The sequence below is a fragment of the Leptospira fluminis genome, assembly GCF_004771275.1.
Classification (GTDB): Bacteria; Spirochaetota; Leptospiria; order Leptospirales; family Leptospiraceae; genus Leptospira_B; species Leptospira_B fluminis.
In genome coordinates, this window is sequence record NZ_RQEV01000011.1 from 115344 (window position 1) to 229193 (window position 113850).

General features: G+C 47.2%; 112 protein-coding genes, 1 tRNA gene and 1 riboswitch (2 of these 114 running past the window's edge). Of the genes, 51 read left to right on the forward strand and 62 right to left on the reverse strand.

Annotation, left to right across the window (positions count from 1 at the left end):
* The 6 genes from EHO61_RS10635 to EHO61_RS10660 all read right to left on the reverse strand — a co-directional run.
* Positions 1 to 100, reverse strand: the 5' portion of a protein-coding gene (locus EHO61_RS10635; RefSeq protein WP_135813578.1) for a histone deacetylase. Its footprint begins 722 nt before the window's first position; the window shows 100 of its 822 coding nt (coding positions 1-100); it begins with the start codon at positions 98 to 100; its stop codon lies off the left edge, out of view.
* Between the two features lie 60 nt (positions 101 to 160).
* Positions 161 to 1051 carry an alpha/beta fold hydrolase gene (locus EHO61_RS10640; RefSeq protein ID WP_135813579.1) on the reverse strand — a complete coding sequence of 297 codons (891 nt, stop codon included), beginning with the start codon at positions 1049 to 1051 and terminating at the stop codon, positions 161 to 163.
* A gap of 85 nt (positions 1052 to 1136) precedes the next feature.
* A complete protein-coding gene (locus tag EHO61_RS10645) occupies positions 1137 to 2102 on the reverse strand; it encodes an aldo/keto reductase (RefSeq protein WP_135813580.1) in 966 nt (321 codons plus the stop codon).
* 78 nt (positions 2103 to 2180) lie between these two features.
* Positions 2181 to 3269 (reverse strand): CapA family protein, encoded by a 1089-nt coding sequence (locus EHO61_RS10650; RefSeq protein ID WP_246032095.1) that lies wholly within the window; start codon positions 3267 to 3269, stop codon positions 2181 to 2183.
* A 65-nt stretch (positions 3270 to 3334) separates the two neighbouring features.
* Positions 3335 to 4423, reverse strand: coding sequence for an LIC_10091 family lipoprotein (locus tag EHO61_RS10655; RefSeq protein ID WP_135813802.1), 1089 nt, complete (start codon positions 4421 to 4423; stop codon positions 3335 to 3337).
* A 111-nt stretch (positions 4424 to 4534) separates the two neighbouring features.
* Positions 4535 to 5719 (reverse strand): acyl-CoA dehydrogenase family protein, encoded by a 1185-nt coding sequence (locus EHO61_RS10660; protein ID WP_135813582.1) that lies wholly within the window; start codon positions 5717 to 5719, stop codon positions 4535 to 4537.
* Between the two features lie 227 nt (positions 5720 to 5946).
* Here EHO61_RS10660 and EHO61_RS10665 point away from each other — a divergent pair, with 227 nt between their 5' ends.
* The 10 genes from EHO61_RS10665 to EHO61_RS10710 all read left to right on the forward strand — a co-directional run bounded on the left by EHO61_RS10665 (position 5947) and on the right by EHO61_RS10710 (position 15562).
* Complete coding sequence (locus EHO61_RS10665; protein WP_135813583.1) at positions 5947 to 6243, forward strand: LIC10362 family protein; 297 nt, start codon at positions 5947 to 5949, stop codon at positions 6241 to 6243.
* A gap of 97 nt (positions 6244 to 6340) precedes the next feature.
* Positions 6341 to 7102, forward strand: a complete 762-nt coding sequence (locus EHO61_RS10670) for an electron transfer flavoprotein subunit beta/FixA family protein (RefSeq protein ID WP_135813584.1) — start codon at positions 6341 to 6343, stop codon at positions 7100 to 7102.
* Positions 7103 to 7113: 11 nt separating this feature from the next.
* A complete protein-coding gene (locus tag EHO61_RS10675) occupies positions 7114 to 8073 on the forward strand; it encodes an electron transfer flavoprotein subunit alpha/FixB family protein (RefSeq protein ID WP_135813585.1) in 960 nt (319 codons plus the stop codon).
* A 32-nt stretch (positions 8074 to 8105) separates the two neighbouring features.
* Positions 8106 to 8696, forward strand: a complete 591-nt coding sequence (locus EHO61_RS10680; protein ID WP_135813586.1) for a LolA family protein — start codon at positions 8106 to 8108, stop codon at positions 8694 to 8696.
* Positions 8697 to 8699: 3 nt separating this feature from the next.
* Positions 8700 to 10544, forward strand: a complete 1845-nt coding sequence (locus tag EHO61_RS10685; RefSeq protein ID WP_135813587.1) for a hypothetical protein — start codon at positions 8700 to 8702, stop codon at positions 10542 to 10544.
* A complete protein-coding gene (gene trpS / locus EHO61_RS10690; protein ID WP_135813588.1) occupies positions 10541 to 11509 on the forward strand; it encodes a tryptophan--tRNA ligase in 969 nt (322 codons plus the stop codon). The genes EHO61_RS10685 and trpS overlap by 4 nt, the downstream gene beginning before the upstream one ends.
* A gap of 163 nt (positions 11510 to 11672) precedes the next feature.
* Entirely contained in the window at positions 11673 to 13574 is a 1902-nt protein-coding gene (locus tag EHO61_RS10695; RefSeq protein ID WP_135813589.1) for a ComEC/Rec2 family competence protein, read from the forward strand.
* Positions 13546 to 14418, forward strand: coding sequence for a 16S rRNA (adenine(1518)-N(6)/adenine(1519)-N(6))-dimethyltransferase RsmA (gene rsmA / locus EHO61_RS10700; RefSeq protein ID WP_135813590.1), 873 nt, complete (start codon positions 13546 to 13548; stop codon positions 14416 to 14418). The genes EHO61_RS10695 and rsmA overlap by 29 nt, the downstream gene beginning before the upstream one ends.
* A complete protein-coding gene (locus EHO61_RS10705) occupies positions 14415 to 14930 on the forward strand; it encodes a MarR family winged helix-turn-helix transcriptional regulator (RefSeq protein WP_246032097.1) in 516 nt (171 codons plus the stop codon). The genes rsmA and EHO61_RS10705 overlap by 4 nt, the downstream gene beginning before the upstream one ends.
* 86 nt (positions 14931 to 15016) lie before the next feature.
* Entirely contained in the window at positions 15017 to 15562 is a 546-nt protein-coding gene (locus EHO61_RS10710; protein WP_135813591.1) for a redoxin domain-containing protein, read from the forward strand.
* Here EHO61_RS10710 and EHO61_RS10715 read toward each other — a convergent pair.
* The 3 genes from EHO61_RS10715 to EHO61_RS10725 all read right to left on the reverse strand — a co-directional run bounded on the left by EHO61_RS10715 (position 15559) and on the right by EHO61_RS10725 (position 18927).
* Positions 15559 to 17082 carry an HDOD domain-containing protein gene (locus tag EHO61_RS10715; RefSeq protein ID WP_135813592.1) on the reverse strand — a complete coding sequence of 508 codons (1524 nt, stop codon included), beginning with the start codon at positions 17080 to 17082 and terminating at the stop codon, positions 15559 to 15561. The genes EHO61_RS10710 and EHO61_RS10715 overlap by 4 nt on opposite strands.
* Before the next feature lie 88 nt (positions 17083 to 17170).
* Positions 17171 to 17992 carry an ABC transporter permease gene (locus EHO61_RS10720; RefSeq protein WP_135813593.1) on the reverse strand — a complete coding sequence of 274 codons (822 nt, stop codon included), beginning with the start codon at positions 17990 to 17992 and terminating at the stop codon, positions 17171 to 17173.
* Positions 17989 to 18927, reverse strand: a complete 939-nt coding sequence (locus EHO61_RS10725) for an ABC transporter ATP-binding protein (protein ID WP_167884855.1) — start codon at positions 18925 to 18927, stop codon at positions 17989 to 17991. Before EHO61_RS10725 ends, EHO61_RS10720 begins: the two co-directional genes overlap by 4 nt.
* 99 nt (positions 18928 to 19026) lie before the next feature.
* Here EHO61_RS10725 and sixA point away from each other — a divergent pair, with 99 nt between their 5' ends.
* Positions 19027 to 19509: a phosphohistidine phosphatase SixA gene (gene sixA / locus EHO61_RS10730; protein WP_135813595.1), complete on the forward strand. Its 483-nt coding sequence runs from the start codon at positions 19027 to 19029 to the stop codon at positions 19507 to 19509.
* A gap of 71 nt (positions 19510 to 19580) precedes the next feature.
* Positions 19581 to 19652: transfer RNA gene (locus EHO61_RS10735), tRNA-Pro, on the forward strand.
* 27 nt (positions 19653 to 19679) lie between these two features.
* Here the strand turns inward: EHO61_RS10735 and EHO61_RS10740 are convergent.
* Complete coding sequence (locus tag EHO61_RS10740; protein WP_246032098.1) at positions 19680 to 20495, reverse strand: penicillin-binding transpeptidase domain-containing protein; 816 nt, start codon at positions 20493 to 20495, stop codon at positions 19680 to 19682.
* Between the two features lie 50 nt (positions 20496 to 20545).
* On the reverse strand, positions 20546 to 20803 hold the full coding sequence (locus EHO61_RS10745) for an LIMLP_16025 family protein (RefSeq protein WP_135766819.1): 258 nt from the start codon (positions 20801 to 20803) through the stop codon (positions 20546 to 20548).
* A gap of 117 nt (positions 20804 to 20920) precedes the next feature.
* On the opposite strand from EHO61_RS10745, the gene EHO61_RS10750 reads away from it, so the two are divergent.
* Together EHO61_RS10750 and EHO61_RS10755 are read left to right on the forward strand one after the other, a co-directional pair.
* Positions 20921 to 21961 (forward strand): SMP-30/gluconolactonase/LRE family protein, encoded by a 1041-nt coding sequence (locus tag EHO61_RS10750; RefSeq protein ID WP_135813596.1) that lies wholly within the window; start codon positions 20921 to 20923, stop codon positions 21959 to 21961.
* Between the two features lie 63 nt (positions 21962 to 22024).
* The gene (locus tag EHO61_RS10755) at positions 22025 to 22516 is read left to right on the forward strand and encodes an acyl-CoA thioesterase (RefSeq protein ID WP_135813597.1); all 492 of its coding nucleotides are present in this window, start codon (positions 22025 to 22027) and stop codon (positions 22514 to 22516) included.
* A 4-nt stretch (positions 22517 to 22520) separates the two neighbouring features.
* Here EHO61_RS10755 and EHO61_RS10760 read toward each other — a convergent pair whose 3' ends face one another.
* The 4 genes from EHO61_RS10760 to EHO61_RS10775 form a co-directional block, all read right to left on the reverse strand.
* Complete coding sequence (locus EHO61_RS10760; RefSeq protein ID WP_135813598.1) at positions 22521 to 23159, reverse strand: SGNH/GDSL hydrolase family protein; 639 nt, start codon at positions 23157 to 23159, stop codon at positions 22521 to 22523.
* 2 nt (positions 23160 to 23161) lie between these two features.
* Positions 23162 to 24670 (reverse strand): glycosyltransferase family 39 protein, encoded by a 1509-nt coding sequence (locus tag EHO61_RS10765; protein WP_135813599.1) that lies wholly within the window; start codon positions 24668 to 24670, stop codon positions 23162 to 23164.
* A 20-nt stretch (positions 24671 to 24690) separates the two neighbouring features.
* Positions 24691 to 25026, reverse strand: coding sequence for an STAS domain-containing protein (locus EHO61_RS10770; protein ID WP_135766824.1), 336 nt, complete (start codon positions 25024 to 25026; stop codon positions 24691 to 24693).
* Between the two features lie 133 nt (positions 25027 to 25159).
* Positions 25160 to 25774: a tyrosine-type recombinase/integrase gene (locus EHO61_RS10775; protein WP_246032099.1), complete on the reverse strand. Its 615-nt coding sequence runs from the start codon at positions 25772 to 25774 to the stop codon at positions 25160 to 25162.
* A 308-nt stretch (positions 25775 to 26082) separates the two neighbouring features.
* Here EHO61_RS10775 and EHO61_RS10780 point away from each other — a divergent pair, with 308 nt between their 5' ends.
* Positions 26083 to 27153 (forward strand): alpha/beta hydrolase family protein, encoded by a 1071-nt coding sequence (locus tag EHO61_RS10780; protein ID WP_135813600.1) that lies wholly within the window; start codon positions 26083 to 26085, stop codon positions 27151 to 27153.
* A gap of 14 nt (positions 27154 to 27167) precedes the next feature.
* Here EHO61_RS10780 and EHO61_RS10785 read toward each other — a convergent pair whose 3' ends face one another.
* The gene (locus EHO61_RS10785) at positions 27168 to 27599 is read right to left on the reverse strand and encodes an SET domain-containing protein-lysine N-methyltransferase (RefSeq protein WP_135813601.1); all 432 of its coding nucleotides are present in this window, start codon (positions 27597 to 27599) and stop codon (positions 27168 to 27170) included.
* Positions 27600 to 27768: 169 nt separating this feature from the next.
* Between EHO61_RS10785 and EHO61_RS10790 the strand changes: the two genes are divergently transcribed.
* From EHO61_RS10790 to EHO61_RS10805, 4 genes are read left to right on the forward strand one after another with little or no spacing between them, the layout of a single operon-like run.
* Positions 27769 to 28251: an RNA pyrophosphohydrolase gene (locus tag EHO61_RS10790; RefSeq protein ID WP_135813602.1), complete on the forward strand. Its 483-nt coding sequence runs from the start codon at positions 27769 to 27771 to the stop codon at positions 28249 to 28251.
* The gene (locus EHO61_RS10795; RefSeq protein ID WP_135813806.1) at positions 28251 to 28679 is read left to right on the forward strand and encodes a globin domain-containing protein; all 429 of its coding nucleotides are present in this window, start codon (positions 28251 to 28253) and stop codon (positions 28677 to 28679) included. The genes EHO61_RS10790 and EHO61_RS10795 overlap by 1 nt, the downstream gene beginning before the upstream one ends.
* Positions 28680 to 28735: 56 nt before the next feature.
* Positions 28736 to 29023, forward strand: a complete 288-nt coding sequence (locus EHO61_RS10800) for an acylphosphatase (protein WP_135813603.1) — start codon at positions 28736 to 28738, stop codon at positions 29021 to 29023.
* Between the two features lie 29 nt (positions 29024 to 29052).
* Positions 29053 to 30162, forward strand: coding sequence for a hypothetical protein (locus EHO61_RS10805; RefSeq protein ID WP_135813604.1), 1110 nt, complete (start codon positions 29053 to 29055; stop codon positions 30160 to 30162).
* Between the two features lie 13 nt (positions 30163 to 30175).
* Here EHO61_RS10805 and EHO61_RS10810 read toward each other — a convergent pair whose 3' ends face one another.
* The 3 genes from EHO61_RS10810 to EHO61_RS10820 all read right to left on the reverse strand — a co-directional run bounded on the left by EHO61_RS10810 (position 30176) and on the right by EHO61_RS10820 (position 35090).
* Positions 30176 to 31696, reverse strand: coding sequence for an exonuclease (locus EHO61_RS10810; protein WP_135813807.1), 1521 nt, complete (start codon positions 31694 to 31696; stop codon positions 30176 to 30178).
* 232 nt (positions 31697 to 31928) lie between these two features.
* Positions 31929 to 34205, reverse strand: a complete 2277-nt coding sequence (locus EHO61_RS10815) for a caspase family protein (protein WP_135813605.1) — start codon at positions 34203 to 34205, stop codon at positions 31929 to 31931.
* A gap of 24 nt (positions 34206 to 34229) precedes the next feature.
* Positions 34230 to 35090 carry a prohibitin family protein gene (locus EHO61_RS10820; RefSeq protein ID WP_135813606.1) on the reverse strand — a complete coding sequence of 287 codons (861 nt, stop codon included), beginning with the start codon at positions 35088 to 35090 and terminating at the stop codon, positions 34230 to 34232.
* Between the two features lie 293 nt (positions 35091 to 35383).
* Here EHO61_RS10820 and EHO61_RS10825 point away from each other — a divergent pair, with 293 nt between their 5' ends.
* Positions 35384 to 36373, forward strand: coding sequence for an aldo/keto reductase (locus EHO61_RS10825; RefSeq protein ID WP_135813808.1), 990 nt, complete (start codon positions 35384 to 35386; stop codon positions 36371 to 36373).
* Here the strand turns inward: EHO61_RS10825 and EHO61_RS10830 are convergent.
* The 3 genes from EHO61_RS10830 to EHO61_RS10840 form a co-directional block, all read right to left on the reverse strand.
* Positions 36370 to 37110, reverse strand: a complete 741-nt coding sequence (locus EHO61_RS10830) for a DUF4136 domain-containing protein (protein WP_135813607.1) — start codon at positions 37108 to 37110, stop codon at positions 36370 to 36372. The two genes, EHO61_RS10825 and EHO61_RS10830, sit on opposite strands and share 4 nt — an antisense overlap.
* 108 nt (positions 37111 to 37218) lie before the next feature.
* Complete coding sequence (locus tag EHO61_RS10835; RefSeq protein WP_135813809.1) at positions 37219 to 38019, reverse strand: hypothetical protein; 801 nt, start codon at positions 38017 to 38019, stop codon at positions 37219 to 37221.
* A complete protein-coding gene (locus EHO61_RS10840) occupies positions 38019 to 39356 on the reverse strand; it encodes an amidohydrolase family protein (protein WP_135813608.1) in 1338 nt (445 codons plus the stop codon). The genes EHO61_RS10835 and EHO61_RS10840 overlap by 1 nt, the downstream gene beginning before the upstream one ends.
* Positions 39357 to 39454: 98 nt before the next feature.
* Between EHO61_RS10840 and EHO61_RS10845 the strand changes: the two genes are divergently transcribed.
* Together EHO61_RS10845 and gmd are read left to right on the forward strand one after the other, a co-directional pair.
* Positions 39455 to 40819 carry an MATE family efflux transporter gene (locus EHO61_RS10845; RefSeq protein ID WP_135813810.1) on the forward strand — a complete coding sequence of 455 codons (1365 nt, stop codon included), beginning with the start codon at positions 39455 to 39457 and terminating at the stop codon, positions 40817 to 40819.
* A 43-nt stretch (positions 40820 to 40862) separates the two neighbouring features.
* Positions 40863 to 41885, forward strand: a complete 1023-nt coding sequence (gene gmd, locus EHO61_RS10850) for a GDP-mannose 4,6-dehydratase (RefSeq protein ID WP_135813609.1) — start codon at positions 40863 to 40865, stop codon at positions 41883 to 41885.
* A gap of 22 nt (positions 41886 to 41907) precedes the next feature.
* Here the strand turns inward: gmd and EHO61_RS10855 are convergent, their stop codons facing one another.
* From EHO61_RS10855 to EHO61_RS10870, 4 genes are all read right to left on the reverse strand, one after another.
* Complete coding sequence (locus tag EHO61_RS10855; RefSeq protein WP_135813610.1) at positions 41908 to 42534, reverse strand: DNA-3-methyladenine glycosylase family protein; 627 nt, start codon at positions 42532 to 42534, stop codon at positions 41908 to 41910.
* A gap of 1 nt (position 42535) precedes the next feature.
* Positions 42536 to 43756 (reverse strand): Crp/Fnr family transcriptional regulator, encoded by a 1221-nt coding sequence (locus EHO61_RS10860; protein WP_135813611.1) that lies wholly within the window; start codon positions 43754 to 43756, stop codon positions 42536 to 42538.
* Positions 43757 to 43854: 98 nt separating this feature from the next.
* A complete protein-coding gene (locus tag EHO61_RS10865; protein WP_135813612.1) occupies positions 43855 to 44394 on the reverse strand; it encodes a tetratricopeptide repeat protein in 540 nt (179 codons plus the stop codon).
* Between the two features lie 64 nt (positions 44395 to 44458).
* On the reverse strand, positions 44459 to 44743 hold the full coding sequence (locus tag EHO61_RS10870; RefSeq protein WP_010415576.1) for an LIC10235 family protein: 285 nt from the start codon (positions 44741 to 44743) through the stop codon (positions 44459 to 44461).
* 612 nt (positions 44744 to 45355) lie between these two features.
* On the opposite strand from EHO61_RS10870, the gene EHO61_RS10875 reads away from it, so the two are divergent.
* A complete protein-coding gene (locus tag EHO61_RS10875) occupies positions 45356 to 45973 on the forward strand; it encodes a hypothetical protein (RefSeq protein WP_135813613.1) in 618 nt (205 codons plus the stop codon).
* Here EHO61_RS10875 and EHO61_RS10880 read toward each other — a convergent pair.
* The 6 genes from EHO61_RS10880 to EHO61_RS10905 form a co-directional block, all read right to left on the reverse strand.
* Positions 45966 to 46730: a glycerophosphodiester phosphodiesterase gene (locus EHO61_RS10880; protein WP_135813614.1), complete on the reverse strand. Its 765-nt coding sequence runs from the start codon at positions 46728 to 46730 to the stop codon at positions 45966 to 45968. The two genes, EHO61_RS10875 and EHO61_RS10880, sit on opposite strands and share 8 nt — an antisense overlap.
* Complete coding sequence (locus EHO61_RS10885; protein ID WP_135813615.1) at positions 46731 to 47558, reverse strand: hypothetical protein; 828 nt, start codon at positions 47556 to 47558, stop codon at positions 46731 to 46733.
* 88 nt (positions 47559 to 47646) lie between these two features.
* Positions 47647 to 48030 carry a phasin-related domain-containing protein gene (locus tag EHO61_RS10890; protein ID WP_135766844.1) on the reverse strand — a complete coding sequence of 128 codons (384 nt, stop codon included), beginning with the start codon at positions 48028 to 48030 and terminating at the stop codon, positions 47647 to 47649.
* Between the two features lie 141 nt (positions 48031 to 48171).
* Positions 48172 to 48915, reverse strand: a complete 744-nt coding sequence (locus EHO61_RS10895) for a PPK2 family polyphosphate kinase (protein WP_135813616.1) — start codon at positions 48913 to 48915, stop codon at positions 48172 to 48174.
* A gap of 53 nt (positions 48916 to 48968) precedes the next feature.
* A complete protein-coding gene (locus tag EHO61_RS10900; protein ID WP_135813617.1) occupies positions 48969 to 49988 on the reverse strand; it encodes a DUF2804 domain-containing protein in 1020 nt (339 codons plus the stop codon).
* An 81-nt stretch (positions 49989 to 50069) separates the two neighbouring features.
* Positions 50070 to 51497 carry an aminotransferase-like domain-containing protein gene (locus EHO61_RS10905; protein WP_135813618.1) on the reverse strand — a complete coding sequence of 476 codons (1428 nt, stop codon included), beginning with the start codon at positions 51495 to 51497 and terminating at the stop codon, positions 50070 to 50072.
* A gap of 60 nt (positions 51498 to 51557) precedes the next feature.
* Here EHO61_RS10905 and EHO61_RS10910 point away from each other — a divergent pair, with 60 nt between their 5' ends.
* A complete protein-coding gene (locus EHO61_RS10910; protein WP_135813619.1) occupies positions 51558 to 52799 on the forward strand; it encodes an aminotransferase-like domain-containing protein in 1242 nt (413 codons plus the stop codon).
* 63 nt (positions 52800 to 52862) lie between these two features.
* On the opposite strand, the gene EHO61_RS10915 is transcribed toward EHO61_RS10910, so the two are convergent.
* Positions 52863 to 53240 (reverse strand): phasin-related domain-containing protein, encoded by a 378-nt coding sequence (locus tag EHO61_RS10915; protein ID WP_135813620.1) that lies wholly within the window; start codon positions 53238 to 53240, stop codon positions 52863 to 52865.
* Positions 53241 to 53509: 269 nt separating this feature from the next.
* On the opposite strand from EHO61_RS10915, the gene EHO61_RS10920 reads away from it, so the two are divergent.
* On the forward strand, positions 53510 to 53701 hold the full coding sequence (locus EHO61_RS10920; RefSeq protein ID WP_135813621.1) for a YgaP family membrane protein: 192 nt from the start codon (positions 53510 to 53512) through the stop codon (positions 53699 to 53701).
* Here EHO61_RS10920 and EHO61_RS10925 read toward each other — a convergent pair.
* The 3 genes from EHO61_RS10925 to lepB all read right to left on the reverse strand — a co-directional run bounded on the left by EHO61_RS10925 (position 53673) and on the right by lepB (position 58090).
* Complete coding sequence (locus EHO61_RS10925) at positions 53673 to 55556, reverse strand: motility associated factor glycosyltransferase family protein (protein WP_135813622.1); 1884 nt, start codon at positions 55554 to 55556, stop codon at positions 53673 to 53675. The genes EHO61_RS10920 and EHO61_RS10925 overlap by 29 nt on opposite strands.
* Positions 55553 to 57358, reverse strand: coding sequence for a penicillin-binding protein (locus EHO61_RS10930; RefSeq protein ID WP_167884857.1), 1806 nt, complete (start codon positions 57356 to 57358; stop codon positions 55553 to 55555). Before EHO61_RS10930 ends, EHO61_RS10925 begins: the two co-directional genes overlap by 4 nt.
* 138 nt (positions 57359 to 57496) lie before the next feature.
* Positions 57497 to 58090, reverse strand: a complete 594-nt coding sequence (lepB, locus tag EHO61_RS10935; RefSeq protein ID WP_135813624.1) for a signal peptidase I — start codon at positions 58088 to 58090, stop codon at positions 57497 to 57499.
* Positions 58091 to 58222: 132 nt separating this feature from the next.
* Between lepB and EHO61_RS10940 the strand changes: the two genes are divergently transcribed.
* The 6 genes from EHO61_RS10940 (at position 58223) to EHO61_RS10965 (ending at position 63415) form a co-directional block, all read left to right on the forward strand.
* On the forward strand, positions 58223 to 58762 hold the full coding sequence (locus EHO61_RS10940) for an LIMLP_15305 family protein (RefSeq protein WP_135813625.1): 540 nt from the start codon (positions 58223 to 58225) through the stop codon (positions 58760 to 58762).
* Positions 58763 to 58825: 63 nt separating this feature from the next.
* Positions 58826 to 59824 (forward strand): SPFH domain-containing protein, encoded by a 999-nt coding sequence (locus EHO61_RS10945; protein ID WP_135813626.1) that lies wholly within the window; start codon positions 58826 to 58828, stop codon positions 59822 to 59824.
* Positions 59825 to 59827: 3 nt separating this feature from the next.
* On the forward strand, positions 59828 to 61180 hold the full coding sequence (thrC, locus tag EHO61_RS10950; protein ID WP_135813627.1) for a threonine synthase: 1353 nt from the start codon (positions 59828 to 59830) through the stop codon (positions 61178 to 61180).
* A gap of 99 nt (positions 61181 to 61279) precedes the next feature.
* A complete protein-coding gene (locus EHO61_RS10955) occupies positions 61280 to 62017 on the forward strand; it encodes a hypothetical protein (protein ID WP_135813628.1) in 738 nt (245 codons plus the stop codon).
* Between the two features lie 34 nt (positions 62018 to 62051).
* Positions 62052 to 63146 carry an LIC10486 family protein gene (locus tag EHO61_RS10960; protein ID WP_135813629.1) on the forward strand — a complete coding sequence of 365 codons (1095 nt, stop codon included), beginning with the start codon at positions 62052 to 62054 and terminating at the stop codon, positions 63144 to 63146.
* A gap of 89 nt (positions 63147 to 63235) precedes the next feature.
* Positions 63236 to 63415: a YegP family protein gene (locus EHO61_RS10965; RefSeq protein WP_135813630.1), complete on the forward strand. Its 180-nt coding sequence runs from the start codon at positions 63236 to 63238 to the stop codon at positions 63413 to 63415.
* Positions 63416 to 63717: 302 nt separating this feature from the next.
* Here EHO61_RS10965 and EHO61_RS10970 read toward each other — a convergent pair whose 3' ends face one another.
* On the reverse strand, positions 63718 to 66369 hold the full coding sequence (locus tag EHO61_RS10970; protein WP_135813631.1) for a leucine--tRNA ligase: 2652 nt from the start codon (positions 66367 to 66369) through the stop codon (positions 63718 to 63720).
* A gap of 67 nt (positions 66370 to 66436) precedes the next feature.
* Between EHO61_RS10970 and EHO61_RS17235 the strand changes: the two genes are divergently transcribed.
* Entirely contained in the window at positions 66437 to 66658 is a 222-nt protein-coding gene (locus EHO61_RS17235; protein ID WP_167884851.1) for a hypothetical protein, read from the forward strand.
* Here EHO61_RS17235 and EHO61_RS10975 read toward each other — a convergent pair.
* Positions 66610 to 66798 (reverse strand): hypothetical protein, encoded by a 189-nt coding sequence (locus tag EHO61_RS10975; protein ID WP_135813632.1) that lies wholly within the window; start codon positions 66796 to 66798, stop codon positions 66610 to 66612. The two genes, EHO61_RS17235 and EHO61_RS10975, sit on opposite strands and share 49 nt — an antisense overlap.
* Positions 66799 to 67102: 304 nt before the next feature.
* Here EHO61_RS10975 and EHO61_RS10980 point away from each other — a divergent pair, with 304 nt between their 5' ends.
* Entirely contained in the window at positions 67103 to 67828 is a 726-nt protein-coding gene (locus tag EHO61_RS10980) for an ABC transporter ATP-binding protein (protein WP_135813633.1), read from the forward strand.
* Positions 67825 to 70365, forward strand: a complete 2541-nt coding sequence (locus tag EHO61_RS10985; protein ID WP_135813634.1) for an ABC transporter permease — start codon at positions 67825 to 67827, stop codon at positions 70363 to 70365. Before EHO61_RS10980 ends, EHO61_RS10985 begins: the two co-directional genes overlap by 4 nt.
* A gap of 86 nt (positions 70366 to 70451) precedes the next feature.
* On the opposite strand, the gene EHO61_RS10990 is transcribed toward EHO61_RS10985, so the two are convergent.
* The 8 genes from EHO61_RS10990 to hrcA all read right to left on the reverse strand — a co-directional run bounded on the left by EHO61_RS10990 (position 70452) and on the right by hrcA (position 77822).
* Complete coding sequence (locus EHO61_RS10990) at positions 70452 to 70793, reverse strand: hypothetical protein (protein WP_246032100.1); 342 nt, start codon at positions 70791 to 70793, stop codon at positions 70452 to 70454.
* A 55-nt stretch (positions 70794 to 70848) separates the two neighbouring features.
* The gene (locus EHO61_RS10995; protein ID WP_135813635.1) at positions 70849 to 71376 is read right to left on the reverse strand and encodes a DUF2721 domain-containing protein; all 528 of its coding nucleotides are present in this window, start codon (positions 71374 to 71376) and stop codon (positions 70849 to 70851) included.
* An 86-nt stretch (positions 71377 to 71462) separates the two neighbouring features.
* Positions 71463 to 72017, reverse strand: a complete 555-nt coding sequence (locus EHO61_RS11000; RefSeq protein ID WP_135813636.1) for a YqgE/AlgH family protein — start codon at positions 72015 to 72017, stop codon at positions 71463 to 71465.
* A gap of 9 nt (positions 72018 to 72026) precedes the next feature.
* Complete coding sequence (locus tag EHO61_RS11005) at positions 72027 to 72986, reverse strand: Gfo/Idh/MocA family protein (RefSeq protein WP_135813637.1); 960 nt, start codon at positions 72984 to 72986, stop codon at positions 72027 to 72029.
* A gap of 24 nt (positions 72987 to 73010) precedes the next feature.
* The gene (gene dnaJ, locus EHO61_RS11010) at positions 73011 to 74126 is read right to left on the reverse strand and encodes a molecular chaperone DnaJ (protein WP_135813638.1); all 1116 of its coding nucleotides are present in this window, start codon (positions 74124 to 74126) and stop codon (positions 73011 to 73013) included.
* Between the two features lie 7 nt (positions 74127 to 74133).
* A complete protein-coding gene (gene dnaK / locus EHO61_RS11015; RefSeq protein ID WP_135813639.1) occupies positions 74134 to 76068 on the reverse strand; it encodes a molecular chaperone DnaK in 1935 nt (644 codons plus the stop codon).
* Between the two features lie 36 nt (positions 76069 to 76104).
* Entirely contained in the window at positions 76105 to 76758 is a 654-nt protein-coding gene (gene grpE, locus EHO61_RS11020; protein WP_135813811.1) for a nucleotide exchange factor GrpE, read from the reverse strand.
* A 35-nt stretch (positions 76759 to 76793) separates the two neighbouring features.
* Complete coding sequence (gene hrcA / locus EHO61_RS11025; protein WP_135767936.1) at positions 76794 to 77822, reverse strand: heat-inducible transcriptional repressor HrcA; 1029 nt, start codon at positions 77820 to 77822, stop codon at positions 76794 to 76796.
* A gap of 276 nt (positions 77823 to 78098) precedes the next feature.
* Here hrcA and ppnP point away from each other — a divergent pair, with 276 nt between their 5' ends.
* The 3 genes from ppnP (at position 78099) to EHO61_RS11040 (ending at position 81605) form a co-directional block, all read left to right on the forward strand.
* On the forward strand, positions 78099 to 78416 hold the full coding sequence (gene ppnP / locus EHO61_RS11030) for a pyrimidine/purine nucleoside phosphorylase (protein WP_135813640.1): 318 nt from the start codon (positions 78099 to 78101) through the stop codon (positions 78414 to 78416).
* Between the two features lie 77 nt (positions 78417 to 78493).
* A riboswitch (cyclic di-AMP (ydaO/yuaA leader) is annotated at positions 78494 to 78616 on the forward strand.
* 124 nt (positions 78617 to 78740) lie between these two features.
* Positions 78741 to 80894 (forward strand): cation:proton antiporter domain-containing protein, encoded by a 2154-nt coding sequence (locus EHO61_RS11035; protein WP_135813641.1) that lies wholly within the window; start codon positions 78741 to 78743, stop codon positions 80892 to 80894.
* A 9-nt stretch (positions 80895 to 80903) separates the two neighbouring features.
* Positions 80904 to 81605 carry a universal stress protein gene (locus EHO61_RS11040; RefSeq protein ID WP_135813642.1) on the forward strand — a complete coding sequence of 234 codons (702 nt, stop codon included), beginning with the start codon at positions 80904 to 80906 and terminating at the stop codon, positions 81603 to 81605.
* A gap of 5 nt (positions 81606 to 81610) precedes the next feature.
* Here the strand turns inward: EHO61_RS11040 and chrA are convergent, their stop codons facing one another.
* Positions 81611 to 82813: a chromate efflux transporter gene (chrA, locus tag EHO61_RS11045; RefSeq protein WP_135813643.1), complete on the reverse strand. Its 1203-nt coding sequence runs from the start codon at positions 82811 to 82813 to the stop codon at positions 81611 to 81613.
* Positions 82814 to 83050: 237 nt separating this feature from the next.
* On the opposite strand from chrA, the gene EHO61_RS11050 reads away from it, so the two are divergent.
* Together EHO61_RS11050 and EHO61_RS11055 are read left to right on the forward strand one after the other, a co-directional pair.
* Complete coding sequence (locus EHO61_RS11050; RefSeq protein ID WP_135813644.1) at positions 83051 to 84682, forward strand: hypothetical protein; 1632 nt, start codon at positions 83051 to 83053, stop codon at positions 84680 to 84682.
* Positions 84683 to 84685: 3 nt separating this feature from the next.
* On the forward strand, positions 84686 to 85135 hold the full coding sequence (locus EHO61_RS11055) for an AgmX/PglI C-terminal domain-containing protein (RefSeq protein ID WP_135813645.1): 450 nt from the start codon (positions 84686 to 84688) through the stop codon (positions 85133 to 85135).
* Between the two features lie 71 nt (positions 85136 to 85206).
* On the opposite strand, the gene EHO61_RS11060 is transcribed toward EHO61_RS11055, so the two are convergent.
* Together EHO61_RS11060 and EHO61_RS11065 are read right to left on the reverse strand one after the other, a co-directional pair.
* Positions 85207 to 86241, reverse strand: a complete 1035-nt coding sequence (locus EHO61_RS11060; protein ID WP_135813646.1) for a DUF1554 domain-containing protein — start codon at positions 86239 to 86241, stop codon at positions 85207 to 85209.
* Positions 86242 to 86554: 313 nt separating this feature from the next.
* Entirely contained in the window at positions 86555 to 88591 is a 2037-nt protein-coding gene (locus EHO61_RS11065) for a hypothetical protein (RefSeq protein ID WP_135813647.1), read from the reverse strand.
* Between the two features lie 246 nt (positions 88592 to 88837).
* Between EHO61_RS11065 and gpmI the strand changes: the two genes are divergently transcribed.
* The 3 genes from gpmI (at position 88838) to EHO61_RS11080 (ending at position 91863) form a co-directional block, all read left to right on the forward strand.
* Positions 88838 to 90481 (forward strand): 2,3-bisphosphoglycerate-independent phosphoglycerate mutase, encoded by a 1644-nt coding sequence (gpmI, locus tag EHO61_RS11070; RefSeq protein ID WP_135813648.1) that lies wholly within the window; start codon positions 88838 to 88840, stop codon positions 90479 to 90481.
* Between the two features lie 12 nt (positions 90482 to 90493).
* Positions 90494 to 90844 (forward strand): DUF3147 family protein, encoded by a 351-nt coding sequence (locus EHO61_RS11075; RefSeq protein WP_135813649.1) that lies wholly within the window; start codon positions 90494 to 90496, stop codon positions 90842 to 90844.
* A gap of 116 nt (positions 90845 to 90960) precedes the next feature.
* Entirely contained in the window at positions 90961 to 91863 is a 903-nt protein-coding gene (locus EHO61_RS11080) for a haloalkane dehalogenase (RefSeq protein ID WP_135813650.1), read from the forward strand.
* A gap of 54 nt (positions 91864 to 91917) precedes the next feature.
* Here the strand turns inward: EHO61_RS11080 and EHO61_RS11085 are convergent, their stop codons facing one another.
* The 5 genes from EHO61_RS11085 to murB form a co-directional block, all read right to left on the reverse strand.
* Entirely contained in the window at positions 91918 to 92589 is a 672-nt protein-coding gene (locus EHO61_RS11085) for a TetR/AcrR family transcriptional regulator (protein ID WP_135813651.1), read from the reverse strand.
* A 414-nt stretch (positions 92590 to 93003) separates the two neighbouring features.
* Complete coding sequence (locus EHO61_RS11090; RefSeq protein WP_135813652.1) at positions 93004 to 93807, reverse strand: SDR family NAD(P)-dependent oxidoreductase; 804 nt, start codon at positions 93805 to 93807, stop codon at positions 93004 to 93006.
* A gap of 162 nt (positions 93808 to 93969) precedes the next feature.
* Positions 93970 to 94722 (reverse strand): GNAT family N-acetyltransferase, encoded by a 753-nt coding sequence (locus EHO61_RS11095; protein WP_135813653.1) that lies wholly within the window; start codon positions 94720 to 94722, stop codon positions 93970 to 93972.
* A gap of 25 nt (positions 94723 to 94747) precedes the next feature.
* A complete protein-coding gene (locus tag EHO61_RS11100; RefSeq protein ID WP_135813654.1) occupies positions 94748 to 95326 on the reverse strand; it encodes a TetR/AcrR family transcriptional regulator in 579 nt (192 codons plus the stop codon).
* A gap of 20 nt (positions 95327 to 95346) precedes the next feature.
* Positions 95347 to 96297 (reverse strand): UDP-N-acetylmuramate dehydrogenase, encoded by a 951-nt coding sequence (gene murB, locus EHO61_RS11105; protein WP_135813655.1) that lies wholly within the window; start codon positions 96295 to 96297, stop codon positions 95347 to 95349.
* 126 nt (positions 96298 to 96423) lie between these two features.
* Between murB and EHO61_RS17405 the strand changes: the two genes are divergently transcribed.
* Positions 96424 to 96549 carry a hypothetical protein gene (locus EHO61_RS17405; RefSeq protein ID WP_281276660.1) on the forward strand — a complete coding sequence of 42 codons (126 nt, stop codon included), beginning with the start codon at positions 96424 to 96426 and terminating at the stop codon, positions 96547 to 96549.
* Here the strand turns inward: EHO61_RS17405 and EHO61_RS11110 are convergent.
* The 5 genes from EHO61_RS11110 to EHO61_RS11130 form a co-directional block, all read right to left on the reverse strand.
* Positions 96546 to 97208: a phosphopantothenoylcysteine decarboxylase domain-containing protein gene (locus EHO61_RS11110; protein ID WP_135813656.1), complete on the reverse strand. Its 663-nt coding sequence runs from the start codon at positions 97206 to 97208 to the stop codon at positions 96546 to 96548. The two genes, EHO61_RS17405 and EHO61_RS11110, sit on opposite strands and share 4 nt — an antisense overlap.
* Before the next feature lie 18 nt (positions 97209 to 97226).
* Complete coding sequence (locus EHO61_RS11115) at positions 97227 to 97763, reverse strand: phosphopantothenoylcysteine decarboxylase (protein WP_425460347.1); 537 nt, start codon at positions 97761 to 97763, stop codon at positions 97227 to 97229.
* Positions 97764 to 97799: 36 nt separating this feature from the next.
* The gene (locus EHO61_RS11120) at positions 97800 to 99140 is read right to left on the reverse strand and encodes a hemolysin family protein (RefSeq protein ID WP_135813658.1); all 1341 of its coding nucleotides are present in this window, start codon (positions 99138 to 99140) and stop codon (positions 97800 to 97802) included.
* Between the two features lie 217 nt (positions 99141 to 99357).
* Complete coding sequence (locus EHO61_RS11125; RefSeq protein WP_246032101.1) at positions 99358 to 101895, reverse strand: tetratricopeptide repeat protein; 2538 nt, start codon at positions 101893 to 101895, stop codon at positions 99358 to 99360.
* A gap of 131 nt (positions 101896 to 102026) precedes the next feature.
* Positions 102027 to 103028: an NAD(P)H-dependent glycerol-3-phosphate dehydrogenase gene (locus tag EHO61_RS11130; protein WP_135813660.1), complete on the reverse strand. Its 1002-nt coding sequence runs from the start codon at positions 103026 to 103028 to the stop codon at positions 102027 to 102029.
* A gap of 170 nt (positions 103029 to 103198) precedes the next feature.
* Between EHO61_RS11130 and EHO61_RS11135 the strand changes: the two genes are divergently transcribed.
* The 5 genes from EHO61_RS11135 (at position 103199) to recG (ending at position 108254) form a co-directional block, all read left to right on the forward strand.
* Entirely contained in the window at positions 103199 to 103891 is a 693-nt protein-coding gene (locus tag EHO61_RS11135; RefSeq protein ID WP_135766889.1) for a hypothetical protein, read from the forward strand.
* Positions 103892 to 104074: 183 nt separating this feature from the next.
* Positions 104075 to 105073, forward strand: coding sequence for a metallophosphoesterase family protein (locus tag EHO61_RS11140; RefSeq protein ID WP_135813661.1), 999 nt, complete (start codon positions 104075 to 104077; stop codon positions 105071 to 105073).
* Between the two features lie 4 nt (positions 105074 to 105077).
* The gene (locus tag EHO61_RS11145; RefSeq protein WP_135813662.1) at positions 105078 to 105755 is read left to right on the forward strand and encodes a hypothetical protein; all 678 of its coding nucleotides are present in this window, start codon (positions 105078 to 105080) and stop codon (positions 105753 to 105755) included.
* Positions 105752 to 106153: a hypothetical protein gene (locus EHO61_RS11150; RefSeq protein ID WP_135813663.1), complete on the forward strand. Its 402-nt coding sequence runs from the start codon at positions 105752 to 105754 to the stop codon at positions 106151 to 106153. Before EHO61_RS11145 ends, EHO61_RS11150 begins: the two co-directional genes overlap by 4 nt.
* Positions 106134 to 108254, forward strand: a complete 2121-nt coding sequence (gene recG, locus EHO61_RS11155; protein WP_135813664.1) for an ATP-dependent DNA helicase RecG — start codon at positions 106134 to 106136, stop codon at positions 108252 to 108254. Before EHO61_RS11150 ends, recG begins: the two co-directional genes overlap by 20 nt.
* A gap of 46 nt (positions 108255 to 108300) precedes the next feature.
* Here the strand turns inward: recG and EHO61_RS11160 are convergent, their stop codons facing one another.
* The gene (locus tag EHO61_RS11160) at positions 108301 to 108645 is read right to left on the reverse strand and encodes a TIGR04452 family lipoprotein (RefSeq protein ID WP_135813665.1); all 345 of its coding nucleotides are present in this window, start codon (positions 108643 to 108645) and stop codon (positions 108301 to 108303) included.
* Between the two features lie 149 nt (positions 108646 to 108794).
* Between EHO61_RS11160 and EHO61_RS11165 the strand changes: the two genes are divergently transcribed.
* From EHO61_RS11165 to EHO61_RS11175, 3 genes are all read left to right on the forward strand, one after another.
* Positions 108795 to 109586, forward strand: coding sequence for a M15 family metallopeptidase (locus tag EHO61_RS11165; protein WP_135813666.1), 792 nt, complete (start codon positions 108795 to 108797; stop codon positions 109584 to 109586).
* 215 nt (positions 109587 to 109801) lie between these two features.
* Positions 109802 to 111181 carry a proline dehydrogenase family protein gene (locus tag EHO61_RS11170; RefSeq protein ID WP_135813667.1) on the forward strand — a complete coding sequence of 460 codons (1380 nt, stop codon included), beginning with the start codon at positions 109802 to 109804 and terminating at the stop codon, positions 111179 to 111181.
* Positions 111178 to 112761, forward strand: coding sequence for an aldehyde dehydrogenase family protein (locus EHO61_RS11175; protein WP_135813668.1), 1584 nt, complete (start codon positions 111178 to 111180; stop codon positions 112759 to 112761). The genes EHO61_RS11170 and EHO61_RS11175 overlap by 4 nt, the downstream gene beginning before the upstream one ends.
* Here the strand turns inward: EHO61_RS11175 and galE are convergent.
* Together galE and lpxA are read right to left on the reverse strand one after the other, a co-directional pair.
* Positions 112756 to 113727 (reverse strand): UDP-glucose 4-epimerase GalE, encoded by a 972-nt coding sequence (gene galE, locus EHO61_RS11180; protein ID WP_135813669.1) that lies wholly within the window; start codon positions 113725 to 113727, stop codon positions 112756 to 112758. The genes EHO61_RS11175 and galE overlap by 6 nt on opposite strands.
* Positions 113724 to 113850, reverse strand: the 3' end of a protein-coding gene (gene lpxA, locus EHO61_RS11185; protein WP_135813670.1) for an acyl-ACP--UDP-N-acetylglucosamine O-acyltransferase. The gene runs 653 nt beyond the window's last position; 127 of the gene's 780 nt are visible here — the last part of the coding sequence; its start codon lies beyond the right edge, outside the window — the gene reads right to left on this strand; the stop codon is at positions 113724 to 113726. The genes galE and lpxA overlap by 4 nt, the downstream gene beginning before the upstream one ends.

The window sequence follows — 113850 nt, forward strand, 5'->3', positions numbered from 1 at the left end:
AAACTCCCGAACTCGCCGCCTGGGAATCCACCGCCGCACAAAGGAAATCGTCGTATAGAAAGTCGAAAAAGCGCGGATTATTATAGGCGATTTTCGGCATCGGACGTTTCTTTCACTTTCGTTTCATTCTTACAGGATTTTCCTTTTTTTCAAGGAAATATTAAGAACGAAACTTAGCGTACGCGCTCAAAACCTCATTGGGGGATTCCGTCTGAGGATAATGTCCAATGTGTGGAAATTCATAGACCGTTGCGTCCGGTCTGAACTGCCTCAATCGTTGCACGACATGCGCACCGCTGACCGGATCCGCCAACCCGTCGGCGAACGCGAACGGAACGGGACAATCTAGAATCGCACCCACCCATCTTTCCCGAAACAATTTTCGTTCCCGTATGTAACGGATCAATTTATGATAGATCGCCTTTCCTCCTCCGTTACTTGCGCACTCCCAAAAGCCTTCCAGTTCCTCCTTGCTAGGTTTCGTTCCTTCCCCGAATACCTCCGAGAGATTCCGCTCGAAGGAGGTCTTGTTCAATAATTTCGAAAAGAAAAAACCGAAAGGGCTGTTGAGTAATTTCTGCACGGCCCTGGGCCTATGGGTTTCCGGAAAAATCCCTCCGTTCAATAAAAAGACGGATTGAAGATCGGGACCTCCGATCCTTTGCCCCGAAATCTTTTCCCGGAAACGAGCAAGCAACTCTTGTGCTACCGTATCCCCGAGATCATGTGCAAGTACATGGGTTTTTTGGATCTTCAATTCCTGTAGCAGATCTTCCGCTTGGTCGGCATATTGAAAGACGGAGTAGTGCCCGCTCTTAGGTTTGTCCGAAAAACCGAAACCCAAATAATCCAAAGCGACGACCCGATAGCGGGAGGTCAAATCCGTCCATAGATCCTTCCAATCCCAGGAAGAAGTGGGAAATCCGTGGAGAAGCAAAAGATTTTCCCCTTCTCCACCCGTTCTGTAAAAGATTTTCCTTCGCTTCCATTCAAAAAAAGAGCCGGCGGCTTTCCAGGCAAGCGCATGTGTTTTCCATAAGTTCTCGGTCATTGCGTTTCTCCAGGCGGAATAATTCTAGAGGATCCGTCGGAAAATGAAAAGAGGAAAATTTAGAAAGAAGAAATGAGCACTGGAATCAAGATTCCAAAGAGTCCAACAAATTGGACAAAAATCTCTTCCGTTCTTTCTGGTCGGGAAAATTTCCCAAACCCGCTTTCAGATTATCCTGCAAATGGGAGATCTTTGCCGTAGCCGGAATCACACAAGTCACTGCGGGATGAGAGAGGATGTACTTTAAAAACGCTTGGGCAAAGGATTCGCAACCCCACTCCTTGAAATATTCCGGGAGAATTTTTCCTTTCGTCTTACGGAACAAGCCTCCTTCTTCGAACGGTCGATTGATCAGAATCCCGATCCGGTTCTCTTGTGCAAAAGGCAGGATCCGATTCTCCGCGGCCCGGGTCACGACGGAATACGGGATTTGTAGGAAATCGACTTTCTCCCGCGATGCGATTCTTTCCATTTCCGAAAAGGAGGAAGGCGTAAAGTGAGTTAAGCCGACGTATCTTACTTTTCCTTCTTCTCTTAACGAACGAAGGATTTTGAGATGCGTCTCCGTATCCAGAAGATTATGTATTTGGAATAGATCGACCCTGTCCGTACGCATCTTCTTAAAAGAGGCCTGAATTTGGGATTTACCTGCGGCTTCTCCTCGAACCCAGACCTTCGTGGCAAAGAAGATCTTTTTTCGTTCCGCCGTCGATAGCGTTTCGGAAAGAAGACCCACCGTTTCTTCCGCTCTTCCGTACATGGGGGACGAATCCACGAGTCGCCCCCCTCCGGAAAGAAATTCCCGAAAGACTTCGTTTAACGGAGCCAAGGAATTCGGATCTCCCGAAACGTCGAATGTCTGCCAGGTCCCTAAGCCGATAGCGGGAATCGTTTCCCCCGTGTTCGGAATTTTTCGTTGTAGCATGAGGGGAGCCCCTCCGTCCTGTTTCGATTCCGCGTTCAAGGAATATAGAAGGTCGTGTTTTCCGCAAAGACAAGCTGCAACCGTCGCCGCACTCAGCTCCAAAAATTTTTTTCTGGAAAACCGCATTCTTCACCCACCCTGTAACGCCGGGAAAAGAAGACTTAAAAAGGGGGGAAAAACAAGTGTAAAAAGAAAAAAACCGTCCTATCTTCTTCCCGCAGGCCCTAGGATTTCAGAAGTATCCTTATAAAACTGCAACATTCTCCGAAATGCTTGATCGGGAAGTTTCCTGGATTGGTCGTTTTTCAGATATTTTCGCACTGGTAAAAGTCGGAATTTGGGACCTTTAGCGCCGGTGCGATCTATATAAACCCAAATCGGTTCGTAATACACATCATAGATCGATAATTTTCCTGCGTCCTTCGAAAGCGAAAAATTCAGGATCATTCCCCCGTCCACATACCTGCGATCCTGTCCCGAAACGAAATTCCCCAACGAATAAACGAAGAAGCGTTCCTTTTCCTGACCGAATCGATCCTTGACTTTTTTCTTTCCGAACCTTTGCAGACTATGAGGGTGTCCGCCGAGCACGATATCCGCACCGGCTTCCATCGTAAAATCCACGATTTCCTTTTGGAAGGGATCCGGTTCGCGAAGATACTCCGTTCCGAAATGGTACATGACCACGATTCCGTCCGGCTCCTCTTTTTTTGCCAGGGCGATATCTTCGGCAATCCTGGCCGTATCGATCAGATTCACAACGGTTCCCGCCGGAACCTCTAGACCGTTCGTTCCGTAGGTATAATTCAGGAACGCAAGTTCGATACCGCCCACTCTCAGTTTTAAAATCCGATTTTTGTCGAACTCTTCTTTGCTTCGATACGTTCCCAGATGCTTTAATCCTAGATCGTCCAGAACGGAGATCGTTCTTACGATCCCTTCCTTGCCCTTATCGCAGGAATGATTGTTCGCAGTGGAGACCAGATCGAAACCGGTATCCTTAATCGCTTTCGCAAGGGAATCCGGAGCACCGAATTGAGGATAACCGCTATATTGCTTGCGATCCCCGGGTAAAGTGGTTTCAAAATTCGCGACCGCAAGATCCGCTTCCGAAATTTGTTGCCGAACCTCTTCGAACACTTCCGAAAAATCCCAGCAATCGCAGGATTTTTCGTACGCGGAATCGATCTGAGTCTGATGAGACATGATGTCTCCCACCGCAACGATCCTGATTCCATCCGGAGAGGAATCGGAGCGTACCTGTCCGCCAGCAGCCGAACATAAAAGAAACATCCCGAAAAGGATGGTAAGAAAAAGGATTCTTCGCGTTATCCGAAACAGTCCAAGCATTTTCGGGATTATTTTTGCGCCGTGTTCTTCGGTTCTTCGTCCGGAAGAGCTTCCACAACGGAAAAGCCTTTTACGATCTCTTTTCGTTTGGATAAGATTCCGATTGTGGACAAGGCCCCGGGTTGTTTTAGCCAGATTTTGAAATTCTCCATCGTCTGGATGTTGTAATGGAAGGGATAATCTTTCGGAAACATTTCCCCGTCCGGAAAACCGAATCTCTTGGCTCCTTTCGTCAAAGTACGAACGACCAAGCTTTTATCATCCGTAGGTAAGGATAAGAAATTCCTCCTCATATCTTCCGGATACCGGAAATACTCCTCCGCATTGGAGGTATACAGAATTCGAATCGGTATATGTACGGAAACCGCCTTTTCTCCTACGGAACGAAAGGTTTTGTTCCCAAGCAGATTTCCGTCGATCGCGAGAATCCTGCCCTCTATAACCATATTTCTGAGAAAGTCATAATCTGCGGGATCGTTGTGAAAGGATTTGAACGGATATACGGAGGAAATCTTCTTTAAATCTCCCAGACGCTGCGGGACTCCCCCTTTTCTCAAAGAGATTTCATACGCGCTCAGAATCACCTTGTATTCCGGGTCGGACGCGAACTTCTTTTCGAGGAGAACTAATGTTTCCTTTTTATTTTTCACGTCCCAAAGTTTTTCGAATTCGCGATAGTTCGGAGCTAATTCCAAAAAATACAAATGGATTCGATTGATCGCTACCGTAACCGGATCGAAATCAGCGAGATAAGCGTAATCGCTCTTTGCCCATGCCACTAAAGTCAGATTCTGGTCTGTTCCGACTCCGATGTAGCCGCCACCCAATCCTTCTATGCGGGAACGGAACAGATCCAATCTTCTTTCGTTCGAGGCGGGATAATGATCGGCGTGCAGATGTCTGTCCGCAGGAGGAGTATCCGTGTCAGAAAGGGTCAACCGATCCCGATCAAGTTTGGAGTGGGAAAATCCCCCTTCGGAAACGGGGATGGAGCTGCAATTTGTATGAAGAGAAAGGATTGCCCAAATCAGGGCAAGGCAAAGTCCGATGGAAATTTTCCTCTCCGAACGATTTGCGGCTAATAGTCTGATGATCATCATTTTCCTCGATCGATTCCTACCGGACAAAATGATCCGGCTACGAAACAGAACTTATTAGGGTGCCCTTACGCGGGAAGAACTTTTACGAAAACCTCTATCCTCGTTCTCTTAGCCGGAAGTAATATAGATAGCTCTCAGGTCTGCCGCGATATTCTTTTGCATGGCTTCATTCGTTCCGCCTCCGATGGAAAGAAGGATAGCATCTCTATGGAGACGCTCTACCGGGTATTCCCTGCAATATCCGTATCCGCCCAGCACTTGGATTGCGTTTCTGGAAACCCTTTCCGCCATTTGGGTTGCCACTAATTTTGCCGAGGCGGCTCCCAACGAATTCCTGTTTTCCGGATGGATTTTAGAGGCAACGTCGTAAACGAGCGCTCTAGCCGCTTGGTAGTCAGCATAGGATTCGGCGAGCAAACGTTGGATCTGACCGAATTCCACCAACTTTTTACCGAAAGCCTCCCGGTGTCGGATCGTATAATCGCACATGACATCCACACAGCGCTTTGCGATTCCCAGGGATTGTGCCGCTAGAGTAACCCGCTCTATCTCCAGGTTTCTCATCATGTGGACCAAGGCCCCGTCCTCCGAACCGATCAGATTTTCCGCGGGAACCTCGGTATTATCGAAGACGAGCTGGGTAGTGGGAGAAGATCTCATCCCCATCTTTTCTTCTTTTTTTCCTACGCCGAAACCGGGAAAGGAGCTCTCTACGAGAAAGGCGGTCGTCTTTCTCGCTTCCCTGCTCGTCTTAGCGTATACCAAAAAGATCTGGCCTACGTTTCCGTTCGTAATGTATTGCTTGGTTCCGTTGAGAAGATACTTATCTCCCCGACGAACCGCTACGGTATTCATTCCGAGTACGTCCGTGCCCGCTCCCGGCTCCGTCATGCCCATGCCTCCGATCCATTCCCCGGAAATGACCTTGTGTAGGTATTTTTTCTTTTGAACGTCGTTCGAGCTGTAATAGAAATTATTCACGAACAGAACTTCGTGAGCCAGATAAGATAAAGTAAATCCAGGATCGTATGCGGAAAATTCCTCATGAATGATCACGCTCGCGACGGGATCTAGACCCATGCCCCCGTCCTCTTCTGGAACCGTCACTCCGAAAATTCCCAATTCTGTTCCGAGCCTCCGAAAGAGGGCGGAATTGAATATTTCACCGTCGTCATGTTCCTTTGCTTGCTCGTCCAGACTTTGCTTTGCAAACGCCGCCACATTCTCCCGGAGGGCGAGATGATTTTCCGTGGGGTTAAACAGATCGAGCCGCTTCTCTAAAAGATTTTTCATGATCCTACCTCTCTATTCTTTCCGGTCCAACTCGAATGGATCGTTTTACTATTTTCTCAGAATCCCGACCCGACGGTATCGCCGGTTTTTAAAAGGGACTGGACAATATGTCCCGGTATCCTATTGTAAGAGCGGTTTATAAAACCGCATTTTCTTTTTTCCGGCTCGGAAAACAAAACGCTAGTAACGTTTCCCGAATGCGAATACCGGACAAGGACGAAATCCGAATGAAATATTCTGTCGTATTAACCGCAATTTGCGCCCTATCTTTCCTTTTAGGATCCAGAAACGGAGGCCTAAAGAAAAAATCCCTGACCGGATTGAGAGAAGCTTTGTCCGAATCTCTCTCTTCTCCTTTTGCCCTAAAATCGATTTTTTGGTTTCTCTTTTTTATCTGTACGCTGCTGCTTCCCTATTTTTGGGGATTAACGTTTCTGATTAAAACGGATCTGAACGCACTAGTGATTATATTGGGTTTGATCTGGGATTATTATTGGAGCAGAACACTCATTCTGTTTCGATGAGGTAGATTTCCCGAAAGAAGCTAAAAAAGTAGTTTGCATCCGAGCTTTTCGGAAATTTCGTGTTTATAGCCCTATTTTTATTGGAGAACCTAGGTTCATGAAGATCATCGTTTTAGTGAAGCAGGTGCCTGACACCGAAACGAATATCAAAGTCGGGGACAAGTCCATCAACGAAGCCGGAATTAAATGGATTATCTCTCCCTACGATGAATTCGCAATCGAGGAAGGCCTTAGATTACGCGAGAAACACGGCGGGGAAGTTATCGCAGTTTCCCTCGGTCCGGATCGCGTGCAAGAATCCCTTCGCCAAGCCTACGCAATGGGAGCGGACCGTGCCGTTCAAATCAAAGTGGACAATTATGTTCCTTTTGATACCGTCCTGGCTGCAGAGTTGATCGCAAACTTCGCAAAATCCGAAAATGCCGACATAATCATCGGAGGCCGTCAGTCCATCGATTCCGACAGTTCTCAGGTCGTCGTACAAGTAGCAGAAGCGCTGGGAATTCCTCACGTCGCTTTCGCAGTAAGCTTAGAGATCAGCGGAACCAACGTTAAATCCACGAAAGAAGTGGAAGGCGGAACCCAAGTCGTAGAAACCTCCTTGCCGGTCGCCATCACCGCCCAAAAAGGATTGAACGAACCTCGTTATCCGAACCTGAAAGGCTTAATGGCTGCAAAGAAAAAGCCGATAGAAAGCAAGTCTCCAGCAGACCTGGGCAATCCGGCAAGCAAGATCGAGATAGTAGGATTAGAACCCCCGCCCCCACGCATTCCTGGTCGCAAACTGGAAGCTGCGGACGCAAAGGGATACGCCGAACAGCTCGTCAAAGCGCTTCGTGAAGAAGCTAAGGTTATCTAAGGAGAATACCCGTGAGCAACGTATTAATCGTAGGCGAACTCAAAGACGGAGAACTCAAAAAAATCTCCAAAGAAATCACATCCGCAGGTCGTAAGATCGCCGACGCGCTCGGTGGCAAAGTGACCGCTGTGCTCTTAGGATCCGGCGTGGATAAATTTGCCGGAGATTTGGCTGCAGTCGGAGCCGATTCCATCGTTACCATAAATGCAGGCGACTTCAACGCGGAAACCTGGGCAAACCTCATTGCAGCAGTAATCAAAGAGAAAAACCCTTCCGTAGTTCTTCTCCCGCACACTTCTCAAGGTAAGGATTATTCCCCTAGAGTCGCGGTAAAAGTAGGCGCTGGGATTATCGCTGATGTCGTCGGACTCTCCGTTGACGGAGGCAAAGTCGTGGCGAAAAAGCCGATCTATTCCGGTAAAGCGTACGGAAACTTTAAGGTGACCAGCCCGATAGCCATGTTCACTGTCCGCCCTAACTCTCAGGAAGTCGCCCAAAAGGCCGGAGCCGGAGCAGTGGAATCCGCTTCCCCCGCTTCTGGAGATGCGAAAGTGAAAATCGTATCTTCCGATCTGAGTGGCGGAAACAAAGTCCAATTGACCGAAGCCTCCATCATCGTGTCCGGCGGACGCGGAATCAAAGGCCCGGAAAACTGGCCGATCCTACAAGGACTGGCTGATGTACTAGGAGCAGCGTTGGGAGCTTCCCGCGCAGCCGTGGATGCAGGTTGGATTGCTCACAGCCACCAAGTGGGACAAACCGGAAAAACCGTTTCTCCGAATTGTTACATCGCTTGTGGGATTTCCGGAGCAATCCAGCACTTGGCAGGAATGGGCTCCTCCAAATATATCGTCGCCATCAATAAAGACGGGGATGCTCCTATCTTTAAAGTGGCCACGTATGGAGTGGTCGGAGACCTGTTCGAAGTCGTTCCCGCTCTTACGGACGAGTTCAAAAAAGTACTTGGATAAATTCGTCTAATGAAGCCATAGTAAGAACGATTATGGCTTCATCCAAGGGGTATCTATCCTGTATCGGTGCCGCAGTCTTTTTGGTCTGCGGCACTTCTATTTTACCGGATCCGGGTAAGGATCGTTTAAACGCCTTAATCGGAAAAATGAGCGAAATTTCTAGTTTTCGGGCCAGTATTACCGTTAATAACGAACTTTCGGGAACACTTTCGTACAAGAAACCCAACCAATTACACGTCAAATTCTCAGATGGAAGGGTGATCGCCGCAAACGGTCGCTTTTTATGGTTTTACTCTCCTTCCAGAGGAATCGTAGGAAAACAGGATTTAAAAGGAATGAGCGGCGGAATCGCGGGATTACTTTCCGGTTACGAAGAGGTAACTCCTGTCGGCGGTTCTTTGCGTTTAAAATCCCCGACGAAAACCTACGAAGAAATCGTGGTCACCTTAGGCTCTGATAATACTCCAAGGTCCTTACGGATGAAACACCGAGGTTCGGGGGAATACACTTCGATCTCGTTTTCAGGTGTGCAAACGAACGTAGGACTTGCGGCTTCCTTATTCAATTTCGGAGCTCCTGCAAACGCGCAAATCGTGGAGAACCCGCTCAACGAGAGGGAATAGGCCTTGTCTGCCACTTCTAGAACGGACGCACATAAGATATTCGCGGATCTTTACCGTAAAGCTCGTTCCCCGGAGCAACAACAGAAGATCGACGAAGTCATTCAAAAATCGAACGACATATTCATACGTATCGACCTAATGAAGAAGGTCGACGAAGAATTCGAACAAAAAAAGAGGGAAGAGAATAGGAGAGCCGAAGAGGACGAAAAAGCCGCTAAACAAAATGCGGGACAGGCAACCTCCGGATCTCAGTCCAAGACGGCACCGAAACCGGTTCGTAGAGCCGATAGCGCCAATGTCGGCATAGGCTTTTTTGCGAACCTCTTTGGAGGAAATGCCGCGATCACCAAATTCGCCAAAGAAACCGGCACAGTGGAAGTCGGCTTTTTAGGCAGAAATTCCAGGATCGCCCCGTCCGTAGAACGTCTTTTTAAAGCGCTCAAAGAGGATCAGATCATCTCCACGTTACAGGCGCTTCGTTTGGCGGAAAGCCAAGGATGGAGACATTGGCGCCCTCTCGTATACAATATAGTATTAAATTTTAATAAATTCTTTAACAACTTCATCTCTCTGGACTCCCTATTCATCGATGAAATCTCTCCGGAGATATTTCTGAATCGATCCTTGAAGATGCAGATGTACTACGCGAGACATCTTTCGAGAGATGACGCGAAGGAAATCATTCTCGCGAACGTCCCTGAATTGGTAAAAAAGGACGAGAAACTTTCGATCAAACTCCCCGCCATTCTTTCCGGCCTAAACTACGGTTTGAATTTGGAAACGGGTAGACCGAAACTGACCGACGCGATACGCGCTTTTTACGTCGTCTCGAACCGTAAAGTAATCAGTTGGGAGGAAATCGTCGACTCTCTGAACGTACCTCCGATCAACGAGACCAAATTCCAAGGTTCCCCGGATATCACGAAGGAAGTCGACACGACTTTGATCAAATTATCCGACGATATCCTGACGAGAGGAAATAAAAAAGAGGAACTCCAGAACCTAAGACAAAGATATTTTAAAATCGACGAAAACGGTAAAATCTCTTTCGACTTTCTGAACGGCGTCGTCGACGATTATTTCGCCCACCACATGCCGGAAAACATGAACTCCTCGGCATTCAAATCCTCCTTTAAGGGAATGCCTCACAAACTTATCTATATACTTTTAAGGGATTTTCAATCCTGCTACTCTCCCATCTTGGAAGGTACCGTAAAGATCGGAACCAAAAACCACAACCGCGACGTGATCATCATGCAGACCGGCCTTTTCAAGGGAGAAATAGAGGAGATCAATAACCTTCTCCGACAACTCGATGCATTCAATAAGAAGTACCCTAGTTTCCAATATACGTTCGCTACTTTTAACCAAAATACTTCGGGCAGTTCGGTAGAGGATCAGATTACTGTGAATCTTCTCCGTTTGCTGGGCGAAGCCTCCGCTTTTATGGGTAAATTCGCCGAAAAGATCAATACGATCGTGGAAAACCATTTGCTAGCGAAGGATTACGAGGCCAAAAGCCAATTGAACGATCGGGTATTGGCGTCGAAGGAAAAAGTGATCGATGAGATCAAAGTGCTCCACAGGTTCATTCCTTATTACGATTCCACGGTTGTTTCCGGAAATCGTTTGAATAATAAATCCCTGGAATACGTTTTCGTGGATATGGCTCAATTGCTGTTCAATTATGCGGTGATCTATAAGGACAAATTCACGGTGAATAAACTTACGGTTCACCGCAAAATAGACGCGGAACTGAAAGCTCTCAGAGCCGAATACGAACGCCTTTCCGGCAAACCTTTTGACGGCGGCGAATCCTTACAAACCGAATCCTCGGAGGCGCAATGAGGATATTAACCGGAGTTCAGCCTTCCGGCAAATTACACTTAGGAAATTACTTTTCCGTAATACGAAAACTCGTAAAATACCAGAACGATTCGGATCTATATTGCTTTGTAGCGGACTTACACGCCCTCACTACGTTTTCCTCCGCCAAAAACCAAAAGGACAATACTTACGACGCCGTCTGCGACTTTTTGGCGTTAGGAATAGATCCCGATAAGTGTTCCTTTTGGATCCAGTCCTCCGTCCCCGAAGTGACCGAACTCGCTTGGTACCTATCCATGTCGATCACGGTTCCGCAATTGCAACTCGCGCACTCCTTTAAGGATAAAGTAGCCAAGGGGATTACTCCGAGCGCGGGACTCTTCTTTTATCCGGTTTTGATGGCCGCGGACATATTAGCTTTCGAAACGGATCGCGTCCCGGTGGGAAAAGACCAAAAACAGCACTTGGAATACACGCGAGACATAGCGGAACGATTCAACGCGCAATACGGAGAGACCTTTAAATTACCCGAGCCGGAAATCGACGAAGAAACCGCGATCGTACCCGGTACCGACGGCGCCAAAATGTCTAAATCCTACGGCAATACGATCAATTTCTTCGACGAGGAAAAAAAACTCAAAAAATCCGTGATGGGGATCGTTACCGATTCGGCCGGCGTGGACGAAGCCAAGGATCATAAGAATAACGTAATTTACCAGATTCACTCCCTGTTCTTGGATGAATCCGAAAAGACAGAGCTACGGAATCGATTCGAAGTGCCGGGCACCGGATACGGCGATCTCAAAAAAGCGCTCTTGGAGCGTATTCTGGATTACTTCTCCCCTTTTCGCGCAGAAAGGGAAAGAATCGCTGCGGATCCCGCGTATGTAAACTCGGTGATGCGTAAGGGAACGGACAAAGCAAGAAACGTCGCTTCCGAAGTTCTGAAATCGGTCCGGAGCAAGGTCGGGATTCTAAGAGGATAGAAGGCGGGCGGATTCTTTCGCTTCGCTAATCTTTAAATTTCCCACTCAAAAATGGATATCGCTGAATCGCGTGGTCTTAAGCGAAGATACTGCCGACTCGGGATTATGATCTTTTTTTTAAAATTCACCGCCGAATCGCGGATTTTTCCGAACCGCAATCCGAGTGAGTCGGTTCTTAGAGGAAAATTACCGGGATTTCATTCCCGCTTCCCGCTTTTCTTACGCCGTCTTAGGTCTTTTGTCCGGCCTATTCTTAGAATCTTTTTTGCCGGATCTTCTGCTTCCTTGGACCGCAATCGGCGCACTGGCCATTCCTTTCCTCCGATCCCATAAGAGATCTACGGCCAAAACTCTATCTTTTTGCCTGGGCATCCTATTCTTTTTCCTTCTACTGTCTTTCGGACCTTCGAAACGATCCGCTCCCTTATTAGAAGAATCTAAAATTTGGAAGGAAGCATCCTCTAGATTCGTGGAATCCCGACTCGATCGGGGCGGGATCCGGGGATTGGCAAAGGAAATCTCTTTAGGATTGGTTCTCGGAGATTCCGGAGCGTTAAATAAGGAATTCAAACAAAACGCAAAAGAAGGAGGAATCCTTCATCTGTTTGCCGCGTCCGGACTCCATCTCGGAATCTTATTGGCCTCCATTTACGCCTTCCTAAAAAGAATTCCGTCCTTGGGCTTTAAGTTTCCTCGTATCTTTCCCGTCTGTGTAGGTTGGATGTACTTGGCCGCACTGGGTTTTCCCATGTCTTTAGCGAGAGCCTGGGTATTCTCCTCCGTTCTTCTCCTCCAAAGCCTGGCTTATCGCAAACAAAGATCCGTGGATTTACTCCTCGGTTCGATCGGAATCTTGTATTTTTGGGATCCCTCTCGATCGTTCGGAGTATCTTTTCTTTTATCTTTCGGAGCGGTAGGATCCATTCTTCTTTTAAAACCGAGTCTGGATCTGTGCCTCCCGGAAATGCAAGCCGAGGATAACAGGCCGGGAAAAATCGTACTCTTCTTACGCGAAAATCTGACCGTTTCTCTTGCCGCAGGTTTCGGGACCTTTCCCGTTTTGGTCCACTATTTCGGAGCCTATAGTTTCGGTTCCTTAGGTCTGAATTTATTGGTCGTTCCTCTTTGCGGAATCCTCCTGCCCCTACTCTATTCCGTTCTATTCCTGGAATTTCTCCATGTTCCGTTTCTAAAAGAAACCGTTTGGGTTTTAGTGAACTATATGTTGGAAATTTTAGGGAAGTTGACCGTTACATGGGCGGACTTGGAATGGAGCATCCAAAGATTTTATCTAGCCGATTCCAAAGAAAAGGCGATCTTACTCTGGGTCTTATTTCTTTTATTCCTGATCGGATTGCGCTGCTTCAGGAAAAGAAAACTGGAATCGAACGGGATGGATAGGAAAACGTTCGGAAAAAATCCGCCGGCACCTAGTAAGATACCCTTTCTTTTTCGAATTCCCATTTGGATATTTTCCCTGCCGATATGCATATCGTTTCATTTTCTTTTGGCAGGGATTCCGGAATGGAAGCAATTCCCTTCCGTATTCTTCGGAGATAGATTCACATTCGTACTAAGGAACGGGAAGGAATTAGTCCTAGGAGGAAAATGTAAATATAGTAAGAAGATGTTGAAGGAGGCGTTCGGAAAATACCGAGTATTGGTCTGCGGAACCTCTCCGTTGGAAAAGGCCTATGCGGAAGACGAGTCCTGCGCCTTTTGGATTTCTCTTTGCGTACGGAAAAAGAGACCTCTCCGATTCGAGTATGGAATCACTGGAACGCGGAAAGCCTTACCTCCGGAAGGCTGGGATGTCGTGGCAAAGAGAAAGGAATTCTATGTGGATTCGACTTCCTTAAGAATGATCCGTTTCGAAGCGGGTAAAGATTCCTTGGCCGACCTATTGCAAAAAACGAAACAAGGATCCGGAATTATTTTGCTCGCACCACGATATAGGAGTCGGGACGATCCGGAGGACTGGAATCGGTTTCGAAAACGGCTTGGAATCGCCGACGGCTGGAAGTTTATTGGAGGCAATGAACTACCCGGAATACCCGTTTTATAAAACTTCGGCGCTCCGGAATTTTCTGAACGAAAAATCCTCGGCCCCCTTAAAAAAATGGGGCCAGAATTTTCTCATCGATCCCAAGGCGGTCCAAACCCTTCTCGACTCCGCGGACCGGAAAGCGCTCGAACGCGCCGACATTTTGCTGGAAATCGGCCCCGGCTTGGGCGCGTTAACGCACCTGTTGGCGCGCACTGGAAAAAAATTGAGATTGTACGAAATCGATCCGGTCTATTCCGACTGGCTGAAAAAATTCCTACCGCAAGCGGAAGTGGTCCTAGGAGACGCCAGAGAAACTCTCCTAAAGGACGAGGGTACGGATTGTTTTCTTTTCGGAAACCTACCCTATTATATCACTTCGGAATTAATCCTTGCATCCTTGGAAAAATTGGACCGTCTGCAAGGCGCCGTTTTCTTAGTGCAGAAAGAATTCGCACAGCGCCTGACGAACGAAATTTCCTCGTTGGGAATCTATGCGGGAGCGTACGGAAAATTCGTCCTAAAAAAAACCGTCAAATCAGGAAGCTTTTACCCCAGGCCGAACGTGGACTCGAGCATTCTTTCCTATACGAGTAATCCCAGATTCGCGGACAAAAATAAATATCCTATTTTAGAATTTTTATGCCGCGTGGTTTTTTGGGGAAAAAGAAAGAAAATCGGCTCTTCGATTAAAGAAGCCCCTCTCAACTCGTTTTATCCTAAAAATCTTTCCTACCCGGAAGAAACGCTCCGCCAAAAGCTCAAAGATTCGATCTCGAATACGGGTCTATCGTTGGAAAAAAGACCTGAGGAAATGCCCGCCGAAGATTTTTATCGGATCGTGGAGAATTTTAAAATAGAATGAAACGGAAGACCGAAGGAAATCGGAATATGGCTCGAGAATCCAAAAAAGAAGAAAGTCTGATAGATACGGCTTTCGCTTATTATTTTAATAGGACCGACAGACTCTTGAGACTTCATTTTACCAAACTCATGTCGGAGCGAAACATAGATTTAACCGTGGAGCAATGGTTCCTATTGAATCGTCTATCGAACAAAAAGCCGATATCCCAGACGGACTTGGTTGATAAGACGTTCAAGGACAGACCGAACGTAACGAGACTACTGGACGGTCTAGAAAAGAAGGGCCTTCTCATTCGCACGGACGATCCGGACGATCGGAGAAAATTTGCGATAGTCATCACTAAAGCCGGAACAACTCTCTTGGACAAAATAACCCCGTTTATGCTCGAAGGGAGAAAAATCGTCTACGATGGCCTGAATTCCAAGGATCTGACGTCTCTGAAGCGTATTTCCAAAACGATCGAATCCAACATCCTTCAAAATTGGGACCTTTTTAACTCATCGGCGAAATGATTCTATGGTAAATAAAAACGCATCGTTTCAAATATTTTTATTGCCTAAGCAATTATTATGCATATAATCAAATACGAGGTATATACATGATTCGAACGGGAGAACTTGCAAAAGATTTCCGATTTGGGGATTTGAAGGGAAATTCCTTCATGCTATCGGATCTTAAAGGGAAGAAAATTATGCTTTCCTTTTTCAGAAACGGAGCCTGTGCCCTCTGTAATTTGAGGATTCACGAATTGATTCGGAGTTTTTCCGAGCTAAAGGATTTGATCCAAATTTTGGCGATATTCGAATCGGGAAAAGAAGATATGCTCCCTTTTGTAGGAAAGCAATCCCCTCCTTTTCCATTGATACCGGATCCGGAAGCGAAGATTTTCGATCTTTACGAACTGGAATCATCCCCCGAAAAGATAAAGAATTCCATGAATTCGGAAGCGGTGCATGAAAAGATCCGAGAAGCTGAACAAGCCGGTTTCCCTTTACGGCGACAAGAAGGTTCAAATTTCGATAGACTACCCGCCGAATTTCTAATCGACGAGAATTTGGTAATCAGAAGGGTGCTTTATAGTGAACTAGTAGGGGACCATTTTTCGATCGAAGAAATCCGAAAATGGATCAGTGAGAAATCCTAACGGGCCTGTCTTTGAAAGGCCTTGTATTCTCCGATCACCTTTTCTCCGAACTCCTTCCATTCTTCGTCTTTTTTGAATCCGAAGTGTTGCAAGACTTCCCAATGAATCGCCGCGGGGTCCGCCTTTCCCTCGTTGCAATCGATGATCCAGTCGGAAAGGTATACCGCGAACACCACGTCTCTGGATTCCTTCTTAGCCATCAAAGGTCTATGATGATATTCCGCCGCCACTCGAATGGTATCCGAAAAATTCCATTTTTCGCATATCATCGCTCCGAGCGACGTATGAGTCACCCCCAAGGCCGCCTCTTCCAGGCCTAAGCTGGAAGCCATCAGATTCTTGCCGGTCAATTCGGTTAATTTCGCGACGATTTCGGGTTCGAGAGAAAGAAATATAACCAGACCGATGTCGTGCAGCAAAGCGGCACATACAAGATTCGTGAGAAACGTCTTTTTCCAGCCCATTCTCTCCCCTAGCCTTTTGCATATATATGCGGACAGACTCGATCTTTCCCAAATCTGCTCGAACTCTTTGTATCGTTCCTCCAGAATTTTTTTCGTTCCGAGACTTAAGAGAATATTGTTCAGTTCCGAAAGTCCGATCCGTTTGATCGCCTCTTCCAGAGTCTCCACCTTTCTCCCCAGCGCAAAGGAAGCCGAATTCGCTAGCTTAAGGATATTCGTGGAAAGGGAAACGTCCCTCGAAACCGATTCGGTGATCTGACCGATGGAGGAATCGGGCTTGTTGATCAGACTCATGATCTGATTCAGGTTCTCCGGAAAAGTGGGAAGCTTATCGATCTCGGCGATGATCTCGACGGTGCGTTGGTAGGAAACGTTTCTATGTTTGAAATCCAAAGGGATCTTAATATAGGCCGAAGTGATCTCGCCTTCGGCCTTGAGTTTATAACAATCCCCTTCGATACCTTCGTTTTTCAACATCAATAAGGACATGGCCAGCCCCAAACCCGCGCCTTCCGAATCGTCCGCATGGTCGGCAAAAACCTCGCCCAAATCGTTATATTCTCGGCTCTTGCCAATCCGATTTTCCACCCTTTTCAACTCTTCGGGAATGATGGAAACGTTATTCGAAACTCTCATCAAAAAGCTGGTCCGATTGAACGCCATCGTGATCAAGCAATGGAATTTGAGTTTTTCAAGTAGCTCGGCGTACCGGTCCTTATCGCGGATCATTTCCTTTTTGAAATTTTCCATCCCTTTGGCATAGTCCAGCGGATCGGAAATATTGAGATTATTGTCGGAAAAGAAAATCCGTTTGGAATTCGCCTTAATGGCGTTCATTACGCTTTCACGCAGGATCGAAAATACGGATTCCTTCAGGGAGATCGCGTCCAAATAAACCAAATACCGGTCCAGTAGGACGTTTAACAATTTGTCCACATTTCGGTTGAGAGTCGTGATACGGACGTAAAGAGGGTTGAGCCTTTCAATCCGCTCGTTGACGTTACGGACGCTTAGATAGTATCCTTCTTTTTCGAAGTGGTACCAGTGTATGTTCATTTTCGCTCGGAAAGACCATCCCTATATCCTAATATTCGGAACGTTTTGTCAACTCCAGATTACTTTAACGCTGAAACCGACGATTTTCTCAGATTTCCTTCCTCCGGGAAGTCCCGATCAGAGCTAGTTTCAGAACGAGAATCCAGGCTCCGACCTGTAAAAAAGAATACGGCCCGTAAGATTGCGGATCCTCTACGTTTCCTTCCAAAAGACGACCGGAATGAAAATACACCGTTCCGAGCTGGGGAAGAATCCAGTAGGAGATCTTAACGAACAGCTTTTGCGCCTCCGCCAATTCGCGCGAACCGTCCACGATACCGTTGTATACGATAAAATCAAGGATCGCCGTTCCGAGAAGCAATCCGAAAGAAAATAGGACCGATATCGTCTGATTTGCCGTCAGAGTCAGCAGAAGTGCGAAGACCACCAAAAATCCGTATGCAAGAAACATCACACCCTGGTACGTCAAAAATTCCCAGGGAATATCAGGAGCGAATGCGGAATGAACGGCAAAAGCGCCGAGAAGAAAGAGTATGACCAAAAGTAATAAAGTAATGCCTTTTCCGGCCAAATACGTCAGAAGATCCAGAGGTCTGCTCAACCAAAGGGTATGGATCTGAGAATCCAAATCCTGCCTCAACAAGTCGGAGGTCATCATCACCAAAAAGACGGTGATCCAAAGGGAAGAAAGAGTAAAATACGCTCCGTTCGAAACCCCTTTGAGAATCTTGTCCTCGACGGACGAGGTGCAAAACCATTCCCCCAATAGGAAAAATCCTAATAAAGAAAACAGAAAGAACAACGCTTTCCTACGGACTACTTGCAGAAAGGTCAATCTTACTAAAATCGGAAGTTGTCGGAACAGGGAAGAAACGAAAAAAGAAAAAGATTGCGTCGGTTGCCGATTCATTTCTGTCCTTCCGCTTCGCTTTTCGTTTCCGAACCTTCGGAGGTCAAACGTAAAAACACTTCCTCGAGAGATTCCGATTTTCTTTCGAATAAAAAGAGCTCGGCTCCCCTCTCGACCAATTCCGCCGGCAAACGTTTCAGGTCCACGTCCGGCTTCGGACGGATCTCCCAATCCTTACCTTCGTTTGTGAACTCCAAAGAGAGATTCCGCAAATAGGAATCCAAACTCTCGTTTCCTTCGAACCTGAGGCGGATCCTATCCTTGCCTTGGCGAAGTTCGTCCAATCTGCCCTGCGCCTTTATTTGACCTTTATGTAATATTCCCACTTCGGTGCAGATCTGCTCCACCTCGGGTAATCTGTGGGAATTGATCAGAACGGTGACCCCTCGTTTTACGTTTTCTTCCTGAATTCTATCCCTGAATTCCTTATACCCCGCGGGATCCAAACCGGTCCCGGGCTCATCCAAGAGCAGAAGCTCTGGCTCTGCTCCTAGCGCATGAGCCAGTCCCAGTCTCTGCAACATCCCTTTGGAATAAGTGGAAACTTTGCGATCCGCCGCGTCCGATAAACCCATTTGTTTCAGAAGGTCCTTAGACTTTGCCTGCGCCTCCTTCGATCTCAAAAAAGCGAGACGAAGACTCGCTTCTAAAAATTCCCTTCCGCTTAAATAAGGAGAAACAGCCATCCTCTCAGGAAGATAACCTAAACGCGTTCGCACAGCGGGAGAAGGAACCGCACCCAAAACTTTGCAACTTCCGCTGCTAGGTCTAGAAAATCCTAGTAGAATTCGAACTAAAGTCGTCTTGCCCGCACCGTTGGGACCGAGTAAACCGAAAATGCCTCCTTTAGAAACTCTCAAATGAATGTTTCGGAGAGCTTGCACTCCCGGATAATTTTTACGAAGACTATCGATTTCAATTGCAAATAGGGACATCGGAAAATCCTTAGACCAAGTGCCGAGAACGATACGTTTCCTAGGGTACCCCGGCAATCTTTTTCCGGAGAACTCGGGTTCGAATCCGGTATTTATTCGATGAAGATTATTATAGCAAGACACGGAGAGGCCGAACCGGATTCTCCGGACGGGAGAGATTCCTCCCGAGTCCTGACGCCAAAAGGAAAAGCGGACGTCGAAAAGATGGCCCGTTTTTTTCTGACCGGTTTTAAGATCAAAAAAATCTATCACAGTCCTTTCGTACGAACTTCTCAAACGGCTCAGATTTACGGGAATATCTTAAAACCGGAACAGGAAACCGAATCCCTGGAATTCCTACTTCCCGGAGAGGAATACTCTCAGGCCTGCTCGCTTTTAAAGGATTACACGAATTCCGACGCGATCTTGATCGTCGGGCATAATCCGGACATCAGCGTTTTTTCGGAGAAGCTATTGGGAATTTCCGGAGTCGGGAAGTCCTTTCTTTTTACCCCCGGATCCGCTCTAGCGGTCAATGTACCGAGGGAGAAATTCCTAGGCGGCCAAATCATCTGGTTCGTTTCTCCGGACTTCCTTTGTTGATCCCCTCATAGACTTAAAATTGGGTTTACACCCGACCTCGATCGAAAAGATCATCCTTAAAGAAAGAGAATCGGGGTGTAGCGCAGTGGTAGCGCACTTCTCTGGGGGGGAAGGGGTCGCTGGTTCGAATCCAGTCACTCCGAAGATTTCTTTCGAACCTCCGACCGGAATCAGTTTAAGGAAGGCATCACGCATCCTACGATTTCATAAAACCGTAAAATCGTCTTCTCCCTACTTGCCACTTTCGATTTATTTAATATAGTAATAGCGACATAATCGCCGCCGTCTTCCGGCACGAACGTTCCCTGGAACCAATAGTTTCCTTCCCAAGAACCCGTCTTACCGAAGATCTTTCCTTTTTTTTCCGGACAATCCGACCAACTTAAGGCTTCCCGCCAAAGACGATACGTCCCTTCGTCTATCCGAGAGGGCTTCTTCCAAAAAACCGAAACCCAGTTCGAATGGATTTCTTCGGGCAAAAGCCGGATCCCGCCTCCGTGCTTTAACGCTTTTTCTCCTTTCCACCAATCCTTCGGTAGCCGACCTTTTTTTCCCGCATGCGCAATTCCGAGAACCGGACCGTACCCTAAATTGCGAAGAGTAATCTCCAAGGCGACCCTCCCCAAAGACGGCCAAAGCGTCTCGAAGTAATCGTTGGAAGAATAGAATAGAGCCTCTCGCAAATCGACCTCGCGAGGAGAACCGGGAATATGTTCGTCGAAAATCCGGATCTTCTTTTTAGGATCGACGACACGATTTTCCAACAACGAAAGAGCCCAATAAGTTTTGAAAGTGGAAGCGGGGGAAAAGCGGTTTTTTAAATAGGAAAGGTTCCCGGAAACGTCCGTTTTCGGAACTCCATTCTGATCGAATGCGAACTTGGAGGTTACAATCAATTCGGAGGGATTTTGCGGAGTCTGATCCGCTTCGCAAGGAAGCAGAAAAGAAAAAGCTACGGAAAGAGCGATAAAATCTAGGAGACGCACTCTTTTCCCCTTGCGGATTTGAGGAAGCCGCGCTACAGGAAACTACGAATTCATTTATTCAAGAATTGCTTCAGCAAATTGTCGCGGATCTCCTCGAATTTAACGATTCCCCATGCCAAAGGTACCTTAAATTTCAGAGCATTTTCGCTCAGGTCTTTTTCTCCCTGAGCTCTCAGCTCGTCGAAACGCTGCTCCACCTTTTCTTTCCCTTCATTCAGGTCTTCCAAAAGTTTATCGAAGATTTCCTTAGAGGTCTGGACAGCGCCGATTCCCGCATTGATTAGATCATTTAGCTTTTGGTTATCCATCCGGAACGTTCCTTTTCCTCCATTTTTATGCGCCGCACAATAAACGCAAGCAGAAAATTCTCCCGTTTCACCGGAATCAGGATTGCCAGGAAGGATTTTGGGGGAAATCTGCTTCCCATGCAAAATCGAAGATTCGTCGGATTTCTACTAATACTGCCATTTTTACTCCATTGTTCTACAGAAGTAAAAACCATCCCCCTTTCCTCCTGCCAAAAAATCTCGGGCATGCCCGGCCCCGAAGACATGGCCCTCGACTCGAAAGCGGACCTACTCTATGTCTCATCACATGAAAGAAGGATTCCCGATCAGGAAGGAAAATTATTCGTATTGGATCTGAAGTCTCCGACCCCGCAACTCATTCCCCTGGATACGGATTATCCGAAATCCTTTCAAGCTCACGGAATGAGTCTTTTGATCCGGGGAGATATCTATAGGCTGTATGTGATTTCGCATATCGTTCCCTTCCAAGAGCACGCCATCGAAGTCTTCGAAAGAAAATCCCCGCCGAACCAAAAATCGAAAACGGGTGTTTGGAAGCACGTACAAACGTTGAAAGATCCCTTATTAACCAGCCCGAACGACCTGTTCGTGGTATCCGAAAACGAAATCTACGTATCCAACGATCATGGACAGGGGGGAAAATTCCGCTATTTCATCGACGACCTCTTCGGAATCGCAAGAGCGGAGATATCCCTCTTCGACGGAAAAGCTTGGTCTTCCTTAGGAAATCCACTATATTATGGAAATGGAATATTATTCGTAAAACAAGCCGACGGGAAGGAGTTCCTCTATAGATCCGGATTCATGGACCGATCGGTCTTTAAATTCCGAGTGGACCGGACTTCCGGTAAAATCGTGCTCGGAGATCCCAAAAAGATCTTTTTGGATACCGGAACGGACAATTTGGAATTAGACGAGCATGGAAGAATTCTCGTCGTCGGACATACTTCCACATGGAAATTCCTAAGACACCTAAGAAACAAGGACTATCCTTCGCCTACCGAAGTATTCGCGATCTTTCCGGACGATTCCTTTAAGGAAATCTACGCGAATCCGGGAGAGGAAATATCGGCAGGAAGCACTGCGATCTCTCACAAGGATAAATTATATATTTCGCAAGTTTTCAACGATTTCGTTCTGAGCTGTTCCGAAAAATAAAACCTCCCCGATTTGCGCAGTTGTTTTCTTGCCGAATTTTACCGCAAATCGAGGATAGTAGGTATGGAAATCACTAAAACTCCCAAGGATTCCGCGGTGGAGACCAGGCATATCGTAATGCCGGATCATGCAAACCACTACGGAACCCTTTTCGGAGGAATCTTAATGTCCTGGATAGACTTGATCGCCGTAATGGTCGCCCAAAGACATTGTGGTAGGGAAGCTGTCACAGCCAGCGTGGACAAATTGAATTTTTTAGAGCCGATCTCCGTAGGCGACCATGTCATCCTGAAAGCCTCGGCGAATTATACGGGACGTTCCTCCATGGAAATAGGAGTCCAAGTCTCCAAGGAAAATCCTTATACCGGAAAGACCGTTCGCGCAACGACCGCATACCTGACCTTCGTCGCCTTGGATGAAAATAAGAAGCCCTGTCCGATTCCGAAATTGCTTCCGGAAACGGATATGGAAAAGAGAAGATTCCAGAACGCGATTCTCCGTCAGGAATCCAACCGCGAGCTTCTCAAAAAGATCAAGGAAAAAGGAATTCCCTGAAACACTAAAGGGGAAGACCCGTAATCCTTCCGATCGCCTGGATATAAACGGATTTCATGATCGCGATTCCGGCAGGATCCGGATGGATCGGATCCGATTGAGGATACAAAGGAATACTATTTTCCTGTTGTAGAAACGGCGTTTCCATATCCGCAATCGAATGTGAAGCGGAAAGTCCTTTTAGATATTTGTTGATCGTAAGCACTCCCGTTCGAAAACCCGGGTCAGCAGGAGGAGGCAACACGGTTACAAGCAGAACCGCGTTTGTCCGGACAGAAAGATCGGAAATCAATTTATCGTAATTTCCCGGAAATTGATTCGTGGGATAGGAGGAAACGTCGTTGGTCCCCAATTCGATGATGACGATTCTCGGAGTGTTCGTCAACGCGGTGTCCAATTTTTGGGACCAATCCGGAACGGTGCTACCGGTAATACATACGTTCAGGACCTGAAAACCGGGCCCTAGGCCGTCCGCTAGATCGAAGGCTTGGGATCTCTCGCAAAGAGAATCTCCGATGATGGAAACCGGAATCGAAGTCGCCAAAGACAATAGCGCGGAAAGATCCGATTGCTTTTTTTGGGAATAGCATCCGAAACAAAAAAGGAACAAGTGACATCCGAGAAAAACTCTAAGCCGCGACATTCTTATTTTCTCAAATACAACACCGCTTCGGCCTTCACTAGTTTCCTAGGAGTGGAAGGCTCGACCGAGACCGTTTTCATCTTAAAACGGTGCGAATTCTCGATTAAAAATTTCTGAACATACTCGTTCCTTTTTTGGCCTTCGGAAAATACGAAAGCGTCCACGGTGTCTAAGGTGGCGGAAAAATCCTCCGGAGGGATGGGCAATTCTCCGGGAATGAATTCCAAGAGTTGAGCATTGGGCAACCCCTCGACAATCCGGAAATAGGGATCCGGGATCGCCTGCAGATAGATTTTTTTGGATCCTTTCAGCTCGGTCAGCAGAGCCTCGGAAAACTTGGATCCCAAATCGAAATCCCGATTTGCAAAACCGATCTTTCGATACGCGTAAAACAGGACATATAAATTACAAAAGACTAATAAAGCTGCGACGTACTGAATCCTTCTGCTCCGGATTCTCTCGAAAAAAAACCCTCCCAACGCGGACAAAGGAATGCATAAATACATCACATAATAATATTCCGTGGACAAAACGAGGAAGAACAGGACTGCGGAGAACCATAGAAAAAAGAAAAAGGCCAAAACTTTTCTTTCCAAAAGCTCCCTGCGAACTACCCACAAGCCTAAGGCCAAAGCCGAATAAAACCAGATTCGGGAACCGGGACTTTCGTATCCTCCCAAAAGTACTTTCAGTTTCGTAACCGGAGAAAACGTCTGAAAAAGTTCCCGCTTCCTACCGAACTGCGCTCCGAATTGGTAAGCGAACAAATCCCAATTCGGATGGATCCAAATCGCCCACGAAAAAAAAACGATCGCCCCGCCGAACCAAAAAGACCAAACCTTCCAACCTCTTGCTTTGTGTATCAGAAATAGAGCCGGTATCCCGAAGACTGCCGCGAACGGATGGGACAAAAAGGAAAGACCCAAAAAGAATCCGGCCATAAAACCCTCGAATCCGGAAAGAACGCCGATGCTTCCCCTTCCCCAATCCGCTTTTCTGGAAAGCACCCAAAAACAAGCCAGAGCCCAGAAGAGACAGAGAGATTCCATTCTCGCAGTCCAACCCACTCTTAAAAACAACAGGTCCGTTCCGAGTAAGAGACAGGCTCCGAGTCTGGCTCTCGGGGAATATCCGACTTCTCTTAACAACAACCAAAAAAGCCAAATGGATCCGAGAGAAACCGACGCCGAAAGAGAACGAAGCGTCTCCAGTCCTCCTCCGAATACGGAGAGAACCGTCCCGTTCACGATAAAGAATAAAGGAGGCATCCAAAGCGTCTTCGTCTCCATTCCTCGGATAAGTCCTTCCAAAACCGGCGTACGGAAGGACCCGTTTACGGAAAAATCCCAAGACGGAGTATAAAACAAAACCTCGTCCGGCCAAACCGGAGGAAACTCGGAGCCGGAAAAGCGAAAGGCTAAAACGTATAAAACGGAAAGGAAAATTAAACCGAAAAAGGAAACGGCGGAATACGTTCGATTCGAATTGTCGGATTCAGGAGACTGGGTCATAAGGCTCCCGATCGACGAACCTATTTCAGGGTGGCGACAGCTTCCTGCTCGGTTTCGTAAACTTCGAACAGATCCAATAATTCGACCACGTCGAATACTTTTTTGACGTTGGGAGTAATACAACAAAGCTTCAATTTCCGGCTTTGTTTTTCCAACTCTCGCACCATCCCTACGAAGATGCGTATACCGGAAGAGGAAATGTAGGAAATATTTTGCAGATTGATTACGATATCTCCCGCGCCAGATTGGACATCGTCCAACAATTTCGCCTCAACTTCATCGGAATGGGTAATATCTAATCTTCCGTCCAACTGAACGAGAGTGTGTTTCCCGATTTTTTTGGTCTTAATTTCCAAGTGAGGCTCCCGCAAAACGGTTTGGGAAGCGTCTCCCTCCCATTGTTACAAAATGGAAAAGAAACGCTCTTTCCAGACTAAAATAGGGAGGAAATAAGGTTTTACAACAAATTTTTAACGTTTCTCTCTTGGTTCAAGCTGCCAAAGAAAGGATTTCATCCAGCGGAAAGGAATCTCCCTGACTCGGCAAAGGAACCCCGCTTAAGAGCGCCTCCACGGAGCGAGCGGAACTCAAACCTAGTTGGTGCTGGATTTTTTTCCGCCCCCAACCGACTTCCCGCAAATGGGTCGCTAAAGAGCGACGTAAAATCGTAATACTGACTGATAACCCCGTTTCTTTTTCTAGCTTGGAAAACATTTTCTGGATCGTGCGAGGATGGACGTTTCCGTTCCGACCGGAAAATAAAAACTCGTCTCCCGGTTTTCTTTCACAGGCAAACCATAAGAGCCTTCGGAGGGAAAGAGAACAAGTAAGGGAAAGATCGCGAGTCGCCGACTTTTTGGAACTACCGATATGAACGAGATTTTTCTCCCAATCCACATCGCGCACTCGGAGGAAAACCAACTCGGAAATATGAAGACCGAACGAGTAAATCATCTGGATCCAAAGAAAATGTCTCTCATTCCCTTTTGCAACTTTGATGATCCGACCCATTTCCTGTTTGGTCAAATAGGTCTTGCGCATTTCCGTAGGAAGAGAACCCACCTCGAGAGGTCTTGTTGGCTGCAAAGAATCTACTGAATTCATTTTCTGATTTTTTCCTTTAAACCATTTCATTTTGGTGGAATCTCTCACTTATAAAGAGCGGGAAAAGTAGATTTTGGGCAAATCCCCAAGTGCATCGCGGAAAAGACATTACCCGTTCAGAACATCCCATGGAGGCTGTAATCCACATTCCGCCGTCCTAATCAAAATCCTCTTGATTTCAAACAAGAGACAATCGCTACGAAAGGACTCCGGTGTGCATCCGATTTTTGCCCTTAAGGTCCGAAAATTCAAAAAACGTCATAAAAATGTTATCGACCCTTAACCGATTGTTAGTCCGATACGTTTGTATGAAATATTTTATAGAAGCCGCTCTTTTTGCCCTCTACTGCCAACGCCCCGAACCGCCGAGAGCGCAGGAAGACGAGATTCTAATTTCACTCCCGAACAAGAAAATCCCTGCGATACTATATACGCCCAAGAACACGCCGAAAGGTACCATATTGGCCGTAAACGGACTGGCCTATCTAGGAAATAAGGACCCGAGATTCGCCGCGGTCTGCAAGTCCGCTTGCGCCGTAGGTTATACGGTGATTTCCCCCCTTCTCCAGGAAGTCACCGAATTTAAGATAGAAAAGGAAACGATAGACACGATCCGGGAGATGATTTTAGCGGTATCGTCCGATCCAAAATATTCTCCCAAAGGAAAAATCTCCTATATCGCACCCTCGTTTTCGGGAAGCATGGGATTGATCGCCGCTTCCGCACCGGAAGTGAATGGAAGATTGGAATCCATCCTGACCATCGGAGCCTATTGCAACGTGCAAAGTACTCTGGATTACGTAATGACCTCTCCGGAAGGAGACGAGTATGGTCGCATGATTCTACTTTATAATTTTATTAAATTCGAAATGGGAGAAAACCGGGAAATCGAATCCGCTTTAAAAGCCTGCGTGATGGACGGTAGTTACGGAAGAGATTCTCTGGAATTACCTTCGGTGCTAGAATCGATAAAACCCGCGAACCGCAAAATATTCGAGAACCTTCGGGACGATTCGGAATATAGACAGAAAATCTGGAAGAAAATCGTGGAAAACGCGGGAAAGAAAGCCTCTTTTCTGAAAGACCTGGATGTGGAGGACAAACTGAATTCCCTCTCTTGTTCGATTTCGGTGGTCCATGGATTGGGGGATAAGGTGGTGCCTCCCCAGCAAGCCGTCAGAATTGCGGAATGTCTCGAAAAGAACAAGGTAAGGTTGATCTTAACGCCTCTGATCTCTCATGGAGACGTGGGGATCTCCTTGAAAACGATCCCGAAGATTTTCGATCTGATCAATGGATTCGCTTTCTTTTTCAAGCAAATCGGCAGATCCAGGTTTTCATCGGCGCAAAAAAGAGATCCTGAATCCGTAGCTGCCTAAAGTTCGGTTCGGATTCAGTTCCTTTCGACGGGAGAAACGTCCACGTTGATCCAGTATTCGTCACCGTAATCGAAGAAAAGTTCTTCGCCGGCTTTGATCTTGCGAAGAGCTTCGAATCGGGCGGTCTTCCATCGGGTAGATACCACTAATTTAATATTCGGTTTAGTACTATGGTTGATATAACGGGTATAATTGGACTCTTTTCCTTCCCCGTAAATCCAATGGTCCTTACAAATCCAAAGTAGATATTTCGATTCGCAGTACTTGGAGGAGTTTGCGGACTTATCATCAAGAACGCGACCCGTATAAAAACCTACCGTATCGCCTTTTTGAACGTCGGCTTTCGGAAAAAGTCCCATGCCTATTCCGGGGATATGAGATTCCCGAATCTCGAAGTCTGCTCCCTTCAATATCCTGCGGCGAAGCCGCTTACGTTGTACCTGCATCTCCGAAATACGATCCCCCCAAAGAACAGAGCTTTTGTCCCAATGAATAGGAAGGCTTCACTTTGTCCATCCTCTATTGACTTACGGGAATCGATCGAATGATCTCCGTCTCTTAACGGCAGGGAAACCGCTTGTCTAAGAAACAAAGTAAAGTTTTTATTCCTATAGGATGGAAAAACCTTATAGAAAGAACGTCGGGATGGTAGTGTTTAACGCTAGAGGGGAAGTGTTAGTAGGGGAAAGAACGAACTTTCGGGGTTCGTGGCAATTCCCGCAAGGTGGAATCGACGACGGTGAAGAGGCCGATTCGGCGGCCGCTAGGGAACTGTATGAAGAGGTAGGGGTTTCTAACGCTAAAATCGTGTATGAATATCCGGATTGGATCCGGTACGACTTTCCGGACACCCTTCCGTTGAATAAGCATCTCCGAAAATTCAAAGGACAGACTCAAAAATGGTTCCTACTGTTTTGGAACGGCTCCGCCGAGGATTGCCAATTGGATATTCATGAAAGGGAATTCGAACAGGTTCGGTTCATTCCGTTAAGAGACTGCCTTTCGACCGTCGTATCCTTTAAAAGAGACGTATACGGCAGGCTTGTGGAAGCATTCGAACCGATAATACGATCTTATTTGGATTCTGAACGACGATGATGAACGACGATCGGATCTATGTTCCTCCCGGAGGACCCCCTCCCGCGGACCCGAGACTGAGATCTTTGTACGTGAAATTAGGGGAGGAGAAAATACGCCTCTTAGTGGAGGAGTTTTATCGGAACATTGCCTCTAGTCCGATCGTTTGGATGTTTCCGGAAAAGTTAGAGGAAAGTTCGGTCAAATCCGCCGATTTTTTAATCCAGGTGCTCGGAGGACCTCCGTATTATGTGGAGCGATACGGGTCTCCAAGAATGAGAGCTCGCCACCTTGCTTTTCCTATAGACGAAAAGGCGCGAAGAGTCTGGCTTTCCTGTTATCGAAAAGCGATCCAAACCTGGGACGCGGACCCGGAAACCAAGGAGATTCTTTGGGATTTTTTGGAAAGCTTTTCCGCTTGGATGGTAAACAGGTCAACGGAGGAGTGATTTCTTGTTTCAAATCTTAGAGCAATCGGTGAAACTCTCCTTTATCGAGGATCGGAATGGCGACGAAAAACCAGACAAGAGCAAAAATAAGAATCAGGGGATCCGTCCAAGGCGTGGGGTTTCGCTATTTCGTCCTGCAAAGAGCCCAAGAATGTAGACTGACCGGTTACACGATGAATCTCCCGAGCGGAGAAGTGGAAGTGGTTGTGGAAGGCGACAAGGTCTTCATCGAAGATTTATACAAAGCGGTACAGAGAGGCCCCTCGAAAGCGAAAGTTGCGGAGACTACGATCCTATGGGAAGAACCCAAGGGAAATTTTAGAACGTTCGAGATCAAACGTTAAACGAATAGAATCGCCGATAAAAAGAAAGCATGTTTGAAAAACGGATGGGACGGTTTCACGGAATAAAAGCTGACTTACATTTAATCGCTTCTCTTATATGCCTGTCTCTTTTACCTTTTGCATCCTCTACGGGAGTGAATCTGACTCAGAACAATTCCCCGTCCATTTATGTGGTCCAGGAAGACAAAGGAATCCTAAGACTGATATCCGTTTCTCCCAATAGCGGAAAAACCCGTTTGGTTTATACGGGTGCGGTGGAAAAAGGACTCCCCGTATTCCGAAAACAGAATCTCATCCTATTCAAAACCTCCAAAGAACTTTCATTGTTCAATCTGAGCCTAGGCAAAAGCGAACCCATTCTCGGCTCCCAGGATGCATTTCCGGGAAATTCTGGTTTTTTTAAGGAAAAACCTTGGCTTTTGTTTTCCCGTAAATCCAACAACAGATGGGAAACTGTCGTATACGATTACGAAAAACGAAAAGAGGAGAAAGTGCTCCCGGGAACGCAACCGTTTCTATCCGCTGACCACCGGTACGTATTTCTGATCGGGAACGAAGTCAAATACTCCGAACACGGGGAAGATTCGCTGCGTGTTCCCGTACATAGATACGAACCGGAGACGGATTCCTTGGTCACAATAGCTTGGGTGGAATCCGGAAAGGAGAAACTACAACTGTTGGACGTCTATGGACTTTCGGACGATCTAGTCGTAGTACGTGCGGCCACCGAAAAGGAAAATCGACTCTACCATTTAACGGTTTCCCAAGGAGAATTGGTAAAATTGGATAAGGTCTTTTATCCTTCTAAAACGAACGAGGATCCTAAGGAACAATTCAACGTAAGCGCAAGCTCCGACGGGAAGACCCTAGTCTTTACGGAAAGGTCCGAAGGAAAATTCGGTTATCTCGTCGTGATCGACTTGGTTTTAAAACAGAGGTTCGAATCCGCTTTTTTGGGCTCCTTTCCGGTTATCAAAAACGGAGTCGTTTATTTTCTCTGCGATCCGAAATTCGTAAAGGGAACCAAGGAGACGGAATACAAACCTTATTCCAGTTACACACTTTATTCTTTGGATTATAAAAAGGACAGGATCCGTGCGATCACTCCTCTTTCCGGTAAAGCGGAAGTTTTGGAGTAAGGGTTCCGACGATTCAAAGAACTTTCAAAAAATCGGTCCTTAAAATTTCGTATTTTCTCCGGAGCTTATTTTCCTCTTCCAACTTACGATCCAGTTGCTCGTAATCCAGAACGGAAAGCACATGAAGCGCCTCGGAAAACAGGGATTCCCTGAAACCCATAAAGAAAGCCATCCGATAAAGCCAGGAAACCTTTGCGCCTAGACAACCGATCACAGCTCCGCAAAACGTATCCCGGAAACTCTCCTTATTAAACCACAAGGCCAGTCGATTTCGTTTAGAATAGATCGTTAAAAGAAAAGAAATCGCGGTCTCCGATTGGAATGAATATTTATCCTCCAATTGACCGAGAATACTTAAGACGGTCGCCTCCGAATTCGGACATATACAGAGACAGGGTCCTTTCTCCCCGAAATATACCATACTCAAAAACCTATCGTCTCTTTCCAGGTTCTTGGCCAGTTTGGAAACGGTAAACGCTTCTCCTTCCAGTCTTAAAAACCTTGCCATGGACGGTTCGGCTTCGGGAAGAGTTTCCATTAAACCTTTTTCGATCCGGCGATTTTCCGTCTCTATCCTGTAACTTCTAGCGGAAAGAGCCTTTTCTCCGATTGCGGCGATCAAAGAAAGCAAATCCCCGTCCAAAGAAATTCCTAATCTTTGGGAGAATTTCTTCCATTCACCGACGAGCATCTGATCCCGGACGAGAACCGGATTTTCGATCAACTCGTCGTACAAGGTATCCAGGAAATTTTCCCGAAAGGAACTGATTTCGGTTTCCAAAGCGGGAATGGAATTCGTTAATTTAGGAAGCAACTGGTACCGATACGTGTTCCTTGCTTTTTTATAAAGCGCCTCCGCTTCCGCTTCGGGAACGTAAACGTATCCGAAGTTCTTTGTCGGGAGTACGAACCCTTCTTCCCTCAAAAAAGCGTCGATCTGTTCCTCGGCTTCGGGCAAGGCCTCTTCGCGCAATAGTTCGAGTACTCGGATCCTTTCCAGGTAACCGATCAGAATCTCTTTCGAAGATCGTTTCTGATCCGACCACTTGCCCTCTATAACGTCGTCGAGAAGGATTTCCAACTTCCTTGCCCTACTCGTCTGACTTTCGATCGTATAATTACGGACCGCCCAAGCGGATCTTCTGTGAATTTCGAGGATGAGATTCTTAAAGGCTTCCCGATCCCGAGTATTTTCTCCCTTGGCGGAAACCAAATGGAGCACGACTTCCCCGTCCCTCTTTTCTTTGCGATACTTGATCCTAGGAACAAGGACGATCAATCCTTCTTTAACCAAAGTCTCCACTCTGGAATACATCTTTCGATCCCAATCCACTTCGGCATTCAGCGTGGGAAGTTTTCCGTCCGAAAGACCTTCCGGGCGGGAATTGATTCTGGACAAGGTCAAAAGACTTTCCGTATCCGTATCGAAGTAAGACCTGGGACCGGAGTGGATTTTCAACTCCGTTCGAAGCAGCGGATGGTGGTAAACGATCGCATCCTCTTTGAGCACGGGTTCGGCTGTCTCGACTTTCATCATTAGGTGCCTCTTGTATACCCATCTTCATTTAACACCATTTTTGCCGCATTCGCTGCAAAAATTCCGATTCCGTTCTTCTTTTTTACGGTTTTTCGGGAAATGAATAGCCGGAAAGGATTAGTTTAGAATTTTATAAACTATTTATTTCCACAAAAGGGACATAGAAACGAACCGTAATGTATGCGGCTCCGAACATATAAAATTTCCGGATGCGAGCAATCGGAAAGGTTCACTTGATTGTGGCGATTGGGAAGTCCTGGCCATGCTGCGCGGTGTACGGATATTGTTCCCGTTTGAAATAATCCTTAGCGATTTCGGGAACACGTCTATTGATGTAAGGAATCAATTCTCCGACCGAAACCGTTTTTGATTTTCCCGCTTTTCCTTCCAAGGCTTCCAAAATGCTAGTGGTTAAAAGTCCATGTCCGGTCAAAGTGGATTCCCATGCATACTGCTTCTTTAGCGAAGCTGCTACGACCCAGACTCCCGCAGTTTTGGCGAAAATTCCCAGTGCGGCTTGGTCCTCGGAACCGCCCCTCATGGTAACCAACCAATCTCCTCCGGATTGGCAGGTATCGATGATCACGAATTTTTTCGTGGCTTCTATCCTGGAAACCAACTTGACCAATTCTTGCTGCGACAAGCCCGACTGAATGATCTGAATATTGTTCCCGGGATTTTCTTGCGGCAAAAAGTAATACGTACGATCCTCCGATAACCCGTGCCCTGCGATATAAATCAAGGCCACATCTTCCGGCTTTGCCTTTTCGGACGCGGAATGGAACGCACGCTCTATACCTTCCCGATTGGCATCGGAGTCGAAAGCCTCGTAGACATAGGTGTTCGAAAAGAGATCTCCCGCTCTTTCTCTCACGGCATCCCGAATCGCCTTAGCGTCGGCAACCGCGTATTTCAGATTCAGATCGGGATTTTTGTACCGATCTATTCCGATCGTTACAATATGCAATGCAGGCCTGGCGCCCGCGCCGAATTTCTTATCCGAATCTATACTTACGTTCCTGGAAAACGACGCCATCCCGAGCCGACTCTTCGCCACGGCCTGGAACGTGTTTGCACCGCCGATAAGAGGTGCGACGACTCTTCTAACGACGCATTTCCCTTCCGAACGAATCTGGATGCCTCGCATTTTTTCCGGATCGATCAGGGCTCCGTTATGGTACAGCAGAACTTCCTTGATTCCGCCTCCGGTGTCGCAGGATTTGATTTCCAAATCGATCTTCTGCTCTTTCGTTTTGGGCATATCGGCGATGGCAAGAGAAACGCTCGGAGCGGGAGACTCCTTATACAGTTCCACTATATTCTTTTGCGGCTTTGCCTCATTCACTTCGCTTAATAATTCGGAATAAAGATTCGGAGTATAAAGTTTATCGAAAAACTGGTCTATGTTGACCACCTGGCCGGAAATCTTATCTTCGAATTCGATGGAATCCACGGAATGCGAATCGTCATATTCAAAACGTCCATCCTCGGTAAAGACTACCTTTCCGCGCTCCGTCAGGATCACGTTCCCCAGTCTTTTCCCTTTTAAGTTCCAGAAACTATGGGAACCGTCCGTACTCGAGGTGATCAGAATCTCGCCTTTATGGAGAAATTTTACGTCCGTTAAATCTTCCGTATGTCCTTCCAATACGGAAACAAGATGACCCGATAGATTCCAAATCCTCGCGGTCCTATCCTGGCTGGCTGTAGCGATCCAATTGCCGTTCGGAGCGAACGCGATTCCGGAAATCGAGGACGTATGTCCCAGGAAATCCCTCAATTTTTCCCCTTTGAAATTCCAAAGAATCGCCTTATTGTCCAGACCGCCCGATACGAAAGTTTCTCCGTTAGGCGAAATTGCAACGGTGGAAACAGAAGCGCTATGTCCTTCCATTTCCCTCAACAATTTCCCTTTTACCTGCCAGATGGAGATTTTTCCGTCGTCCGACCCCGCCACCAGAAATTTTCCGTCTTTGGAAGCGTCGATGGAAGTGATCGCGTCCGTATGGAATACGTACCTATAGATCAATTTGCCGGAAAGATCCCACTGATAGATCTTTCCGTCGTCGGAAGCCGTATAAAAACTCTTTCCGTCCGGTGAGAACAGAACGACCTGCGTCCATCCTTCGCTGCTATGAGTCGCAAGAAGTTTCTTACCGCTTCTATCCCAAAGAATAGCGGTGTCCCCGTCCCCTTTTGTCAGAATCTTATCTCCCTGCGGGGACAAGGAAACGGAGGTAACGGGACTGGTGTTTTCCGAAAGCGTCACGAAGGTGCGATTGTTCAGACTCCATATCCTAGCGGTCTTGTCCTCGCAACCGGAGACGAACGTATTTCCGTCCGCGGATACGGAAATGCTCAACACTCCCGAAGACCGAGCGATCTTCGGAATGAAAGTCTCCTCGGAAGCGGCGCTCCCCTGCGTACGGACCGGAGAGGACGTTCCTAAAACCAATAGGAAGATCGTCAGTATTTTCTTAGAAGTGCTTCGGACCGGGATTTTCATCTTCCTTTCTTCCTGCGTTTCCTTCTAATCCGGTTTTCCGGGTTCCGGCCTTCCTCCGAGTTGCGGGTTGATGATGACCGGTAAGGAATCCTTACCTAACGGATAATAGATGATCTTGTTGTTCGGATTCTCCAAGGCTTTGAATTGGATATATTTGGTCGTCAGTTTACTGTTGATCATTTCCTGGGCTTCCGCAGCGGCTTTGGCCTTAATCACGTTCGATTTGGCCTCCGCTTCGGCTTCGATGATCCGGATTTCGGCCTCGCGCTTCGCTTTCATCCTTTCCATCTCGTTGTCCTTTTGGGTGATGCGGATCTGGAACTTCATCGCCTCCAACTGCTGTTCCTTAGTTAACTTTTCCTCTATCGCCTGAAAGATCTTCTGGCTGTAATTAATGTCGCTGAGAACCACGTCGTCGACTTCCACATGCTTTCCTTGGATCCGGCGCATCACTTCGGTCTTGATCTCCTTTTCTATATCGGGAGTTTTTTTCGAGATCTGGATCATAGGATAGCTCGTCATCACGTTTCGGATACAGGTCCGAAATTCCGGTTGAACCACCATATTATAAAAGTCCCTGCCTATCTTCGTCTGAAGATCGTATATCTCTTCTACGATGGGCTTGATTATGATGGTCGCTACGACTTCGATCCGAAGGTCGTCCCGAGTGATGACTTCCACCTTTTCCGTGTGGGATTGGAGTTGAACGGGGTATTCTATGATTCTTTCGAAGAACCCGATAGGAAAATAAAAGCCGGGCGGTAAGGATTTCTTATCCAATTCCTTATTGATCGAATCGAACCTCAGTCCGACGTGACCGAGAGGAACGGTCGCCGAGCAACTTGCGAGAAAAAAGAACAAAATGAACCGAGCTTTCTTCGTCATTCTATAATACTCTCCGAATCGATGTCTCCGAACACGGAATTAGACGGAACTCCCGAAAGTGTTTCCTATCCGGCGCGAATCTGACTATAATTCTTATTTTCCGGAGTGACAATCTATTTTCCCTTTCGACCCGGTGAACTAGAATTCCTTTCCCGGAAGTTCCTGACTTTCGGACATACATTAAAAATTCTTGCGAAAGAACCGGCTCTTTCCATTCTTTCAGTGAGGAAAATTTTCGGAATCGATTCCGAAGGAGGCTTAGATTGAAAAAAAGAAGGCTCGGCAAAAGCGGGATGGTCGTTTCGGAAATCTGTATGGGAACCATGACCTTCGGATCAAGTTGCGACGAAAAGGAAGCGATGCGAATTTTGGACCGCGCCTTCGATGCGGACATAGATTTTTACGATACAGCGGAGGTTTATCCGGTCCCGCCGGAGGCGAAATACGTCCATGAAACCGAAAAGATTTTCGGGAAATGGCTGAAGACCAAAAAAAGGGAATCCGTAATGATCGCTACGAAAGTCTGCGGACCCGGCCACGGCTGGTTTTCTCCTCCGGTGCGCGAAGGAAAAACCGCTCTAGACCGAAGGAGCATTAAAACCGCGATCGAAGGCAGTCTTACCAGACTCGGAACGGATTATGTGGATCTATACCAAACACATTGGCCCGACCACGATTTCGGATACGAGGAAACTTTGGCTGCGCTTACGGATTTGATCGACGAAGGCAAAGTCAGATATATAGGTAGCAGCAACGAAACCGCCTGGGGAACCATGAAGAATCTTTCCGTATCGGAGAAGTACGGATATGCGCGTTACGAGTCCATTCAAAATAACTTCAGTATCCTGAACCGCCGCTTCGAGGACGCGTTGTCCGATATATGTAAGAGGGAAAACGTTAGTCTGTTGCCGTATTCCCCGTTGGCCGGCGGAGTCCTGACGGGAAAATACAATTCCCCCAATCCCCCGGAGAATGCACGTTTTACCAGATACGCGAAACTCTCGACCGAACGTCAAAAGAAAATGGCCAATCGATTCTTAAACGAAGGAACACTCGCTTCCGTGGAGGAGCTGTCCAAAATCGCCGCCGAGTTCGGCGTAAGTGTCGCCGTTCTTTCGGTCGCCTGGTCCAAACAGCACGATTATGTGGCTTCCACGATTATCGGGGCAAATACCGTCGAACAATTAGAGGAGAATCTGAAAGCTTCCGACTTGATTCTGCCGGAGGAAATATTAAAAAAAATTGATACTGTCTCTAAGAAAATACCGTACCCGATGGGCTAATCTTCGAATCCCACTTCGTATTCGGATACGGTTTCTATTTTCTGGCCGTTAAAATCGGGAAAGGATTTAAAGAAACTTGCGATCAGGTACGGAACCACATCGAATAGATAACCGGAATGCCCCTCTCCCTCTATGCTCGCTTCCAGGAGCACATTGAAAGGTTTTCCCCGGTAGGATCGGCCGTCGTAGATCGTCATCTTAAAGATGATATCGTAATTGCTAACGTTGCCGGCTCTTCCGGGCAAAGACCTTCGGTAGGCTCCATACCCGCTGTTCATATAATAACCGTATCCGCCCCCGTATCCGGAATACCCTCCGATTCCACCGACCCCGCCGGCAAGCCCTCCTAGGAACGGAATTCCGAAGTACCCGTTGACGGTATCTCCGTCCGAATGGTACCGTATCCCCCGTTTCGTAAACCAGCCGCCGCTTGCACCTACGGGAAGAGAATTGGGAATGACGGTCCCCCTAGGAAACGTCAATATATCGTAGGAAACCAAAAGATCGGCGCGGTTGAGATCCAGCTCCTTAAATCCCTTTTCGATGAATTTCGTTCGAATCAGCTCCTCGTGCTCTGCGATCTGAACCTTACTCGCTTCTCCCGCAAAAGGCAAAAAAGCGAAGGTTTTTCCGAACAAAGTCATCCTGTGGGATTGGTTTACTTCCACTCCCGATTTTACCAATAAAGGGGAGCAAAACAGATGGAAAATGACAAGGACCGCAACCGAGAATTTCATCGTTCGACCTTCTTTCTTAGACGAGTGAGACCGACGTCTATGCTCTTCCGGGTCCAAAAGTTTTTATATAACACGATGTGTTTCTAAACAAAATGTTTCGGAAGACACCTAAAAGCTGGCTCTCAAAATTTCCATCTCCAAACGACTTTCCGAATTTCTAGTAAACTGTCCCAGCCCGGGAGGAGCCCCGGGAAAAATGGATTCGGAAAGACGGTCCGGAACGGTGGGATTCGGAACGGGGCTTTCGGGCTGGTTTTCTTTTTTCATTTTGTCGTACTGGTTCAGGTCATCCCACGCGTTCGCAAAAGCCAAGCCCGCGGCTAAAAAGGCTACGATCCAACCGCCCGCAAGAGTCTTTTGGTAACCTGGTTTAAAAAAACTTAACGCACCGTAGGAAGCTCCGGCGGCGACCGGTAAAGTCATGAAAAAGATGATGGAAAATCTTCTCAGTCTGGTCTCGGTATAAGGTTCGGGTTCCTTTCCGAAATTTTTCAATTTTTTCTTATTATCTTGGGCTTGGGACTGCTGCCTTTGAAACGCTTCCACGTTTACTTCTCCCGTTACCGGGTTAAAAAGCCCGTCGTCCTGCCTATCTTGGCTCGGGTTCGTCGTCCTGCGGGTCCCTTGCGCTCCTTGTGTCGTGGGAAGAGTACTTTGAAAAGGAACCTGAGCGTTTCTAGGATTAACGAGTTGCGGTTTGTCGAATTTGGGAGGAAGCGCATATTCCTGGAATCCGTCGGGCGATTTTTCATCCCTGAAATTCCGCAGGTTATAATCGTAAGGATCCGAAAAATCGCTCTGGACTTGGGGAAATATCGTCTGAAAGGAAAAAAGAAGCAGAACGCAGATCGCCGGAATCCTGTAAGAAGGCGAAAACGTTCCATTGCATTCTTTTTTTGGAATATTCATCATTTTTGATCCGTTAAGGAATCCGGAATTTCTCTCCCGGACAATATTTCCGACGTATATCTAAAGGAATCCTTTCGGATTTTCTCCAATAGATCTTCCGAGAGACCTAGATTTTTTGCCTTTTCATACTCCGCACGGATGTCCGTCCCGAAAATTCCCGGATCGTCCGTCGAAATGGTAAGTTTGAGTTCATTCTGAGCGAATCGTGTCAGAGGATGATGGGACAAATCACGGACCATACCGATATACTCGTTCGAACTCGGACAGGATTCGATCACGGACGATGTCTTGGAAATCCTATCCATACAATAGTTTTGAAGGGTGCGAATTTCCGACAAGGAGGTTTCCGTCATCGGAATTTCGATCGCACTTTTATGTCGGATCGAATCCAACTCGGCGCTGATTCTCTCTTTGGCAGGAATTTCGCCGAAACGGGAAATTTCTTCCCATCTTTCTAACAGAAATTCGAGAGTGTCCTTCCGTTCCGAACCGTCTTCCCGAATCGTTTCCCCTCTGTAGGCTTCCGGATCCAGACCTAATGCGATCGCATGCCCTAGGCGATGCGCGCCCCATTCTGCCGATTCCAAAACCCATCTACAGGCCGAGGCCAAGCCCTTATCCCGGAAAGATTCGCCTACGTGATAAAGAACGGTAAGAGCGGAAGATCTCTGCGCGACGTTGTCCTTGCCGACAGTTTCGAAGAACTCCTTCTTTTCCTTGGGAGGAAAGCCCTCTTCTATATAACAAAAATCTAAACCTACCAGATACTTCCGAACGAGAGAGTCTTTTTCCATTAAACCCTTTAGAAATTCGTACTCGCGGTAAAAACCGCCGTCCCTATGCAAAGAAACTACGAGTCTGGATCTGGCCCGGCCGGAAAGCTCCGATTCGGCACGGGCAAAGCCTTCACAAGCCGCGACCGTCTTTGCCGTAACGTTTACGTCCGATTCGTTCGGAGCGTACATGATTCTATATTCCCCGTAGGTTACCCCTTCCGAGAATTGGTCCGCAGTAATCCTCTCGGCGATGAACCGAATCTCCTCCGGATCGAATTTGGAAAGGGCGATGATCAAATTGAACTTGGCCTGAAATTCGGAAAACGGACCTTTGTGGTTGAATAAATACAGTTTTCGGAACGCTTCCGGATCTCGGTACGTCTCGAAAAAGGAAGAAGAATCGATTCTTTTCCCATACAGAGTCTCGTAAGGATGAAGAAAAATCTCCCAACGAGGGCTCGGATTGGTCCGTCCCATCTCCCAAAGCAATTCTGCTCGGATACTTCCGTAGAGATGGTTGTGTAAATCCGCGAATTCCGTTTCCTTGTTCGGGATCGTCATAGGTATAAGGCCAAATTAACCGTTCCAACGGGGGAAGAAACCGTTTTTCGCGGAAAAAGTGCTGGTTGCACGGTCCGATCCGACAAAGCTGGAGACCGTTGGGCACCTTTTTAAAAAAGATACGCAGAAATTATAGATTCAGCAGATTCAATTCCTCCATCATCTCTTTAGCGATTCCCGTAGTACTGGCGATGGTCAGCCAAACCGTCGTCTGGTCCACCGATTCCATCATGGTGGGTTACTTAGGCAAGGAAGCCTTAGCGGCGATCGGAATGGGGGGAGTGACGTATTATACTCTGATCGCCTTCCTAATCGGGTTCTCCATGGGAATTCAAATCATCGTCGCGAGACGATTCGGAGAAGGACGCCCGCAGGAAATCGGTAAAATCGGCGTTACTACCCTCTACTTTTCCTCCGTCTTAGGCGGAGCAATCACGGCTCTAGGAATCGTGATCGCCGGACCTCTCATGGATCTGATGGGCGCAGACAAGGAAGTGGCCCTGTTAGGCGAGAGCTACTTAACGTATAGGTTTATAGGAAGCGGATTTTATTTCATCAGTTTCTGTTTCAGAGGATTTCTGGACGGACTCGGATTTACCGTGGCCGGGTTCGTCTCCATGGCAGTAACGACTCTCTCCAACATTCTATTCAATTGGATCCTAATATACGGAAATTGGGGCGCTCCTGCTATGGGGATCGCCGGGGCCGGGCTCGCGTCCTCTCTCGCAGGCTTGGCAGGACTATCCGTTTTCCCGTTCTTCCTTTTTAAGTACGGAGCCGAGACCTATTTTTGCGGCATTTCCTTTCTTCCTAGTCGGGCGCACCTCTTCGAAATTCTTCGGACGGGAATTCCTCCCGGATTGGAAGAAGGATTCGTGAACATAGCGTTCATGATATTCGTGAAATTCCAAGGCATGATTTCAATCCTCTCAGTCGCCGCTTCGAACATCCTGTTTTCGACCCTGAGCATGGCTTTTCTTCCCGGATATGCTTTCGGAGTGGCCGCGACCACTTTGTTGGGACAGGCCATGGGCGCTAAAAAATTCAAGCTGGCTTATCACGTGGCGTTTCGATCCGCCTTCTTTTCGGCACATATGATGGGCTTAGTCGGAATCGCTTTCATCGTCTTCGGGCAGAACATCCTAAAAGTATACACCCAAGACCAGCAACTCATAGACGAATGTTATCCAGCTCTCGTTCTGCTTGGAGTCATTCAGGTCGGAGACGCGTATCATATGGTCATCGGAGCGGCACTCCGGGGAGCGGGTCTACAGATTCGGGTCTTCCGGATCTATATGCTTCTTACGTACCTAGTTATGTTACCTTGCGCTTATCTATTCGGGATTTATCTGAAGGGAGGGACTCTGGGGATCTGGACCGCCATATTCGTCTGGATCGCAACCCTCTCCGCCACATTTGTGATCGAATTCCGGAGGAAAAAATGGGTCGGGGGAACTGTTTAAACGTTCTTGCCTGGAAAACAAAATCGGTTTTTTTGGTTCCAGGATGAAAAAGGCGCTGATTACCGGAATCACCGGACAAGACGGATCTTACTTAACCGAACTTCTTCTGGGCAAGGACTACGAAGTGCATGGAATTGTGCGCCGATCCAGCTCGCTGAACCGGGATCGCATCGAACATTTGCGGGGAAATCCGAGACTTTTTTTGCATTACGGAGATTTGACGGATTCCAGCAACTTAAATCGGGTTTTGGAAAAAGTACAACCGGACGAAATCTATAATCTAGCCGCACAATCGCATGTCGGAGTCTCTTTCGAGGTTCCGGAATATACCGCCGAAGTGGATGCGGTGGGAACATTACGAATCCTGGATGCGATCAAGCAAACCGGAGTCAAATCCAGATTTTACCAGGCTTCTACCTCCGAGTTGTACGGAAAAGTCCAGGCCATTCCCCAAGACGAAAAGACTCCGTTTTATCCCCGTTCCCCTTACGCCGTCGCGAAATTATACGCCTACTGGGCCGTGGTAAATTACAGGGAAGCTTTCGGACTGCACGCTTCCAACGGAATCCTATTCAATCACGAATCGCCGAGAAGGGGAGAAGGATTCGTCACCAGAAAGATTACTTTAGGTGTGGCAGGCCTGCTTTCGGGAAAAAGCGGTCCGATCCACTTGGGAAATCTGGACGCCAAACGCGATTGGGGCTATGCTCCGGATTATGTGGAAATGATGTGGATGATGCTGCAGCAGCCCGAACCCGACGATTACGTCGTCGCAACGAACGAAATGCATACCGTACGTGAATTCGTGGAAGAATCCTTCCGTCACTTGAATATCCAAGTGGAATGGAAAGGATCCGGAGACCAGGAAAAGGGTTACGATAAAAAGGACGGAAAACTGCTCGTTCAGGTGGATCCGAATTTCTATCGTCCTGCGGAAGTCGAGCTGTTGATCGGAAATCCCGATAAGGCGAAAAAGAAACTAGGCTGGCAACCTAAAGTGAAATTCAAAGAACTCGTGGAAATCATGATCAAGTCGGATTGCAAAGCAGTCGGTATAGGAATCTAAAAAGCGGAAGTTCCGGAAAAAGTCACCAACCTTCCCCGCCGTCCGCATCCTTCCATAGGTACCAGGAAAAGATCGTACGATAAGGGGAAAATTTCTCCGCAAACGAAAGTATTTCTTTTTTGGAATCCCTATGGATCCCGTAATGCTTTTCGATCGATTTTCGTAAAATCAGATCGTTCAGGGAAAAATGATCCCAGCGATCCAAAGCGAACATGAGGACCATCTCCGCGGTCCACGGTCCTACCCCTTTGAAACTGCAAAGGGTTTCCAACACTTCGGCGTCCTTTAAATTTCTCAACTTACGATCGGAAATATTTCCTTCTTCGTAAGCAGCGGCGATCCTCTTGACGGTCTCGGCTTTGGCGAGAGATAATCCCGCGGAACGCAACTTTTTCAGACTTACCGATCCCAACTCGATCGGTTTCGGGAATTTTTTTCCGGAGCCGAAGGATCCGATTACTCTCGCTTCCATCGTGGAGGCGGCTTTCAGGGACAATTGTTGTCCGATCACGGACTTTAACAAAACATGATAAGGAGAACCCATCGGTTTTAAGCCGCAAGGTCCGATTTTTCCGATCAACCTGCGCAGGATCGTATCCCGCCGGGAAAGCCATCTTTCCGCCTCGCGGAGTTTTATCTCCCGCTCCATGTTAGGCTCTTTTTTTGAGTTTCATATCCATTTGGGATTTTTTACGGAAGACCTGGACGAGTTTTTCCAACTCCACCAAATCCGTGCAGGAAAGTTTTCCTTGGTCGAGCTTGATGAACTTATTCTTCGAGATCAGATCCAAAACCAGATTTTCATCCTTGGGATAGGATAGGCCCACCATTTTCAGGAGGTCCTTGGTTCCGATTTCGAAATTATAATTCGCTTTCGGAATCACTTTGACCCTGTTTTTTTCCGCCAAAGTCAAAAGAGTATCCGCAATCCTTCCTTGCGGATCCGTGATCAACAAGTTCGCCAATTGTTTATAAGCCGTCCAGATCCGTTCCGACAAAAGAGTGATCAATCTGGTAGCCAATTGAGGCTGGGCCTTGACCATCCCTTCGAAGTTCGCCTTATTGATTGCGAGCAGCTGGATCTCCTCTCCCCACGCAATCGCGGAGGCCGATCTGGGTTTATTGTCGAGCAGCGCCATCTCCCCGAAAATGTCCCCGCTTTGCAGGACCGCCAAAAGAACTTCGTTCGAATCCACGATCTTAGTGATCTTCACACGACCATGCTGGATGATATACAACTCCCGCCCCGGCTCGTGCTCGCAAAAGATCATCTCGTTATCGGAATAGGATCTATTGAACTTATTATAATCGATCGGGGGAGAAGCCATCGGCTGATTCATAGTTTGTAGTTTCAGCTTGGCCTGAGTCGCGAATTGACCGCTAGGAAGATATTGCAGATATTTTTGAAACGCGTATGCTGCGTGGAGATTGTTTTTTTGGCTGAAATAATATTCGCCGATCGAGAATAATTGGTTCGGATCCTCCTCCACGGCCGAACGAAACGAAAGACGAGTGATCGTCGAGTCGAACTGACGAAGCTTCATGGAAAAATACCGGATGATCTTCATGGCCACCGGAGTATTTTTCTGGATCAGAGTACCGAATTGATCGTAGCTGACCTGGATTAAAGACACGTCGGTGAGCGCGATCGCCGACTCGATTTGGGCATGCTGGCTCATCGCAGCCACGACCCCGAAAAAATCTCCGGGACCTAAAAGCTGGTTTGGATCCTCGCCTACTACTTGGTTTTCCCTGGCGACTCGGACCTTCCCTTGTCGAATAATGAAGAAGTTATGGGCTTCTTTCTTGCCTTCGACAATGACATAGGACCCTTTCGGGAAATTCACGATTTGAAAGAAGCCGTTGGACATACCTTACCAGTGATTAAAAAATTCCGCCGCCGGAGTTCAACTATAAACTAGTATCGGCTTTTTACGGGGGAATTAGGACCGAAAACCGGCCCGAAAGGCTATTTTTCCCTGCAAGACTCCGCATCCGAAGAAGGCTCCTCGTCCGAAAGAGCGTCCAATCCGGAAAACTCCAAAGCGGCCTTTTCCGCCACCGTTCTCGAGTACGATTGTCTACAAATCGAGGCAAAAACTTCCTTTGCCCGGTCGGTTTCCCCCATCCTAGCAAGCAGGCGACCCGCCTCCAAGTAGGACTCCAGTCCGGACTCGGCGGTGGGCTCCATTTTGTAGAGGTTCAAACTCACTTCCAGGGCTTTTTCCGGTCTATCCAGCTTTAAAAAACAATTTCGAAGTAAAAGCAAAGCCCCCGTTCTTTTGGCATTACCCGGATATAAAACCAAAAAACTCCGAAGCCGCTCTATCGATTGGTAATATTTACGATCTTTAAAGGATTCTTCCGCGATTCGATAGAGAAGGTCCGCTTCCGAGTTAGGACCAGGTTTATCGGATTGAGCAAAAACGGAAAAAGAGAGCGTTATGAAAACGAGAATCGAAACGAAAAAGGTCTGAATGCAATTTTTGAAATAAAATCCGGAAAACAAGGAAACCCGTCCGAGACTTCTGAAATCTCTTTATGATTATCAGCCGTTTTCCGGATTTTATGAATCACTTTTTTTTATCTATTTTTTTTCGGTGGAATTCGCAGAGGCGATATAGCCTTCCGGTAGAAGGATTTTTCTTCGCGACTTTGGTTCCGCAAACGATGCAAAGCCCTTCTTTCCTCCGTCTTTGGTAAAGGAGTTGGACCCTCTCCGCTCCCGAAAGGTTATATTTACTAACCTGAATCCGGAATCCTTTATATAGGTAATTTCCGATCGCTTCGACTGCTTGGGTTTTTACCCCTGCGACAATTTTTTCAAGATCGTCGTTGGTAACTTTCTTTGGCTTCATAAACGTTAACTGACGTAACAACAGTCGCATTCTTACAAAACCAGTAAAGTGTTTTTAATTTTTCGCATAACGCGGAGTTATTTTTTTAATAAAGTTTTTTCCAATGCTCGAAATGTTAATCGACCTCCCGTCGTCGCCAAACACGCTCAATGTCGACTAACGAATCCCGATTAAGGGAATCTTAGCAAAGTGGAAAGAAGGCAACGTTAAGACGATTTTCCCATAATTGTCGCTAATTGTGGAAATTTTTTTCCATAACACGTTTATATAACGGAGGACTTGTGCAAGATGCTAACGCAGAAAGTGGCATCGGATGAACTCCCGTTGTACATCGTTCGTATTGATACTAACTCTCTTTTGAGAAAAAAATTTCATAAAATTAAAAAATAATGCATTATCCCGAAATCGTTTACACTTTCGATACGAAAAAAACTTTAAATGAATATACTCTTTCGCATCAAATTTCAAACGGACCAAAACCGATTTCCGCCGATCATCCCCCTGCTAAATATATTCGAAATCGGAAAAAAAAGAATCTTTTAGGATGGATTTTAGAACGAAAACAAGTCATATAGTCGGGGAATTGAATCCGTGACGATAGGATTTTCGAATATGAATCCCTTTTATAGAAAATTCCATTTTCTAATACTCTTGGCGGCCTTTGCCGTTACTTCCGCGAATTCCTGCAAAAAATCCCCTAGAGAAAAAGTAAAAAGGATCCTCTCCGAAAATTCGATTTCCGAAAGCGATAAAATCCGGAAGGCCGCGACGGAATTATTCGGAGAAAGATTGAAGGAAACCGAAGTCACCCCTGTCTCCGGTTCGAGTCCTACGAAATACGAAGTGTATTTGGGTTTTGGCGGAACATCCACGTTGACCTTTCTGGAATCGGATCAATACGCGGCCCGAATGAAACTGGAACTCGCATTGCAAACATATCGCTTTTTGCAATCCTTAAAAGGCATTTCGTTCGGCAAATTCCGGATGAGTTTGATAAAACCCTTTTATATTAAGAACGGGGACAAGCAGCGGGGCGTAGAGGAATTCGAAATCTTTCGGTTCCGTGCGGACGGAGATTCCTTGCGGGCCATTCCGGGATTCGAAGAAACGGACTCTTTTGCGGCGGACCGCTACGACGCTCCCACTCCGGCTGTTCTGAATATACTTTTCAAAATCGTGGAAAAATGGCAGGTCGAATTGGACCAATTCTCCAGAGTGGAGGTCAAGTAAGAAGGGATCTCATCCTCGGCGGGTAATTCGTAAAGATTCCGTCTGCTCCGGTCAATATTCCGGTTTTCAATTCTTCGGTCGAATTCAAGGTATAGACCAACACCTGAAAACCTTCGCTTTGGATTTTCTCGACCACTTCTCGGGAAGCGATGGAAGAAGAAAGATTCAAACTGAACGCATTCAGTCGAAAAGCCAATTCCAAGGCCTCTTCCCAATCTGGAGTCTCTCCGCCGATCAAAACACCCAACCGAGCGTCTACTGACAATTCACGGATCCTCGCTAGAGAATCCCAACAAAAGGAGGAAAATAACGTCCTGGAAAATGCGTTCTTACTGTCCGCAAAATCCACCAAACTCCGTTCGATCGGCAGCCCCTTAGGCTCCGATTCGTAGGCACTGGATTTGATCTCTACGTTCAGTCCGAGATCGGATTTTAAGACGGACTCCCAAACGGACCAAAGATCGGGAACCGGTTCTTTCGCAAAACTCCGGTCCTTCCAGGAACCGGCATCGGCGGTTTGGATCTGATCGAAAGTAAAATCACCTACCGGTCCGGAAAGATCCGTTGTCCTATCTAAAGTGTCGTCATGGATCACTACGATTTGCCGATCCAAGGAGAGAGCAACGTCCAATTCGATCCAATCCGCACCGGCCTCCATCGCTTTCCTAAAAGCAAGCATCGTATTTTCCGGATATTCTCCGCTATATCCTCTGTGGGCGATTACCCAAGGAGAAGGGACAGAAAACGGCTCTACCAATTAAAATGCCCATCCTACGACCAGATTCAGCGCAAACATAGATCCGGGATGAGTATACCGATTTTGTAATGCGTAGTTTCGGTAGATAAGATCCCCCATATTCGCCTGATGATCGGAATAGTACAGATCCGAAACCGAATAGGATGCCCGATAGGGAAGATACCAATTCCAAATCCCCTCCCATCCCAAAAAGAAACCGCTTATTCCCTGATAACGCAGTCCTAAACCGAAGCCTGCATAATTCTGGGGACCCCAATTCGTCCTGTCCTTTTCGTAGCGATACGTTCCTGTGAGTGTCTCCCAATTCAAAATCGATTCCTCTAATTGGTGTCGTTCACGACCCAAATGCAAGGAAGCGAAGAACGGAGTGTCCGTCAGATATCTCTGAACGAAAAAGGATCCACCTTTATAATTGGAATTGTGACCGCTCAAATTTCCGTAAAAGGCATTGGGGGACAAAAAAGGAAGGTATGCTACGTCGTTATCGAAGCGATTGACGTAAGTATTCGTATAACCTGCAATTCCGATCGCCCATTGCGAATCCAGCATCCGGGTGTATTGAAAGGAAAAGAACCGGTCGTAGCCGAATCCCCCCAACTGGTTTTTAAATTTTTCCCTTAATTCCGCCTGATTAGGCGTCTTAGGTTTTTCGCCGGAGGAGGAGTGGGAATTTTTTTCCGTCTCCGCTTTACTTTCTTCGGTAACGGGAACGCTCGTCGCAGGAGTTCCTACTTCTTCCGCTCTGGAAGAAGCCGATGGCAAAAGGCTGAAAAATAAGAAGAAGAACAATCCGAATATCGGAATGGGGCTCCTGCTAGATTCGGGCATCCTTCTGAGAGACACCTACTGGACGGAATTGTCAAGCAAGGAGTTCGCAGACGGGTTTCGGTCCAAACCCGATCTGCGATAAAAAAGATTAAGCTGCAGGAGTTCCTTTCGCTTTCGCAGTGCTTTTAATCGTTTCGGCAACTTCTGCAAGTTTCGCCTTTACTGCATCCAATTGTCCTTCCGGAACGCGTTTTTTGATCTCTTCGGAGATTTGGTTGTATTTCTCCACGATCTTCGCTCTGGTTTCGTCGTAGTTCTTACCTGCAACGGTAGAGACTTCTTTGATTTCGTTCAAAAGTTTATCCACGGATTCGCGGATCTTGACGGATGCTTCGGAATTGTCCGCAGCGCCCTTTGCTACCAGTTCTCCATAGGTTTTTTCCAGCTCGACTTTCGCTTTTTCCAGACCTTCTTGTCCCGATTTCAAAAGACCGATCCCGGCGTTTAAGATATCCAAAAATTGTTTTTCCATGTTTAGAACTCCTTAGATAGAATACTTTAGTGCATCGCACAAACCATTTATAATGCAGCGCACAATTTCGGTCAATCTTGAAATGAAAAAAAATCAAAGATTTCGATTTTTTTCGTTAGCCCTTGATTCGAATCAACCTTCTCAAGCAGGAAAAGGAGGATACTTTAGGTCCATTTTTTCCATCTCTTCCCGGAGAATTTTGGCGATTAGAAAATCTCTGTACCATTTTTTATCCGCAGGAACGACTCTCCAAGGAGAGACTTCGAAGGAATAATCCAATATTTCACTGTAAGCGTTTAGATGTTCCTCATACAAGGAGTGGGCGATCAAATCGCTAGGATCGAATTTCCATTTTTTTCTGGGATCTTCTAATCGTTTCTCAATCCGGGTCGATTGTTCTTCTTTGGAAATGTGCAAAAAGAATTTCAGAACGAGCGTGCTATTCTCTTCCGACAACAGTCTCTCGAATGCGGAAATCGTATCCAACCGATTTCGAATCCGTTTTTCACCGATGCTCTTTTTCACGAGAGGTACGACGATGTCTTCGTAATGAGAACGATTGAAAACCTGGATCATTCCTTTTGCGGGAACCGCCTTATGAATCCTCCAAAGGAAATCGTGGCTTTGCTCTTCTTCCGTCGGGACCTTCCATGCAGCGCAAGTGCATCCCAAAGGATTCAACACCGTAAAGAGGTTCTTAACGGTTCCATCCTTTCCGGAAGTGTCCATACCCTGTAGGATAATTAGGATCGCCTTTTCCTTGGAGGCGAATAAACGGGTTTGCAGTTCCGCGATTCTATCCAAGTGTTCGAGTCTTTCTTCTTCCGCTTTTTCCTTTTTTATATCCCCGGGCGGATCGGTGGAAATCCGTTTTAAATCGACCATTCGCTTATACTACCTTTTCGAAATATGCTGTCAAATCCGACTTCCGAAACGGATTACCATCTTGCACGATGGTCTTCCGCCCAACCTAATCCGCCTTCGATCAAAAATTCGTTTTTTCCCACCCGAAGTACCCCTTCGAATTCCCCGACCATCTGATGTACAGTAGAGGAGATGAGCCCCAAGTTTGAGGCAGCTTTTCTATGTAAGGACGGCCTTAGCGTCAATTCCACTGCCTTGCTATCTTTGGTATAGATCCGCCAAGGAGACCGGTGATCCTGGCGATCAAATTCGAAAACGACATCCGAAGGAACCTTATAAATACGACCGTTGATCAAAAGAGCGTTTTCCGTAGTTCCGGTTCCATCCGTCCAACCTGCCCCCAGATTGACTCCGTAAACTTCCTTTTTATTCGGGCGATAAGACATCGACGCCCAATTCCATTTCGTAGAATACGGCCAGACACCGCGGCCGAAGTCGAGGACGGCAAAAGAGTTATCGTTTTCGAATTCATAACTTTTATCGCCGATCTTTACACTCCCTTCCACGCCGAGCCCGAAAAGTTTATGCGTGTATTGGAATCGATTCCTACTCCATGGGACGACCACGTTCAAAGTCTCCCAATTTTGAGGAACACCCACTTTCAATTCCGCACGGATATACTTTCGATTTTCCTTATGAAAATCGATAAAGATTCTGTAACTACCGTAGTCGTCGACGGAAAAAGAGAATTTACCGTTTTCACCCTGAAACAAGGCCGTGTTGGAAACCGTCTGTCCGAGAGAACAACCGCTACCGAAAGGAGTGATCACTGTATTCTCTTCGAACTCTCCCGTTTTTCTATCCCACCAATAACAGAAAACCACTCCGGCGTAATCCAAATCGGAAACGGTAAAGGACACGAGCAAATCCTGATCGTAAAAACACCAATAATTCCACTTTTTCTTTCTGAGAAGATGTCGGCTCAAATTACACCGGTGTAGAGGAATTTTGGACCAACCGACCGCATTTAGATTCAACTTCCCTCGGGATTCGCACAGGACGGATTGCTGATGGATTTCAGTTTCGAGATTCATACTTCCGCCCAGACAATAATTCGAGGAGTGAAATGGCCTCAATTCTTTTTAATAACGATCGTTAAATCCGATCCGCATCATTCAGATCTCTCCGGCAATCCTACCTAGGGTGCGGATTGCGGAGGAGACGCTGGGCCCGAAGGGAATTCCGGCATTGATCCTAAAGTTCCTTTGGTATTTTCCGGAAAGCGAAAACAGATTTCCGGGAACCAGACTGATCCGCTTTTTAACGGCGCGGGTACGAAGTTCCCGAGAATCCTTGCCTTCGGGGAGCTCCACCCATAGCAAAAACCCGCCTTTAGGAACGGAAAGCGTCGTCCCTTTCGGAAAACAATCCAAAAGAGCGTCCGTATAAGAGATTACGGAATTTCCGATATTGCGTTTCAAATTCCGGATATGTCTTTCGTACCCTAAGGACCCCAGAAAATTCGCGGCGGCAAGTTGAGGCAAACTAGGTAAGGCGATGGATTCCGCGATCCTCCTTTGCACCGCTTTGTGAATGAGTTCCGGATCGCCGATCAACCAGCCGATCCGTAATCCGGGACTGACCGTCTTGGAAAGGGAAGAAACCTGAATCACGAATTCTCGGGTTCCATCCAAGGAAAGAAGCGAAGGCGGTCTCGGGCCGGGAGAATGCGATAACTCTCCATAAATATCGTCCTCTAGTATCCTTACGCCGTATTTAACGGAAAGACGAAGCAATTCCTTTTTGGATTCCGCCGACATAAGGCTTCCGGTCGGATTCGAAAAAGTGGGAACCGTGATGAGCAATTTCGGTTTGGACGTTTTCAACACGTATTCGTAGGATTTCAAATCCATTCCTGAAGCGGGATCGGTCGGGATCTCCACCGCCTTTAATTTTAAGATACTTAATATTTGATATAAAACGAAATGTAAAGGGGACTCTACGGCGACCTCGTCCCCCGCCTTCGTCAAAAGGGATAGGCATACGAACGCCGCTTCCGAGCAACCGACCGTGACAAATACCTGTTCCGGGGAGATCCTCCTTTCCTTAACGGACGCTTGGTTCGAAATTTTCCGCCTGAGTTCCGGGTGTCCCTGAACGTCGGAGTATTTATGTAAAAAGGGATCCCGCATTGCGCTTCGATAGCAACGCTCCAAAGACGCCAAGGGCAAAAACCGATCGTCCGGAACGGCGGCGCCGAAGGAAATGAATGCCGGGTCGGCCAATTCCGCCAGGAGAGAGCCTACTTCCTCGGGAACGGACGGATTTGAAATCCGGACGGGCTTATCCACTTTGAACTTCGAAGGATTCTCCGCGCGCGGAAGGATAAAGTAACCGGAACGTTCCCGCCCCCGGATATAACCTTGTTCCTGAAGAATTCCGAAGGCTTCGACGGCTGTCGATAAATTGCATTGTTCCGAAAGGCAGATCCGACGAAGAGAAGGCAATTTCGTTCCGGGAGGAAACTCTCCCGATTTTATCCTTTCTATCAAAGATCTAGCGATTCGGGAATATTTAGTCTCCCAAGAATCTGTATTGGTCATAAAATCGATTTCTGTATCTGTATGGTTCCCTCCTTTCATTATATAAATCGGATATATCCTATGGGCAAGACATTTATCCGACCCGCCTACGCTCCGCCTGAGATGGATCGCGTTTCGATCCGAGTATCCCGAACTCCGAAGTCGGTGGTCCGGGATATTTTGAAAGTCGTCGATTCTCCCGAGATACTTTCTTTCGCCGGAGGATTACCGGACGATTCCCTTTTTCCCATCCATGAATTTGCGGAGAGCTTTGCTCGGGCGACAAAGGAAAAAGGACCGAAGTTATTTCAATACACGGACACGCAAGGACACCCGGAACTAAGAGCCTGGATCGCAAAGACATACTACACTAACGTCTCTCCCGAACAAATCCTGATAACGAGCGGTTCCCAACAGGCCTTGGATCTTTTGGCCCGGTATTTCATCGATGAAGGCGATCGGATCCTGATCGAAAATCCGAGTTATCTAGGCGCGATCCAATCCTTCTCTTCCTACGGACCCGAATTTTTAGGAATAAAATGCTCGTCCTTAGAATCGAATCGCGACGAATGGGAAAATACGATCCGACGGAAAAGCCCTAAGTTTTTCTATTGCATTCCCGATTTTCAGAACCCTTCCGGATTTTCTTATCCTCTCTTCCTCCGACAAGACCTGGCGGATTTTTTCGCACGACTTCGGATTCCGATCATCGAAGATATCGCTTACAGGGATCTATACTTTACCGACTCTGTCCCGCCTTCCGTTCACGACTTCTGTCCCGAAAACTCGTTCTCCATCGGAACTTTTTCCAAGACACTTTCTCCAGGACTCAGAGTAGGATGGATCAAGGTCCCGAAGAGGAGTATGAGGGATCTCGTCGTTCAAAAACAATCCATGGACCTACACTCTCCGACGATAAACCAGGAGATCGTGTTCCGCTTTTTGGAATCCGGCAAGTTCGGATCCCACATGGAAAATCTCAGAAAACAATACTTTCAAAAAGCGCGATATACCTGCGACCGGTTGTCGGAAGTGTTCGGAGACGAGGTCCGTTTTCGGGAGCCCAAAGGAGGACTATTCCTGTGGCTGGAATTTTCCGAGGATTTGGACTCGAATTCCCTTTTTCGACGCGGTTTAAACGAGGGGGTCGCGATCGTTCCGGGGGAATCGTTTTATGTGTCGGAACCGATCAAGGGAAAAGCCAGATGGAATTTTTCCAGAGCGACGGAACAGGAGACGAAAGAAGGAGTAAGAAGATTATTCCGCGCCTGGCAATTTCTAAACTCGGATCGGAAATCGAGTCGGGAGACAGGCGGAGAATAAGGAGAGAAAAATTCTCGGCGGGAAAAATTTCCCGCCGATCCGGGAGGGTCAAACGGCTATATCTTATGCGGTTTTCTTAGCCGGAATTCCGTTTTTCACGGTTTCCGTTACTTCGCTAAGTTTTGCTTTGATAGCTTCTACTTGTTCTTGGGGAACGAGTTTTTTGGCCTCTTCTACAAGTTGGTTGTACCTTTCGAGAACCTTAACTCGGACGTCTTCGTAGCTTTTTCCAGCTGCTGTCGTCAATTCCTTAGCTTCATTAAGGAATTTGTCGACGAACTCGCGAACACGAACGGAAGACTCGGAATTGTCTGCTGCACCTTTAGCTGCCAAATCTTGGAAACTTTTGGTGAATTCTGCTTTCGCTTTTTCCAGTCCTTCTTGTCCGGTTTTAACGATACCGAGACCTGCGTTAAGGATATCTAGAATTTGTTTTTCCATTTTTATCTCTCCTGGTCACATTGTTGTGCAATGCACAATCCATCTTTAATGCGGCGCACAATTTCGGTCAACCGAAAAAAGAAAATTTTTAAACTCACGGTTCGACCTCCAAAAACGGAATGTGACGTCGTTATGGCAGCTTTCCCTGGAAATAGGAACCGATTTTGCCCGAAATAGGGTGGGAAGTTAGGAGTCCGTGATAATTGTCAGCGTTCTAAAAACAAGAGATTGTGTTAGGATATCTTAGAAATAGGAGGAATCCGGAATTGATGGCGATAAATGAAGGTAGATTGGATCGTTTTCTCAGAGTTCTTGTAGGAGTGGTTGCGATCGGTTGGGGGATCTATTCCCAAAATTGGTTAGGCGCATTCGGGATCCTGCCCCTTACGACCGGTTTAGTCGGATGGTGCCCCGCTTACGCTTTATTCGGCTTCAGCACTTGTGCGCGCTCTGAATCCTAAGGACCGATCTTTTTAGTAAACGAATGTTCATGTCGGTCGCAGTGCGAAGACCTTCGTACAATAGAACGCTTTTCTTTGCGACCGCGAGCTGTTCGTTCTTTTTTTCCTCGAGGGTTAGTTCCGTTTCATAACCCTCGGTAATGGAAAGAATCGTTCTTTGGAGACTGGCACCCAAAAATTCCGTCAGACCTTTCTTGGAAGCCACTCTCTCGTCTATTCCGTCTATTTCGCGTAACGCTTTTCGGATCCCTTCCCTATCCTTAGCGCCGTCGGAAATCAAAGTATAAATTTTTCGGGAGAGATTCTCCCCGGACCGGACGTCCTTGGAAAATTCGATCAATTCCTTTAAAATCCCTCGCAAGTCGGAAATGATTTCGGTATGGATCTGCATCGGGGTTGATTTCCGAATCCCTCTGATTTTTTCCCGGATCCGATCGATGAAAGATTCTTCCGGAGGATTTTGCAAAAACCAGTCCGAAAATTCCACAAAAGGAATGCCTTCCAAACGAGCTCCGTTTTTCCCAAGGTTTCTCCAGGGAATGTTTTTTTTTCTTTCTTCGAACCATTTCTTAAAAATCAGTAATTTCGCATTCGTACGAAGAGTTTCACCGGTTTCGGATTCCACCCATCTTGCAGGCAGCGCCGTCATCTGCTTATGATTGTGTTTTTCTCTCCGAAATTTTCTGCTCTCCAAGAAGTTCAGCCTTTCCTCCAAAACGGCCCCCTTACAATGAGCAAGAGTATGAGGAAAGGAAAGATCCTGGCCTACGAGCAGAATTGACCTGGCCCCCATTTTCTCGGCGAGACTACAGGCGTTCGTGGAAACGGATCCGCCGAAATCCAGGGATCCGATTCCTTCGAGGACACGGCTTTCGATCAACTTGATCCAGGGAAAAGGCGAAGAGGTAAAAAAACCTCCTCTCTCCGAGATTCCCATTCTAAGGGAATGATAAGTGGTCGTCGGATCGAATACGATCGAAGCTTGGCCTTGGTATCCCTCCAAGTATTTCGAATTCAACGGTTGAGGATCCACGCTAAAAACCAGATCAGGATCGATCCCGGCTTTCTGAAGAACCGCCAACGCCGTATCGACCGCGATCAAAACGAACCTTTTCCTATGCTCTCTTAAGGAATCCAGCGCTTCAGAGAGCGTAGGACCGGCGCCGCATACAACTATATCTATCCTGGAATCGCATATTTCAAAAATAGAATGAATCGGATGTAAATCCAAAATCTCGGGAAGATTCCGTAAAAAATTTCCGGTCCAAATCTTTTCGAACCGAGTCAAGGTTGCGGTGTTTACGTCCTTCTTATGAAAGAACGTTTCCGCCAAAAAACGGGGCTCCTGATAATCCTCCGGCTTCCATTGTAGACTCCCTCTGTGCGGAATAAAACTGATCGGAAGACCGGAGATTCCTTTAAAGCAGTCGTAAAAAGAAGTCTCGTCAAAGGGGGTTAAAAGGATACGGAGGCGACGATTTGCCAACGCTTCGGAAAAATCCCGCAAGGAGAAGGCCCGTTTTAGAATTCCGGGGAAAGGCTCCATCCAGACGCATACGATCTTTTCGAATTCTAACGCATGCAGGATCGAATATCCGAGACCGGATCCGAAAAAAAGGAAGACCCGATCTTCGTCCCCCTTCTTCAAGGAAGCCAATTGTCGTACTGCTTCGGTATACGGTTCTCGGGCGCTATGCAGGATCGTCGAGTCGATCCGAAGACTAGGATGTCCCGATCCGGTCGGAATCGGTTCGCCCATAGATTCGGAAGAAAGGATCCGATCCGCAATCCTCGGATCCAGAACTCTAAGAGCGTTCAGGTTTCGATCCAGTAAATCGGAATCGATCTCCTTCATTGAAAGAACACGTCCACCCGTTTTCCGCCGAGTTGACTTCCGGGAGCAGGCTCTTGCTCGTAACAAAATCCGCTTCCGTGAAGCTTATAGGGAATTCCGGAAGGAGAAAGCAGCTCGATCACTTCGCGTTTGCTTTTTCCGGACAAATCGGGAACTCGATCCGATTTCAAAATCGAGGGCTTGCGGTCCAACTTGGGAAGCCGAATGTCCACGGTCCTTTCCCCCTGTTCGATGATCGGAATGATATTCTCCACTACTTCCTTGAATACGGGAGCGGCCAGCCCGCCTCCCGTATGACTGGACCCTTTCGGTTCATCAAAAAGAATCAATCCGACAATCCTAGGTTTCTCTGCCGGAAAAAAACCCAAAAATGAAGCGGACCAAAGTCCGTCCTGATACCCCCGTCCTGATACCGCTTTTTGACCGGTTCCGGTCTTTCCCGCAATGGAATATTCCTGTATGTAAGCGTTCTTCCCGGTTCCCTCTCTTACCACCCGAGTCATGGCCTTCAAGAGCCTCTCTGTGGAATATTCTCTGATCCCTACCGGAGCCTCTTCGGATTTATACTCATGGAGCACCTCTCCGTAAACGTCAGTAACATGGGAGACCACACGGGGAGTAACGAATCTTCCGCCGTTCACTACGGAGGCGGCGGAGGCCACCAATTGGATCGGAGTTACCGAGATCCCCTGCCCTATCGCCAGAAACATAGGAGTGGTGGGGGTCCATTTATTCAGGCTAGGAAGATAGCCGACGGATTCGTTCGGTAATAGTCCGGTTTTTTCGGCAAAGCGAAATCGTTTCATATATTCGTAAAGAACTTCGTTAGGAATCCGAGAGGCCGCTTTTATGATTCCCGCATTGCAGGAATACTGTAGAATCTCCTCTAAGTTGACTTTCCCGTGCACTTGGGTGCACTTAATGCGGGTCTTTCCGTATTCCACATATCCCGGACAATCGAATTTTTCGTTAGGACGAATTAAATTTTCGTTAAGAAGAACGCTCGCCAAAAAGATTTTCATCGTGGAACCGGGTTCGTAAACGTGACGCAATGCCCAATTGGTATGCGAAATCTCCTCGAAGGCCGCGTAACGGTTCGGGTCGAAAGAAGGAAAACTCGCCATCGCCAGAATTCTCCCAGTATGCAGCTCCATCAAGAGTCCGACAGCGCGTTTTGCACCCGTCTCTTCGAATCTCTTTCCGAGGGCTTTTTCCAATTTGAATTGGATCAATCCGTCCAGAGTCAGATGGAGGTTGGCGCCGTGAGTCGGATCTGATTCGGTCGGAGTCATCAACTCCCGATTGTAATAATATTCCAATCCGGAAAGGGCTTTATCGTCGTCCATTCCGGTAAATCCGACCAAGCTAGCCGCGAGACTTCCATGAGGGTACACCCGTTTGTATTCCCTTTCTCTGCGCACTCCGGGTAAGGCCATCTCCATGATACGGCTCGCGGTGGCGTCGTCGATCTCCCGCTTTAAAAGAAAATACCGACTTTTCTCCCGAATCAGGCCCTCGATCCTTTCCGGAGAAATATCTAAATAAGGGGAAAGTTGCATGGCGGTGAAATTCGGGTCGTAGATATTCGCCGGGTAGATTCCGATCGTGGATGAATCTACGGAAAGCGCCAATTCGATTCCGCGCCGATCGTAAACTGCGCCGCGCAAAACCCTTTCCCCGTTTTTGAACGCGATTTCCTTGTCGTTAAAGAATACGAGGTATCCTACCCGACCCGCAAGAATCGCAAAAAGCGAACAAAGGAAATAAAAAAGAAAGGAGAATCTCTTACGATCGGGAAGCATAACGATATTACAAATTATCCGGGAGTCGCGATTTCGATCGTGAACCGCCTGACCGAGCGACCCGCAACGGAACTTTCCCTTTCAAGATCGGCAGGTACGATAAAATCCCAAAGACGATTGTGTCCCAAGACGACACTTTTAGATTCTCGCCAAAACCTTCCCTCTGAGTTTATAAAACGGAATCAGTCCGTAGTTTCGCGAGTCTGTGGAAAATTCCCGGTTGTCCCCCAGTACCAAAAAATATCCCGGAGGAATCCTTCCCGAATCTCCGATTCCGACATTCCCGGCAACGCTTACCACGGGAACGACCGAAAGAGAGGGCGCTTGGGTCTTAAAGCCCGGCTTAATAAAGGGTTCCTCCAGAGAAGAATCGTTGATATGGATCCGTCCTTCCGAGAACCGGAAAAAATCTCCGGGCAATCCGACCACCCTCTTCAAACTTAGCTCCGCGCCGACTCCATCCAAGACCAAAACGTCGAATCTGTCTATTTTCGAATCCACAAGGGACCAAGTCCAAGGCCCTACCCTTGCCGGAAATCCCCATTTTTTTACCAACACCAAGTCTCCGTCCTGAAAACTAGGCATCATGGAATTTCCGGTGATAAAATAGAATTGGATCACGAAAATTCTGAGATACAGTACGGAGGCGATCGCTAAAAGAACGGGAAGCGCCTTTTTTATCCAAAGCAATAGAGTGAATCGAAATGCGCCGACACTGGTTAAAAATGGCATGCTTTTCCACACCCGTTCCCGACGAGTTTCTTTTCCATTAGACTCGAATCCGTTTTCCGCACAACGTCAAAATCGGAGTTTCGAAGCGAATTCTACTTGCCCGAGCCCTTTTTCCGATACAATATATTCGTCATGTCAGATAACAACGTCGTTCAAAGTTACATCGACCGCTATCGTACGGAAAGGGGAAAAATGAAGGCCTTCCTCTCGAAGTTTCCTTTTTACGGCGATATCATAAAAAACGAGGAATATTATAACGCGGATCGCCTCGTTAGAGAGGAACTCTCGAGAAAAATCGGTTCCTTAAAGGAACCGATCCGAAGAATCGAAGAAGGTTTCGTAAATGATCGGAGGATGGATCTTATCGGTTCCACCGAGATTCTGCTTTCCCTGATCGAAAGATTAAAAAACGAAATTACCGGCGCCGGATACGGTCTAACTAGCCTGGGCACCGGGTTCAAACCGGGAGAAAACGAATTAACCCAACTATCGGAATGGGATTATTCCTTATTGAAGCATTCCGAAGAACTCGGGGAAAAAGCGATTTCGAACGGTGTAAAATCCTCCGATTCCGTCGAATCCGTCCGGAATTGGGTAAGCGACTTTCGAAGCGAATTAGATCGTTTCGCGGAAGCGCTGAGAGCCAGACGAAACGTGTTTCTCAAGAAATAATTTCATAGTTTTTTCGTTTGCACTGAAGTACGCGGACGGGTAACATCTTTATAAGGAGCGATTATGGCATTAATAGACGTCATCAAATACGAGGGGAATCCCGGAGAAGTCGTTTGGAAATTTCCCAGAAACGACATCAGCACTTTCGGACAATTGGTCGTAAACGAAAGCCAGGAGGCCGTGTTTTTCAAGGAAGGAAAGGCCCTGGACGTATTCGGTCCCGGAACTCATACTTTAAAAACCGGAAACGTTCCGATTCTGGAGAAACTCGTCAACCTACCCTTCGGAGGACAGACTCCTTTTACCGCCGAAGTCGTGTACGTTAACAAAGCCTTGATTCAGTTGAAATGGGGAACTCCGACTCCGATCCAGGTGGAAGATCCCAAATATATGATCACGCTGGGAGTAAGAGCATTCGGAACTTATAATATTAAGGTAACGGATTCAAAATCCTTCGCGATCACCGTAGTCGGGTCCAAAGGAGCCTACAATCAGGACCAAGTCGATAACCTTTTCAAACCGATGATCGTCACCCGTTTGAGCGACTTTTTGGCCGAAGTAGTTCTGAAAAGCGGAGAACCGATCACTAGACTCAGCCAGCACTTGGAGGAATCCTCTTCCGCCGGAAAAACGAAAATCCAACCCGATTTTGCGAAATACGGAGTCGAGGTCGTGGACTTTTTCGTACAGTCCATCAATTTCGATCAAAACGATCCGAATTTCCAAAAAATCCAGAAGGTACTTACCGACAAGTTCGAGATCGAAACTCTGGGCGGAATGTACCAACAAAAAAGGATGCTGGACATCGGAGAAACCGCTGCCGGAAATCCCGGAGGTAACGCGGGGGAAGGAATGTCCGCCGGAATGGGATTGGGTATGGGAATGAATATGGCGAACATGATGGCCAATATGATGGGACAACAGAACCAGAACAATGCCGCCGCGAACGGACAAAACGACGCGACGACAAGGTTGGCAAAATTGAAGAACATGTTGGACCAAGGCCTCATTACCCAGGAAGAATTTGATGCCAAAAAAAAGGACATTCTAAACTCTATCTAAAGTATGAGTTCCACGCTTACGCGATATAAGGCCGAATTTCGATGCATTAACGAGTCCTGCGCTTCCGTATACGACCTGAACGAAGTCGTATACGAATGCAAAAAATGCGGAAGTCTGCTCGAAGTTTCCCACGATCTGGATGCCTTACGCGAAAAAAGCGGCCAGGAGTGGAAAGACCTATTCGATTCCAGATTCCGTTCCGTCAAATTCCCCAACACTTCCGGGATTTGGAATAAAAGGGAATGGGTCCTCCCTCATGCGGAGAACTCGGAAATCGTAAGCTCGGGAGAAGGACTTTCCCACCTTTTTTCCTCGGATCGATTCGCAAAAGACCTGGAGCTGGGCGGACTCTGGATCAAGCAATGCGGAATCTCTCACACCGGATCGTTCAAGGATCTAGGCATGACCGTCCTTCTGACTCAAGTACGACACATGTTGAACCGAGGAGTTCCGATCCGAGCGGTAGCATGTGCGAGTTCCGGAGACACTTCCGCAGCGCTCGCGTCCTACGCGGCTAAGGCGGGCATCCCTGCGATCATTTTTCTTCCCGCCGGAAAAGTTTCCCAAGCGCAACTGATACAACCCGTCTCCAACGGAGCAAAGGTTATTGCCTTGGAAACCGACTTTGACGGTTGTATGAAGATCGTGAAGGAAGTCACGAAGGAGGCCGGAATTTATCTTGCCAACTCCATGAACAGCCTGCGGATCGAAGGACAAAAAACGATAGCCCCGGAAATCCTACAGCAACTGGAGTGGGAAGTTCCCGATTGGATCATCATCCCGGGTGGAAACCTCGGAAATGTCTCCGCATTAGGAGCCGGTTTTGAAATGGCCGAAAAATTAGGTCTGATCCGTAAGCGTCCTCGAATCGTTTTGGCACAGGCGGAAAACGCGAATCCCTTGTATCTCTCCTACTTAAAAAACTTCCATGAATTTGCGGCAATGGACGCAAAGCCGACTTTGGCCTCTGCGATACAGATCGGAAATCCGGTTTCGGTTCAAAAAGCGATCAAAACCTTAAAGTCGTTTAACGGAATCGTAGAACAGGCCAGCGAAGAGGAATTATCCGATGCCGCTGCCCGCGCAGATCTTTACGGTCTGTACAACGATCCTCACACGGGAGTGGCACTTGCCGTCTTATACAAACTCTTGGCGAAAGGGACGATACAGAAGGGCGAAAAAGTAGTCGTTGTTTCCACCGCTCATGGGTTAAAATTCACGGAATTTAAACTCAAATTTCATGAGGGGAAAATCTCCGGTACCGATCCGAAATTAGCGAACCAAATCCGCTCTTGCCGCCCCGAAACCGGGCCGGTGATGGATGAGATCGCGAAATTCCTACAGGGAAAGAGCTAAAATTTCCTGATTTTTGGGTTTTTTATCCTGATTTTTTTCGTAGGAAAGCCTCGTTTTTTTCTCGAAAACGTGGACCGGTAAATATAATCGATAATCCGAATGAATGAAGGAATCGAGGAGTTTTCCCAGGAATTCCTATTCGAAATAGAAACAGCCGTTAAAAAAGAAGAGCCAGTCTCTATAATTACGTATGTCCTGAGTAGTAACGGCGAATCCAAGCTCAAACACCTGATACATACCGTCCTGGCCAAATACGGAAGGGAAGATTTAATCGAACTTCTTTTCACGTCCGCAAAGGAACTGATCGTCAATGCGACAAAGGCCGCCATTAAGCGGGTGTTATTCCGAGAATTGGGTTTGGACATAAACGATTCCAGCCAATACGACCAGGGGATGACTTCGTTTAAAGAAAATCTGGTAAGTCGTAAGTTTCCGTATTACCGCCGTAAAATGAAGGAAAACGGACTTTTCGTAAAAGTAACTCTAAGTTTCAACAAGGACAGAATCATCCTCTTAGTTCAGAACAATTTTAATCTTGCGAGCCGCGAGGAAAAAAGGATCAGAGAGAAGTTCATACACTCTAAAGAATTTGACAATCTCTTCGAGTACTATATGAAGTACGGAGATACGACGGAAGGAGCCGGGATGGGCATCACCATGGTGGAAATTCTGGTAGCCCAAAGTGGCTATGACCGGCATCTGTTTACCATCTACAGCCGCCGATCCGAGAACCGCACTGTGGCTCGAGTGGAGATTCCCTTGGCGGAAGATTACATACCGAGAAGACATCGTTATCAAAAATGGTTGCAAGAAAAATCAAGGAGCTTCATCGAATAGAAGCTCCGATAATCGCGCTTGGAACTGAGGAATAATGGAAAAGAACCCGCAAACCAGTAAACTCCAGGAACAGGCAAACCTAATGAACCTGGCTTTCGAATCCGTCCTCACGGAGGAACAGGCGATCGAACTCATTCAGGGCAAATTAAAAGATGCTTATCTTTTAAAGCTTCGGATCGATGTGGAAAATCGAGCCGGAGTCGTTATCAGCTTGGTATCCAGATTCAAGCACGAGATCATAGAACTCTATTCCCTATTCTCCAATTCCTCTCTGATCCGAAAAATCAGGACCTTCGAAGATTTCGGCCAAATCACACACGATATGGCGGAGGCCGCTCGGGAAGAAGCGGCGGATGCGGGCCTGTCCGAACAAGTCGGTCGAATTATGCACTCCAAGCTGAATAAACAGATTTTGGAAAATTACTACCCGATGTGGGACCGGAATGATACCGGAGCTCTGGTGAATATGCTGGAAAATCAGATCAAGGCCGGCTTGAAAATCAACACGGTCCGAGTGCAGGCGGATGTGGAGTTCGTTTCCAGCGTTCGAAACCGAGGTAAGACGATTTTTGCGGGAGTTCTTTCTCCGATCGTCAAACCGAAGGAAGAAGGAGAAGCGGGAGATCTGTCGGCGGTACAGGTTGATCCGGAAAAAGCTGCGGTCCAACGTCAGATAGAAGCCATTTCCAAAGGATTCGGGCGCATCGTTCCGGCAAAGACTATCCTTTCTCCGGTCAACGGAATCGACTTCGACGATCTGATAGAAGGGGACAAGGTTCTTTTTCAATTGCCGAACTCTTCTCCGGAAGAAAAGGCATTGGCCAAAACACTAGGAGCCGTCGATCAGAACGGAAATGCCAAACCGATCGTCGGTTCTTTTTTGACCATCGCATCCGGTAAAAACGAATATCATATTTTTGCAAAGGGTCCTGCCGGAGTACTGTTGCAAGCTTTCGAGGAAAGCCCTGTACGCTTGGCCCGCCCCAAAAGCGCTACCGCAGGTGCAAATCCGAGACCTCCCGGAATGTCGGGTGGAAGAGCGCAGGAAAGTGGGAACACTCTGAACTATTTCATTCTAATCGGAGTCGTTCTTTTAGCAGGGATGCTCGCTTTCATTCTGCTGAAATAAAAACCCCGAAATCGGAAATCGATTTTTAGCCTTGACAAAGCTTTTTGCCGAACTTACAAAAATAAATTATTGATTAAAGAGAGAAAAATATGGCGGCGAAATTCGAAGTTTATACGGATAAAGGCGGTAAATTCCGCTTTCGATTAAAGGCGGGAAACGGCGAAATTATCGCCGCTAGCGAAGCTTACGAATCCAAGCAAGCTTGCCTTCATGGCATCGAATCGGTAAAAAGTAACGCGCCGATCGCTCAGGTCGTGGAAGTAAGCTAACACCTTCGGATATTTTAGAAAGTCTCGAAGGACTCCCCACCCTACTCTGGGTGGGGGCCGGTGTGGTGGTACCCCGCCGTCCCGACTTTTGCCAAATACCAGATTTTTTCGATTTTGGAAATCTATTTTTTTGGTAAAAAGTCCGCAGGAGCTCCTGCAAGAAATCCATTCGCTTTTATTAGATTTCCTTCAAATACAAAGTCGAACCTCTTTTCCGCTCTCTACTTAGAGTCCGGAAATATGCGATGACCCTTAAGTTCCGGAAGAGGTTAAGGATACGCTTAGTCCGGCATCCCCCGAGTTTACGCCACGACCAAATTTACGAGTTTTCCAGGTACGTAAATTTCCTTACGAACTTGCTTTCCTTCCATAAACGGTTTTATCTTATCCAGGGATTTCGCCAAAGCAAGTGCTTCCTCTTGACCAATCTCCTTAGGGGCTTTAAAATCTGCTCTCAACTTTCCGTTTACCTGAACTACGATTAACACTTCGTCATCGATTAGAAATTCCGGATCCGCAACGGGAAAATTCTCGTAGGTAAGTGAATCTTTCCTTCCGCAAAGAGCCCATAATTCTTCGGAGATATGGGGAGCAAAAGGGGCAAGCAAAAGCAAAAACGGTTCCAAAATCCTACGAGGCCGTCTTTCCGAAGGAGTGAATTCGTTTACGAAAATCATCAACTGCGAGATGGCCGTATTGAAGGAGAAATTCTGTATATCCTCGTCTACTTTACGAATGGTCTTATGGAGGATCCGTAACTCTTCATTGTTAGGTTCGAACTCGTCCAATCGGAAGGACTCTTCCGTGCCCGAATGATACAGTCTCCAGACCCGATTCAGAAATCTGAACACCCCGTCGACCCCTCTGGTACTCCAAGGCTTAACCATTTCGAACGGGCCCATAAACATTTCGAACAGTCTCAAACTATCGGCGCCGTAATTCTGGACCACTTCGTCCGGATTCACGACGTTACCTAAGGATTTGGACATCTTTCTCTTATCCTCTCCGAGAATCAGTCCTTGATGCACCAATTTCTTAAACGGTTCGGGGGTCGTCACGTATCCTAGATCGAAGAGTACCTTATGCCAAAATCTGGAATACAAAAGATGGAGAACTGCATGTTCCGCTCCTCCTACGTAAAGATCCACTGGCATCCAAGCTTTTTCCAGTTCGGAGTCCACGAAATGATCCGGATTATTCGGATCTATGTAGCGAAGATAGTACCAGCAAGAACCGGCCCATTGAGGCATGGTGTTGGTTTCCCGAATTCCCACCTCACCTGTGTTAGGATCCTTATATTGTAACCAATCTCCCGCCAGAGCCAAGGGGGATTCCCCGGTTCCGGACGGTTTAAATTCCGCTAAATTCGGAAGTTCTAATGGAAGTTCGGAATCCGGAATCGCCCTCGTCACTCCGGAAGGATAATGAACTAGAGGAATGGGTTCTCCCCAATAGCGTTGTCTGGCAAAAAGCCAATCCCTTAATTTGAATTGGGTTTTTCTCTTCCCGATTCCTTTCCGCTCCGCCCATTCGGAGGTTTTGTCGAATGCCTTTCCATAAGAGAGACCGTTGATATCCAATTCAGCGGAAGAGGAATGAATGCATTTCGATTCTTTGGAATCGAAAGCTCCTTGGGAAAAATCGCCTTCGATTACCGGAAGGATTTCCAAACCGAACTCTTTTGCGAATTCGTAGTCTCTTGAATCGTGTGCAGGGACGGCCATGATGGCTCCCGTTCCGTAACCGTAGAGAACGTAATCCCCGATCCAAATTTGGATTTTTTTGGAAGGATCCGCAGGATTCAGAACATAGGCTCCGGTAAAGACGCCGGACTTTTCTTTGGAAAGTTCCGTTCTGTCCAGATCGCTCTTTAAGGCGGTGGACTTCCTATATTCCTGAACCTTTACCTTTCGCTCCGAGGAAGTCAACAAGTCGACCAACGGATGTTCCGGAGCCAGAACCATATAAGTAACTCCGAATATAGTATCAGGTCTAGTCGTATATACCCGGATTCCCCCGTAATTCAGATCTTTTTGGGAGAAAGTTTCGGAATCTAACTGCGATTTAGCGACATTTACCCGTTCGTTCGTAGCCGGATCGAAAGGGAAAGTGATCTCCAAACCTTCGCTCTTTCCGATCCAGTTCTTTTGCATCTCTAGCGTGGATTGGGGCCAAGAGACCAGACTTAAATCCTCTAAAAGTCTATCCGCATACGCCGTGATTCTCATCATGTACTGGCGCATCGGCTTTCGGATCACTTCGTATCCCTTTTCGACCCATTCCTCGACTTCTTCATTGGCCAAAACAGTACCTAGTCCCGGACACCAATTTACGGGAATTTCCGCCTGGTATACCAATCGGAATCCGGAAAGAACCTGCTCTTTTTCCACCTCAGAATACTGATTCCAGTCGGAGCTACTAAACGGGCCCAAATCGTCGAATCCTGCGGATCCTTGGGTTTCCAGCCTTTGCACCAATTCGGAAATCGGTCGGGCCTTTTTTGCATCAAAATCGTACCAAGAATCGAAAAGTTTCAGAAAAATCCACTGGGTAAACTTGTAGTATCTAGGATCGGTTGTGGAAAGTTCCCGGTCCCAATCGTAAGACAGGCCTATAAACTTGATCTGTCTTCTGAAATTGTCTATATTCTGCTGGGTAGTTTGAGCGGGATGAATTCCCGTCTGCATGGCGTACCTTTCGGCGGGAAGCCCAAAGGCATCCCATCCCATAGGATGCAGGACTTCGAATCCTTTCATTCTTTTGAATCTGGAAACGATGTCTGTGGCCGTATATCCTTCCGGGTGCCCCACGTGCAAACCTGCACCAGAGGGATAAGGAAACATGTCTAAACAGTAAAACTTCGGTTTAGAAGAGCGAAGGTTTGTCTGGAAGGAACGGTTTTTCTCCCAATACGTTTGCCATTTCGATTCGATTTCCCGGAACGGATAGTCCATACCGAGAGAATTTTTCCCTAGGTCCAGAATCCAATTCTTTTTTGAGAATCACTTGTGCGAGATTGCGATGGAAAGCTTGGAATTCGAAGCCGATCTTTCCTTCATTCTTTGGAAAATAGGAACCGAAAGAATCGAAACAGGTCAAAAACGAGGAAAGCCGGGAAAAACCGGCTTTTTATCATTCCAAATCAGCATGAGGAGGCTGGAGAAAAAGAAAGAGAACGTTCCGAGCGAATCGTTTTATTTGCGTACTGAATCGATCACTTTGATCAGTCTGCGAAAAGTTTGATTCAAGCAGTCGCGACAAAGATCGTATTGAAAGAGATGCGCCGTTGTACGACCGCAGCCTTTGCACGATAGCTTCCTGTCATGAGCTCGATTAACTTCCGCATCCTGTTCGTTCAAATCCGTCACTGTAGATAATTGCATTTTGCTCCCAGAAATTTCCATCGAGGTTCTTTTTATTTACGGAGTGTCAATAAGTCTGAGATCGGCTTCTCGTTTCTGAACCGACTCTCCGAAGGTCGAGAGTTACTTTATAAATTCGGCCGATTCTAGAGTCAAAAAAAATTAGGAAGAACGATCGTGAAAATGCCCGTAAATTTTTCGAAAAAAAATTCCATGCCACGCAAAGACTGGAATGGTTTTTCAAGTGAAAGTTTTTTTGCTCTGAAATAAATTTCCGATCAAGTGCCGAGTTTAGGTCAGTCAAAGTTTGAGGAAGGTGCCGCATTTGTTATCGATATCACAACTGAACAAATCTTATACGGTTGCAGGAGAAGAATTTCGCGTTTTGAAAGACGTGGAATTCGAAGTTAAAGAAGGGGAATTCGTCGCTATCGTCGGTCCTTCCGGTTCGGGTAAGTCCACGTTACTTGCGATTTCCGCAGGATTGGATAAGGCTGACAGTGGAAAGGTGATCTTGGACGGAATTTCCCTGCTTGAAAAAAAAGAAGACGAGCTTGCGAAGTTGAGAGGAGAGAAATTAGGCTTCGTTTTTCAGAATTTCCAACTGATTAAAACCCTGAACGCGCTGGAAAACGTATCCCTTCCACTTGCTTTGACAACAAACCTTCCGGAAAAGGAAATCAGAGAGAGAGCAAGGCTCTGGCTGGCAAAAGTCGGCATGGAACATAGAAGCTCCAATTTTCCCAGCCAGCTTTCCGGCGGAGAAGAGCAGAGAGTCGCGATCGCAAGGTCCTTCATTCATGAGCCGAAACTTCTGTTTGCGGACGAACCGACTGCGAATTTGGACCGGGCTAACGGGAATCGCATCATGTCTTTATTAAAAGAACTGAATCAAACACGGAAATCCACTCTGTTGGTGGTGACCCACGATCCGCAAGTCGCTTCTTTGGCCGACCGTGTTCTGGAAATGAAAGACGGTTCTATCCTAAATAACGGAAAAAAGGCTCCGTCATCCAAGTCCAAGAAAGTTCCTCCCAGGAGAAAGAAATGAATCGAAATTTCTTTTTCCGAGTTATGTTGAGGGAGATCGGCTCGCGAAAGTCCTCCTCTCTGCAAGTGATTTTAGCCGTCGCTATCGGAACAGGGGCCGTACTTTCCGTTCACTCCTACAGGGAACAACTCTCCAAAACCATACTAAACGAAGCCAAAAACATCATGGGAGCGGATCTGGTAGCCACTTCCAGTTCGCCTTTTTCCCCCCAACAGAAGTCCTTCTTAAGGCAGGAATTGCCTAAAGGGACAAAATTCTCCGAGTTGGTCCAATTCCCTTCCATGCTGAGAAATCCGCATACCCAGGATTCCACTCTTTCCTTGGTAAAGGCGGTAAAAGGAGAATATCCGTATTTCGGAGAAGTAGTAACGGATCCGCCTGGAGCTTACAGAAGCCTGGCTCTAGGTGAGGTTCTTTTAGAAGAAAGCTTAATCAAGAATCTCAAATTAAAAATCGGAGACCAAGTCAGGTTGGGAGAAGCCTCCTTTCGACTAAAGGGAAAGGTTCTGAAAGAGCCCGGTCTCGCCGGAAATTTCCTCTCCATGGCTCCAAGTTGCATCCTTCATAGGGATTCCCTGGAGAAAACAGGATTAGAACAAAGAGGATCTAGAATCAGCTACCAAAGTCCGATCCTATTGCCCAAATCCGAGGAAGCATCCGCTCTTAAAAAAAAGAAGTTCAAGGAATTCGCGAAGAACGATCTGCTCCTGTACGAAAGTACGGAGGCCAATTCCGGATCCCAAAAATTCCTGGCGAATACTTTGGATTTCTTCTCCTTATTGGCTCTTTGCGCTTTCTTTTTAGGGGGGATATCCATACTTCTATCGAGCCGAGCGGGAATCAGAAGTAAGGCGAATTCCGTCTCCATCTACAAGTGCCTAGGCGCCTCCCCGAATCTTGTTGTTTCCCTGGTGCTCGGCGAATTGCTCTTACTCTCCACGATCGGGGCCGTCTTAGGCTTCGGAGTGGGCATATTCGTTCAATACAAAATTCCTAATATAGTGGCCAGTGATTTTCCCTTTCAACCGGAATTGCTTCCGAGTCCGAAAACGGCGCTTTGGGGATTCTTTTTAGCGTGGGTTGTTCCACTGGCTTCCGCTTGGGATTCTCTTGCCAAAACCCGTTCCTTGAGTCCTCTCTATGCGTTGCGTTCCGATTTTGCGGAGGAGCTTCGGCCTTTACCCAAGTTCGACCTTAGACAGATCCTGTCTTTCGGGACAGTCTACCTACTTTTTTTCGGTTTGGCTTGGTGGGAAACGGGAGATTGGCTCAAAGGAATTCTACTTTGTAGTCTGCTTTTGTTTTTGCCTGTCGTAATTTACTTCGGCACTTTGATCGTGAGAAAATTATTATCCTTCGTTTTAGCTAAATTCGATTTTACTCCCAGTATAAGGATGGCATTGCGAAAATTAGATAGGCCGCGGACAGGTCTGTCTTGGGTCGCCGTCGGACTGGGTTCCTCCCTATTCGTACTCCTACTCAGTTTGTTTATCGGAGATAGTCTACTCGAATACAGCGGAGCGAAGGATAAGGAAAGACGTCCCAATATGTTCGTTCTAGACATCCGGCCCGAACAATTGGATTTCTTTATGCAATCCGCGACGAGTCGTCAGGCTGAAAAACTGATTACGGCTCCAGTCATCGGAGCAAGATTAGTTCGGATCAACGGGGAACCGATCAAGAAAGAAGAAACGGAAGAATCCGCTCTGAGAAGAGATTGGAGGTCCACAGCGCGAACGAGAGAATACTTCCTGTCTTACCGTGATATGCCCTATCCGACGGAAAAGGTTTCGGACGGAGATTTCTGGAGGAAAGGAGAAGAGGATCAGATTTCCGTCGAAAAGGAATTTTCGAAAAATCTAAAGGTCGAATTGGGCGACAAACTTACGTTCTCCATAGGAGGAGTCGAAGTTTCCGGAATGGTCCGTAATTTCAGGACCGTGAATTGGTCCGATATGCGGCCGAATTTCGTGGTAATCTTTTCCCGAGGAATTTTGGAAAAGGCCCCGAAATTCTACCTGAGTTCTTTCAGACTGGAATCTCCGGAAGAAAGATATAACTTACAAAAAGAATTGTTAAACGAATTTCCGAATTTAACGGTAATAGATACGGAGAAAGCGGTCCGATCCTTTATAGGAATCCTGGAAAAGATCTCTTTCGCCATCAGATGGATGACCGGCCTAATCGTAATCTCCTCTCTTTTGCTGATCTTATCCTCTTTGGAATTGAGCAGAAAAGAACGCCTGGAGGAAACTTCCTTACTGCGAATCCTGGGAGGAACCAAGGAATTCCTTCGTAAATATTTCCTGGGGGAGGCTCTTGTACTTTCGCAGACAGCTTTTTTACTCGCGTTCGGATTGGTGTGGATCGCTTCCTATGTCCTTACGGATTTCGTCTTCGAAATTAGTGGAAGCGTTCCTTGGAAAGAAGCGACTTTCGCTTATCTATTCACTAACTTGGCGGTAGTTGCCATATATTTCTGGACTCTGAGCGGAGAGTGGGAAAGAAGTCCGACTTTGTATTTGAAAGAAATCTAATAAAGATAAATAGAGCGGATTTTTCCTGTAGGAGGTCCTACAGGGTTTCGTTAAAAAAAATAGATTTTCAAAATCGGAAAAATCTGCTATTTGGCAAAAGTCGAAACGGCAGGTACCACCGCACCGGCCCCCACCCAGAGTAGGGTGGGGGCTTCCTCATACCTTGATCTTTCCTTTCCGCCAAAAATAGACGCCGAGCATACTTTCGAATTGGACGCGGTCGGACATGAAGCCGTGCCGGTCACCCTACACCCTTTGTTTTCGCATCTTTTCCGACTATCAAAGGAGTCCATTCCCGAAAACCTACAGTAATCCCTACAAGAATCGGAACTTCCGATCGCGCACAAATAGCAACCGTCCGCAAACAGATCCGAACTCGTAAAAACTGAAAGGAATAGAGCAAGAGTGATCGATAACCTTAGGTTCAAAAGGAATGTCCTCACAGGGAGTATAAAACTAAATCTATTCCATTCCGGCGATTTGTCAAGTTTTGGACGAGAAACCTTGTTCCGGAATCTTTCCTCGTCTCTCATCCGCCTTTTCTTTCAAGAACTCCGCAAAATCGATTTGGCCGCTGATGAAACGAAGATTGTATCTGCTTTCGTACAAAAGAAGAACGCTGGCCAAGAACAAAAAAATTCCGCCGAGCAATGCCATCAAAGTTGGAATCCAAACAGCATCGGAGCGAAACGCGACCACAATTCCTAAACTTAAACTGGAAGTAACGAATAAGGAAGTGGCCATATAGAGAGAAGCCATGGATCTTTGGATCAATCCTGCTCTTTTTCGCTGTATGGTTAACTGACTCTTAAGATAAAGAAGCCGTTCCTCAGGATAGGAAATTTTTCCCTCAACAAGAGCTTCTATTTCGGACTTCAACAGATTGACTCGATCGAAAATCCTGCCCAATCGGTTTGCGGTGGAAAAAATCAGACTTGCACTTGCGGAAATCAGAACTGCAGGTGCGATCATGCCTGCGAGTATTTCCAAGCCGGGTAAAGAAGGGAACATTCCTCCGGAATCTTACGCAAATTCGGGCTTGTCCATCGGAATATTATAATATCCGCTTTTTCTGCGGACGTAAACAGAGGTCGATCCTAGTTCAGCAGCGGATCTTTGGTGTGTTCCACGAAATATTTGTACAACCCGCCCTTACTTTTCAGAGCTTCTTGCCAGGTCGTTTCCGGATCCGCGGTAAAAATCCATTCCGGTTTAGGATCGTGAACCACCCAGGATTTTCTCTCCATCTCTCCCTCGAGCTGACCGGCTCCCCAACCTGAGTATCCTTGGTATACGTTAAACCTTGTCTTCGTAGGAGATTCCAATAACTCGACCAACGCTTCGAAACTTCTGGCAAGAAATACTCCCGGGATTACTTCCACTCCCGGTTGCTTCAACTTGGGATTATCGTGCAGAATGGAAACAAAAGTAGGATCCACCGGACCGCCTGAGTAAAGGGGCAAAGAACCGTCCATTCCTTCCGGAATCCCTTGGATGACGTCGCTCAACGAAACTTCCATTTTCTTATTCAGAACCAGCCCGAAAGCGCCTGCCTGGTCTTGTTCCACTAATAATATGACCGTACGATTGAAATAATCCGTCACTATGGAGGAATTGGAAATCAGAACTTTGCCGCCGAAATTGTTTTCCATATCTCTGGTTTAATTATTATGAATCTCTTCTAAAATCCGGTACGCGATTTCTAAAGTCTGAATGTCGGACTGCCCGTAAACGATCGGATCCGTTTCCTTTCGAATACATTTTACGAAATGTTCCTGTTCTTGTTTGAGAGGATTGTCCTTGTGTACGAAGATCTTTTCGACGATCGATTCCTGACGATACTTAATCTCGCCCGTCCTAAGCAGGATATCGGAAGTGGCTTGTCTATGAAGCTCTATTTCCTGGTCCGAGAAATCCAAAGTGATATAAACATCCTGTTGGGAAACGTTCAAAGTACGGATTTTGGATTGGGTGCAACGGCTCGCGGAAATGTTCGCGATCGTACCGTTTTCGAAATGCAGAACCACGGAAGCTATATCTTCGTGCTCGGAAACTACCTTGGCGCCCACGGCATTGAGGTGTTTCACGGGAGACTTAACCAGATTCAAAACGATGTCGATATCGTGTATCATCATATCCAGCACCACCCCTACGTCCTTGATTCTAGGGTTGAAGGGAGCGAGTCTTCTAGATTCGACCAAGAGGGGTTGGACCGCGATTTTTCCCAGTTCCAATACCGCTCCGTTAAAACGTTCCACATGACCCACCAAAAGGACTCGGTCGTTCTTTAAGGATAATTCGACGAGTTCTTTTGCCTGTTCCAACGTCTCCGCGATCGGCTTTTCAACGAGTACGTGTTTTCCGGCAAGAAGCGCCTTCTTCGCAATTTCGTGGTGTAGAAAGGTGGGAACCGCAACGATAACGGCTTCCACTTTTTGCATCAGATCTTCTAAGGAGGAAAAGGCCGAAGTTTTGTGTTTTTCGGCCATTTGCTTTGCCCGTTCTCCGTCTGCGTCGTAAATTCCGACCAGCTCGGCGTCGCTTAATGTTTTTGCTACGTTTACGTGATACTGACCCATGTGACCGGTGCCGATCACACCGATTTTGACTCTATCAGTCATGAATGTTCCTTTTACTTAGAGGTTTTATTTATTCGTGAATATTTTGCCCTTAGAACCCGGCAGACCTTCTCCCGACTCCCTGGCAAACTCTTCGATCAATTCGCGTTGGCGGCGTGAAAGTTTCTTTGGTATTTCGATCTTTACCACAACGTGTTGATCCCCCTTTCCATAGCCTCCGAGGTACGGAATCCCGTGACCCTTCAGACGGAATACCTGACCGGACTCGGTTCCTTCCGGAATCTTCATCTTCACTTTCTTACCGTCTATGGTAGGAACTTCGATGTCTCCTCCCAGAATAGCCTGGGTCAGACTGATCTTCTTGTTCAAGATCAGATCGTTGGCTTGTCGCTCGAATAATTCGTGTTTTTTAATATGCGTAACGACATATAAGTCGCCGTGAGGTCCGCCGTTTGGTCCGGCCTCGCCCTCGCCCGACACTTTCAGACGGCTTCCGGATTCGATTCCTGGGGGAATCTTGATATTGATAGTGCGCCGTTTTTCCACAAGTCCCTGGCCGTGGCAAGTCTTGCAGGGATTCGATATGATCGTCCCTTTACCTCTACAAGTTCCGCAAGTAGTGGCAACGGAAAAGAAGCCTTGGGATCTACGGATTTGTCCGGAGCCGCCGCAATCGGGACAAGTAGTCGGGGCGCTGCCCTTGGCTGCTCCCGACCCGCCGCAATCCGAACAAGTTTCCAGACGAGGAATTTCGATCTTATATTCGCGACCGAGAGCGGCGTCCTCTAGAGATACTTCCAGATTGTAGCGCAGGTCCGATCCCCTCTGAGGGCCGCCACGCCTTGTTCCGCCGCCTCGAGCGCCTCCGAAAAAGTCTCCGAAGATATCTCCGAAATCCCCGAAAATATCGGAAAAGTCCGTATAGGCTCCTGACCCGAAACCTCCGGGTCCCCCTGCTCCTACACCTGCCTTACCATATTGGTCATAGGCCTGGCGTTTCTTAGGATCCCGAAGAACCTCGTATGCTTCCGTCGCCTCTTTAAACTTTTCCTCAGATGCCTTATCTCCCTTGTTTTTATCCGGGTGATATTTTATGGCTAGCTTCCGGTACGCGGCCTTGATTTCGTCGTCGGTCGCGCCCTGGGCCACTCCTAGGATTTCGTAGTAACTTCTTTCACTCATCGGCTACTTACTTTTTATCATCGTCTACCACGGTATAGTCCGCGTCCACGACCTTTTCCCCGTTCTCTTTAGTTTTCTCTTCCGCCTTAGATCCGTTTTCAGGTCCCGGACCTGGGCCTGCGTTTTCGGAAGCTCCGCTTTGAGAGTAAATCTTGGAGCCTATCTCCGAAGCCAGTTTGGAAACCGAAGTTTTTGCCGCGTTGATCCGAGCGATATCTCCGGACTCGATGGCTTCCCTAGCTCTCTTGACTTCGTCGGTGGCAAGTTGCTTCTCGCTCTCGTTGATCTTATCTCCCGCTTCGGTCACCGCTTTCTCCAAAGAATAAGCCAGCGTATCGAGTTCGTTCTTCGCTTCCACGAGTTCCCTTGCGGCCTTATCCGCAGCGGCATGAGCCTCCGCGTCTTTTACCATTTTGGAGATCTCGTCTTCCGACAATCCGGACGAGGACTCTATGCGGATCTTCTGCTCTTTGCCGGTTCCCAAATCCTTGGCGGACACATGAACGATACCGTTCGCGTCTATATCGAAAGTCACTTCGATTTGAGGCACTCCTCGCGGAGCGGGAGCAATTCCGATCAGATCGAACCTACCTAACGTACGGTTGTCCTTTGACATATCGCGTTCTCCCTGCAGAACATGGATGGAAACCGCGTTTTGGTTATCCGCAGCGGTGGAAAAGACCTGCGATTTTTTCGTCGGAATCGTGGTGTTCCGTTCGATCAACTTGGTCATCACTCCGCCGAGGGTTTCGATCCCAAGAGATAGAGGAGTTACGTCCAAAAGAAGAACATCCGAAACTTCTCCGGCCAAAACGCCACCCTGAATCGCCGCACCTATCGCGACCACTTCGTCGGGATTCACGGACCGATTCGGTTCTTTTCCGAAAGTCGCCTTTACCAATTCCTGGACTGCGGGAATCCGAGTCGATCCTCCGACCAGAATCACTTCGTCCACTTCGCTAGCCTTCATGCCTGCGTCCCGGAGAGCGTTTTCACAAGGAATCCGAGTTCTTTCTACGAGAGCCTTCGTAAGTTGGTCGAATTTGGCTCGAGTCAAATTCATATCCAAATGTTTCGGGCCGGTCGCATCCGCAGTGATGAACGGAAGGTTGATCTGAGTAGACATGGTACCGGAAAGCTCGATTTTCGCCTTTTCCGCAGCCTCTTTCAGACGCTGAACCGTATTCTTATCCTGGGAGATATCGATTCCGTACTGCTTCTTGAATTCGTCGATCATCCATTCCATGATGACCATATCGAAATCGTCCCCGCCCAGATGAGTATCTCCGTTCGTGGACTTGACTTCGAAGACCCCGTCTCCGAGTTCCAGAATGGAAATATCGAAGGTTCCTCCGCCCAAGTCGTAGACCGCAATCTTGGCATTGCTTTTCTTTTTATCGAACCCGTATGCGAGTGCTGCCGCGGTCGGTTCATTGATGATACGTTCCACCTCGAGACCCGCGATTCTTCCCGCGTCCTTCGTGGCTTGACGTTGCTCGTCATTGAAATATGCCGGTACCGTGATCACGGCTTTGGTAACTTTATGACCTAGATAATCCTCGGCGGTCTGCTTCATCTTTTGAAGAACCCGAGCCGAAATCTCTTGCGGAGTGAATTCTCCGCTAGCGGTTTCGAATTTCACGCCGTCGTTTCCGCTACGAATGACCTTGTAAGAGACGTGCTTCATCTCCTGCTCGGCTTCGTTGAATCTACGGCCGATAAACCGTTTTGCGGAACGGACAGTATTCACCGCATTGGTGATGGCCTGGTTTTTCGCAAATTGTCCGACTAAGGTTTCTCCTTTCGCGGTAAAGGCCACTATGGACGGAGTCGTCCGAGAGCCTTCAGAATTTTGTATAACTACAGGATCTCCGCCTTCCATAACGGCCACGCAAGAGTTCGTGGTTCCCAAATCGATTCCGATGATCTTTTCTTTTGACATGTTGGTATCTCCTTACTTGTACCTATAAAAAGTTCGCTAAGCTTTAGGTTTTCCGATCCGAACCCGCGCGGGCCTCAGGGAAAACTTTTCCTCGTTCTCTTTCAGAAAGAAACCCGCCTGATAAACCTCGATCACGGTTTCTTCGGCGTATTCGTCGCCTTCCTCGGAGGATAACGCTTCCATCGTAGTGGGATCGAAAGGTTCTCCTTGCGGATAAAAACGATAAACATTCGATTTCTCTAATACTGAATAAAATTCCTTAAGAATCATTCCTACGCCGTCAATGAAAGGCTTTACCTCTTCCGTCGGAGACGCGTTGGAACCGACCCGATCCAAATTGTCGATCGGATTCAGGAATCCTGCGACCATGGACTTAACTGCTTCCCTTTTGATGTTCAGAAATTCCTGGGAAGATCTTCTTTTGTAATTCTGAAACTCGGCCCTTTCCCTGGCCCATGAATCCTTTAAGGATTCTATCTCCTTCTTTGCCGCCTCCAATTCCTTCCGAATCGGATCTTCGGCCGGTTCCGGTTTTGCGGATTCAGGGTGCTCGTTCGCGTTTTCTTCCCGGTCCGTTACGGTTTCTTCCTGACTCATTTCCTTCGTTTGTCCTTGATTGAATTCATTCCGCGCTTTTTCGGACCTCGATTCCGCGTCTTTCGAGGTGTCGTCGGATCCTGAGTCGGAAATTTTCTGATCCCGGGTCTCCACGTCATAACTCCTAATTATTTACTGATACGGGTCACCATCTCGGAAACCAACTTGGACGTGAAGTCCACCAACGGCAGGGCCCGATTATAGTCCATTCGTTGCGGTCCGATAATTCCCATGGATCCTATCCTTTTTTCTCCCATACGATAACTGGAGGTGATGATACTGACCCCTCCCATCAATCCGTCTCCGTCCTTTCCGATCACGGCATACACTCCATCCTGTTCCGAATATTCCCCGAACATTTCGCGCAAAAAAATCTTGTCGTCCAAAAGGGAAAGGACCTGATTCAACTTCTGTTCCTCGTCTCGGAATCTTCCATAAAGATTTTTTAAACCGTCTATATAAACGCTGACTTCGGAATTGTCCGGCGTCATCGCCGCGGAGATGACTTCCGAAACCTTCGAAAAATGTTCCGGTCCGTCTTTCCGCTTCAGGAGTTTCGGAATCACCGCCTCCTGAATTTCGAACATATCATAACCCTTAGCGTTATCGTTCAGGTATTTAGAGATCTGATAGAGCTCTTCCTGACTATAGTTCCGATCCAGAAAAACGCTCCGATGAACCACCGCACCGGACCGCATCACCATAATCATCAGAACCTCGTCCCCGTGAACGTGAATGAGTTCCACATGCTTGAGAGTATCCAGGCTTTTAGCCGGCCCAAGAACCACTCCCGCCGAATTGGAAAGATTCGCAAGAACGCTGGCAGTCGCCTTGAGGATCTGATCCAGCTTGAACTGCATTTTCAGATATTCCTCTTGGATCCTCTGTTTTTCCTTAATCGTCAGCTCGTAAAGAACCACCAACGAATCCACATAGAACCTGTATCCGCTTTCCGTAGGAATTCTTCCGCCGGAAGTATGACGGGAGGCCAAAAATCCCAGATCCTCCAGTTCTTTCAAAACGGATCGAATCGAGGCAGGAGACAAACCTATGTCGTGCTTATCGAATAAGGTTTTCGAACCGACCGGACGGTTCTCCAAAATGAACTCGTCTACGGTCGCCTTCAGAATCATCCTATGTCTTGGGGAGAGTTCCATACCTGCCATCTTTAGCACTCTGATGATTAGAGTGCCAATACCTCATTCAAGTTTCCGGTAGAAGGCAAAAAAAGTCAAGATTTTTGGATTTTAAGGGACCAGGCTTTAAATCATGTGCAACAGACCCAGGCAAAAAACCGGATTTTGCCTGGAAAAATCGAATCCAGACTAAAAAGTCCAAAAGGAGCGAGGAAATGGGAATTGGCGGGAAGAGGGCTTTCCGAAAACTGACCCCTAAAAATCGCAGAACCGATCAAAAAACCGCAAAGAGGATCCATGCAACAATTTGAGAACGTGACCGTAATTAAAAAAGCGAACGTATATTTCGACGGAAAAGTGACAAGTAGAACCGTACTATTTCCGGGCGGGGAAAAGAAGACTTTGGGAATTCTACTTCCGGGAGAATACGAATTCGGTACGGATGTGGAAGAACTGATGGAGATCTTGGACGGAGACCTGACAGTATTGCTTCCCGGAGAAAACGATTGGCGTCGAATCACTGCCGGAGGATCCTTTCGGGTTCCGGCAAAATCGAAATTCAAATTGAAAGTGGCCGCTGTCAGCGACTACTGTTGCTCCTATTTTTCAGCATAAGCATTCGCTTCTTTAAAATTTCCGAAACCTAGCGGGTTGCATTCCTCTTGACAAAAAGGAAAACCCGCTTATAGGTTAGGCCGAGTCTGCCGAATCCGAAAAATCGGAGCGGAGGAACCAAATTTAGGGGCTAACCTTTACGGGGGAAATCTCTCATTCCCAGCCCGTCAGCTAACTTCGCAGGCATAGAGAGAAGACGATCGGAGGATTCTCCTCCGGACTCTTCCCTACTCAATAGATTCGAAGTCGTCGCGTATTCGGAGGAAAATCCTGATCCCGGCGCTTTCGAGCATAATAATATCGAGCTTGTGGAGAAAAACCCGGATGGAAATAAAACCGATTCGAAGCGTACTCGTGTATGCATGCTTCCTCCTGATTTTCGGAATAGCGATCTACTTCGTCCTTAACTACGGTAAAAACATGGAGCCGTCGACCGGGAGCTCCTCCGCTTCCGTCGTAAACGGAGAAAACTCCACCTTTCTGGCGGAAATAGGAAAGAACGTCAAACAACCGATCGCATTACTTTTATTGCAATTGCTCGTGATTCTCGGAACGGCGAGAGCGTTAGGATCCCTTCTCGCGTTTTTCGGACAACCTTCCGTGATTGGCGAAATCATAGCCGGAATCCTCTTAGGTCCTTCCTTTTTAGGAACGCTTTGGCCCGAAACCGCCGGTTTTCTTTTTCCGAAAGAATCGTTAAAAATTATCCAATCGTTAAGTAACGTAGGATTGCTTCTCTTCTTATTTCTGATCGGAATGGAACTGAATCTGGGAATTTTAGGGAAAAAAGCGCATGATGCTGTCGTGGTAAGTCATGCCAGTATCCTGTTTCCGTTTTTCCTGGGAACCGCATATTCCCTGACGTTATACGAATCCTTGGCTCCGAAGGGAATCTCGTTTATCGTTTTCGGGCTGTTCATGGGAATCGCCATGAGCATCACCGCCTTCCCCGTACTTGCAAGGATCGTTCAGGAAAGAGGTCTCACCAAAACTCCTCTCGGAACTTTAGTCATTACCTGTGCCGCAGCGGACGACATCACAGCCTGGTGCATCCTTGCCGGAGTGGTAGCGATCGCGCAGGCAGGCAGTCTCTCCGGAGGCTTTATCACCGTCGGACTTTCCATTGTTTATGTAATTTTAATGCTATTCGCGATCCGACCCCTGCTTCGGAAGATCGCCTCCGTATATCCCAGTAAGGAAGCCCTAAGAAGACCGATCACCGCTTTCGTCTTCATGATTTGGATTGCCTCGGCCTATCTGACGGAATTGATAGGAATCCACGCTTTATTCGGAGCCTTTTTTGCCGGAGTCATCATGCCTCCGCAGATCGAATTCAGAAGGATGCTTTCGGAAAAAATAGAAGACATCAGTCTTTTGTTGCTTCTTCCTTTATTCTTCGTATCCACGGGATTGAAGACTCAGATCGGTCTGTTAAGCGACGGAAACCTTTGGATGACTTGCGCTTCGGTGATCGGAATTGCGATCCTAGGAAAATTTTTAGGAAGCACGCTGGCCGCTAGGCTCGTCGGCCAAAACTGGAAGGATAGTCTTTCCATCGGAGCCCTAATGAACACCAGAGGATTGATGGAGCTTGTGGTTCTGAATATCGGCTACGATCTCGGAATCCTATCCAAGGAAATTTTCGCGATGATGGTGCTGATGGCTCTATTCACGACGTTTATGACCGGCCCGGTGTTGGACCTTTTAGAAACCGGCTTCTTTTCCCAGGATCTCCCGGTGATCCGTTCCGGTAGAAAAATCCTTTTGTCCTTCGCCTCTCCCGCCTCCGGAGTCAGACTTTTAGAACTTGCAGCGAAATTCTTTCCCGAAAACCGGAAAAAAATTCCGGCGCTGGCAATCACCGTGCTCCATGTCACCTCCAGCGGAGACTTAACTCCCGTAGAGGCGGAATCTCTCGAAAAGGAAATTTTCCTTCCGCTGGAAGAAAAGGGGGAAGAGCTCGGACGTTCCTTCGATCGAGTGTACAAAAACACTCCGCAAGTAGCCCGGGAAATTCTGAATCAAGCCCGAAAAATCCGCCCCGATTTACTGCTCATGGGGCGGTCCCATTCTCTATTTTCCGCTAAGGAAATCGCGGGTCGCGTCCGCTTTATCATGGAGAATTCGCCTTCTCCAGTAGGAATTCTGGTCGACAAGGGTTGGGTAGACCTACGCAAAATCGCCTTCCTGGTCTTCGGCAAAGACGATATTTTTTTACGAAGGTACTTCGAGTTTTTCTCGAATCTTCCGGAAATGGAGAGCACAATCTTAGAGCTCGAAGATACGATTCCGGGGAAGGACGGATATCTTCGTGGTAAGGGCGTAAAGAAAAGGCGAAAAGTCGTAATGAAATCCGAATTGAAGGACGAGGACTGGGCGAAATACGACCTGGTATTTCTCGGCTGGAAATTTTATAGGGAAATCGAATCGACGGACTTGGCTGCACGCTTACCTAGCATTTTGATCCTTACTAGATAAGGAGGAAGTATGAAAGTACTGGTCTCGTTCGCGAATCCGAAAATGGGAGCGAAATTGTTCGGTTTGGCCCGCGCCTTATTTTCCGGTTCGGGACAAAATTTATCCATTATCGCACTGCACGTAGTTTCCGTGGAGACGGAGTCGGAAGGATTTCCTCGTTTGGAAGAAGACGAAATCTTCCAAGCGGTGCGTGAGGAAGCGGCCGGCTGCGATTTTCAATTCGAGACGGTAGGCTTTCCTTCCGACTGGGTCGTTCCGGGAATTCTCGAAATCGCAAAAAGCAAGGACGCCGACTTACTATTATTAGGTGCCGCAAGGTCTCTCTTTTCGGAGGGCCTTCTGGGCGGAAAAGTCGGCGAAGTTCTACGAAAATTATCCGCGTTAGACGTCGCCGTTCTGGCGGACAACGGATTGAATTCGCCCATAGAACCCGTAGTCTTGGCTCCCGGTTTGGAATCCGCGGCGATTTTTCCGTTATTACGCGGGCTTTCCGATTTCTTGGGCGGTCCGATCCCGGTTTTTTCCGGTTCCAAACAGGAGGACTTCGGACTTAAAGGTTCGATGTCCTTTCGCCCTTGGCTTCCGTTTTCCTTGGCTCCGGATACGAAAAAAAATCTCGCCGTCTTGGACTACGAGACCTACAAATCTTTCCACTCCATATTGCTGGCTAGAAAGGATTTATCCTATCTCATCCTCCGGAAAGGAAGATGATCCGATCAAAGGGGAAGATAACGAATCAAAACGCTCCCCAAAGAACCGACGATCACTGCGATCCAGGAGGGAAGTTTGAAAAAAACGAGTAATGCTACAAGCACGCTAGCGAGACAAAAATCGCCGAAGGATCGGATCGAATCAGTCCAGAGTGGTCGATAAAAAGCCGCGATCAAAATGCCTACGACCGCGCAATTGACACCGGTTAAAATCCCCTGTACTCTCCGCTCGGTACGGACGGAATTCCAAAACGGTAAAATCCCGATGATCGATACATACGCCGGAAGAAAAATGAAAAAGGTCGCAAGAATGGCGCCGGGAATCCCGTCGATCACGGCTCCTAGATAGCTCGCAAACGTAAATAAAGGACCGGGAACCGCCTGGGCAGCGCCGTAACCTACAAGAAAATCCTGTTCGCTGATGAGTCCGACCGGAACAAGCTCCTTTTCCAAAAGAGGAAGGACGACATGCCCACCGCCGAACACCAAAGCTCCCGATCGGAAAAAACTATCGGCCATCCACAGTCGTGTATCTGAAGAAAAAAGCCGCATCGCGGGAAGAAGCGCTAACAGCCCGAAAAAAAGACAAAGGCAGATGATGGCAAATCGACGTGAGATCCCGATCGGAAAAGAAAAAACCTCGGCATCGGACCGACTCTTAAAGAGGAAATATCCGAATACGCCGGCGGCAAAAATCAAAGTGATTTGTGCAAAGGAGGAATTCCAAAACGATAAAGCGATAGCTACACCGATTGCGATTCCGATTTGAGAAACGGAACGAATCAGCTTCTTCCAAAGAAGAAAAATCGCCTGAGCGACCACGGCCACCGCGACGATCTTCAAACCGTGGATCCAGGAAGCATCGGCAAAATCGAAACGACGAAGCAAAAGTGCAAAGACGACGAGAGCTACTGCGGAAGGAGCCGTAAAGCCGAACCAGGCGACGATCCCTCCCCAAACGCCCGCCCGGATCGTACCGATGGCGATCCCCAATTGGCTACTCGCCGGACCGGGAAGAAACTGGCAAAGCCCCACCAGATCCGTATAGGACTTCTCATCCAACCATTTCTTCAGAATTACGTATTCGTTATGGAAGGTTCCAAGGTGGGCGATCGGACCTCCGAAAGAAACGAGCCCCAATTTCAGGGAAACGAGAAAAACCTCCGCTAGCGACCCCTGTCTCCCCGATGCTCTACTTAGATCCGTCATGAGACCCAAATGAAGCGCGAGAAAAATTTAGCCACCGTTTTACGGGCGAGAATATAACAAATTCGAGACGGGATTGGCGCAGATTTCGCATTGGCGACCCGAACCCGGGACCGCTGCGTTTTCAGTAAAACTATCTGATTCTTGGTCCCACACAATAAAAAATTCTTGCCAGAAAAACAGATTTCGGCTAATTCAAATTATTCTATTTTAGAATATTTTTAAAAAGGTTTCCCACGTATGAAAAGAAAATCCGTTTTCGGAACGATAATTCCGCTCTTATTACTTCTGACAGTCTTCTGCCTGGAAAATTGCAAAAAACATTCACACCAGCCTCTCCTGGTTTGGGGAGAACTTTCTGTTTCTCCTTCTTTTACCGGAAATGGCGAATTGCGACAACAGAGTTACTTAAAAGCTCCGAATACGAGCAATCAGGATCAATTCGGAGTGTCATCGGCCATATCGGGAGATACCATCGTCGTAGGAGCTCCCTACGAAGACAGCAATACGACGACGATCCTGCAGGATTCCAATCTAAGCTCGGCCAACGACGCAGGATCGGATATCGGAGCCGCCTATGTATACGTACGCAATGGAGAAAAGTGGTTCCACCAAGCCTACCTCAAAGCCCCAAACGCGTCTAACGGAGATCATTTCGGAAGCAGTGTTGCCATCTCCGAAAATACGATCGCCATAGGAGCACCCGGAGAGGACAGCAATACGACTTCTATTGCAAACGGATCCGACCTGAGCACAAGCAACCACTCCGGCAACGACAACGGAGCCGTCTACGTATTCGTTCGGAACGGGGAACGCTGGCAACAACAAGCCTATCTCAAAGCTCCAAACACCACGAACCTGGACCAATTCGGTTCTTCTCTAGCTGTATCTGGGGATACGGTCGTCGTGGGAGCACCTTACGAAGATAGCAATTCAAGTTCCATCCTTTCCGGTTCCGACCTTTCCTCTACGAATGATTCCGGAACGGATACGGGAGCAGCTTATGTATACGTACGCAATGGATCTAGCTGGACGCACCAGGCCTACCTCAAGGCCCCAAATGTATACAACCAAAGTTATTTCGGAAACTCCGTGGCAATCGACGGAAATACGATCGCTGTTGGTTCCAGGTCGGAAAGCGGGACTACTACTTCTATTACCAACGGACAGGATCTGAGTGCGACCAACCACTCCGGCAATGGGAACGGTGCCGTATACGTTTTTGTTAAAAACGGCGGGAACTGGAGTCACCAAGCCTATCTCAAAGCGCCGAATACGGCCAACTTAGATACTTTCGGAAACTCCGTAGCGATCAGCGGGGATACGATTGTAGTAGGTGCGGATGGAGAAAGCAGCGATACGAACGCTATCTTGTCCGGGTCCGATTTAAGTTCCACCAATCGGAATGGATCTCATAACGGAGCCGTTTATGTGTTCGTTCGGAGTGGAAGCTCATGGACTCACCAAGCTTATCTCAAAGCGCCGAATACAAATCCGGAAGATCGATTCGGAGCATCCGTATCCATTTCCGGAGATTGGATCGTGGTGGGAGCTGCCGGGGAAAAAAGTACAACCCGAGTCGTGTTGTCCGGTAGCAACGTAAGCGTATACAATCGGGATGGGTTCTTCGTAGGAGCAGCCTACGTGTTTTCCCGAACCCGATCCGTTTGGATTCACAAAAACTATCTTAAAGCGCCCAATGGAGCAAACGGACACTTTTTCGGAGGATCCGTGGGCATCTCCGGAAACACGATTCTGGTAGGAGCCTTGGGGGAAAATAGCAACACGAATTGGATCATCAACGGGACCGATCTAAGTTCTACGAACCGAAACGGAAATTCGAACGGGGCGGCATACGTATTCGGGATGTAGAAGATGAAAAACCGACTTTGGCTTTTTACCGGAATGATAGCACTCTGCTTATCGGCTTTGATCGTGCTCGCATTCCAAATTCATAAAATGAATCAAAATCGAATGATCTTAGAGGAAGGCCTCTCCCGATTGGAGGAAAAATCCTCTCATTTAAGTGGGGGAGATTCCTATCTCAGAAATGAAGTTCGAAACACGATTTTAAAAAGAAGAAAGGAAATCAAAGACTGCTACGAAGCCTATTTAGCCTCGAAACCGAAAATCGAAACGGGCGATCTAAAAGTGGATTGGAAAATCGACAAGCAAGGTAACGTGATACAACCCGAAGAAGTCATGTCTACCTTCTTCTCGGAGGATTTCAGTCGCTGCGTGACGGACCGTATTTCCGAATGGAACTTTCCGCCTCCGATCACGGAAAAATACGTATTCCATACTTTCTCCTTTAAAAAAAGATAAAAAGGAAACGTGCCCGATCACGAAAAACTCCATCAGATTTTCGTTGTCGAAATTTTGATTTCTCCGAGCCGCTATTGCCGGATGCAAAATAGATTTTTTCGAACCGCAGTGCAGTCCGTAGCCGCCGTTCCTGTATCCAATGCGGTGGAATTGACCGCGCTCAAATCCCCGAAATGCGCATTATTAATATAGGAGGAATAGGGAGGAGACGCCCATTCCTGGTACGTACCGACGGTCATACATTGGTAGCTAGCGGCTTCGGTCCAATCCAGTTTCAAACCGGTCCAAGCCCCTCCGCCGCTAAAACCTAAGGGGTGGGTTAGGTTTCCGCCGCCGAAATAAAAGATCGGAGCTTGTGCATGGGTGGTAAAAAGATAAGTAAGCCCGTCGCTCCCGTAATAGCGCGTATTCGTATACAACACCCAGTTAGTAGGACTACAACTCGGAGTCGCGGGCAATCCGCAATTCGCGGTAGTCGTAACGTAACGTGCCGGAGAACCCGTCGTAACGGTGATCAATGCCTTATAATCCGTAGTCGCTCCCGGTAGGGAAGAAGGCTTATCCGCAGCGCAAGCCGCATCGGCACCGTTGACCCCTCCGAAAGTTCCGAAATAACCGATCCCGCCTTGAGCCGTATTAGTGGCAACGAACGTGCATTTGTCCACATCCGTGGTCGCAACGTTTAAGGTCTGAACGGCACCCGTATCTTTTTGAGTGGCGATCAACCCGTAAACTTGGTCTAAACAATCGTTATCGATCCCGTGCGTGAGAGTCACCGTAGCGCTAGGAGAAGTTGGCGAAAGAGTGATACTCGCCGGAGAAACGGTAAAAACGGAACTACTAAAGCCCAACGTAAAAGTAGTCGGAGAATCCAAAGTATGCGCAGCTTGGATGGAAACGGACAAAGAAGTGCCTTCTGTGATCGTCGGGGCTGGAGAAAAATTTAGCGGATTTCCGCTTAACAGCGCGATGATGTTCGGAAGCAAAGCCCCGAAGGCGCTTTTGCTCGCATCTATATTTAAAGGTTTGGCCTGATTACAACTAAGAAGGAACAAAAGAAGGCTTCCCGATAAAAAACGGGAAGAAAAGGAAAGAACACGTTTCATTTTAAATTCTTCGCATCGGAGCGGTCTCCGAAGAAAGAATACAATCTGAGTCAGAAAAGTTTGATCTCTTTTTCTACAATCAATAGCGAAGATCAAAAATCTGAGCAAAACGTGAGGAACAGGCTATAGAAACGCATACAATTTGCTTTGTAGAATCACTGTTCGATTTTATTTCCGCTATACAAGAGGCCAGATATGATAAAGCCTTCCTTTTTTCAAAAAAGAAGAAAGAATTCCTGAACCGAAAATTACGGATCTCTAGGAATAATTCGGAATCACAGTTCCAAACTCAAAACAGATCGGATGTACCGGATTAGGCGACCGGTGTTTTGTGACGCAATTTTTGGATTTCCTTCCGAAACGATTCGTACGGATCTTCCGAATCCTCCGCATCGGCCTGAGAGACAATAGGACCGGATTTATCTCCACTATGATTCGAATGAAACCAAGTGTCTATATACTTCAAAACCCTGTTGATACGGGTCCTTGCCTCTTCTTCTCCGGAATTTCTGACCTTATTTTGCAGGATTTCGATTTTTTCGGAAAAGATCTTATGGATCTCCCGGGCCTTACTCCGAAACGATTCGTCGCTGGGATAACAAAGAATCTGGTCGTATTTTTCCTTACTCCCTTCCCAGGAGAGAAGAACGAACTTTTCCCGTTCCAGAACCTGATAAAAAACGTCTGCCGTAAATTCCGGTAATAATCCCTGGATATCGGAAGCAACAGGAGGATGCTTTTTCAAAAAATAATAATCCCCCAACACGGCTGAGATTTTGGTTCTTTGATCCACCATCCGGATCTTTTCTTCTTCTCTCAGTTTTTCCTGGATTCGTACTTGCTCGTCTTTCTTGGCGATTTCCAGATTCTTGCCTTTTAAAAAATTCTGTTGTACCTTGATTTTCTCCTTAGCCTGGGAAAAGAAGAAATCCTGAAAAATCCTACCGATTCCGACGAGATCCAAAATCGGATAAAACCAAGGGAAATATTCCATATAACCTTTTCTTAAAACTCTTCCGTAAGCCTTGACTAAGGCCGGCTCTTTAAAAATGGACTTGATCTGAGGCTCGTGCGTATCCACTAACTGGCGGATGCACAAAACTTTCCAAGCTTCCACCATCGGGCTTACGCTCAGACTCATGATGATCTGTTTGACGCTATTCGCATCCTTATGAAGGAAAGCGTGGATGGTGCCGCCTTTGATTTCCCATGTAGCGTAAGCGAGTTCAAGATCGTCCAGAAGCATTCGCTTCAGGTCTTCCGGAAAATGGCGGAACTCCTTATCGGGGAGAAAGAGAACTTTACGATCCCATCTCACCGCTTCGGCCAATAGACCTCTCTTAATTTCTTGGAACCTTCCCCTTTCGTTTTCCGCGTGGTCTCTCGAGAGTTCCCTTTCGGCGATATCCGCAAGAGAACGTATGAGGGAAACCCCGAGCATCCCCGGATTTCCGGGACCGAGATTCGCCGAAGCTGCGGCTTTGGCAAAGGCTTCCGCCCTGGCCACCTTGAATTTTACGGTATCGCCCCGGGAGGAATCCGAGTAATGGATCTTTTCCTCCATCGCAATTTTGTGAAATTCCTCCGATACGAAATGCTTCAACGATTTCGATCCCTTACTCTGAATGAATTCGTCGGCATACTCCAAAATTTGAACCGACTCTTTAGCATCCTTTAAACAAAAAAGACCGTACCCGGGAATACTCACGACTCTGCCTTTTTTCGTAAGATCGTCTTCGAGCTCGAATAGAAAATCTTTCATGAATTCCGGATTCGGAGGAATCGAAAACGCGTCGTCCCAGAAAGCTTCCTTTAAATACAGAAAGAGATGAGGAAAGGGGGATTCCTTCTGGGAGCCCATTTGCCAGTCCGCATCCAGATTCTCCCAGAGAATCGCTTTGGAAGTTTCCGGTTTTCGATCTAGATAAGATAGGATTGCGATGACGGAAATATCCAACAATTCCAGATAGATCCTACTTAAATCCAAGGATTCGCCTTCGGGAAAAGCCGCGTAACACGGCTTGGCGGAAGGTTGGTGCCCTAGCTCCTCGTGCATAAAATAGGCTAGCTGCGAAACGGTAGCATCTTCCAAAAGGCGTTTGAGATGGAAATCCATCTCCTGCTGAGTGAGTTCCCCGATCTCCGAGATTCTTTGGTGCGGCTCGAATAGATGACGGGATTTTGCGTTTTTATACGAAGTGGCCGCCGCAATCGCCTTGTACAGCGAATGCGTAACCTTATCGTTCATATAATAGCTGACTACTTCGTTCAACTTCTTGACTCGAAGGAAACTCTGTAAGGCCGGATTTCCGGTAGCAGGGTCCAACGGTCTCGAATCTTTAACACTCATAACGAAAAACTGATCCTAGGTCCTTTCGGAATTCGCGATCCGATAAGGCCGCACATTGAAAATACTCCGACAAATCCGCCGCCGGGGAATTTGCAGTCATAATATCTTCAGCATCGACTTGTTCCACCAAAAACCTATTTTTAACGCCATTTTCATCGATTCGGTTCTAGATATAAGTACGTATATCCGAAACTTGGGACTAATCCTCTTGACGGACTTATCCGGCGGACTTTCCTGGAAACCGGAATGCAACTCACGAAACGAACCCCATTTATTCCGAAAAAAACCCTACTCGTGATCCTGGACGGAGTAGGTTATTCTCCAAGAGGAGCCGAGTTCGGCAACGCCATAGCAGGAGCCCGACTTCCCTTCCTAAAAAAACTATGGAAGGAGGAGCCCACCGTTTATTTAAAAGCCCACGGAACGGCAGTAGGAATGCCTTCCGACGAAGACATGGGAAATTCCGAAGTGGGTCACAATGTGCTCGGCTGCGGAAGGATTTTCGATCAGGGGGCGAAGTTAGTAAGCGAATCTATCGCAAATTCCTTATTGTTCCAAGGCAAGGCTTGGAAGGAAATCATCGGCAATTGCAAATCCAAAGGATCGACCTTGCACCTGATCGGCCTTTTTTCGGACGGAAATGTCCATGCACATATAGATCATACCAAGGCTTTGATCAAAAATGCCGTTCAAGAAGGTGTTCCGAAGATCCGGCTGCACATACTTCTGGACGGACGTGACGTTCCGGAAAAGTCCGCATTGGAGTATCTTCTCCCTTTCGAAACCTGGCTAACCGACCTGCGAAAGCAGAGCGCCGATATAAAAATCGCCTCCGGTGGAGGGAGAATGACCATCACCATGGATCGCTATGAAGCTGATTGGTCCATGGTGGAACGCGGTTGGAAAATCCATGTAAAAGGGCAAGGAAGAGAATTTTCCAGCGCGGAAGAGGCGATTCGCACGTTCCGACAAGAGGATCCTAAGGTTATCGACCAGTATCTACCCGCATTCGTGATCGTCGAAAAAGGAAAACCGGTAGGTCCCATCCTGGATGGAGACTCTGTAGTGTTCACGAATTTTAGGGGGGACAGGGCCATAGAAATCTCCCAAGCATTTACGCAAAAGGATTTCGTAAAATTCGATCGAGGACCGCTACCGGACGTCTGCTATGCGGGGATGATGCAATACGACGGAGACCTAAAATTGCCCGAGAGGTTTCTGGTTTCTCCTCCCGCCATCGATCGGACTTTAGGAGAATACATGGCGAATTCCGGCGTTTTACAATATGCGTTATCCGAAACACAAAAATACGGTCACGTTACTTTCTTCTGGAACGGAAATCGTTCCGGACATTTCGACGCCGCAAAGGAGGATTATAAGGAAATCCCTTCCGACGTAATCCCTTTCGATCAGACCCCGGATATGAAGGCGGAAGCGATCACTGCCGAATTGGAAAAGGAACTTTCCGCAAACAGACACGACTTTTACCGCGTCAATTACCCCAACGGCGATATGGTAGGTCATACCGGAAATTACCCCGCGACGGTCAAAGCGATGGAATTCCTGGATGGATGCATGGAACGATTGGCAAACGCGTGTAAGAAAAACGGAATCGTCATGGTGGTCACTGCCGATCACGGCAATGCGGACGAGATGTACCAATTGGACAAGAAAGGATCCGTACAGAAGGACGGGGCGGGCCATCCCATACCGAAAACTTCACACACGTTAAATCCGGTTCCGTTCAGCCTTCTCGACCCTGAAGGAAAACTTTCGCTGAAATCCGACCTACCCGACGCCGGACTGGCCAACGTTGCGGCCACTCTTTTGGACATCATGGGATACGAAACCCCCGAAGGATACCATCCCAGTCTATTAAAGCGCGGATAAGATATTTACCGGATGATTTACCTGATCTTGAAATACGCGGTTACCGCTTTCATCGTCGTTCTCATTTCGGAAATCGCGAGGAGAAACGACCGATTCGGAGCGGTATTGGCCGCGCTCCCTCTTGTCACGGTAATGACCCTAATCTGGTTGAAAGCGGAAAATAGCTCCGCCGAAAAGATAAGCAATCACGCGTATTACACGTTTTGGTACGTGATTCCTACTCTTCCCATGTTCTTGCTTTTTCCGAAACTGATGCGACTCTTCGATTTTTGGATCGCTCTCGGAATCTCTTCCCTATTTACGGTTTTCTTCTTTTTCCTCTTCGCATACGTACTCGGAAAAGTGGGAATCCACTTACTTTAGATTTTCATCGCCGAAAAATCCGATCGGATCGTCGATTTAGTATCGGGAAAAAACTTGATCGAATATTCGGCAGCCTTAAGATTCCGGACACAAATCGGGAAAAAAGGAGAGAAGCGATGACCGAATTCCTAAGAACACCCGAGGACCGTTTTCTCGACCTACCGAATTATCCGTTCTCGCCGAACTACGTTACGATCGAAGGATTCAGAATGCACTACCTGGACGAAGGAGATCCCAACGCGAAGGAAACCGTCCTTTTACTGCACGGAGAACCTTCCTGGTCTTTTTTGTACAGAAAAATGCTGCCTCCCTTAATGGAAGCTGGTTTTCGTGTCCTGGCTCCTGATCTGATCGGATTCGGAAAATCCGACAAACCGATCGATAGGAATGCATTCACGTATAAACGACATGTACAATGGTTGAAATCTTTTTTGCAAAAGACGCACCTTACGGGCGTTACCCTGTTCTGCCAAGATTGGGGAGGACTATTAGGGCTGAGAGCGGTCGCAGAAGAACCAGAACGATTCCTGCGCATTTGCGCTTCCAACACCTTCTTACCCACGGGGGACGTTCCCCCGAAAGAGGATTTCCTGAAATGGAGGGATTTTTCCCAAAAAGTAAAATCACTCCCGATCGGAAAAATCATCCAAAACGGCTGCATTTCCGATCTTCCCAAGGACGTCCTTGCAGCGTATGACGCTCCTTATCCGGATGAAACGTATAAGACCGGAGCCAGAGTCTTTCCGACCCTGGTCCCGATCACTCCGGATAATGAAGCTTCGGCGGACAACCGAAAGGCTTGGGAAGTTCTCCGCCAATGGAAAAAACCGTTCTTAACCGCGTTCAGCGATTCGGACCCTATTACGAAAGGCGGAGAAATCTTTTTCCGAAGAGCCATCCCAGGAGCAAAAGGCCAAAAACACACCGTCATTTCCAACGCCGGACATTTCCTACAAGAGGATAAAGGAGAAGAACTCGCCGGTGTGCTGATCGATTTTATCCGGAACAACGGAGTCTAAGAAAAGACTTCACTCCCCCTCACGACTACGAATCGCAAAAGGCGAAAACAGAACTTACTCCGCCTTTGCGAGACCGTCCCAAATCATTTCCGCATAACGGGAAACGAAGGAAGGGTCCGAGTCAGTCAGAGTTTCGTTCCGAAATCTCATCAATCCGAAGAAAGAGCCTAAAACCAAGGAAACGCAGACCGTAGAAATCTCTTCCTTCGGGTCGCCTTCGATCGTACAGAAAACCCCGGCAATTTTGGCTTTCAAAGCTTCGAATTCGACACGACTTTCTTCATCTAGATACGGCGAATCGAAATACCGGTTCAAAAAACTGAATTCGGAATTTCTTTCTTGGGAAAATTCGTGTAGATTCTCCCAGAGAGAGAAAAAAATTTCTCTCTTCGAGACTGCCGGTTGCGCTTTTTCCTGCAAGAAGACGGCAAATTCCAGAATGCAAGCCCGAAAGACCTCGTTGAATAAGTGATCCTTATTCCGAAAGGTTCGATAAATCGTGCCTACTCCGACCCTCGCAGTCGATGCGATATCCGGAATATGCGTTTCAAAAAAACCTTTCTTTCCGAATAGATGCACCGCTACCGCGATGATCTTGTTCTTAGACACTTTGCTTGTTTCTTCGAAGGTACCTTCTTCTTTGGGATAGGCAGTCGTGTTCCTTTTAGAGTCCGGCTCCCTTCCCGCATCGTAATGGGGAAGTTCCGCCAAGTTTTTGTTTTCCATTGTAGCACCGCGGTTTCATTTTTAATCGGTTTTGTTTCTATTTATACTAACGTTGTTTTGAATTTCTATCTATGGGAAACGATCGAACAAATAACTAATCTTTATGCCTTCTCTGTCAAGAATGAAAGGACAAAGAAAGAAATATTATTTCATCCCAAGATGGAATATAGAAATTTCGCGGAATAAGTTTTCCTTTGTTATGAATGGAAACCGTTCTACTTTTTTAGGGAGGTTTTCTGAATTATCAAGGAGAAGTATACAAAAATTCTTTTTCACTTCGGAAGATATTCTACAAGATAAATCCAATCTTATATTTTTGTACTCTATATATTTAGAAGATTTCTCTTAACTTAAAAAAAAGGACTCCATAAGAGTCCTCCCAGTCGCTATATATTGGTCTCGATGAAAAAAGATTCAGGCGTGCTTGGGTTTGCTGATCCAATAGCTAACTAACGCGGCCACGTTTCTTGGAGTAAATCGAATCGAGCCGACTAGGATGCGATTCAAAAACCCGGGAATCGTGGAAGGAACTTTGCCCAATTTTCTCAAACACTGATCCACAACTTCCTCTGGAGTAGACCAGATACCGAAGGGACCGGTTCCACCATAACCTGCATTTACTTGAAATTTTGTTTTTGTGTATCCGGGAGACAGAGAAACCACCTGAACACCGGTTCCTCTCAGTTCCGCCCAGAGGGCCTCTCCGAATAAAAGATTAAATGCTTTTGTCGCGCCGTACGTCGCAAAAAAGGGAGTAGGCTGGTACGCCGCGATACTTGCCAAAAATACCAACGCGCCTTTGCCTCGCTTTTTCATTGCAGGAAGGTACTTGGATGTAAAAGTCACCGGTGCGCGACAGTTCAAATCTACCATCATGGATTCCTTTTGCGGATCCAATTCCGCAAAGGATCCGTATGTACCGAATCCCGCATTGTTGATCAATAATCCGATCCGAATGTTTAGCTTATCGGTAACGGCGCCGACTTTTTCCGCCGCATCACTTTGGCTCAAATCTTGACCGATGGTTTCCACTCTTACACCGTGAGTTGCCCGGATTTCTTGGGCGACTCTCTCCAACTCCTCTTTTCTTCTGGCGACTAAAACCAAATCCAAACCTTTCTCTGCGAGCTTCCTTGCAAAAGTCTCACCCAACCCGCCGGAGGCTCCGGTCACCAGTGCCGCTCCCCCGAACCTTTCCTTCCAATCCTGTTTCCTCATACAAAATTCTCCGAGCTTTTAAAGAATGAATATTCATTCCGTTTCAAGAAACGGTCAAGTTCTTTTTAGAAAGGGAGAACTTCCTGCAAGATTATAAATCTTATTGGAAGACGAAAAAAATACGAACGAATGAGAATTCGATTCGTCCCACTTACTTCCGGCTCAAAAGGATCGCTTAGACCAATGGATAAATTTTCCCAGGGACCGGAAGCCTAAACGTTCATAAATGGATTTTCCCGCGCGCGTCGCCTGCAGAGTGACGGGAAGTTCCGGATGGCATTCTCGCAAGATCTCGCTCACTAGAAAACCGGCAAATCCACGATTCCTGCATTCGGGAGAGGTCGTCACGGAATAAAGTCCGACGGAGTCCGAATCCACAAAAATTAAAGCGGTGGCGACCATTTCCTTTTTAGAATATAGCGCGTAAAATTCCAACGCATCCTCTCGAAACGCTCTTCGATACAGATCGCTTTCGTCCACGGAACCAAAAGCTGCGTTTACGAGATTTAACCAGACAGGAATTTCTTCCTCGGCCTCTATGCGCAAAGCCGCTATCGACGCGTCGTCTTTCCATTTCGATTTAGGTGGCGCGATTCTCTCCGAGAGAATCATTCCCTCTTGGGATTCATAGACGGTATAACCGGCGGCGGCGATGTTCTTTTCGATCGCCGGATCCGGGTTCCATGTTAGAAGAATCGATTTACTTGCGGATTCTGGGAGCAAAAGCCTTCCCTGTTCGAGATCTTGCGAACGGATCTCCCTTTTTAATACCGTTCTTTCGAACCAGGAAGAATACGGATTGGGAAAGAAAGTCGTCTGCTCCGTTTCCGAAGGGGATAGCTCTGCGATCCTGGTCATTGTGGAATGAAGTTTATAAGGATTTTCGAATACGATTCTTTCCTCGGACGGTTTCATGGTTTTATCAAAACAAGGGTAAAGTTCACGCCGATATCCCTTTCCAAAGGATCTCTCCGGCGTGCAACAACACGTCTTCGTCGAATTTCACAAGTCCGCTTTTGGAGAGTTTTACCATTCCGACAAACGCTCCGTAACATAGGGAAACGAGTTCCATGGAACCCAACTCTGTCCGAACATCCCCTTTGGATTTGGCGTCCTCTAAAAACGCCGCCAGATATTCCATCGTTTCAGCTGTGATTCTCCTACTCTCTTCGTCCAAATACGGAGAATGGGAATGGAGTTCCAAAAATTCGAAAGATTTTGGGTATTGCCGATAAAATCCGCCGAGAGATTTCCAGAGATGGAAAAACTTTTCCTTAGCCGATGCCCGGAACGGGTAGCCGTTCCTCAAAGCTTCGTTGAATTTTAACTTCCAGAGACGATATAATTCGTTAACCAGTTCTTCTTTGCTTTTATAATACCGATAGATCGTGCCTGCCCCGATACCCGCTTCTTTTGCCAGCTCCGGCATGGGAGTTGCGGCAAAACCTCTTTCGGTAAAGAGAAGTAACGCGGTACTTAAGATTCTTTCTTTTTTGTCCTCGGGGTCTCTCACCGCCATTTTAATCCACCGTCCTTGATCTATGGTACCGTTCCAAAATATTCCACTTCCCGATCCAGCCGGACCCTGCACTCTTTATCCACTTTTTCCCGTACGATTCGGACCAAGGAATCCACCTCGCTGGCCTTGGCGTTTCCCGTATTCACTATAAAATTGCAATGTTCGGGGGAAATCTGCGCCCCTCCGACCGTTTTTCCCCTGAGTCCCGCCCTGTCGATAAGCTGCCATGCTTTGATCTCCGCTCCGTTTTCGTAGATCTTGGGGTTTTTGAACATGGACCCGGCGCTCTTCTTGTTTTGAGGTTGGGAAGAATTACGTTTATCACGTTTTTCTTTTAAAGAATTTTCGATTTCGTTTAAATCTCCCGGTTTCAAACGGATTTCCGTCGTTAGGATGATCGAATCTTTCCTTTGCAAAAATTCCGTGGTTCGATACCCGTGTGAAATCTCTTCGGGTTTACGCTTTAGTATTTTCCCGTCCCGGAGAAATTCGACCTCTTCGATCAGGTCGAAAAATTCGCCTCCGTAACAACCGGCGTTCTGGATCACCGCTCCTCCCGTCCAGCCGGGAATCGTGCTTAAAAACTCGGCTCCGGTATAACCCTTCTGGGAGATTTGACGGAAAACCGGCGTCGTATTCGTGGCGGCACCTATCCTGAATCTTCCTCCGCCGAGATCCCGGTATTCCTTAAAGATTCCTCCCAACCTCAAAACGACCAAATCATCGGGGTGATCCGAAATCAATAGATTCGTTCCCCCACCCAAAATCTTCCAAGGAATCTCCAGTTTGGAAAAAAAATCCAGCGCTTCCAGGATTTGTTCGGAGGATTCCGGCTCGACCAAAATCGGGCAAACTCCTCCGATCTTGAAGGAACAATGCACGGAAAGATCCGCTTCTTCCCGAAAAGGAATCAGATTCCCGGAAAGCAGTCCTTTCAATTCTGCGATTCTCTCTGGGGCTAAAGGGGACACTTTCTTCAGATTTTTGACGGAGAATATAGTTTCAATTCCATCTTGGTCCGATTTAAAGCTTGAGGTGAAAAAAAATGGCTCATGCTCTCCCCTTGCCGGTCCGACTCTTTTCTTAGGAGACGGCAAATGTTTTATCTACTTTTACAATCCGTTTACCAAGATTATGCTTCCGGTAGATCCGACTGGGATACTTATTTCGATTCCGTGATCCGATTGGCTTTGGATCAGGAAAAACTTGCGGATTCGGTTTAACGGCTTTTTAGATACGCCAAAAGCTCTCTCGCAACGAATTCCTTGGAAGCGGGTCCGATCCCTTTTTCTGACCCGTCCTTACCGAAAACGACCACTTTCGTATCCAAATCGCCGAAACCTTTCTCATCCCGGCTCACGTAATTTCCTACGATATAATCCAGATTTTTACGTTTCAATTTTCCGAGCGCGTGTTCCTGCAGATTGTGGGTCTCCGCAGAAAAACCTACTAGTACTACACCTGAGATATTTTCCTTACCGATCTTTTCCGACACCGAAGACAGTATATCCGGATTCTTTGCGAGTTCCAAAGTGATGATTTCGGAACCTTCCTCTTTTTTTATTTTGGCCTCACTGCTCTGGACAGGGCGAAAATCTGCGGGGGCCGCCGCCATGATCAAGAGAGTGCCGGGGCCGATCTCGTCCAAAACCGCCTTTCGCATTTCCAGGGTCGTCTCCACCGAAACCACTCTAGAACCGGCGGGGCGGGAATATTCCTCTTGAGTCAATCCGCGGATATAGACGACGTCGCTGGTCCATGTGGATGCTGCCTCGGCTAAGCAAAATCCCATCTTTCCGGAAGAGGCATTGGATATGAATCTTACCGGATCGATCCATTCCCGGGTCGGTCCCGAACTCACGATGATTTTAACGACTTCCATTTTCCGAATTCAGGTAAATTAGGATAATTTTAAATATTCTTCGAGGATCTTGGATTGGATCACGGAGATATCCGCTAATTTGCCGTAGCCTTCGTCCCCGCAAACCACGACTCCTGATTGAGGGTCCAGAATCTTTACACCGTCCGATTCCAGTTGCCTCAGATTTCTCTGCGTGCTCGGATGTAGATACATATTCGGATTCATAGCGGGCGCGACCAATACCGGACAATTCGCAGCAAGATAAGTGGAAGTTACAAGGTCGTCCGCGATTCCGTTGGCCATCTTAGCGATGATGTTTGCCGTAGCCGGAACCACGGCAAGGACGGCGGCGGAATTCCGGGCGTCTATATGAGCCATTCCCTGCTCGTACTCGTCCACTCTGACCTTCTTGCCCGTAAGCGCTTCGAAAGTGATCGGGCCTATGAATTTGGTGGCATGTTCCGTCATAATCACCGTGACGGGATACCCTTCCTTAGTCAGGTTGCGGACCAGTTCGCAGGTACGAAAAGCCGCTATGCTTCCGGTTACCGCGATAAGAATCTCCTTTTTTTCCATACCGCTAAGATTCCCCATCCGACGTCGGCTTACAATCTAAATAGCGAAGGAGGAAGATTGGGAAGACGGTTCGGATTGACGGGTAAAACGGACGGTCATGATCTTATTTCCGTCCATTTTTTCGACCCTCAATTTGCCTTCCGGAATCGCGACCTCGGTACCTTCCTTAGGCATATCTTCCAGTTTGTCCAGAATGAAGCCTGCGATGGTTCTGATATCGCTTAGACTTTCTTCCTCGATTCCCGTCAGGATCTCCTTCAATTCGTCCAACTCGGTTTCCCCGTCTATATCGAAGGCATCCGGGATATCGACCGGAACAGGATCCGTCTCGTGATCATCGGTTTCGTCACGGATCTCTCCGAATACTTCTTCGATAATATCTTCGAGCGTCAAGAGTCCCGAAACGCCGCCGTACTCGTCGATCACGATGGCCATGTGTTGATTCTTACTACGTAATTTCTGCAGAACCTTTTCGATGGACATACTCTCCGGGACGAAAACGGGAGTCTGCATAATGTTCGTGACCTTTGACTTCTTATTCCGTTTCGAAGAGGAAAGCCAAGCAAGAAATGCCTGTACGTGTATGATTCCGACGATCTTATCCGTGGTACCTTCGTAAACGGGATACCTGGAAAAATGATGTTCCGCAATGACGGAAAGAACACCTTCCATGGACATATCGGTAGGAACTCCCACGATACTCAACCTATGGGTCATCACATCCTTTGCGAGATGTTCCGAAAATTGGAAAGTATTTTGGATGATCTGGAATTCTTCCTTATCTATCGTTCCCTGGCGGTTCTGCTCCTGGATGAGAATCATCAATTCTTCCGGCGAATGAATGATTCGATGCGTATCCCCTTTAAAACCGATAACCTTCAGGATCAGGGAAGTCATACTATTCAAGAAAAACGTAATGGGATAGAATAGATAATAAAAGAAAAAGATTGGCACACTGGTCATGAGCGCGATCTGTTCCGTCTTTTGAATCGCAACCGTTTTAGGAAGCAACTCCCCCAGAAGAATATGTAAGAACGTGATTAACACGAAAGATACGGCGACTGCGATTCCGTGGATCGTGAGATCGGACGCCGGATATCCCGCAAACCGGAAAATCAATTCGGTCCATCTGGAAAGATAACCTTCTCCCACCCAACCGAGCAGAAGACTTGCGATCGTGATCCCCACCTGACAAACGGAAAGCATGTCATTCAGCTTGCTAGCCGCTTTCTTGGTCAAATGAGCCAATGGCCGGTTGTCTCGGATCATCTCTTCCAAGCGGGAAGGACGAATGGAAACGAGAGCAAATTCCGCGGACACGAAAAAGCCGTTCGCAAAAATAAGGATCAAGATTACGAAAAAGCCGACCACGTCCATCAGCGTTTCGAATTTCCGATTAAAGCTTGAATAAGGATTCTATGGGGGGCTGCAATAAGGTCGGTCAAGGCGAGACCGTGTCGATCCGGAAATTTCCGGCTACTACTGTCGGGGTCCATCTTTCTTGGGGATACGATCCTCTAAAAACCGTCCCCTGTCGAGTGTTTTGGAGTGGGAAAAAATGAAAAATTCTTCCGTAAAAAGACAAGAAAGCCGCCTATTCCAGGTGCCGAACCAACTTTAAAACTCTCGTACCTGGAATAGATTCGCCGTTTTCGTGAGCGAATCTTTCGGTAAGATTTATGTCGGATTCGGATCCGGAATTCCAGGATGGCACGTAATACATCCTATGTGTTCCCGCAGAGAGCCAGAATCGGGTCCAATCCAAAAAATCCTCGGATTTATTTCCCCAACCGCTTCCACTTAAGGAATCCTTCGTAAAAAGAATGCGATCGGGAAGATTCCGAAAATCCATACGACGTTTCATTTTTTTAAAGGAAACCGAACCTTCGCCGCACCCCCATTCGTATTCTCGGAGCCTATTTCCGCCTTTTCCGGAGGTACCCAAACTCCAGACCAGTAAAGCGGATTTGCCCGGTAATAATTTGACCCCGTCGAAATATTCGGAACCGAAAGATTGCCAGGGAATGTGATGATTTCCCTCGACAGAGAACTTAGGAAAAGGTTCCCCGCAGGAAGGACCCAGAATTTTTTTTGCGGAATCGTCGCCTTCCCGTTTGTCGAACCGCCGAAAAAGTTGAAAGTCCGAATTCGGGTATTCCTTTTTGAGATATTCCGCCGCTTCGACTCCGGATAGGTTCAAATAAATCTGTACTTTCTCCTTTTTGGAAAAGGACTCCATAGCGGTTCGCAGCGCTGCCTGTGCGGTATAACTATAAACGCTATCCGTGCCCAATTCCCGAAATTCCGATTCGGAATGCGAATCGGAATTTTTGGTGAACAAATACGCCTTCTTGTCCCTGACGAAAAAAGCAAGTACGGGAAAGGATACTTTTTTCAGATTCGCATTTCTGACGGGATCGAATTCATCCCGGACCCGAACGGCCTCTTTGGATCGTATTTCCGACCATGTCGATTTCCAAGGTTCCCGACCTGGAGGATAGAATCCTTTATACTTTAAAATTCTATTATGCGTCCGCATCAGAGATATTTCCGAAGGAGAATCCTCTTCCGAGATTTCGTTATTCGCTTCCGAATGGATGAACAAGGAGAGTAATTCCGTATTATATCCGTGCCTGGTATAAAAATCGATCGCCGCAGATTCCAAATTTTTGGATCCGTAGAGCATGGGAAGGTAGTTTTTAATTTCGTAGATCTTATCGTCGGTATGTCCCGCGGCGGAAATCTTCATCGCCTGATCCAGGAATCCCTTGATTCCGCGTACATTCGTGGATTCCCTGTGGGAAAGAAAAAGACCATTGAGTCGAATCCATTCCTCGCGATAGGAAGGATCCGAATCCTTTAAAATTCCGTAAGCCTTCGTAAACTCTATGATGGCCTTTCTTAAGTTGTTCGTCTTGAACTGTAAAAATCCGTGCAGAAGCGTGGCGGAATATTCCACTCTTCTCCAGCCCTTACTCTGCGCCAAAAAACTCAGATCCATAGCCATTTTAGAGGCAACTTCCGGTTCGTCCTCCGAAAGAATCTGGATGATCCGCAGCCGAGGAAACAGATCGTCCTCGGTGAGATTTTTCGGAAGGGTTACCGAATTCAAAGCGTCCACCGCTTTAAAAGGATTCTTAGATTTCCAGACCGCGACGGAAACCAGGTCTTTGGCGCTATTGATCGATATCGGCTCACCCAAAAAAGGATGCAGGATGCGGGAAGACCATTCCAGAAAATCGAGATTGAGATAATAGTCCAGAGCCTTCGAATGCTCTCCCATAAGATAAGAAAGCGCTCCTAATTTTAGATAAATGGAATTTTTATAGGAAGGCGTCATTTCGCTCTGACGATCCAAAATATAGTTCAGAACCTTTTCCGCCGACGGAAAGTCGCCGTCTATCAGATAGTAGTACGCCAATTTTTCGTAGGAATGGGAAACCATTTTGCCGCTCAGATTTTCGGATACGATTCCTATTTTGCCGAAATGGATCGCGTCTCTGGGCAGACCCAATTCGGAGAGATAATCCGAAACACCGGGGAGGTAATACGCCAAAAAAGGAACATGACGCAATTCTGACTCCTCCGCAAAAGGAGCCAGTACCCGATGTAAATTCGTATACTCAGTATCGTAGCCCGCAGCTCCCGGTTTAAAATCCGAAAGATATCCGTTTAAGCGAAGTGAGCGACAAAGGGAATAATAGTTTTTTTTCGGGGAGCATTTCAGCTTTTCCGCAGGTTTTTTGAGAAGCAAAACGTTCTTAACGGATTCGGAAAGTTGTCCCATATAAGGGTCGTTTCCTTCGGGACGCCAGTTTTTCAGGAGTTTTTCCCCGTTTCCTTTTTTGGAGAAATACAGATCCTGAAAATACGATAGAAGAGCCTCCGCCAACCCCAGACTCCTATCCTGCTTTATCGAAGACATTAGGTTCGCGAATTTTACGGAATCTTTATTTAATAGGAGATACTCTCCGACGAGTAGCGCATATTCCGATCTCTGGCCGGGGTTTAAAGTATCCGGAATGGCGGACGGATCGCTCTCCTTATTGAAAACGACCCTTCCCCCGAGATTCAATTGGAAATTTCCCGGTCCTCCGCTCCAACCGTCGGTCGCTTTCGTCTGCGCGGCCAAAGAGGAGCAGGAACAGATAACCGAAATGAGGCAGGAAAAAACGATTCGTCGTATACGAATCGGGAAATTCGAAGGAAAGATATGGAAAGAGTGCCGGTACAAAGAAGTTCGTTTCCTTGGCCTCGCGGCGTTCAGAGTCCTTCTCTCTTGAGATCTCGACTCATGAGATCCCTAACAACATCCTTCGGATTCTTATGTTCGTAAAGCATTTTATACACTTCGGTCGTGATCGCCATTTCGATTCCCAGTTTTTTGGACAGTTCGTACGCACTCTTGGAAGTTTTCACTCCTTCCGCGACCTCGTTCATCCCTCCTAAAATCGAATCCAAACCTTCGCCTTTTCCTAACCGGAATCCCACGGTTCTGTTTCGGGACGCATCCCCGCAACAGGTCAAAATCAAATCCCCCATTCCGGAAGGTCCCAAAAAGGTCAGAGGGTCCGCCCCCAACTTTATCCCGAGTCTGGAAATTTCCGTCAGACCTCTCGTGATCAATGCGGCTCTAGTATTCTGTCCGAACCCCAACCCGTCGCTTACTCCTGCGGCAATGGCGATCACGTTCTTTAGGGAACCTCCCACTTCCACTCCGATCACGTCGGGCGTCCAGTAGGTTCGAAAATAAGTGAAACTAAAGATCTCTTGTACTTTACGGGCCGTCGCTTCGTTTTTAGAAGCGATGCTCACTATAGTCGGAACCCGTCTCACGATCTCCTTTGCGAAACTCGGTCCGGAAAGATAAGAAAGCTGGCTATGAAATTTTCCAGGAAGTTCCGCCTCGAAAATTTCGGAAACCAATCTAAGGCTTCCGTTTTCGATCCCTTTGCTCGCGGAAACGATGGGGGCTTTTACCGGTAGATACGATTTGATCTCTCGTAGAATATCCGTGATTACGTGGGAAGGAGGAGCGGAGACGATCATGTCCTTATTCTTAACCGCGTCCTCCAAGTTGTGGCTTGCCCGCAGGTTTTCCGGCAACTCGATTCCGGGTAGGTATTTTTCATTGCGGTGGTTTTCGTTCATTTCCCGGATGAGATCCGGGTTTCTTGCCCAAAGAGTGACCTCGTATCCCTTATCCGCGAGCAAAGCACCTAAGGACGTTCCAAAACTTCCCGATCCGATCACCCCGATTTGCATCCTGCTTTCCTTTTCCCCCTCCGCCGATCCGGAGAAACGACGATCCTCGACCGGAAACGGGTTGCCTACAAGAAAAAAAGGAGGTTCGGATTTCGTCCGATATCTGAAATTCCGTAAATTCGGGAAATGAGTTTACCGCCGGAATCAGAAACGCTATCCTTGGCCTTCCCATGCTGGACTTGCGGAAACTTCCGGGATTTAATCTCTGGGATTTTTTATCCGGGAACGTTTCCCGCAGCGAAAACCCGACGAAAAGCAATTATCGGATCGCTATCCTTCTCCATTCCTTGAACAAAGTCCTCCGCAAAAAAGTGGTGGAAGGAAGGGAAGATTTGGAGTCCCTGATTTTGGATGCCGGAAGCGGCATTCTACTTCTATCCGGCCATTATTGCATCAAAGGATTGACTTGGTCCAAGCTTCTTCGGACCGATTATGTGAAATTCAAACTTTCTCTGAGGCCGGTGCGCGTAGAGGGAAACAAAGTCATCTTCCGTATCGAATCGTTTCGTCTTTACGACCATAGCCCGCGATCCTTCGATCCGATCCGTTTTTTCTCCAAAGTTTTTAAATTCCACAGGAGATTGATTCTCGAAGAAATCGTACGGGAGATCCCGGAAATCCTATCGCTTACAGAAATCGGAAACGAAGTTCGGATAGATTTGAATTATTTTCTGGCCGAAATTCCGGAAGTGGCGGGGAAGATTTCGGTGCAAAAAGTGATCCCGGAAAAGGGTAACGTATTTTTATTCGTGAGATCCAATACCATCTTGAAACCTTTACTCGATTTTTTCGGGCCGGATTATCTACGAATAGAACCTATCTCCGAAAACGAAGACAGCCTACTCATGCTTTGGCGGGATTAAACGTTTTTTGGACGAAACTTTTTTAAAAATTTTCATCTCTATTCTAACACTCGGGCAAAAAAGTTGCCGTTGAAAAACCAGGTTTCTGATTGGACATTCTTTGACCGGTCTGGAGAATTAGTTCGATTACGGTTTGAACAGCGTTCGTTCTTCCGTCTTACCGTGCTATAGGAAAGAATCTTAATGAAGATAATTTACCTCACGGACATTCACGACGGCCTCAGAGGTCTGAAAGAAGTCTTACTTGGAACGGAGGGTGACCTCTATCTATTTTCCGGGGACATCATATACAAAGCTTTTTTCAATCCGGAAAGAATCATAGAGTTCGTCACGCTCCAGGAGGAAATGTACCTCATTACGGAAGACCAAAAGGAAGAGATTAATCCTTACGATTATGCGACCCGAGCGGTCCGTTTCCCGGAAAAATACCCGGCCCCGATCGTGGAAAAATCCCACGAATACAGACGCTTATTCCACCAAGCGTCCAAAACGATGAAGGAAAAATACGAACTCATCGAAATCATCATCCAAAAATACGCCAAGGCTCCGGTCCGTCTTTTACCGGGAAATTACGATATAGACCTGCAATATTCCGCCCTTTATGAGAGGGATCTGCACAGAAAAACGTTCGAAATGAACGGTTTAAAATTCGCCGGCTACGGTGGTGCGCCCATCATCACTTCCGGAATTCCGGAAAAATTGGCCGTAAAATTCCACGAATACAATCGAAACGGAAAATCTTATAGCGAACCTGAGGATTTTTTCAACGAGGAAAGGCCCGATATCGTCGTCATCCATAACCCCGCATTCGGTTATTTGGATAAGATCCCGAGTTTCGGGCACGTCGGATCCCAGGGAATACGCAGATACTTGGACGAAAATTCGCCTTCCTTAGTGGTTTCCGGCCATGTTCACGAAGACCAAGGAATCATAAAAAAGGGAAAAACCCTTTTTTTAAACCCATCCAATTTCGGCCCGGTGGATTCCGTCTTCGGTTTCCAACCTGGCGGTTTCTTTACCGAAATAGAATTGGAAAACGATCTTGTAAAAAGTGTGAAATTGAATAGACTATCGGATCACTCCATCCGCAGACTTCTGGAGGTCGATTGCACCGGGGAGAAACTCTCGCTGACGAAAGCGAATCCCGATTCGGAAGTTTCCGCGGAGGATTTTATCCGTTAGTGAAATGACTCTTCCAGGTTTTAACGACAACCCTACGATCCAGAAATTCATCGGCCTAAAGAAATTTTTTAGGTCGCACGAAACCCGTATTTCTAGGGAGAGAATCGAGGATTTCAAGAAATTCTCGAAGCTGATCAATTATGGCGGAGACGAGGTGGCCTTCGACATTTTGGGTTCGCTTAACTTCGGTCAGGCGACAGCCGATTCCGACACGGATATCGTCATGTACACTCGCTGTGAAGACGGAAAAATGGGGGAGTGTGGGCTGGAAAATTGCTACAAAATTTCCCTATTCAAGCACATGTTTCTGAATCTCGTGACCTTCGAGCATAATTCTCATGCTTACAAATTGGAAATCGTGGATTGCATTAATCTGAACCAGCTCGAAAAGGACATCCGGGAAAACGACGAGTCGTCGGCCCTGCTGATCCGGTTCTGTTTTTATAGGTCCATTTGCAGAGGGGTGAATCGTAAGCTTCTCCATCGTTACGAAAACTTGATATCGGAGAGACTTCCCCTCTGGGAAAGCATCACCAAGTCCGTGGAGGAATGCTTCGACGGGATCATCGTTTCCTCACAGCATACCTATTCCTTCCACAAGTATGCGGGACGCCTGGAGGAAAAAGGGATCAAATTGCCCGGTTCAATGGCGGCCAAGATCAAGGATTACCTGAAACAATGATCACGTTTCTTACCCTAGTCGCCGCCTTAGGGGCTGCGGCGCTTTTTTTCCACGCGTTGTACACCGTGGATACGAAACGATTAAACAGAAAAAATTCCAAATCCGGCAAGAACGAAAGCAGAGAATACGGAAATCCGAAAAAAGTCTACGGCGGGGATTGGGATCCGAATCTTCCCAAGCCGAGGCTCTGCCCGGTATGCGGACGATTTTTGGACAAACACGAATACCTGTACGCGGTGGTTTTCGAGCCGGCTTCCCCAGGAGCTAAAAGACAGGCTCGGATTTATGGTTGCCGATATTGTTACCTAGGATTGGATGATTCGAGCCCGCCGCCGGAAGAACCGGCGAAGGAAAACCCTCCCCCGAAACCGATCCAGGATGAAGAACTCGGCCTCTGAAAAAAAAACCGGCGCTGTCGGATTATCCAGTTCGGTCTCTTCCCTAAAAGGTGTGGGAGCGAAAAAAGAGGAGGCCCTCGCTTCGGTCGGAATCAGGACGGTCCAGGATCTTCTACTCTGGTTTCCTAGAAAATATCTGGATCGAAATCTGACGGAGAACATACTTTTAAAGCAGGGAGAATCGGTTACTCTCATCCTGGAAATCCTGGATTCCTATTTGGCTCACGGAAGGAAAACCAGGTTAGTGGTCACTGCCAAGACGAAGAACAACGAACCCGTCAGCCTCGTATTCTTCAAAGGGGTTCAGTATTTTCGTCGCGTATTCCATACCGGTCTTCTGGTTGCTGCCACGGGACGATTGGAATATTTCCGCGGTTTTCAGTTGGTTCATCCGGACTATGAAATCCTTTCCTACGGAGGAAATTCCGAACTGAACACGGACGATCTTCCGGAATCCATTCATGTCGGTAGAATCATTCCGTTGTACCCGACGACCGAAGCGCTTCGGGAAGAACATCTGGATTCTAGAGGTCTACGGAGACTGGTGTTTTATTCCCTCGAAACCTTAAAGGGGAAGATTCCAGAGATATTACCGAAAGAAGTCGTATCCCTCAGAACCTTTTTGGATCGCGAAAGCGCCTTCCGGGAAATTCATTTTCCTTCGGAAGAGGCAAATCTTTCCAAAGCCCGAACGAGATTCAAATACGAAGAATTATATTATTTTAATTTATTAATAGAATACAAGAGATCCCGAAGAGCAAAGGTCCCACGAATTCTATGGCCCTTACCGGAATCTCAATCCGCCAAGGAAGTCGTTTCGAAACTCCCTTTCCAATTGACCGGAGATCAGACGGAAAGCCTTTCTAAAATAGGGGAATGGACCCGCTCGGATACTCCTGCGGCGATTCTTTTGCAAGGGGACGTGGGCTCGGGAAAAACCTTGGTCGCGCTCTTGACCGCTCTTCGATATACGGACAATCAGGTGCAGGTTTGCATGGTTGCACCCACGGAAATCCTAGCCAGACAACATTACCAAACGGTCCTACGGTTTTTGGGTAACATGCCCTTCTTAGGAATAGAATTGCTGGTGGGGAAAGAACCCAAAAAGATCCGGGCAGAAAAGCTATACAGACTAAAAAAAGCGGAATCCTATTTCGTGATCGGAACACACAGCTTGTTCCAGGAAGATGTGGAGTTCAAGGACCTGGGTTTAGTCGTTATAGACGAACAGCACAAATTCGGAGTGGAACAAAGGGAGACGTTAAGAGCCAAGGGAAAGAATCCCGACATTCTCGCTATGACTGCCACTCCCATTCCCAGAACCTTATGCCTTACTTTGTATGGGGATTTGGAGCTGGTCACTTTAAAACACAAACCTGCCGGAAGAAAACCGATCCAAACCCGTTGGTTTACGGACAGCCGGAGAAACGGAGTTTATAATTCGATCCGAAAATACGTCCTGCAAGGGAGACAGTGCTATATCGTTTATCCGCTAGTGGAAGAATCGGAAAAGTCGGACCTGAAATCCTGTATAGAAGCATACGAAACGTTACAGAAAGACGTTTTCCCGGAATTCTCCGTAGGACTTTTACACGGAAGATTGGACGCCGCAGAAAAAGATAGAGTCATGAATTCTTTCCAAAAAAACGAAATCCAAATCCTTGTTAGCACGACGGTAATTGAGGTCGGAGTAGACGTTCCTAACGCCTCCGTCATGGTGATCGAGCATTCCGATAGATTCGGGATCTCCCAACTCCATCAGCTACGCGGGCGGGTCGGAAGAGGGAGCCATGAAAGTTTCTGCATCTTATTATCGGACTCGCAGGTATCCGAGGAGGCAAAGGTAAGAATCCAGGCGTTAGTGGATTCGGAGGACGGCTTTTTACTCTCTGAAATCGATTTGAAGCTGAGAGGTCCCGGAGAATTGCTGGGGGTCAGACAAAGCGGCCTTCCGGATTTCCGCATCGCGGATTTGAGGGAAGATAAGGACTGGATCGAGATCAGCCGGGACGACGCGAAAAAATTCGGCAGTATCGGAGATATGGAAAAAAATGAAATCTCCCATCGATTCGCGGAGGGAGCTCTTTTATTTTCAAACTGATTTCTTGAAAGGCGCCAAAGTATATCTAGACGCCTTATACGACGATTCAATATATAAAAGGAACGATCAGTTTATCCGCTTCCAAATTGCAATCGAAACCGCCAATCTTAAGCTCGCTTAAGTTGATCAACAACGCGCGATTCGCGCAGTTGTCCACGTCCGCTTTGTTGTAGTATTTGCTTTCGTCCACGTTCGCCAATTGGTAGGACACGAGGGAGATAATGGATGAGGAATTCGGACTCACGGAAGCTCCGATCACGGCGCTAGTTACGATACGGTTCTTAGCCTCGTCCCCCTTTACTTTTTCCGGAATCGTAATCCCGATCTTATCTATCAAATAGCAATTGGCGAAAAAGAAAATCGGCAAAAGAGCCGGAAAGATACGTTTCATCCTGGTTTTCCCTAGAAGTTTTTTTACAGAAGATTCCATATTTCCGACGACTTCAATCGAATTTCCGTCCATGTCAAAAGAGCCGACGGTAATTTTGCTCGATCTAAAATTCCTTTTCCGAGATGCCCTCCGAAGCAAAGTGGAGAAATATGCGAGTTCCTTCCCTGTTCCGTTTCTTTATACTCTTGTCCGTTTCTTCGACATGGCTGTTCGTCCAACCCGCATTTGCGGAGTCGGATTCCGGTCCTTATTCGGGAATATCGCCTCTTTCCTATCTATTGGGGGCTTATTCTCCCGAAAAAACTTTAGTCGCCTATAAAAATCCCGGAGACTCTCGGATTTTTTATCTCAGGCAGGAAACTCTATCCGCATTTTTAAAAATGGTCGAAGCGTATAAAAAAGACCATCCTGAAGAGAGGCAAATTCCCTTCCTTGTTTCCGCCTTTCGTTCGTTTAACGATCAGAAAGGGATCTGGGAGGACAAATTCACGGGTAAGCGCAAAATGAGAGAAGGGATCCAAGGGAAGAATCCTCTGCAAATCATAAACCTGATTCTGGAATATTCGAGCGCACCGGGTACTTCTAGGCACCATTGGGGCACGGATATCGATATCAATTCCCTGGAAAATTCCTATTTCGAAAAAGGGGGTCGCGGGGAGAAGCTCTACCAATGGTTGCGTCAGAACGCCTTTAAATACGGATTTTGCCAGCCGTATTCGCCTAGATCGGAGAGAGGAAATAAAGGCTACGACGAGGAAAAATGGCATTGGTCCTACGCGAGGTTGGCCAACGATTTCCAAAAAGATTGGGAAAAGGAATATAAAAAAGGGAATCTTACCTTAACGGGAAAATTCTTGGGTTCCGAAACACTTGGAGAACTCCCAATGGAATACGTCGGCTCGGTAAATCCGGAGTGCAAATCGATCTCCGGCCGGAGATAGTTACTAGCATAATAACCTATCCCGAATTGCGCTCCTAACCTTCGATTACCGAACGTAAAAAAGTTTATTTCAATCCGTTTAATTTTCTATGCTTCTTTGGGAGAAAAATAATCCGCTGAAAAATATTCTACTTTTATAAGTTTCATAAAGATTCAAGTTTCGAAAAACCGCTCTAGGCTTTGACGATCGGCAGAGAGCGGAGTACTCGTAGAAAAATGAATCCGGGACAAGAACGATCCGAAAACACGATCTCCTCTTTGGAGGAAAAGACGATCCAAAAAGGGATCTCCATTTTTTCCGCAGGAGACGAATTCGAACCTTCGGTTTTCAGTTCCTATTCCATCTTCTCCAAGTCTCTTTCCTTTTTGGATGATAGACCCGAATTGAAAGTCCAAGCCTTCCGGTTCGCGGACGTTTTTCCTACACTTCGGAACTGGAAACAAGTTGCGGATCATATCCGTCTGTATTTTTTACAGACCCGAACGGAACTCCCGGTCGTACTGAAATTCGGGATGAGAATTGCACTTTCCAACCCTGTCACAGCGTTTCTTCTCTCCTTCGTGACCGGAAAAATGATCCTTTTCTTCGCGAAGTTTTTCATAGTCGGCCGAAATTACGAACAGGCCAAAAAAACCGTATATTCCAGATACAAATTAGGAATTTCGAATACGATAGATATTCTGGGAGAAGCCGTTCTTTCCGAGCGGGAAGCCGAGGAATATTCCGAAAAATATCTTTCGTTACTGGAAGGGATAGCGAACGATCCGATCCTGCAAAAACTGAATCCAGGTCTACCCAATCCGAGCGCCAACGGAAACGTCTCGGTAAAATGCTCGGCGTTATTTTCCCAATTGGATCCTTTGGCTTTTGAATATTCCGTTTCCGTGTTAAAAGAGAGATTACGCCCCATTTTCAAATCCGCCGTCGCCAAAAACATATTCGTAAATCTGGACCTGGAGCAGTATGAAACCAAGAATCTGATTCTGACCGCGGGATTAGAGCTTTTCTCCGAGCCGGAATTTTCCGATTATCCCCACTTCGGATTGGTGATCCAGGCCTACCTTCTCACCTCCTTGCAGGACCTGGAAAAAGTGATAACAGTCTCCGGTAAGAGAAAGTTTCCTCTTACCGTCCGCTTGGTTAAGGGGGCGTATTGGGAATTCGAAGTGGTTCAGTCCAAGCAAAAAGGTTGGGAAGCACCCGTTTTTCTCACCAAACCCGAAACGGATCTGAATTATGAAAAATGCGCCGAACTGCTGCTCAGATCGCATCCCCGTATTTTTCCCGCTTTTGCCACGCATAATGTAAGAAGCATGGCATACGCTCTTGCTTTGGCCGAAGAGCTGAATATTCCGAAAAAAGATTACGAAATCCAAATGTTATACGGAATGGGTGATCCTTATAAAAAGGCCCTACGGAAATTCGGAATTTCCGTCCGTGAATATTCTCCGATAGGCGAAGTGATCCCCGGTATGGCTTACCTGGTCCGCCGGCTATTGGAAAATTCCACGAATGAAGGGTTTTTAAAGAACATCTACTCGAAGAAAAAGGATAGAATCCAACTTTTAGAGATTCGAAAGAAGGCGGCTATATGAATTCCGGAATAGATTCGATCGCGTTGAAAAACGAAGCGATCCGCGATTTTACTTTACCCGAGGAAAGAGAGAGGCTCAAAAATGCGATCCAAGCTCTTCGAAAGAAATTGCCCATTCAGATAAATCCGATTCTTTCCGGCAAAACACTCCCGTCTTCGGAATCGCATTCCGTTTTCAATCCCGCAAATCTAAGCGAGACGGTGGCAAAGATATCTTACGCCGACGTTCGATTGGCCGAACAGGCAGTCGCCGTCTGCTCTGACTTTGCGGAAACTTGGCAAAACGAAACCCAAAGCAAACGGAGCGACATTCTTAGAAAAACCGCCCAGTTGTTGCGTACGAATAAGGACGAACTTACCGCATTGATGATCCTGGAAGTCGGAAAAGGAGTCAAGGACGCAGACGCGGAAATAGCGGAAGCCATCGATTTTTGCGAATTCTACGCGCAGGAAGCCGACAAACTCTCCTCTCCTAGAATAAGGAATTTGGAAGGGGAAGACAATTCGTTTTTCTACAGACCGAAAGGATTAACCGTAGTAATCGCACCCTGGAATTTTCCCTTGGCTATCCTCTGCGGTATGACCGTAGCACCGCTAGTAACCGGCAATACCGTTATTATGAAACCGGCGGAACAATCCTCTGCGATCGCTTCCGTTCTTTACGGTTTTTTAAAGGAAGCCGGAGCTCCCGACAGAGCCTTGCAATTCCTACCGGGAAGGGGGGAAGAAATCGGCTCCTATCTGGTGAAACATCCGAAAGTTCATACGATCAATTTCACCGGATCCCGCGCGGTCGGATTACAAATGATCCGCGAAACTGCCGCTCTCGAACTGAAATTCATCAAACGAGTCGTGGCCGAAATGGGCGGCAAAAACGCGATCATCGTGGACGAGGATGCCGATTTGGACGAGGCGGTCGCCGGCTCTATACAATCCGCCTTCGGATTTCAAGGTCAGAAATGCAGCGCCCTTTCCCGCTTGATCGTATTAGAGTCCTGTTATGAGTTGTTCAAAAAAAGATTTTCGGAAGCTCTTCTTTCCTTAAAACCCGGTCCCCCGGAGGATCCGTCCTCTAAAATCGGTCCGGTGATCGATTCCGAATCTAAGACAAGAATCGAAAATCTTTCCGAAAAATTCGCTCCGAATCTCCTCCAAAAGTTGGAGGTTCCTACCGATCTGAAAGGGAAAGGAAATTACGTGGATGCGATCTTACTGGAAAGCAAAGATTTCGACTCCGATCTAGGTCAGGCCGAATTCTTCGCACCGATCGTGACCCTGTTTAAGGTTCGGAATTTCGAAGAGGCGATCCGGAAAGCAAACGAAGTGGACTACGCTTTAACCGGAGGCCTGTATTCTAGAAATCCGAAAAATATCTCCTTGGCCAAACGACTCCTCGAGGTAGGAAATCTGTACATCAATCGAGGGATCACGGGCGCTATCGTAGATCGTCAACCTTTCGGAGGGTTCAAACTTTCCGGAGTAGGTGCCAAGGCCGGCGGACCGGATTATTTGAAACAATTCGTAGAGCCGGTAACGGTGACGGAAAATACCATGCGCCGCGGATTCATTCCGGAATTATGATCGATCCCTATAAACGGACCAACTCGTTTCCAAGATCGTTTTAGGATCGCTATAAAGACATTTCCAGCCCAGAAGCCTTTCGGCAAGGCCCGCTTCGGCCCATAATTTTGCCGGATCCCCGAATCTTCTGTCGGACAATTTATACGGGATCGGCTTTCCCACGACTTTTTCCGCTAATTTAAGAATTTCTAATACGGAATATCCCTTTCCGGTCCCCAAATTTACGGCCAAGGATTTTTTTTCCCGAATGACGTATTCCAATCCGAGAACGTGAGCGGAGGCCAAATCGCTTACGTGGATATAATCCCTGACACAACTTCCGTCGGGAGTATCGTAATCCGTCCCGAATACCTCCATGCCGGATCTCATACCTGTCGCAGCTTCCATAACGATCGGTAGAAGGTTCGCCGGAGTCCGCTCCAACCCTCTGACTCTGCCTGAAGGGTCGTATCCCGCTGCATTAAAATAACGTAATGCTGCAAATTTGATTCCCTTCAATTTATCGAACCAGCGCAAATTTTCTTCTATGGCCAACTTGGTATAACCGTAATAATTCTCAGGATGCAACGGGTGGTTTTCATCCAGTGGAAGGTATTGGGGAGTTCCATAGACCGCTGCGGAAGAAGAGAAAACGAAATACTTCGTCCCCTTCCCCTCCATAAACGATAGCAGCTGGATGGAACCGGCGATATTATTCAGCGCATATTTGGACGGGTCCGTCATGGATTCACCTGCCGCTTTCCATGCGGCAAAATGAAAGACTGCATCGATAGGTCTGGCAAACGCCTTTTCCAAAATGGACGTATCGTGGATATCTCCGACCACCAATTCCGCTTTGGGAAAAAGATTCTTCTCGTTCCCCTTTTGCATGTTATCGACTACAAGAACCTCGTAGCCTTTGTCCAGCAATAGTGCGACAACGTGACTGCCGATGTAACCGGCTCCCCCGGTAACGAGAACTCTCACCTGTGGTCCATTACCCCGCGGTCGCTATTCTTAAAGAACGCGATGATATTCAGGACTTCCTGAGGATGATTTCCCTGCTTTTCCAAAGCTTCCAAAGCCTGACGATAATTCATTCCGGAATGA

Excerpts from the sequence above, each read along its gene's own strand:
- EHO61_RS10640 (WP_135813579.1), bottom strand. The coding sequence starts at position 1,051 with ATGACCGAGAACTTATGGAAAACACATGCGCTTGCCTGGAAAGCCGCC.
- EHO61_RS10645 (WP_135813580.1), bottom strand. The coding sequence starts at position 2,102 with ATGCGGTTTTCCAGAAAAAAATTTTTGGAGCTGAGTGCGGCGACGGTT.
- EHO61_RS10650 (WP_246032095.1), bottom strand. The coding sequence starts at position 3,269 with ATGTTTCTTTTATGTTCGGCTGCTGGCGGACAGGTACGCTCCGATTCC.
- EHO61_RS10655 (WP_135813802.1), bottom strand. The coding sequence starts at position 4,423 with ATGATCATCAGACTATTAGCCGCAAATCGTTCGGAGAGGAAAATTTCC.
- EHO61_RS10660 (WP_135813582.1), bottom strand. The coding sequence starts at position 5,719 with ATGAAAAATCTTTTAGAGAAGCGGCTCGATCTGTTTAACCCCACGGAA.
- EHO61_RS10665 (WP_135813583.1), top strand. The coding sequence starts at position 5,947 with ATGAAATATTCTGTCGTATTAACCGCAATTTGCGCCCTATCTTTCCTT.
- EHO61_RS10670 (WP_135813584.1), top strand. The coding sequence starts at position 6,341 with ATGAAGATCATCGTTTTAGTGAAGCAGGTGCCTGACACCGAAACGAAT.
- EHO61_RS10680 (WP_135813586.1), top strand. The coding sequence starts at position 8,106 with ATGGCTTCATCCAAGGGGTATCTATCCTGTATCGGTGCCGCAGTCTTT.
- trpS (WP_135813588.1), top strand. The coding sequence starts at position 10,541 with ATGAGGATATTAACCGGAGTTCAGCCTTCCGGCAAATTACACTTAGGA.
- rsmA (WP_135813590.1), top strand. The coding sequence starts at position 13,546 with ATGAACTACCCGGAATACCCGTTTTATAAAACTTCGGCGCTCCGGAAT.
- EHO61_RS10705 (WP_246032097.1), top strand. The coding sequence starts at position 14,415 with ATGAAACGGAAGACCGAAGGAAATCGGAATATGGCTCGAGAATCCAAA.
- EHO61_RS10710 (WP_135813591.1), top strand. The coding sequence starts at position 15,017 with ATGATTCGAACGGGAGAACTTGCAAAAGATTTCCGATTTGGGGATTTG.
- EHO61_RS10715 (WP_135813592.1), bottom strand. The coding sequence starts at position 17,082 with ATGAACATACACTGGTACCACTTCGAAAAAGAAGGATACTATCTAAGC.
- EHO61_RS10720 (WP_135813593.1), bottom strand. The coding sequence starts at position 17,992 with ATGAATCGGCAACCGACGCAATCTTTTTCTTTTTTCGTTTCTTCCCTG.
- EHO61_RS10725 (WP_167884855.1), bottom strand. The coding sequence starts at position 18,927 with ATGTCCCTATTTGCAATTGAAATCGATAGTCTTCGTAAAAATTATCCG.
- sixA (WP_135813595.1), top strand. The coding sequence starts at position 19,027 with ATGAAGATTATTATAGCAAGACACGGAGAGGCCGAACCGGATTCTCCG.
- EHO61_RS10745 (WP_135766819.1), bottom strand. The coding sequence starts at position 20,803 with ATGGATAACCAAAAGCTAAATGATCTAATCAATGCGGGAATCGGCGCT.
- EHO61_RS10750 (WP_135813596.1), top strand. The coding sequence starts at position 20,921 with ATGCAAAATCGAAGATTCGTCGGATTTCTACTAATACTGCCATTTTTA.
- EHO61_RS10755 (WP_135813597.1), top strand. The coding sequence starts at position 22,025 with ATGGAAATCACTAAAACTCCCAAGGATTCCGCGGTGGAGACCAGGCAT.
- EHO61_RS10760 (WP_135813598.1), bottom strand. The coding sequence starts at position 23,159 with ATGTCGCGGCTTAGAGTTTTTCTCGGATGTCACTTGTTCCTTTTTTGT.
- EHO61_RS10765 (WP_135813599.1), bottom strand. The coding sequence starts at position 24,670 with ATGACCCAGTCTCCTGAATCCGACAATTCGAATCGAACGTATTCCGCC.
- EHO61_RS10775 (WP_246032099.1), bottom strand. The coding sequence starts at position 25,774 with ATGAATTCAGTAGATTCTTTGCAGCCAACAAGACCTCTCGAGGTGGGT.
- EHO61_RS10780 (WP_135813600.1), top strand. The coding sequence starts at position 26,083 with ATGAAATATTTTATAGAAGCCGCTCTTTTTGCCCTCTACTGCCAACGC.
- EHO61_RS10785 (WP_135813601.1), bottom strand. The coding sequence starts at position 27,599 with ATGCAGGTACAACGTAAGCGGCTTCGCCGCAGGATATTGAAGGGAGCA.
- EHO61_RS10790 (WP_135813602.1), top strand. The coding sequence starts at position 27,769 with ATGGAAAAACCTTATAGAAAGAACGTCGGGATGGTAGTGTTTAACGCT.
- EHO61_RS10795 (WP_135813806.1), top strand. The coding sequence starts at position 28,251 with ATGAACGACGATCGGATCTATGTTCCTCCCGGAGGACCCCCTCCCGCG.
- EHO61_RS10800 (WP_135813603.1), top strand. The coding sequence starts at position 28,736 with ATGGCGACGAAAAACCAGACAAGAGCAAAAATAAGAATCAGGGGATCC.
- EHO61_RS10805 (WP_135813604.1), top strand. The coding sequence starts at position 29,053 with ATGTTTGAAAAACGGATGGGACGGTTTCACGGAATAAAAGCTGACTTA.
- EHO61_RS10810 (WP_135813807.1), bottom strand. The coding sequence starts at position 31,696 with ATGAAAGTCGAGACAGCCGAACCCGTGCTCAAAGAGGATGCGATCGTT.
- EHO61_RS10815 (WP_135813605.1), bottom strand. The coding sequence starts at position 34,205 with ATGAAAATCCCGGTCCGAAGCACTTCTAAGAAAATACTGACGATCTTC.
- EHO61_RS10820 (WP_135813606.1), bottom strand. The coding sequence starts at position 35,090 with ATGACGAAGAAAGCTCGGTTCATTTTGTTCTTTTTTCTCGCAAGTTGC.
- EHO61_RS10825 (WP_135813808.1), top strand. The coding sequence starts at position 35,384 with ATGGTCGTTTCGGAAATCTGTATGGGAACCATGACCTTCGGATCAAGT.
- EHO61_RS10830 (WP_135813607.1), bottom strand. The coding sequence starts at position 37,110 with ATGAAATTCTCGGTTGCGGTCCTTGTCATTTTCCATCTGTTTTGCTCC.
- EHO61_RS10835 (WP_135813809.1), bottom strand. The coding sequence starts at position 38,019 with ATGAATATTCCAAAAAAAGAATGCAATGGAACGTTTTCGCCTTCTTAC.
- EHO61_RS10840 (WP_135813608.1), bottom strand. The coding sequence starts at position 39,356 with ATGACGATCCCGAACAAGGAAACGGAATTCGCGGATTTACACAACCAT.
- gmd (WP_135813609.1), top strand. The coding sequence starts at position 40,863 with ATGAAAAAGGCGCTGATTACCGGAATCACCGGACAAGACGGATCTTAC.
- EHO61_RS10855 (WP_135813610.1), bottom strand. The coding sequence starts at position 42,534 with ATGGAGCGGGAGATAAAACTCCGCGAGGCGGAAAGATGGCTTTCCCGG.
- EHO61_RS10860 (WP_135813611.1), bottom strand. The coding sequence starts at position 43,756 with ATGTCCAACGGCTTCTTTCAAATCGTGAATTTCCCGAAAGGGTCCTAT.
- EHO61_RS10870 (WP_010415576.1), bottom strand. The coding sequence starts at position 44,743 with ATGAAGCCAAAGAAAGTTACCAACGACGATCTTGAAAAAATTGTCGCA.
- EHO61_RS10875 (WP_135813613.1), top strand. The coding sequence starts at position 45,356 with ATGAATCCCTTTTATAGAAAATTCCATTTTCTAATACTCTTGGCGGCC.
- EHO61_RS10885 (WP_135813615.1), bottom strand. The coding sequence starts at position 47,558 with ATGCCCGAATCTAGCAGGAGCCCCATTCCGATATTCGGATTGTTCTTC.
- EHO61_RS10890 (WP_135766844.1), bottom strand. The coding sequence starts at position 48,030 with ATGGAAAAACAATTTTTGGATATCTTAAACGCCGGGATCGGTCTTTTG.
- EHO61_RS10895 (WP_135813616.1), bottom strand. The coding sequence starts at position 48,915 with ATGGTCGATTTAAAACGGATTTCCACCGATCCGCCCGGGGATATAAAA.
- EHO61_RS10900 (WP_135813617.1), bottom strand. The coding sequence starts at position 49,988 with ATGAATCTCGAAACTGAAATCCATCAGCAATCCGTCCTGTGCGAATCC.
- EHO61_RS10905 (WP_135813618.1), bottom strand. The coding sequence starts at position 51,497 with ATGACCAATACAGATTCTTGGGAGACTAAATATTCCCGAATCGCTAGA.
- EHO61_RS10910 (WP_135813619.1), top strand. The coding sequence starts at position 51,558 with ATGGGCAAGACATTTATCCGACCCGCCTACGCTCCGCCTGAGATGGAT.
- EHO61_RS10915 (WP_135813620.1), bottom strand. The coding sequence starts at position 53,240 with ATGGAAAAACAAATTCTAGATATCCTTAACGCAGGTCTCGGTATCGTT.
- EHO61_RS10920 (WP_135813621.1), top strand. The coding sequence starts at position 53,510 with ATGGCGATAAATGAAGGTAGATTGGATCGTTTTCTCAGAGTTCTTGTA.
- EHO61_RS10925 (WP_135813622.1), bottom strand. The coding sequence starts at position 55,556 with ATGAAGGAGATCGATTCCGATTTACTGGATCGAAACCTGAACGCTCTT.
- EHO61_RS10930 (WP_167884857.1), bottom strand. The coding sequence starts at position 57,358 with ATGCTTCCCGATCGTAAGAGATTCTCCTTTCTTTTTTATTTCCTTTGT.
- lepB (WP_135813624.1), bottom strand. The coding sequence starts at position 58,090 with ATGCCATTTTTAACCAGTGTCGGCGCATTTCGATTCACTCTATTGCTT.
- EHO61_RS10940 (WP_135813625.1), top strand. The coding sequence starts at position 58,223 with ATGTCAGATAACAACGTCGTTCAAAGTTACATCGACCGCTATCGTACG.
- EHO61_RS10945 (WP_135813626.1), top strand. The coding sequence starts at position 58,826 with ATGGCATTAATAGACGTCATCAAATACGAGGGGAATCCCGGAGAAGTC.
- thrC (WP_135813627.1), top strand. The coding sequence starts at position 59,828 with ATGAGTTCCACGCTTACGCGATATAAGGCCGAATTTCGATGCATTAAC.
- EHO61_RS10955 (WP_135813628.1), top strand. The coding sequence starts at position 61,280 with ATGAATGAAGGAATCGAGGAGTTTTCCCAGGAATTCCTATTCGAAATA.
- EHO61_RS10960 (WP_135813629.1), top strand. The coding sequence starts at position 62,052 with ATGGAAAAGAACCCGCAAACCAGTAAACTCCAGGAACAGGCAAACCTA.
- EHO61_RS10965 (WP_135813630.1), top strand. The coding sequence starts at position 63,236 with ATGGCGGCGAAATTCGAAGTTTATACGGATAAAGGCGGTAAATTCCGC.
- EHO61_RS10970 (WP_135813631.1), bottom strand. The coding sequence starts at position 66,369 with ATGGACTATCCGTTCCGGGAAATCGAATCGAAATGGCAAACGTATTGG.
- EHO61_RS17235 (WP_167884851.1), top strand. The coding sequence starts at position 66,437 with ATGGAAAGCTTGGAATTCGAAGCCGATCTTTCCTTCATTCTTTGGAAA.
- EHO61_RS10975 (WP_135813632.1), bottom strand. The coding sequence starts at position 66,798 with ATGCAATTATCTACAGTGACGGATTTGAACGAACAGGATGCGGAAGTT.
- EHO61_RS10985 (WP_135813634.1), top strand. The coding sequence starts at position 67,825 with ATGAATCGAAATTTCTTTTTCCGAGTTATGTTGAGGGAGATCGGCTCG.
- EHO61_RS10995 (WP_135813635.1), bottom strand. The coding sequence starts at position 71,376 with ATGTTCCCTTCTTTACCCGGCTTGGAAATACTCGCAGGCATGATCGCA.
- EHO61_RS11000 (WP_135813636.1), bottom strand. The coding sequence starts at position 72,017 with ATGGAAAACAATTTCGGCGGCAAAGTTCTGATTTCCAATTCCTCCATA.
- EHO61_RS11005 (WP_135813637.1), bottom strand. The coding sequence starts at position 72,986 with ATGACTGATAGAGTCAAAATCGGTGTGATCGGCACCGGTCACATGGGT.
- dnaJ (WP_135813638.1), bottom strand. The coding sequence starts at position 74,126 with ATGAGTGAAAGAAGTTACTACGAAATCCTAGGAGTGGCCCAGGGCGCG.
- dnaK (WP_135813639.1), bottom strand. The coding sequence starts at position 76,068 with ATGTCAAAAGAAAAGATCATCGGAATCGATTTGGGAACCACGAACTCT.
- hrcA (WP_135767936.1), bottom strand. The coding sequence starts at position 77,822 with ATGGAACTCTCCCCAAGACATAGGATGATTCTGAAGGCGACCGTAGAC.
- ppnP (WP_135813640.1), top strand. The coding sequence starts at position 78,099 with ATGCAACAATTTGAGAACGTGACCGTAATTAAAAAAGCGAACGTATAT.
- EHO61_RS11035 (WP_135813641.1), top strand. The coding sequence starts at position 78,741 with ATGGAAATAAAACCGATTCGAAGCGTACTCGTGTATGCATGCTTCCTC.
- EHO61_RS11040 (WP_135813642.1), top strand. The coding sequence starts at position 80,904 with ATGAAAGTACTGGTCTCGTTCGCGAATCCGAAAATGGGAGCGAAATTG.
- chrA (WP_135813643.1), bottom strand. The coding sequence starts at position 82,813 with ATGACGGATCTAAGTAGAGCATCGGGGAGACAGGGGTCGCTAGCGGAG.
- EHO61_RS11050 (WP_135813644.1), top strand. The coding sequence starts at position 83,051 with ATGAAAAGAAAATCCGTTTTCGGAACGATAATTCCGCTCTTATTACTT.
- EHO61_RS11055 (WP_135813645.1), top strand. The coding sequence starts at position 84,686 with ATGAAAAACCGACTTTGGCTTTTTACCGGAATGATAGCACTCTGCTTA.
- EHO61_RS11060 (WP_135813646.1), bottom strand. The coding sequence starts at position 86,241 with ATGAAACGTGTTCTTTCCTTTTCTTCCCGTTTTTTATCGGGAAGCCTT.
- EHO61_RS11065 (WP_135813647.1), bottom strand. The coding sequence starts at position 88,591 with ATGAGTGTTAAAGATTCGAGACCGTTGGACCCTGCTACCGGAAATCCG.
- gpmI (WP_135813648.1), top strand. The coding sequence starts at position 88,838 with ATGCAACTCACGAAACGAACCCCATTTATTCCGAAAAAAACCCTACTC.
- EHO61_RS11075 (WP_135813649.1), top strand. The coding sequence starts at position 90,494 with ATGATTTACCTGATCTTGAAATACGCGGTTACCGCTTTCATCGTCGTT.
- EHO61_RS11080 (WP_135813650.1), top strand. The coding sequence starts at position 90,961 with ATGACCGAATTCCTAAGAACACCCGAGGACCGTTTTCTCGACCTACCG.
- EHO61_RS11085 (WP_135813651.1), bottom strand. The coding sequence starts at position 92,589 with ATGGAAAACAAAAACTTGGCGGAACTTCCCCATTACGATGCGGGAAGG.
- EHO61_RS11090 (WP_135813652.1), bottom strand. The coding sequence starts at position 93,807 with ATGAGGAAACAGGATTGGAAGGAAAGGTTCGGGGGAGCGGCACTGGTG.
- EHO61_RS11095 (WP_135813653.1), bottom strand. The coding sequence starts at position 94,722 with ATGAAACCGTCCGAGGAAAGAATCGTATTCGAAAATCCTTATAAACTT.
- EHO61_RS11100 (WP_135813654.1), bottom strand. The coding sequence starts at position 95,326 with ATGGCGGTGAGAGACCCCGAGGACAAAAAAGAAAGAATCTTAAGTACC.
- EHO61_RS17405 (WP_281276660.1), top strand. The coding sequence starts at position 96,424 with ATGTTTTATCTACTTTTACAATCCGTTTACCAAGATTATGCTTCCGGT.
- EHO61_RS11110 (WP_135813656.1), bottom strand. The coding sequence starts at position 97,208 with ATGGAAGTCGTTAAAATCATCGTGAGTTCGGGACCGACCCGGGAATGG.
- EHO61_RS11115 (WP_425460347.1), bottom strand. The coding sequence starts at position 97,763 with ATGGAAAAAAAGGAGATTCTTATCGCGGTAACCGGAAGCATAGCGGCT.
- EHO61_RS11120 (WP_135813658.1), bottom strand. The coding sequence starts at position 99,140 with ATGGACGTGGTCGGCTTTTTCGTAATCTTGATCCTTATTTTTGCGAAC.
- EHO61_RS11130 (WP_135813660.1), bottom strand. The coding sequence starts at position 103,028 with ATGCAAATCGGGGTGATCGGATCGGGAAGTTTTGGAACGTCCTTAGGT.
- EHO61_RS11135 (WP_135766889.1), top strand. The coding sequence starts at position 103,199 with ATGCTGGACTTGCGGAAACTTCCGGGATTTAATCTCTGGGATTTTTTA.
- EHO61_RS11140 (WP_135813661.1), top strand. The coding sequence starts at position 104,075 with ATGAAGATAATTTACCTCACGGACATTCACGACGGCCTCAGAGGTCTG.
- EHO61_RS11145 (WP_135813662.1), top strand. The coding sequence starts at position 105,078 with ATGACTCTTCCAGGTTTTAACGACAACCCTACGATCCAGAAATTCATC.
- EHO61_RS11150 (WP_135813663.1), top strand. The coding sequence starts at position 105,752 with ATGATCACGTTTCTTACCCTAGTCGCCGCCTTAGGGGCTGCGGCGCTT.
- recG (WP_135813664.1), top strand. The coding sequence starts at position 106,134 with ATGAAGAACTCGGCCTCTGAAAAAAAAACCGGCGCTGTCGGATTATCC.
- EHO61_RS11160 (WP_135813665.1), bottom strand. The coding sequence starts at position 108,645 with ATGAAACGTATCTTTCCGGCTCTTTTGCCGATTTTCTTTTTCGCCAAT.
- EHO61_RS11165 (WP_135813666.1), top strand. The coding sequence starts at position 108,795 with ATGCGAGTTCCTTCCCTGTTCCGTTTCTTTATACTCTTGTCCGTTTCT.
- EHO61_RS11170 (WP_135813667.1), top strand. The coding sequence starts at position 109,802 with ATGAATCCGGGACAAGAACGATCCGAAAACACGATCTCCTCTTTGGAG.
- EHO61_RS11175 (WP_135813668.1), top strand. The coding sequence starts at position 111,178 with ATGAATTCCGGAATAGATTCGATCGCGTTGAAAAACGAAGCGATCCGC.